Source organism: Planosporangium flavigriseum (assembly GCF_011947225.1).
Lineage (GTDB): Bacteria > Actinomycetota > Actinomycetes > Mycobacteriales > Micromonosporaceae > Planosporangium > Planosporangium flavigriseum.
This window is the reverse complement of sequence record NZ_JAATVW010000015.1, coordinates 55108-146397: the sequence shown is the minus strand read 5'-3', so window position 1 is coordinate 146397 and position 91290 is coordinate 55108. Positions and strand designations below refer to the sequence as shown.

The following is a 91290-nucleotide window of genomic DNA, read 5'->3' as shown; positions in this document are numbered from 1 at the left end:
ACGGACGATCCAGGTAGCAGAACCTGCCGATCAGGTGCACCGGTCGCCTGGTGGCACCAGCGATCAAAACGGCGGTGACGCCAGCCGCTGGCTGGGTACCTGTACACGCCGATGCCCAATGAACCACCCTCCGTGCCCGATTCGGGCGAGGATTGCTGGCGATGAGCTTGCAACAGGTGTATCTCCTGCTCCTCGCCGGAGCCGTCGTCATGCTGGTCAGCGTCGTCGCGGCGCGGTTGGCCCACCGGATCGGCCTGCCGGTGCTGCTCGCGTTCCTGGGTGTCGGCGTGATCCTCGGCGAGGACGTCCTCGGTCTGCGCTTCAACAACGCCGCCCTCGCCCAGGCGCTCGGCACCGCCGCGCTCGCCGTCATCCTGGTGGAAGGCGGGTTGAACACCGAGATGTCGGCCATCCGGCCGGTACTCGTGCCCGCCGCGGTTCTGGCCACCTTCGGCGTCCTGGTCAGCGTCGCCGTCGTCGCCATCATCGCGCACTTCGCGCTCGGCATGTCCTGGCAGTTAGCGCTGCTGCTCGGCGCGATCGTGTCGCCCACCGACGCCGCGGCCGTGTTCTCGGTGCTGCGCACGATACCGCTGCCCCGGCGCCTGACCGGGCTGCTGGAGGCGGAGTCGGGCTTCAACGACGCGCCCGCGGTCATCCTCGTCGTGGCGCTGAGCGCGTCGGCGCTGCGCCCCGAGGGCGTGGCGCGGCTGCTGGGCGACCTCGTCTACGAACTGGCCGCCGGCGCCCTGGTCGGGCTCGCCGTCGGGTACGCCGGGGTGTGGCTGCTGCGCCGGCTGGCGCTGGTGGCCTCGGGCCTGCACTCGATCGCCATGGTGGCGACGGGCATCCTGGGGTTCGCGGCCGCCGGGATGGTCCACGCCAGCGGCTTCCTCGCCGCGTACGTCGCCGCGCTGATCCTCGGCAACGCCGGGCTGCCGCACCGGCGGGCGACCCGGTCGGTGGCCGAGGGGCTGGGCTGGATCGCCCAGATCAGCGTGTTCGTCATGCTCGGCCTGCTCGCCACCCCGCACGAACTGCGGGCGAGCCTGCTGCCCGCGCTCGCCGTCGGGGCCGTTCTGCTGCTGCTGGCGCGGCCGATATCGGTGCTGCTGAGCCTGACGCCGTTCGGGATACCGCTACCCGAACAATTTTTTCTTTCGTGGGCCGGCCTGCGCGGCGCGGTGCCGATCGTGCTCGCGACCATCCCGATCGTCGCCCACGTGCCGGGCAGCCACCAACTGCTCAACCTGGTCTTCGTCCTGGTCGTCATCTACACGCTGCTGCAGGCGCCGACTCTGCCGCCGCTGGCGCGGCGGCTCGGCCTCGTGCCGAAGGTCGCCGGGCGGGAACTGCGAGCCGAGATCGCACCGCTGGACACGATCGACGCCGAGCTGATCGAACTGACCATTGAACCGGGATCACGCCTGCACGGTGTGGAGGTCTTCGAGCTGCGGCTGCCCGACCCGTGCGCGGTCGCCCTCGTGGTACGCGACAAGCGGGCCTTCGTACCGCAGCCGACGACCCGGCTCACCACCGGTGACCAGCTGCTCGTGGTCGCGACGACCGCCCAGCGCGAGGCGGTCGAACGCCGGCTGCGCGCGGTGGCGCGGGCCGGGCGGCTCGCGAGCTGGTTCGGCGAGACCGGCGACCCGGACGGCCCGACGCAGGTCAGTCAGTGACACCTCTCGCTTTACCCACGGGTCACTCGAAGAAGCGCGCCAGATGCACCTCGTCGGGGCGTTCATCGTGCTCCCCCAGCGGCGTCAGGTCGCCGAAGATGCTGGCGCCGTCGCAGCCGGCGTGCAGCGGGTACCACCGCAGCGAACTGCCGGGCCGCTCGGCGATCCCCTTGATCGTCTGCACGTCGAGCAGCCGGACGTGCGTCGGGTCGGCGACCGCGTTCACATACCGCCACCACGGGCTGAGGATGTGCAGCACCCCGTCCGGACGCAGTACCCGGTGGCACTCGTCGACCAGCGGCAGGAAGTCGATCAGGTGCTCCAGGATGTGCACCGCGAAGATCACGTCGACGCAGGCGTCGGCGAAGGGCAGACCGTGCGCGAGGTTCGCCCGTACGTCCACACCGGACGCCGGTCGCAGGTCGACGCCGAGGTTGTCCGGGTACTGCTTGATGTCGCCGCTCCCGATGTCCAGCACGACCGGCGCCCGCCCGCCGACGCGTACCCGAGACCAGACGGCGAGCACGCCGTCCAGCCGGCCGATCAGCCGGCGGACCAGCAGTAGCGCCTTGCCGTCGGGTACGTCCCCGGTCAGGTGGGCGACGGCGCCGTCGAACCGGACGTCGACGGCGAGGCCGCATAACCGGTCGTCGTGGGCGAGCAGATCGCGGGCGGCCTCGGTCAGTTGACGGTCCAGCGCCGCCATCCGGCGCCGCCCGTACGGCGCCGCTCCCCCGTTCCAGGTCATCCGGCCAGCCCTTCCCGCACTCGGCTTACTCGGCTTACTCGGCTTACTCGGCGCTGATGAGATGCTCGGTCCGCGGCTCGCCCCGGACGTAGCGCTCGGCCAGTTCGTCCATCATCCGGTCGGCCTGGGTCATGCGCTCGGTGTGCTGGCGCATGTGCTCCTGCCAGTTGTTCGCCGTGAACGTCTCGACGTACCGGGTCGGGTCGTGCGCGTCGTGGTACAGGTTCCAGCGCTGCGCGCCGAAGCGGCGCCGGCTGCCGCGCACCAGCCTCATCGCGTTCTCGAACTCGTCGGCGTGCTCCGGGTCGACCTTGTACTCCCGGACCACCAGCACCGGGCCGGAGTCGTGGTCCGTACTCGGCCCGACCCGCGGCTCGATCGACAGCGGCTCGATCTCCCGCTCGTAGTGGGCACCCATCCCGACGTGGTAAGCCGCCGCGGCGAATGGCCCGACGACCACGCCGGCGCCGGCGATCGCCAACGTGAGAGGGGTGCCGTAGGCCTGGGCGAACGCTCCCCAGACGGCGGCGCCCACGGCCTGGGTCCCCTGGAAGACCAGCAGGTACACGGCCATCGCCCGGGCCCGGACCCAGCTCGGCAGCGCGGTCTGTGCGGCGGCGCTCAGCGACGAGAGGGCGCCGATGAAGGCGACACCCATGAACACCAGTACGACCAGGTCGACCGGAAGGTTGCGCGGGGTCAGGGAGATCTCCACCATGCCGAGGCCGAAGATGATGGAGCTGGCCATCACCACCCCTTCCAGCCCGAACCGCTCCCGCGCCCAGTGCAGCAGCGCCGCGCCGATCACCGCGCCGATCCCCACCATGCTGAGCAGCAGTCCGTACCCGGCGGAGGACAGGCGCAGGTGCTCGGCCGCGAGGATCGGGAGCAGCGCCCACAGCGCGGCCGAGAAGAACAGGAAGATGGCGGAGTGTACGAGCACCGCTCGCACCGGCGGCGAGTAGCGGACGTAGGCCAGCCCGGTGCGCATCGCCGAGATGATCGGTTCGGCGCCGAGCGGGCGCGGCTCCGGCGGGCGCGGCCAGCGCTTCAGGGCGATGAGTGAGCTCAAGTACGACAGGGCGTTGAACGTGAACGCGGCCGCCGCGCCGAGGACCGCGACGATCACACCGCCGATGGCGGGGCCGACGGCGCGGGAGAGGTTCATGCTCACCGCGTTCAGCGCGGTCGCGTGCGGAATCTCGTCACGCTCGACCAGTTCCGGCTGGACGGCTATCCACGCCGGGGCCATGAGCGCGCCACCGGTTCCGATGAGGAACGTGAACAACAGCAGCAGCCAGGGCGACACCAGCCCGGCAAAGGTGAGCACGGCCAGCCCCGCCGCCGCGACCAGTGTGAAGGCCTGCGAGACGATCAGCAGGCGGCGGCGGTCGACGATGTCGCCCAGCGCACCAGCCGGCAGACCGACGAGGAAGACCGGCAGGCTCAGCGCCGTCTGCACCAACGCCACCGGCAACGGGGCTCTGGTCAGCGTCAGCATCAACCACTGGGCGGCGACGGTCTGCAACCAGCCGCCGACGCTGGAGGCGAACTGCGCTATCCACAGCACCCGGAACCACTTGTGGCGCAGTGGCGCCCAGGCCGCCCCCTTCTCTTCCGGGACCGGCACGGGCGCGGGCGGCATGGGTTCGGCTTGGGGCGTGGTCACGATCTGTTCCTTCAGTCCAGCAGCCGGATCTGGTCGACGTCGACCGTGCTCGTCTTCGACTCCAGCGGGCAGCCGCGGTGGATGCAGATCGCGACGCCGGCCAGCAGTACCCGACGCCTGGTGACCTGCTTCATCGCGCTGCCTTCCGTCCACGTACGGCAGTCCTCGCTACCCGGCTGTGACCTGGATATGCGGGCATTCGCAACGACGATGGTTACCGAAGCGGGGAAGGGGTAGTCGCGCTGGCAAAAGATCCGCGGCCTTAAGGAGAGACCGTGCTACCGCGAACGTTTCGGACGAGGCGGAAGGAGGCCGGTGGGTCCGGCCCGGACCTGTCCTGCCGCGTCGAGCGGCAGTCTCCCGTCGCACTGGTGCGCCTCGCCGGAACGCTGACGGTCGAGACCGCGCCCGCCGTCCGCGCCACGCTCTTGCAGTGTCTAGCCAGCCAGCCCGAGCTGATCGTGCTGGACGTGTCGACGCTGGACACCGATGATGACATCGTACTTTCCGTCCTGCCTTCCATGGCAAGCCACGCCGCGGCGTGGCCCGGCGCGTCGCTCGTACTCGGCGCTCCGGGACCGCAGCTGTCGGCCGCGCTCGAGCGGATGGCGGTCTGCCGGTCGGTTCCGGTCTACCCGACGGTCGAGCAGGCGCTCGCCAGCCGGGTCACCGGGGTGCCGCGCCGGCGCGCCAGCCAGGTTCTCAAGCCGGTGCCGCGCTCGCTGGGCAAGGCGCGCTCGCTGGTGAAGCGGGCCTGCGCCGGCTGGAACGTCGGCACGGTCACCGACCGGGCGCAGATCGTGACCACCGAGCTGGTGGCCAACGCGCTGCGGCACGCCGGCACCCCGATGGAGCTGACCGTGTCGCTGCGCCAGCGCTACCTGCACCTGTCGGTACGCGACGACTGCCGTACCGCCCCGAGGCTGGGCGGGTCCGATGACGAGTTCGGGGTCGACGGCCGCGGACTGAAGATCGTGGAGGCCCTCGCCACCGGCTGGGGCAGCACGCCGACCGAGAACGGGAAGGTGGTCTGGGCCACGCTTCAGTTACCAGGAGGCAACCGACGGTAATGGCCTGCGGCCAGGGAAAATGTTGTCGACCAAGTTAGGTTTCAGCCGCCGTAGAGTTGGAAAGGACGTGGGGTCTCTCCGCGACGATGGGGGCCGCTCATGGCCGAAACCGCACACGTCGAAGTCTGGCGTTTCGACTCCATACATCTAGTCAAGATCACCGGCGTACTGGATTTTGCCGCCTCGGTGCGACTCAGGCTCGTCCTGTTCGAGCAACTCGATGCCGGCGCCGACCAGGTCGTCGTCGACCTTGCTGGAGTTCGGTTGATCGACGCCAGCGCAGTCGGCGTGATGCTGCGTGTACAGGAACAACTCGCCGAACGCGGCGGAACGCTGCGGGTACAGGGCGCACAGGGGCTCGCGCTCGAGGTCCTCGAGATCACGGGCTCCGCCAAGGCTCTAGCCGCGTACGATCCGCCGCTCGAACTGCCGTCGTCGGCGGAGCGCGCCGACAACGTCGAGCACCTCGGCACCGACCGCCACCAGTGGCAGGGCCTGTGGGGCGACGAGATCAACACGCTGCTGTGGACCATCAGCCAGTTGCCGGCCGACGATCCACACCGCCGCCACCTGCGCCAGAAGGTGGTGGAGGCGTGTCTCCCATACGCCGAACGGCTCGCCCGGCGCTTCCACGGCCTCGGCGAGTCGGCCGCCGATCTCAATCAGGTTGCCGCGGTCGGCCTCCTCAAGGCGGTCGACCGGTTCGATCCCAGCCATACGACGGACTTCGCCAGCTACGCCACCCCGACGATCGTGGGCGAGCTCAAGCGGCACTTCCGCGACCGCGGCTGGAGCGTACGGGTACCGCGCCGGCTCCAGGAGCTTCGGCTGGAGATCAACCAGGCGCGGGAGTCACTCACCCAGCGGCTCGGCCGCTCCCCCACGGTCCGGGACGTGGCCGACCACCTCGACATCGACGAGGAGCCGGTGGTCGAGGCCATGGTGGCGGCGAGCGGGTACCGGGCCAGTTCGCTGTACGCGCCTACGCATCCGGGTGAGGACGCCATGACCCCGGCCGACTGGCTCGGCCAGGAGGACGACGGGCTCGACGCGGTCGAGTTCCGCGAAGCGCTGCATCCGCTGCTGGCGAAGCTGCCGCACCGCGAGCAGAAGATCCTGAGCCTGCGCTTCTACGGCAACATGACGCAGGCGGAGATCGCCCGCGATCTCGGCATCTCCCAGATGCACGTGTCCCGGCTGCTCAGTCGCACCCTCGACCGACTGCGGGAGGACCTGCTGCGCCAGGACTGACGTAAGCGGGAGGTGTGGGATATGACCGAACCGGACACCGAACGGCCGAACGGCGAGCCGCCGGATACCGAGCGGCCGGGCCCCGAGCGGCCGGCTCCCGAGCCGCCGGGGCCCGAGCCGCCGAGCGTCACCCGCTGGGACGTCGTGACCGGCGGGCTGGCGAGCGATCCGATCGACGAGTCATAGCCGGTCGAGCGGCTTCAGATCGCCTGGCGACGGCTGCCTCGCCTCGACCGGAGCACCCGACGTGGGCGAGGCGTCCGGCACCGGCGAGCCGACCGGCACGGGCTGTCGCCGTGGGAGGTACTGCCGTGCGCACCAGACCGCCGCTGCGATCACGGCGATGAGGACCGCCAGCGAGCCCGGTACCTGGGTGGGGCGGGAGAGGCTGTAGCCGTCCGGCAGCGCCAGGAACGCCACCGCCGTGGCGACGACGATCGGCCAGCGCTCCTGGACCCCGGCCGCCGCCAGCACGGTCAACGGCAGCAGCAGGTACCAGGGGTGGAAGACGGGCGCAAACGCGGTGGCGGCGACCAGCGCCAGGCCGGCGTACAGGATCGTCTGCCTGGCGTCCCGCCCGCGCGCCCGCCACCACAGCACCACCAGGACCACCGCCATGACGGCCATTCCGACGCTGCGGGCGGCGTTGACCGCGTGGTGCATCAGGTGCGTCGCGCCGAAGGCCCGGCCGATGTACCCGATCGCCATACCGACCGCGGTCGGCAGCGAGGTCCACTGGATCGTCCGCCCGCTGTAGTGCAGGCCCGCGAGCCAGCCGAAGCTCAGGCCGGTGGCGAGCGCGATGGCGCCGTACGTGACCGCGCACCCCAGCGCGACCCAGGCCGCCCCGGCGACCAGCCGCCGCAACGATCGGTCCGGGCGCACCACCGCGAGTACCGCGAACGGCAGCGCGACCCCGGCGGTGGCCTTCACCGCCAGGGCGAGGCCCAGTAACGCCCCGCTGGCGACTGGCCGGCGGCGCACCGCGAGGTACAGGCCGGCCAGGCAGAGGCCGACCATCAGGGCGTCGTTGTGGGAACCGGCGACCAGGTGCACCCCGACGACCGGGCTCGCCAGCCCCAGCCAGGTCGCCCGCGCCTCGTCCACGCCGCAGGCGCGCGCCAGGCGGGGCAGGTAGACCGCGGTGAGGACGACGCCGGCGACGGCGGCGAGCCGCAGCAGCGTGATGACGACCCAGAGGCGACCGTCCGCGACTCCGACGGCGCCACTGGCGATCGCCAGGTATCCCGGGCCGTACGGCGCCGGGGTGTCGCGCCAGACGTACGACATGGTGTCGAGCCACGGGCAGGGCAGCACCTCCGCCCCGTTCTGGTACGGGTTGAGCCCGCCGGCGTACACCGCACCCTGGCACGCGTACGCGTACACGTCGCGGCTGCCCAGCGGGGGCGCCAGCACGAGCGGCAGCGCCCAGATCGCGACGGTCGTGAGCACCCAGCGGGTGGTGAGCGGACCCGCCCGGCGGGCCAGCAGCCAGGCCGCGACCATCACCGCGGTGCCGACCACCCACGCCGCCAGGCACCACGGACCCGCGGGCGCCGCCAGGATCCGGGCGATGTTGGCCCGGAGGTCGCTGCCGGGCAGCGCTCCACCCAGGTACGCGGCGGCCGCCACCACGACTGCGCCCAGCAACCCGAGATAGCGGGAGACCCGCAGTCGATCCAGACCTGACATAGCGCTCATGCTCGCACCTTTGCCCCAGGGCTCCCAGCCGGCCTGCGCCTCACCGCTCCCACCTGGGACTTCAACTCCGCCGACATCGTGAACCTCATCGATCGAACCGTGCGCCGCGTTGCGCCGTACCAGTGAGTGGTCTGTGCACATCGACAGCTTGAGCGGAAGGGACAGCGATGACACCCATCCCATCCCCCCGGGAAGCCGCGAAACGCGGCGGGCGGGCCCGACGAAGAGGCGCCGCGGCCGCGGTCGCCGGCCTGGCGTTGGCCGCGTCGCTGTACGGGCTCGGACCACGCTCGGCCGCGGCGTCAAGCCACCGGGAAGCACCGCTGGTCGCCGCCGATCCCGCGATCGACAATACGGACTTCTACGCGTTCACCAGCCCCGATAAGTCGGACACCGTGACGTTCATCTCGAACTGGATCCCCTTCCAGGAGCCCAACGGCGGCCCGAACTTCTTCCCGTTCGCCACCGACGCGTCGTACATCGTCAACGTGGACAACGACGGCGACGCGGTCCCGGACGTCAGGTTCCGCTGGACGTTCAAGAACATCGACCGGCGCACCAACAACACGTTCCTGTACAACGACGGCGTGGTCACCTCGATCGACGACAAGAACCTGCTGTTCCGGCAGGTGTACACGCTGGAGAAGTGGACCGTCGGCGACCGCTGGAAGACGCTGGTCAAGGACGCGCCGGTCGCCCCGTCCCGGGTCGGTAAGGCCTCGATGCCCGACTACCGGAAGCTGCGCGACCAGGCGGCGCTCTCCCTCAACGCCGGGGTGAAGAGCTTCGCCGGCCAGGCCGACGACCCGTTCTTCGCCGACCTGCGGGTGTTCGACCTGCTCTACGGCGCGAACCTCAGCGAGACCGGCCAGGACACCCTCGCCGGCTACAACGTGAACACGATCGCGCTCCAGGTACGCCGCAGCGACCTCGCCCTGAAGGGTGACGCCGCCCGGAATCCGATCATCGGAGCCTGGGCCACCGCCGAGCGGGCCCGCGTGCAAATCAACGGCTTCGACGGCAACAACAACCGCGCCTCGGACAAGGCCGGCTGGCAGCCGGGCGGTCGGGACAACAACAACCCGAACCGGTACGACGACAGCAGCCGGTACCAGGACAAGAACCACAGCCGCAACTCCGACGTCGACGGCTACCGCGCCAACCGCGACAACGACCAGGTGCAGGTGTCCCGGCTCGGCAACCCGCTGGTCAACGAGGTCGTCCTGCCCGCCGGCCTGAAGGACGCCTTCAACTCGCTGTCGCCGGACAAGGACGCGAAGATCAAAGAGGTCGTCGACCGCGTCCTCTACCCCGAGATTCCCAAACTCGTCCAGGGCATCTACAAGATCCAGGCGCCGCCCGGACCGCGCCAGGACCTGGCCGAGATCTTCCTGACCGGCATCACGACCAAGGCCGGTGGCCCGATCAAGGCCGACCTCAACTCGCAGCTCAACAACGTCGACGTCAACGCCAACCGGTTCGTCGCCTCCGAACAGCTACGGCTCAACATGTCGGTCGGCCCGAACAAGAGCCCCAACCGGCTCGGCGTCCTCGGCGGCGACCTGCAGGGCTTCCCCAACGGGCGGCGCCTGGGCGACGACGTCATCGACATCGCCCTGCAGGCGATGGAGGGCGCGGCGGCCAGCGGCACGCTCGTCGACGCGCTTGCCGCCGGTGACAAGGTCAACACCAACGACCGCGGCTTCGAGCACGCTTTCCCGTACCTCGCCCTGCCGAACGCCGACGGGGTCAACACCCGCGGCTCGGTCGCCGCCCCGGAGAAGAAGGGCTTCTTCGGCTTCGGCAGCGGGTACGCCGGCAGCGCGCCCATGGCAGTAGGCGGCCTGGCCGCCCTCGTGGCGCTCGGGGGCTTCATGGTCAGCCGGTACCGCCTGACCATCCGGCGCCGCCGCGATGAACCCGCCGTGGCCCCGGTCAGCACCACCTCCGCGACCATCCCCCGATGCGACGACCGCTGAGCCGGCTGAAGCTGGCCGCCATGGTCGCAGCCGCGGCCTCGGCCCTGTTCGTGGCGGGCGCCGCGCTCGGCCCGACGGCCGGGCCCGGCCGGGGTGCCACCACCCCGGCCGGGCCCGGCGCCCGGATTTCGCCGGATGACCGCCTCGGCATGACGATCGCCCGGCAGCAGAAGCGGCTGCGGGAGGTGCCGGGCGACTGGCGGGCCTGGGCCGCGCTCAGCTCGGCCTACCTGGAGAAGGCCCGCGTCAGCGCCGACCCCACGTACTACCCGAAGGCCGAAGGCACCGCCCGCGAGTCGCTGACCCGCCGGGCGGAAGGCAACGCCGACGCCCTCGTCGCGCTCGGCGCGCTGGCCAACGCCCGCCATGACTTCGCGGCAGCCCGCGACCAGGCCCGGGCCGCGCTCGCGGTCAACCCGGCCAGCGCCGACGCGTACGGGGTGCTCGCCGACGCGTTCACCCAACTCGGCGACGCGGCCGGAGCCACCGACGCGGTGCAGCACATGCTCGACCTGCGCCCCGGCCTTCCGGCATACGCCCGTGCCTCGTACGACCTCGAACTGCGGGGCCTCGTCGATCAGGCGGCCGACCTGATGCGCCGGGCCCTCGACAATGCGGTCGACCCGTACGACACGGCGTTCTGCCACAACCAACTCGGCGATCTGGCCTGGCAGGTCGGGGACGTGGCCGGCGCCGAGCGCGCGTACGCCGCCGCCCTCGCGGCCGACCCGGAGTCGATCGCCGCGCGGCGGGGCCAGGCCCGGACGGCGGCCGCGACCGGGCGTACCGACGTGGCCCTGTCCGCGTATGCCGAACTGACCCGCCGCACCCCGACCCCGTCCGACCTGCTGGAGTACGCCGACCTGCTGCGCGCCGCAGGGCAGGACGCGCAAGCCGCCGAGCAGCTACGCCTCGCCACGGCCGCGCACACCCTGTTCACCGCGAACGGAGGCGTCGACGGGCTGGCTGCCGCGGCCCTAGCGCTGGCCGACAACCGGCCGGCCGACGCGGTCGAGGCGGCCCGCGCCGAGTGGGCGCGCCGCCAGCACGTGGACGTCGCCGACACCCTCGCCTGGGCGCTGCACCGCGCGGGCCAGGACACCGAGGCGTCGGCGTACGCCAAGCGCGTCGCCGCAACCGGAGCGCGCGCTGCCGGATACGCCTACCATCTGGGGATGATTGAGCTGGCTCTGGGCCAGCGCGACGAGGCCCGGGCTTCACTCACGCGGGCGCTCCAGACAAACCCACACTTCTCCCCGATCGACGCACCGACCGCACGCAAGGCACTGGCCGACCTGGGAGCCACCCCGTGAAGCGTCTCGTGAAGCGTCTCGCACTTGTCCTCCTCGCTGGCGCGCTGGCCGCCGTGGCGCTGATCATCGGCACCACCGAGAGCGCAGCCGCACATCCGCTGGGCAACTTCTCGGTCAACCAGTACGCAGGGCTGACGCTGCACGCCGACCGGGTGGAGGTCGCCGCCGTCGCCGACGTCGCCGAGATCCCCACGATGCAGGAGCGCGCGAGCGCCGACGCCAACTCCGACGGCATGGTCGACGACGCGGAACGGTCCGCGTACGCCGTTCGCACCTGCGCCGAACTGGCCAGGGACTTCGAGGTCAGCGCCGGCGGCAAGCGTCTGCACTGGACGGTGACCGGGCCGGCGTTCACGTACACGCCGGGCGCGGGTGGCCTGCCGACGAGCCGGCTGACCTGCACGCTCACCGCGCCGGCCAGGCTCGGCACGGCGGCAGGCGTCACGGTCACCAACCGGTGGCGCGCCGACCGGGTCGGCTGGCGAGAACTCACCGCCGTCGGCGACGGCGTACGGCTGATCGACTCCCCGCTGCCGAGCAGCAGCGTCAGCGACCGGCTCCGGTCGTACCCCGCCGATCTGCTCTCCTCCGCGCTGGACGTCCGCACCGCGGCGCTGCGGGTTGAGCCCGCTGGTCCCGGCGCGCACGCCGGCGGCGGTAGCGCCGGATCTGCTCGGGCGGCCACCGGCGGCGACCCCCTGACCCGCTGGCTCGGCGCGGCCGACCGGCGCCTTCAGAGCCTGGTCGCCGGACGGCACCTCACGCCGGTGGTCGGCATCCTGGCGATCGGAGTCGCGGTGCTGCTGGGCGCCGGGCACGCCGCGCTTCCCGGGCACGGCAAGACGGTGCTGGCCGCCTACCTGGCCGGCCGGCAGGGGCGGGTACGCGACGCGTTCGTCGTGGGCGCGACCGTGACGCTGACCCACACCGGTGCCGTCCTGGTAATCGGCCTGTTGCTGAGCACGTCGAGCGCGCTGGCCGGCGACCGCCTCCTCGGCTACCTCAGCCTGGCCAGCGGCGTACTCGTCACCGCCGTCGGCGTCGGGATGCTGGTAACCGCGCTCCGCCGCCGTGGCGACTCGCACTCGCACTCGCACTCGCATGATCACCACGACCACTCCCACAACCACTCCCCCGACCACTCGGACCGTGGCCGGAAACTCGGCCTCGCCGGCATCGGGCTGGCCGGCGGTCTCGTTCCGAGCCCCTCCGCGCTGGTCGTACTCCTCGGCGCGGTCGGGCTCGGCCGGGTCGGCTTCGGCGTCTTGATCGTGCTCGGCTACGGGCTGGGCATGGCGGCCGCGCTCACCGGGGCCGGCCTGCTCCTGCTGTTCGTACAGCGCCGGATGACAAGCACTGCCGGATGGCCCCGACTGGTCCGGCGGCTGTCCCCGCTCGCGGCCCGGGTACCCGTGGCGGCGTCCACCCTGACCGCCGTCCTGGTGGTGCTCGTCGGCATGGGACTCGCGGTCCACGCCGCCGCCGGGGTGCTGTGACGCGCCCCTCCTCGCAGATCGGGGGGAAGGTTGCGGTATGGACCTCGTCGACCAGGTCTCGGAGCCCGGCCCGGAGCCCACCGCGCCGCCTCGTAACCGGTTCGACCGATTCTTCGAGATCACCAAACGCGGTTCGACGATCCCCAGGGAGATCCGGGGCGGTCTCGCCACCTTCTTCACGATGGCGTACATCGTGGTGCTCAATCCGCTGATCCTGGGATCGCGCCCGGACGGCGACGGTAGACGGCTGCCGCTGACCGCGCTGGCCGCCGCGACCGCGCTCGTCGCCGGCAGCATGACGATCCTGATGGGCGTGGTGGGCCGGTTCCCATTGGCGCTCGCCGCCGGCCTCGGCGTCAATGCCATCGTCGCGTACGAGGTCGCACCGCAGATGACCTGGGCCGACGCGATGGGCCTGGTGGTGATCGAGGGCGTGGTCATTTCGATCCTCGTCCTCACCGGCCTGCGTACGGCCATCTTCCGCTCCGTGCCCACCCAGCTGAAGACCGCGATCGGCGTCGGCATCGGACTGTTCCTGGCGCTGATCGGATTCGTCGATGCCGGGTTCGTCCGAGGCAACGTCGGAACGCCGCCGATCAGCCTCGGCATCGGTGGCAAGCTCTACAGTTGGCCGGCGCTGGTCTTCGTGCTCGGCCTGCTGCTGACGATGTTTCTGATGGCGCACCGGGTCAGGGGCGCGATCCTGATAGGCATCCTCGGCTCGACGATCCTCGCCATCATCGTGGAGGCGATCGCGCACGTCGGCCCGTCGGTCGCGCACGGCCGGCCCAACCCGAAGGGGTGGAGCCTCAACGTCCCTACGCTGCCCAACAACGTCCTGGACGTGCCGGACCTCTCCCTGCTCGGCAAGTTCGACGTGCTGGGCTCGTGGGCCCGGGCCGGCTGGCTGGTCACGATCATGTTCGTGTTCGCCCTGATCCTGACCGATTTCTTCGACACGATGGGCACGATGGTCGCGGTCGCCCAGGAGGGCGGCATGCTCGACGAGAACGGCGCCCCGCCGCGGGCGCGGGAGATCCTTCTGGTCGACGGGGTCGCGGCGGCGGCCGGCGGCGCGGCGAGCGCGTCCAGCGCCACCTCGTTCATCGAGAGCGCGGCCGGGGTCGCGGAAGGCGCCCGTACGGGGGTCGCCAACCTGGTCACCGGTGGCCTGTTCCTGCTGGCCATGTTCCTCGCGCCGCTGGTCACGATCGTGCCGTTCGAGGCGGCATCGACGGCCCTGATCGTGGTCGGTTTCCTGATGATGACGGCCGTACGCGGCATCAACTGGAGCGACTTCGAGATCGCGATCCCGTCGTTCCTGACGATCGTGCTGATGCCCTTCACGTACTCGATCTCCAACGGCATCGGCGCCGGCGTCATGTCGTACGTGCTCCTCAAGGCGCTCGGCGGCAAGGGCCGCCAGGTGCATCCGCTGCTGTACGTGGTGGCCGCCATGTTCACCCTGTACTTCCTGCGCGGTCCCCTGGAGACGCTGGTCGAGCGCTGAAACGGGTATTTACCCACCCAACCGGGTAATCATCGATGAACGAAGGAGGAATCATGGCCACCGCGACAGCCCCCGGAGCCGTCCGCCGCCGCCGGCCCTGGCTACGGATCTTCATCTCCGGTCTGGGGCTGTGGGTGCTCACCGTGGTGGTCACGTTCGTGACCGGCAACCCCAACCTGGTGCCGACGCTCGTGCTGCTCGGCAGCTTCCTCGTACCGGTGACGTTCGTGGCCTGGGCGTTCGAGCGCCGCGACACCGGCGAGATCACGGCCGAACTGATCCTCAACACGTTCATCACCGGCGGGGTGCTCGGTGTCCTGGCCGCTTCGCTGCTGGAGTCGTACCTGCTGCACCCGTCTCCCGGGCTGTTCCTCGGCGTCGGCCTCATCGAGGAGGGCGTCAAGCTGGTCGCCCTGGCCTGGCTGAGCCGTCGCCTCAGGGTGAAGTCGATCCGGGACGGGATGATCCTCGGCGCGTCGGTGGGGTTCGGGTTCGCCGCGTTCGAGTCCGCCGGGTACGCGTTCACCGCCCTGTTCACCGAGCACGGCCTGTCGCTGATGCAGGTCGTACAGACGGAGATCCTGCGCGGGCTGCTCGCCCCGGTCGGGCACGGCCTGTGGACGGCGATCCTCGGCGGCGTGCTGTTCTCCCCCAGTACCCGCGACGTGTACCTGATCTCGGACCGCCTCGTCGCGGCGTACCTGGGGGTCTCTCTTCTGCACGCCCTCTGGGACTCGATGCACCAGATCGCGCTCGTGCTCACGCTGCTGCTGACCGGGACGCCGTGGCAGTACAACCTCCTGTCCCGCGGTTACCTCCCGCAGCCGACAGAGACCCAGGTCGAGCTGAGCGTGTTCCTGGACTGGGCCGGCTTGATGCTGGTGTCCGGCATCGGCATCATCTGGCTGCTGGTGCTGTGGCACCGGGCGCCGCGGGCGCGCCCGCCGTTCGCCGCCTGGCGGGTACCGACCGGACGGCCCGCGGCCGCCCTATGACGTGAGAACGGGATCGCGCACGACCGCAACCCGGCGCCCCCGGTCCATCCGGTAGCCGACGCCGCGGACGGTGGTGATGATCGGTCCGCGGCCACCGAGCTTGGCGCGCAGGCGGCGGATGTGGACGTCGACCGTACGGCCGCCGCTGGCCACCGTGTACCCCCACACCTGGCGCAGCAACTGCCCGCGGGTGAGCACCCGGCCGATGTTGTCGGTCAGGTAGAGCAGCAGGTCGTACTCCAGCCTCGTCAGGTGCAGCAGTACGCCGTCGAGCAGCGCGACGCGGCGATCGGCGAGCAGCATGAGGTCGGGTACCGGCGACGGTGGCAACTCGGGCCGGCTCCCCGTCTCGTCGGCGAGGACCAGGACGGTCGTCGACACCCGATCGGCGTCGGCGTCGTCCACGGCCAGCGCGTGCAGGCGATCGGCGAGCGCGAACGCCCGCTCGGCGGCCGGAGTGTCGCGAGGCAGCGCGATCTGGACGTTGACGACGAGGGTCGACGCTTCAACGGTCGGCAGCACGGCTGTCATGTCGCCTCCTTTGCTGTCTCGATGGGCAGGCCGGCGGCGCGCCACGCGCTGATGCCTCCGGCGAGATCGGTGGCCCGGAACAGGCCGAGGTCCTGCAGCGCTGCCGCGGCGAGCGAGGAGGTGTAGCCCTCTTCGCAGTACACGATCACGGGCAGGTCGTAGCGGTCGGCGATCGGCAGCCGGGCGTCGCTCGCCGGATCGAAGCGCCATTCGAGGACGTTGCGCTCGACCACGAGCGCGCCCGGGATCTGGCCGCCGGCGATCCGCTGGGCGACCGGTCGGATGTCGACCAGGACACCGCCCTCGCGCTGCGCGTGCTGGACGGCGTACGGTCCGAGCCGGTCCAGCCGGGTGCGGGCCTCCGCGAGCACCTGGTCGATCGTGCGACGGACCGTCACCAGCCGGGCCGTCACCAGTCGACTCCCGCCGTCTCGACGGCTGCGACGCGCAACCCGCCGTCGTCAACGCGGTACCTGGTCATCTCCCGCAGCGCCGGCGCGTAGACGTGCAGGCTGATCGCCGGCGCGGTGCCGGAGTTGACGATGCGGTGCACGTGCCGGCGCCCGAAGCTGCGCACCTGCCCCTCGACGAAGGCGGTGTCGACCAGCGTGGCGCCGCGCCGCACGACCTGCTCGGTGAGCACGCCGCCACCGACCAGGAACGCCCCGGCGGAGCCACCGTGGTCGTGCAGGTCGGTGGCTTGTCCCGGCAGCCAGGTCAGCAGCCAGGCCTCGTGAGTTGAGTCACCGCCGATCCGGGCGTACCACCGGGACTCGGCGTTGAAATGCGGTGCTATCGATAGGTTTTCGGCGTACCGGCGCGCCAAGGCTGCGAGGCCCGTCACTGGGCGAATGCCACGGCGATGGGTAAAAGTGATGGACATGCCTGCGCTTTCGAGAGAGTTCGACCTGAATGGAGACGGGGATCTGGCAGGCTCGTCCCGGGAACGAGGGGACGGCGACCGCTAGCGACAGCGCGCGAGGCCACCGGCAGCGCAGTGCCGGCCGGGCGAGGCTTTCGGGGTAGCTCGCATGACCGCCACCATACCCCACTTTTCCTACTGGCTAGATATGGTTTCTTCACCTGAACGGATGGCTGCATGAGCCTGTTGTTCGAGCCGCTCCCGCTGCGAGCGGTCACGCTGCCCAACCGCATCGGCATGACTCCGATGTGCCAGTACAGCTGCTTCGACCACGACGGACTGCCCACCCAGTGGCACGCCGCCCACCTCGGGTCGCGGGCCGTCGGCGGCGCCGGGCTGATCATCACAGAGGCCACCGCGGTCACCCCCGAGGGCCGCATCACCCCGGAGGACACCGGCATCTGGTCCGGCAAGCATGTGGACGCGTGGCGACCGATCGCCGCGTTCCTCAGCGCGCACGGCGCGGTGCCCGCGATGCAGCTCGCGCACGCCGGCTTCAAGGCGTCGACCTACTCGCCATTCGCGCTCGGCCGTGACGGCGTGGCCGACGAGGACGGCGGCTGGGAGCCGGTCGCGCCCACGACGACGCCGTTCAGCCTCACCTACCGCACGCCCCGCGCGCTGGACACCGCCGGCATCGCTGAGGTGATCGACGCGTTCGCGGCCGGCGCCGTCCGCGCCCTCGACGCCGGCTTCCGCGCCGTCGAGGTGCATGCCGCGCACGGCTACCTGCTGCACGAGTTCCTGTCCCCGCTGGCCAATGACCGGACCGACGAGTACGGGGGAAGCCTCGCCAACCGGATGCGGCTGCCCCTCGAGGTGACCCGCGCGGTCCGCGCCGCCGTCGGCGAGGACGTGCCGGTGCTGGTGCGGATCTCGGCGACCGACTGGGTCGAGGGCGGCTGGACCGGCGAGGACAGCGTGGAGCTGGCCGGCGAGCTGAAGGCGGTCGGGGCGGACCTGATCGACTGCTCGACCGGCGGCGTGGTGCCGAAGGCGACGATCCCGGTCGGCCCGGGATATCAGGTGCCGTTCGCCTCGCAGGTCCGCACGAAGGCCGACATCCCCACCGCCGCCGTCGGGATCATCACCGAGCCGGAGCAGGCCGAGGAGATCCTGGCCGACGGGCACGCCGACGTAGTGCTGCTCGGACGGGAGCTACTGCGCGACCCGTACTGGCCGCGCCGGGCCGCGATCAGGCTGGGCGTCGACCCGGGGGTACCGCCGCAGTACCGCGGGGCGTACTGAACATAGTCTGCCAACCATGGTGCTCAAGGCCCTCTGCATCCTGTCAGTGATCTTCGTGTCCGTCGGGATGGTCGGCATCGCGATCCGTCGTAAGCGCGGCCTGTAGGCCGCGCTTACGACGCCACCGCCACCGCGACCGTCGCCAGCCCCGCGCCGAGCAGGGCGTACGCCCAGATCCGGTCCAGGTTGACCCAGGCGGTACGCAGGATGCTCAAGCCGACGACCTCGTACACGACAAGCGCCACCGCGCCGGCGACCCCGACCATGGCGACGGTGTGGACGGCCGTCGCGGCGGCACCGGCCCACAGCGACGCGCCCGCCGCCGCGGCCACGTGCTGATGGCCGGCCGGCGCCGGACCCGCCACCAGTACCGGCAGCAGCATCAGCCCGGCGCCGTGGATCGACGACATCAGGAACGACCACGATGCGAGCTGCGCCGCGGACAGCCGCATCCCGGCCCACCGGAAGTGGCGCTTCGACAGCGCCCGCCACAGTCCGTACGCAACCAGCACGGCACCCCCGCCGATCGCGACGAGCCGGGTCGCCAGCACCGACCGGAACACGCCGACCAGGCCGGCCACGATCAGCACCGAAGCCGCGTGGCCGGCCGCGATCGGCGCACACGCGCGCAGCAGCGCACTACGGCTGCGCTCCTGCAGGCCGATCGCGACCGCGAACAGCCAGCCCATGCCCGGGTTGAGCCCGTGGAAGGCGCCCAGCCCGGCGAGCGCGAGCCACTGCCAACCGGTCACGGATAGCAGTACGAGTCGGAGGACGCGTCGCCGCCCTGCAGCCGGACCTGGTGCACCCGGCGTCCGCGGAAGTCGTCACCGTGGGGGAAGAACCGCTCGTCGAGGGCGATGCCGCCGCCCGGGTCGGCATCCAGCTTGACCGCCCAGGCACCCACCCCGTCCGGGTAGAACTGGTCGTCCCAGGAGCCGTACAGCGAGTTGGTGACGTAGACCCGGCGACCGTCCCGGCTGATCTCGACCATCTGTGGGCCGCCGCGTAGCGGCTGGTCCGGCGCGGCCGGGTGCGGCACCTGACCGACGATGCCGCCGATGCGTACCGAGCCGGTCTTCACCGGCTTGAACGGGTCGCGCACGTCGTACTGGAGCAGCTCACCGGTCCCCCAGCACGACACGTACAGCGTCTTGTCGTCGACGGACAGGTCGATGTCGGTCACCAGCGGCGGGACCGCGCCGAACGGCTGCAGGATCGGCGGCAGCAGCGCCGGGTCGGCCGGCTCGGCCGGGATGTCGATCACCTTCGTGGCGGCCCATTCCTTGCCCGACCTGTGCCAGAGCCAGACCGACGCGGACAGGTCCTCGACGCTGACCACCACCCCGACGAACCCGTAGTCCTTGGTCGGGTCGTGTGCCGGCCGCAGCTCCAGGGCCATCTGGTACTGGTCGCCGAGGTCGACGGTCTGCTGGTGCCGGCGCTTGCGGAGATCCCAGAAGTGGATGGCGTGCCCGTACTTGCGACCCAGCAGCAGCTCGCCGACGAGCCCGTCCTCGACCATGGACGGGGTCCCCCACTCGCTCGTGACGAGCGTGTCGTGGCCGAGGTGCCACCAGGCGTCGTAGGCCAGGTACTGCGGGCCGCGGTCGATCTCCCACTGGCCGAGCACCTCGAATGAGGTGTGGTCGAGCAGCGCGATCCCGCCCGGCCCGTCGTTGCCGTTCGCGCCGCCGAGCGCCGAGACGTAGATGCCCTCCGGCCCACAGTGGATGGTGTGCGGACGCGAGTAGCCGGCGTGCTTGGCCAGCTCTTCGGGCTCCAGCACCTTGACGATCTCCGGCTGGCGCGGGTCGGCCTTGGTGTCGATGACGTAGATCCGCGAGGAGCGCAGGCCCGGGACGATCAGGTACCGCCGCTCGACGTGCGGGTGCGGCGCGTACGGGCAGAGCGCGCTGCTGCACGCGTTCCAGCCGAAGTGGTGCAGCTCGTCGCCGACGTAGGGCAGGTCCGTCCAGCCGACGACCTGCCCGTACGTGTGCGAGTCGGCGTCGGTGTCGAGCACCGCGATCGCGTCGGGCTTCTGCGCGGAGCGGTCGAAGGCGGCGAGGTAGGCCAGCTTCTCCGGCGGAGCGCTGACGGCCTGTCTCGGGGAGGGGTAGAAACTTGGGTCGGGCTTCCACAGCGTCATGGGGCCTCCTTGGCCAACCAGAGCCGATCGGGGCCTGTACTACGACCACCCTACGGCCGCGCGGGGATCTCGCGACAGTAAAAACCTATCAAATAAGTAGGTTAAGTCGTCAAGATCGGCGCCCGGCCGCTAACCCGCCGACATGACAGTCACCCGGCAGCCGCCGCGGCCACGATGGCGGCGCAGATGCGCTCGAGGTCGGCGTCCTCGGTGACGTACGGCGGCATCGTGTAGATCAGGTCCCGGAACGGGCGCAGCCACACGCCATTCGCCCCGGCCGCCCGGGTCGCGGCGGCGATGTCGACCTCGTGGTCGAGTTGGACGACCCCGATCGCGCCGAGTACGCGTACGTCGGCGACGCCGGGGACGCCCGAAGCCGGCGCCAGGCCCGCCCGCAGGCCGGCCTCGATGCGCTTCACGTTCGTCTTCCAGTCCCCGTGGGCCAGCAGGTCCAGCGAGGCGTTCGCCACGGCGCAGGCGAGCGGGTTGCCCATGAACGTCGGCCCGTGCGCCAGCACCGGTACGCTCCCCCGCGAGATCCCGTCGGCCACTTCGCTCGTACACAGGGTCGCCGCGAACGACAGGTACCCGCCGGAGATCGCCTTGCCGATGCACATGACGTCCGGGCTCACGCCGGCGTGGTCGGCGGCGAAGAGCTCCCCCGTACGCCCGAAGCCGGTGGCGATCTCATCGAAGATCAACAGCACCCCAGCGGCATCGCAAGCCTCCCGCAGCACCCGCAGGTACTCCGGCGAGTGGAACCGCATGCCCCCGGCACCCTGCACCACGGGCTCGACGATGACCGCGGCCAACTCGTCGGCGTGCTGTCCGATGAGGTCAGCGAGGCGCTGCGCGTACCCGGGGTCGAACTCGACCGGCGGGGCGTCGGCGAAGACCTGACGCGGCAGGACGCCCGTCCACAGGTGGTGCATGCCGCCCTCGGGGTCGCACACCGACATGGGGTGGAACGTGTCGCCGTGGTAGCCGCCGCGCCAGGTCAGCAGCCGCTGCTTGCCCGGGCGTCCGACCGAGCGCCAGTACTGCAGGCACATCTTCGCGGCGACCTCGACGGAGACCGAGCCGGAGTCGGCGAAGAAGACGTGCTCCAGGCCAGGTGGCGTCACCTCGACGAGGCGGGCGGCGAGCCGTATCGCCGGCTCGTGGGTGAGGCCGCCGAACATGACGTGGCTCATGCGGCCGAGCTGGTCGCGGACGGCCGCGTCGAGCACCGGGTGGGCGTACCCGTGGATGGCCGCCCACCACGAGGACATCCCGTCGACCAGTTCCCGGTGGCCTTCGAACGGCTCGGCCAGCCGCAGCCGGACCCCGGAAGCCGACTCGACGACCAGCGGGGTGGACGTGCCGGGCACGGGTGAGTACGGGTGCCACACGTGGGCGCGGTCCAAGGCGAGGAGCTCAGTTTGACGCACGCGGGAAGCCTAGACCTCGCCGATCCCACAGGTACGGTGACATCGAAGGCGCGAAGAGGGAGACGACAGTCGATGACCAGTAGCATTCGTCGGTACGCCTGCGCGCTGGCTGCCGCCGCCCTCATCGTGTCCGGGTGCATCGAGCCGGACTCCAGCACGAAAGCGGCGCCCGCCGACTCCGGCACCGCGGCTGCGGCCAAACCGTCGAGCCCGCAGATTCTGAACATCGTGGACGCCACCGGGAATCTGCAGTTGACCCAGGGGATCCTCGACAACTTCCAGAAGGAGCACCCGGAGGTCGTCTCGAAGATAGTCACCAGAACGGCAGCCCCGGCCGAGATAACGTCGGCGATCAAGGCGGAGCAGCACTCGGGACACCTCGGCGCCGATCTGGTGCTCGCCGGCACCGACACCCTCACCGCCGGTCTGGCGCAGGGCATCTGGCAAAAGGTCAGCCCACCCGAGGGCGTGTACACCGAGGACGCGGCGAAGATGCAGGAGTTGGCTCAGGGGCACGGCGTGGTCGTGACCGAGTACCCGGCCGGCCCGCTGTTCATGTACAACCCGAAGACCGTCCCGACCCCGCCGACCACCGCGGCGGAACTTCTCGCGTACGCGAAGGCGCACCCGGGGAAGGTCTCGTACGCCCAGCCGCGCAACTCCGGGCCGGCTCGCACCATGCTCATGGGCCTGCCCTACCTCCTCGGCGACCGTGATCCGAAGAACCCGGAGACCTGGCACCGGACGTGGGAGTTCCTGACCGAGATGACGCCCTACAACCCGCCGCACCCGGGCAGTACCGCGCAGACGATGACGGACCTCGCGAGCGGCACGGTGGACATCATCGCCGCCACGACCGGCTGGGACATCAACTCCCGCGCGCTCGGCACGGTGCCCGCGGAGATGAAGGTGGTTGCGCTCGGCGGCTTCCACTGGGTCATGGACGCGCACTACGCGGCGGTGCCGAATGGCATCGGCACGAACAAGCTGTCGGCGGTGCTCAACCTCATCCGGTACATGCTTCAGCCGAAGCAGCAGGCGATCACCTTCGACAACGGTTACTTCTACCCCGGCCCTGCGGTCAAGGGCGCGACGATCGACCTGGCGCCGACCGACAGCCAGGACGTCATCAGGAAGTTCGGGCGCCCGGAGTACGACAACCTGATCAGGAACTCTCCAAAGGAGACGCCGCTACCCGCCGACGCGCAGGCTCGGGCGTTCGACCTGTGGGACCGGATGGCGGCGTCGCTGGCGAAGAAATGATCAGACGGTACGCGTGACCGAGCGTGGCGGCCGGGCGGCGACAGGGTCTTGTCACTCAAAGTTACGGCTCGTGGCCCCCTCAGAGACCACCTTGTCCCCTGGTTAGACCGATTCCCGTGCCGAGTTACCCAAGACCCTTGTCACAATGCGTAACAGATCATAGGTTTCGATACGCGGTCAGTCGCCAGTCCGACCCTGGCGGCTGACCGCAGCACGAATCAGCCGATTCGGTCCGCGAAGCCTGACGCATAGGCCTCCGTGGCGCCCGACAACTGAATCGGCACGGGGGAAAGGGGGCGCCGGATTCGGCGCCCCCTTTGCGGCGCGAGGCGCCCGTTCAGCCCCCAGGAGGCGCCTGGCCGCAAATTTTCACTGAGTGAACCATTACTAATCGGACAAAACCCCACAGGACGCCGAGGTTCATCGACGAGAGTCCTCAAGTTCGCACCCCCGTCGCCGACCGGACGGGTGTCTCGCGTACGCGAGACGAGGCTACGGCAGAGGGTGCAGGACATGGACCGTGGTGACGATCTGAGCGACGCCCGCGCGGCGACGCTGTCACCAGCGCGCCCAGTCAGCGCACCGCCCGCACCGTGGCGGCGGTCGCCGGGGTCGACCCTGCTCGCCGCCTGCGCGTTCATCGCGCTCACCGCAATCACCTGGTACGTGCTGCGCCGGACGCACCCGTTCGGGCCGCCGATCCTCGGCTGGCTGCTGGTCCCCCTCGGCCCGACCCTTGCTCTTTTCGCCGCCCTGCAGGTCGCGCGTAACGCCGATCTCGCCCTACCGGCCCGCCGATTCTGGCGTCACGGCGCGGTAGCTATCGCTATCGCGCTCGTCGCACTGCCCAGCCTCGTGCACGACGCCCTGGCCGGTCCCGATGCCCCGTCCCACCGGATGGAGCCGATCACGATTGGACTGTTCGCGGCGGCGCTGGCCACGGTCATCTGGGCGCTGCTCCGACTGCCGGTCCACGCCCGGTCCCGCCGCGAATGGCTCACGGTCGGACTGGACCTCGGCATCATGGCCGTGGCAACCGGCCTCCTGCTCTGGTATTTCGGCGCCCACCAGGACGGTCGGCCCGCCGTCATCCACGACACCGTGACGTTGATGGTGATCGTCGTACTCACCCTCGGCGGTGTGCTGGCCAGCTTGAAGATCAACCTGACCGGCCCCGACGGCCTCGACCCGCGCGCCGCCTGGGCGCTGGGCGGCACCGGCCTGGTCACCGCCGTCCTTTTGATCAATTCTCCGGTCCTGCAGAGCCGCCCGGAACTGTCCGCCTTCATGGCGATCTACCCGCTGCTCTTCTGTGGCGTCGTCCTCGCCACGTGGCTCCAGCAGCGGCCTCCCGCCGGCGCCCGCCGTGCCGGCCGGCGCCGGCGCCATCGCTCGTTCAGCCTGCTCCCGTATGCGGCGATCACCGGCACGGACGCGCTGCTACTCATCACGGCGCGGCAGAGCCCCGGCGGCATCCAGCTCATGGTCGCCGGTTCGGTGGCGCTGACCGCCCTCGTGGTGATCCGCCAGATCATCGCGTTCCAGGACAACGCCCGGCTGCTGTCCCAGGTAGACGCCAGCATGCTCGAACTGCGCCGGCACGAGCAGCGCTTCCGGTCGCTGGTGCAGAACTCCGACGACGTCATCAGCATCATCGACGCGAACGGGCGCTTCACGTACATGACCCCTGGCTCGTACCGGGTGCTCGGCCACCAACCCGAGGAACTGGTCGGCGAGCGGGCCGACAGCGTCGTGAACCCCGACGACGTGGCCGCACTCAACGAGCTGCTCCGGCAGCTGCACCACGACCCCCGCCCCAGTCTGCGGGGCCAGGCCCGGATCCGGCACGCCGACGGTACGTGGCGTTGGATGGAGGTCACGTACACCAACCTGCTGCACGACCCGAGCGTGCAGGGGTTCGTCTGCAACGCCCGCGACGTGTCCGACACCCGGCGGTACCAGGACCAGCTCGCCTACCAGGCGTCCCACGACGAGCTGACCGGCCTGGCCAACCGGGCGCTGTTCACCACGCGTACCGAACGGGCCCTCGCCACGGCCGAACCGGGCACCGTCGCCGTGGTCCTGGTGGACCTGGACGACTTCAAGACCATCAACGACCGGCTCGGGCACCCGGTGGGCGATTCGCTACTCGTGGCCGTGGGCGCCCGGCTGCGCGCCTGCATCCGGCCGGACGACACCATCGCCCGCCTCGGCGGTGACGAGTTCGCGATCCTGCTCAACGACCTCCGCTCCGGCGAGAGCGGGCACGTCGCCGAGCGGATCATCGGAGCGCTGGGCGCATCGGTGAACGCGGCAAACCACGACCTGCTGATCCAGGCGAGCATCGGGCTGGCCGACAACGAGGCCGGAACGGACGCCGAGGACCTGCTGCGCCGGGCCGACATCGCCATGTACGCAGCCAAGGAGCTGGGCAAGAACCGGTACGTGCACTACGACGCCGACCTGGACGCCCGCGCGGTCGAGCACGCGCAACTGGCCGCCGACCTCAGCCACGCGCTGGAGCGCGACGAGCTGCACCTGCTCTACCAGCCCGTCGTCGACCTGCCCAGCGGCCAGGTGGTCGGAGTGGAGGCGCTGGTGCGCTGGAACCACCCCCGCGACGGGATGGTCTCGCCGATGCGGTTCATCCCGGTGGCAGAGCGCACCGGCCTGATCGTGCCGTTGGGCGAGTGGATCCTGCGGACCGCCTGCCAGCAGGCCGCCCAGTGGATCCGCGAATACGGCGCCGACGCGCTCAGCCGGATCAGCGTCAACGTCTCGGCCCGGCAACTGCTCGAGCCGACGCTTCCGCAGACGGTGGCGTCGGTCCTGGCCGAGACCGGCCTGGACCCGGCCCAGCTCACGGTCGAGATCACCGAGACGGCCGTGTTCGGCGGCGGTCGCGCCGCGGAGACGGTAGCCGCCATCCACGCGCTCGGTGTCAGCATCGCCCTCGACGACTTCGGCACCGGCCACTCCTCGCTCGGCCTGCTGCGCACCTGCCCGGTGGACGTGCTCAAGGTGGACAAGTCCTTCGTGGACGGCGTCACCGGAACGGTCGAGCAGGAGGCGATCGTCACGTCGATCATCGAGATCGCCCAGGCGCTGGGCCTGCACGCGATCGCCGAGGGTGTGGAGACCGGCGCTCAGGCCGACCGGCTGCACACGCTCGGGTACCGCCTCGCGCAGGGCTTCCACTTCGCCAAGCCGCTGCGCGCGACGGAGATCGAAAGCCTGATCACGTCGAACGGCGACGGGTGCGCCACGGCCGCTTGACCTGGCTCACATGTAGTTGCGCTACATGTAGGCGAGGCACTTAAATCTGAGCCGGGACCTCTCGCGCGCCCGGCCGGACTTTCGGCCCTGATCTTGGGCGCACGCTAGATCCGATGCTGCTTCCAGGCCCGTCTGGAAAGGATCCGCGCGTGGACGCACTGGACCTGGCACGATGGCAATTCGCCGTCACCACGGTGTACCACTTCCTGTTCGTACCGATCACCATCGGACTGTCGGCGCTCGTCGCGGTGCTGCAGACGGCCTGGGTACGCACCGGGAAGGAGCACTACCTCCGGGCCACCAAGTTCTGGGGCAAACTCTTCCTCATCAACTTCGCCATGGGTGTCGTCACCGGGATCGTGCAGGAGTTCCAGTTCGGAATGAACTGGAGCGAGTACTCCCGCTTCGTCGGCGACGTCTTCGGCGCGCCGCTCGCCATCGAGGGGCTGCTCGCGTTCTTCCTCGAGTCCACGTTCCTCGGGCTGTGGATCTTCGGGTGGGACCGGCTTCCCAAGAAGGCGCACCTCGCGAGCATCTGGCTCGCCTCGATCGGCACAATCCTGTCGGCGTACTTCATCCTCGCGGCGAACTCCTGGATGCAGCACCCCGTCGGGTACCGGATCAATCCAGCCACCAACCGGGCCGAACTGACCGACATCGTCGCCGTGCTCACCAACTCCACGACGCTCGTGGCGTTCCCACACACGATCGCCGCCGCGTTCCTGACCGCGGGCGTCCTGATGCTGTGCGTGTGCGGTTGGCACCTCATGCGCGGCAACGAGATCGGGGTGTTCCGCCCCAGCCTGCGCCTGGCGCTGTGGACCATCGTGATCTCCGGCGCGGCGGTGGCGATCAGCGGCGACGTCATGGGCCGGGTCATGACCGAGCAGCAGCCGATGAAGATGGCCGCCGCCGAGGCGCTGTACGAGACCTCCCAGCCCGCGTCGTTCTCGCTGTTCTCGATCGGCCCGCTGGACGGCAGCGCCGAGACGTTCGGGCTGCGCGTACCGCATGCCCTGTCGTTCCTGGCCACCGCCGATCCCAACGGCAAGGTCGAGGGGATCAACGACATCCAGCGCGAGTACGAGCAGCGCTTCGGCCCGGGCGACTACACACCGTACGTACCCGCCACGTACTGGTCGTTCCGCCTGATGATCGGCCTCGGCATGATCTCGGTACTGCTCGGCGTACTCGGGCTGTGGCTGACCCGCCGCGGTCGGATGCCCAGGGGCAAGCTGTTCTGGCGCGCGGCCGTCTGGTCGGTATCACTGCCGCTGCTCGCCAACTCGTTCGGCTGGATCTTCACCGAGATGGGTCGCCAGCCGTGGACGGTGTTCGGGGTGTTGAAGACGTCGAACAGCGTCTCCCCCACCGTCGGCATCGGCAGCGTCGTCACCTCGCTGGCCGTCTTCACGCTGCTCTACGGCGCCTTGGCCGTGGTGGAACTGTTCCTGCTGCTGCGCTACGCCAAGGCCGGACCGCCGGAGTTGCCGGTTCACGACCCGGACGCCGAGTCCGAGACCGAAGACCGCCCGCTCGCGTTCGCGTACTGATTCGGAGTGCGACCATGAACCTCAACGACGTGTGGTTCCTGCTCATCGCGGTGCTGTGGGCCGGCTACTTCCTCCTGGAGGGCTTCGACTTCGGCGTCGGCGTGCTCCTGCCGGTGCTCGGCCGGTCGGAAACCCAGCGGCGGGTCCTGCTCAACACCATCGGCCCGGTCTGGGACGGCAACGAGGTGTGGCTGATCGTCGCCGCTGGCGCCACGTTCGCCGCGTTCCCCGAGTGGTACGCGACCCTCTTCTCCGGCTTCTACCTGCCCCTCCTGCTGATCCTCGTCGCGCTCATCCTGCGCGGGGTGGCGTTCGAGTACCGGGGCAAGGTCGACAGCGACCGCTGGCGGCGCAACTGGGACCGGGCGATCGTGTTCGGCAGCCTCGTCCCGGCGGTGCTGTGGGGCGTCGCGTTCGGCAACATCGTCCGGGGAGTGGCGCTGAACGCCGACCACCACAACGTGGGCGGGTTTGTTGATCTCCTCAACCCGTACGCCCTACTCGGCGGCCTGACCACGCTCCTGCTGTTCGTGACGCACGGGGCGGTGTTCCTGGCGCTGAAGACGACCGGCCCCATTCGGGCGTCCGCGCGGGCGGTCGCGGGCGGGGTCGGCATCGCGGCCGTGGCAGCCGCAGGCGGGTTCCTGGCGTGGACCCAGATCCTGCGTGGGGACGCCATCACCGCCGGCACCGCCGTGGTCGCGGCAGCCACGCTGGTCGCCGCGCTGATCGCCAACCGGGCCGGGCGCGAAGGCTGGGCGTTCCTGGCCACCGCGGTCACGGTCCTCGCGGCCACGGCGACCCTGTTCCTCGCGCTGTACCCGAACGTGCTGCCGTCGACGCTCGACCCGGCGTACAGCCTGACGACCACGAACGCGGCCTCCAGCCCGTACACGTTAAGGATCATGACGTGGGTGGCGGTAGCGTTCACTCCCGTGGTACTGCTCTACCAAGGCTGGACGTACTGGGTGTTCCGCAAGCGCATCGGCGTCCAGCACATCCCGCCCGCGACGTCCGCACCTCCCCCGGCAGGCGCGGCGAGACCGTGAAACCGCTGGATCCGCGGCTGATCCGCTACGCCGGGGCGACCCGTTGGTACCTCACCGTCTGCGTCATCCTCGGCCTGGCCGTCGCCGGACTGATCGTGGCCCAGGCGACGCTGCTCGCCGGTGGCATCACCGCGATCTTCCTGCACGGGGCCGGCGTCAGCGCCCTGCGCGGCGCCCTGATCGCGCTGGGCGGCGTCGTCGTGGCCCGGGCGGTGCTGGCCTGGGCGCAAGAGGTGGCCGCCCACCGCGCGGCCGCGGCGGTCAAGACCCAACTCCGGGAACGGCTGCTGGGCCACCTGGTCCGCCTCGGCCCGGGCTGGCTGACCGGGCAACGACGTGGTGAGCTGACCACGCTCGCCACCCGAGGGGTCGACGCGCTCGACGGGTACTTCGCCCGCTACCTGCCTCAACTCGTCCTCGCCGCGGTCGTACCCGCGATCGTGCTCGCCTGGCTGCTCCCGGTCGACCTGCTGGCCACGGTGACGATCGCAGTCACGCTGCCGCTGATCCCGATCTTCCTGGCGCTCGTCGGGATCACCACCGAGGCCCGCAACCGGCGCAGTTTCCGGATGCTGACCCGGCTGGCCCATCACTTCCTCGACGTCATCGCCGGGCTGCCCACACTCAAGGTGTTCGGCCGGGCGAAGGCGCAGGCCGAGACGATCCGGCGGGTCAGCAACGAGCACCGGCGGGCCACGATGCGCACCCTTCGACTGGCGTTCCTGTCGTCGCTGGTGCTCGAACTGATCGCGACGATCTCCGTGGCCCTGGTCGCCGTGGCGGTCGGGCTGCGCCTGGTGGAAGGGCGGCTGGACCTGCGAACGGCCCTGCTGGTGCTGATCCTCGCGCCAGAGGCGTACCTGCCGCTACGCATGGTCGGCACCCACTTCCACGCCAGCACCGAGGGGCTCGCCGCTGCGGAGCAGGTCTTCTCGGTACTGGAGGAGGAGCCGCCGCCGCGCGGCACGCGTACCGACGTCCCGTCCGGCCCGATCGTGGTCTCCGGAGTTACCGTGCGCTACCCGGACCGGGCGGTTCCGGCTGTCGACGGGGTGGACCTGACCATCGCGCCCGGCGAGGTGGTGGCGTTGACCGGCCCGAGCGGCTGCGGCAAGTCGACGCTGCTGAACGTGCTGCTCGGGTTTGTTTTGCCGGACGCCGGGCGCGTTGCGGTCGGCAGCGTGGATCTTTCCGTGCTCGACCCGGACGCCTGGCGCCGGCACGTGGTGTGGATGTCGCAGCGGCCGTACCTGTTCCCCGGCACCGTCGCCGACAACATCCGGCTCGGCTGTCCCGATGCCCCTTCCGAGGCTGTGCGCTCGGCGGCCGAGGCAGCGCTGGCCTCCGACTTCCTGGACGCAGGAGTCGGTGAGGGCGGCGCGGGGCTGTCGGCCGGCCAGCGACAACGGGTGGCGCTGGCTCGGGCCTTCCTGTCGAATGCGCCCGTCGTCCTGCTCGACGAGCCGACCGCGAACCTGGACGGCGAGAGCGAGGCCGCCGTACTTGAAGGGGTCCGCCGGCTGGCCCGCGGCCGTACGGTCGTGCTGGTGGCGCACCGGCCCGCGCTGCTGACGCTCGCCGACCGGGTCGTACGCATGGAAGCCGGCCGGGTCGTCGAGGAGGTCCCGGCATGAGCGGCAACCGGTCCCTGCTCCTGAGCAGTGACCGGGGCAACCACCATCCAGTACTCCGACTGCTGCGCCTCGCCGCGCCGGAGGCGCCGCGCCTTGCGCTCGCCGTGCTCTTCGGGGTGCTCGCGGCCGGCAGCGCGATCGGCCTCACCGCGACCGCGGCGTGGCTGATCTCGCGCGCCGCCCAGCACCCACCCGTGCTCTACCTGACCGTGGCCATCGTGGCGGTACGCGCGTTCGGCATCGCCCGGGGAGTTTTCCGCTACGTCGAGCGGCTCGCCGGCCACGACGCCGCCTTCCGGGTCCTGACCCGGCTTCGGGTACGCGCCTACCAGCGGCTGGAGCGGCTGGCGCCCGCGTCGTGTGCGCCGCTGCGCGCCGGTGATCTGGTCAGCCGTTTCGTCGCCGACGTGGACACGGCCCTCGACGTACTCGTCCGGGTGGTCCTGCCCTACCTCGTCGCTGCGCTGGTCGGCGCGGCCGCGGCCGGTTTCGTCGGCGCCCTGCTGCCGTCGGCCGGGGTCGTACTCGCGGCCGGGCTGCTACTGGTGGCGGTCGGCGTACCGGTGGTCCAGCACGTCGCCGCTCGCCGGGCCGACCGGCGTACCGCGCCGCTGCGGGGAGAACTGTCCGCGGCCACCGTCGACCTGTTGCACGGCCTGCCCGATCTTGTCGCGTACGGGGCGGCGCGGCGGCGGCTGTCCGCCCTGGCCGAGATCGACGCCCGGCTGCGGAGGGCCACCGCCCGATCAGCTGCCGGGGTGGGGCTCGGCGCCGGCCTGGTGGCCCTGGCCGCCGGCGCCTGCGTCTGGGCCGGCCTCGCGCTGGGCGCGCACGCCGTACCCGCCGGCACGCTGAACGGTGTCCTGCTCGCCGTCGTCGTCCTGACCCCGATCGCGGTCTTCGACACCGTCTCGGGGCTGCCCGCCGCGGCGGCCCAACTGGCCGCCGCCCGCGCCGCGCTGGCCCGCGTCTTCGACCTGCTCGACCAGCCCGACCCGGTCTCCGAGCCGGCGACACCGGCGCCGCTGTCCGCGCCGGTGGATCGGCCCCGGCTGGAGGTGACTGGCCTGAGCGCCCGGTGGCCGGGCGGCCCCGACGTGCTCCACGACGTGGAGCTGACGCTGCCGCCGGGCCGCCGGGTCGCTGTCGTAGGGCGCAGCGGGTCCGGCAAGAGCACCCTCGCAGCGGTCCTCGTACGCTTCCTCGACCCTCACGCCGGCCGAGTGACCCTGGACGGCGTCGACACCCGCGACCTCGCCGGGGACGATGTCCGCGGGATCGTGGGGCTCCTCACCGACGACGCCCACCTGTTCGACACCACGATCGCCGAGAACCTCCGCATCGCCGACCGCGATGCGGACGAAGCCCGGCTCCGCACCGTACTCGCCGAGGCCCGGCTTCTCGGCTGGGTCGACTCGCTGCCGCAGGGGCTTGAGACGATGGTCGGCGAGCAGGGCTCCCGGCTGTCCGGCGGGCAGCGCCGGCGACTCGCGCTGGCCCGCGTCCTGCTGGCGGACTTCCCCATTCTGATCATGGATGAGCCGACCGAACATCTCGACGAGGAAACCGCCACCGCGCTGACCGCCGACCTTCTCGCCGCCACGCGCGGCCGGACGACGGTCCTGATCACGCACCGGCTGACCGGCCTGACCGAGGTCGACGAGATCGCCGTGATCGACGGTGGCCGGATCGTGCAGCGTGGCAGCCACGACGCGCTCGTCGCCGTCGACGGCCCGTACCGCCGGATGTGGCGCTCCCGGCCGTAAGCGCCGCCCCCCGTACGCCAAGATCCCCCGTACGCCAAGATCCCCCGTACGCCAAGATCCTCCGTGCGCCAAGATCCTCCGTACGCCAAGATCCTCCGTACGCCAAGATCCCCCGTACGCCAAGATCCCCCGTACGCCAAGATCCCCGCAGTTTGGGCGAAGTTGCTGCTATCTCGGGGACGGGAGACAGCAGTTTTACCCAAACTGCGGGGATCTCGACGGAGGTCAGCGCCTACTTGGCTCCACCCTGCGGCCGCCGGCGCCGCTGGCTGCTACGCGCGGCCGGCTGGGCCGACTGCTCCTGCTGCTCCTGCTGGGCCGGCTCCGGGACGGCGATGACCTGCGTACGCTCGAGGTCCTCCCCCTCGTCCGCCGCCGGCACCGTGATGCGCTGGGTCTCCTCGGCGTCCTGCGCGGAGCCGGTGGGCGCGCCCCGCAGCTTGGTCACGTCGATGGCCACGGTCGGCTCGTCGGACGGCGGCGCCTGCGGCAACGTACCGGCCTCGGCCGCCGCGCGTTGCGCCGCCGCCTGCTCGGCGCGCTCCCGCGCGGTCCGGGGCGGGCTCGTGCGCTTCTTCTCCGCCTCTGCCTCGGCCTTCTCCCGGGCCGCGCGCTCCTCGGCCTCCCGGCGAGCCGCCGCCTCCCGCTCCTCGGCCTCCGCCTTCTCCCGGGCCGCCCGCTCCTCGGCCTCCCGGCGAGCCGCCGCCTCCCGGCGAGCCGCCGCCTCCCGCTCCTCGGCCTCCGCCTTCTCCCGGGCCGCCCGCTCCTCGGCCTCCCGGCGAGCCGCCGCCTCCCGGCGAGCCGCCGCCTCCCGCTCCTCGGCCTCGGCCTTCTCCCGGGCCGCACGCTCCTCGGCCTCCCGGCGAGCCGCGGCCTCCCGCTCGGCCGCCGCCCGAGCCTCGGCCTCCGCCTTCTCCCGGGCCGCCCGCTCCTCGGCCTCCCGGCGAGCCGCCGCCTCCCGCTCAGCCGCCTCGCGACGCGCGGTTTCCCGCTCCTCGGCGGCGACGCGAAGCTGCTGGCGTACCTGCGGCACTTCCCGCTCGGCCCGGTTCAGCCAGGACTCCCAGCGGCTCTGCATGGGGCGGACCAGGCCGCCTCCGACGCCGACGACAAGGATTCCGCCGATGGTGGCGAGGATGGTGATCAGCACCGGGGTCGTCACCGACGTGGCCACGCCGATCTGGTCGAGCGCGGCGATCATCCCGATCCCGATGATGAACGCGCTGGCGACGCGGGCCAGGAGCCGCCCATACGACAAGCTGCCGAGCGCGCCAGTGATCACGTTGCGCACGCCGGAGGCGATGGCCGCGGCGACCACGATGATGATGATCGCGACGAACGCCCGCGGCAGCCAGGCCACGATGCCGGCGATCAGGGCGGATACCGGGTTGGGTCCCCAGATGCCGAACGCCAGCTGCAGCGTGAAGAGCAGCACCGCGTAGTAGACGATCGTGGTCATGAGCGTGCGGGCGTCGTACCGGGTGTAGCCCAGCACCCGCCCCAACCCGCCGCGCTCCACAGCCTGGTCGAACCCGACGCGCCGCAGCAGGCGACTCGCGCCGGCCCGCAGCAGCCGAGCGGCGAGCCAGCCCAGCACCAGGATTATCACAAACAAGATCAACTTTGGTACGAAAAGAGCGACGTCACCAAGCGCATCCTGGACCGGTCCGGCCGCCAGAGCCCTCACAGCTCCACCTCCCACATCAGTTCGCCTCGACCGTGCCGTACCCAAGCCGTCGATCAATGACACGCCCGGCATGATCGCCCACACGGGAACATTCAACTCGCAGAGGCTGTTATGTAACACGTCGGTGTGATGAGAGTCCCCCGGGCTACAACTACTGCCTTCGCGGAATACCGTTCGGCTGGAGCCGCGATGAGCCACTCGCCGAGAGGCGACCTGCACACCGACCCAAGCTTCGACCACCCAGTCAAGTCGGGAACATTCGGCCGGTACGGGTGGTTATGCAAGACGTCGGTGTGCTGAGTGTCCCCTGGGCTACACCCTTTGCCTTCACGGAATACCGTTCGGCCGGAGCCGTGCTGCGCCACTCGCCGAGAGGCGACCTGCACACCGACCCAAGCTTCGACCACCCAGTCAAGTCGGGAACATTCGACCGGTACGGGTGGTTATGCAAGACGTCGGTGTGATGAGAGTCCCCCGGGCTACAACTACTGCCTTCACGGAATACCGTTCGGCCGGAGCCGTGCTGCGCCACTCGCCGAGAGGCGACCTGCACACCGACCCAAGCTTCGACCACCCAGTCAAGTCGGGAACATTCGGCCGGTACGGGTGGTTATGCAAGACGTCGGTGTGCTGAGTGTCCCCTGGGCTACACCCTTTGCCTTCACGGAATACCGTTCGGCTGGAGCCGTGCTGCGCCACTCGCCGAGAGGCGACCTGCACACCGACCCAAGCTTCGATCACCTCGTCAAGTCGGGAACATTCGACTGGTACGGGTGGTTATGCAAGACGTCGGTGTGCTGAGTGTCCCCCGGGCTACAACTACTGCCTTCGCGGAATACCGTCCGGCTGGAGCCGCGATGAGCCACTCGCCGAGAGGCGACCTGCACACCGACCTTAACGTCACGCCCCCGTGGTCCCACCGACCGCGGGGGCGCTTCGTGCATCTAGATGATCAAGTTTTCCCGCTGGTCACCAACTCAGTGGGAGATTCAGCTAGGTTGGTGATACCGCCCTGACTGGGAGAGGATCCCTGCATGCGTGCTGGAGTCGACCGTACGGACAGGCGGGCTACCGCCGAACGGTGGGGCCTGCCCGCGTGACCATCCGGGACACGACGACGTCGCCCCGCGACGAGCTGTCACACCTCGACCGGCTCAGGCGGCCGTCGCGGACCGGCCCGACGGACCGGCTGCGGGTCCTGCTCGTCGAAGACGATCCCGGTGACGCCTTCCTCGTACAGGAGCTGCTGGTCGAGGCGGGAGCGCCGGTCGACTTGGAGGTCGCCACCAGCGTGGCCCGGGCGCGGCCGCTGCTGCGGTACGTCGACTGTGTGCTGCTCGACCTGGGGCTCCCCGACGCCAGCGGCCTCGACGGCCTGCGCGACCTGCTCGAAGACGCCGGAAGCGCCGCGGTGTGCGTACTCACCGGTCTTGAGGACGAGCACCTCGGCGTCGCAGCGGTCGGTGAGGGCGCCCAGGACTATCTGATCAAGGGCCGGGTCGATGGCGTACTGCTGAGCCGTGCCCTGCGTTACGCGGTGGAGCGGAAACGGGCCGACGAGAACGCCCGACGGCTGCGCGAGGCCGAACTGCGGCAGGCCGAGTCGGCGCGCCTGGAGCGCGGCCTGCTCCCCCAGCCGCTCATTGACCCCACCACGGCCGGGCTCGTCTCCTTCTACCGGCCGGGCCGTCACCGTGCCCTGCTCGGCGGCGACTTCTACGACGTGGTCGAGGTCAGCCCGGGACGGCTACAGCTGCTCGTGGGCGACGTGTGCGGCCACGGCGTGGACGAGGCGGCGCTCGGCGTCACGCTGCGGGTGGCCTGGCGGGCGCTGGTCCTGGCCAGCGTGCCGGACGACGCCGTCCTCCCGGCGCTGGAGCAGGTGCTCGTCAGTGAGCGCCGGTCCGACGAGCTCTTCGCGACGGTGGCGATGGTGACCGTCGACGTGCCGGCCGCCCGTGCGACGGTCCGCCTCGCCGGTCACCCACCACCCGTGCTGCTGACCGGTGGCCGCGCCCTGCCGTGTGAGGTCGACCCGGGCCTGGTGCTCGGGGTGCTGCCCGGCACGCCGTGCCCCGCCGTCGACGTCGACCTACCCGGCTCCGACTGGGGGCTGTTGACCTACACCGACGGGCTCATCGAAGGGCTGGGCGGCAGCGACCGCGACCGGCTCGGCATCGACGGGCTGTGCGCGCTGCTCAAGGATTACCGCGAGAGCGTCGCGGGCCCGTACGAACTGCCGCGCTGGCTGGTGGGCCAGGCCGAGCTGCGAAACGGCGAGCCGCTGGCCGACGACGTGGCGATGCTGCTGCTCAACGCGGCGGGTGAGAAATGGTGAAATGGACCCTGGGCCGGCGGATCACGGCCCTCTGCGCGGTCGTCGGACTCCTGCTCACCCTCATCGCGATGGCCACTGCCAGCACCGCGGTGGCCAGCCGGGAACGCGCCAGAACCCTGATGGAACAGGTCGGTCCGCTCCGGACCGACTCCGGCCATCTGCTCACCGTCCTGGTCGATCAGCAGACCGCGGTACGCGGATACGCACTGATCGGCTCCGACAACGTCCTGACCCCGTATCACGACGGGGTGGCCGAAGAGAAACGCCTGATCACGGAGATGCGCGGTCTGACGCGTGACCCCGCCGTCCTCGCGCGCCTGTCTGAGCTGGAAGCGCGGGCCGCCGCGTGGCGGACCGACATCGCCGAGCGGGCGATCTCGGCCACCCGGGCCGGCCGAGCCGGTGACGCCCAGGCGATCCTCTCCACCGCGGGCGGGTCCCGGTTCGACGAGGTCCGGGCGTCCGCCACCGCGCTGCGGGATCGGACCAGTGTCCTCCGGGACGCGGCGACCGAGCAGACCCGCGGCGCGCTCCGCCTGCTCGTCGCGCTTCTCGTGCTGGCCGTGATCGTGGTGGTCGTCGCCGGTCTGGCCGTCACGCTGCTGCTGCGACGGCTCGTCATCAGCCCGGTCGTCAACCTGGCTGGAGAAGTGCGCCGGGTGGCCCGCGGCGAGTACGAGCGGAAGATCGAGGTCGAGGGGCCACCGGAGGTCGTCCGGCTGGCCGAGGACATCAATGCCATGCGTCAGCAGATCCTGGCCGACCTCGGCACCGTACGCCAGGCGCACCTGCAACTCGAGGAGGCCAACCGGCTGCTCGAGCAGCAGGCCGAGGAGCTGAGCCGCTCCAACCGGGACCTCGAGCAGTTCGCGTACGTGGCCTCGCACGACCTGCAGGAGCCGCTGCGCAAGGTGGCGAGCTTCTGCCAGCTGCTGCAGCGCCGGTACGCCGGCCAGCTCGACGAGCGGGCCGACCAGTACATCGCGTTCGCGGTGGACGGCGCGCAGCGTATGCAGCGGCTCATCAACGACCTCCTCGCGTTCTCCCGGATCGGGCGAATGACGAGCGGGTTCACCGAGGTGGACCTGGACCGGGTCGTAGCGGACGCGGCCGCCCAGCTCAGCTGGCGGGCCGAGCAGGTCGACGGCGCGATCACGTGGTCCGACCTGCCAACGGTGCGCGGTGAGGAGCCGCTGCTGTCCGCGCTGTTCACCAACCTGATCAGCAACTCGTTCAAGTTCCGCCACCCTGATCGGGCGCCGGAGGTCCGGGTCAGCGCCGAGCGCGTGGGCGACGAGTGGCACATCTCGGTCGCCGACAACGGCATCGGCGTCGAGCCGGCGTACGCCGACAAGATCTTCGTCATCTTCCAGCGGCTGCACCCGAAGAACGAGTACCCGGGCACCGGGATCGGGCTCGCGATCGCAAAGAAGATCATCGAGTACCATGGCGGCCGCATCTGGCTGGACACGGAGGCCCGGGAGGGCACTGTGATCCGGATCGTCCTGCCGGCCGTCGTTCCCGCGGACCCGCTCCAGCCGGAACACGCGCCCACTGATTTGCCAGCCGTTTTGCCAGCCGCCCCCGACCAGCCGGCGCTGATCCCGGCCGCCGCCGACGGCGCTCGAACCGAGGAGACCGGGTCATGACCGACGCCCTGTACGCCGCCCCCGCGCCCATGCCGATCGAGGTGCTGCTCGTGGAGGACGACCCGGGCGACGTCCTCATGACGAAGGAGGCGTTCGAGGAGCACAAGGTCCGCAACAACCTCAGCGTCGTCAACGACGGCGCCGAGGCGATCGCGTACCTGCGACGGGAAGGCGCGTACGCCGACGCGGCGCGCCCGGATCTGATCCTGCTCGACCTCAACCTGCCCAAGCGGGACGGCCGGGAGGTGCTGGCCGAGATCAAGAACGATCCGGCCCTGCGCCAGATCCCGGTGGTCGTCCTGACCACGTCGCAGGCCGACGAGGACATCGTCCGCAGCTACCAGTTGCACGCGAACGCGTACGTGACCAAGCCGGTCGACTTCGACCGCTTCATCGAGGTCGTACGCCAGATCGACGACTTCTTCGTCAGCGTCGTGAAGCTACCGCCGCGCGGCTGACCGCCCCAGGTTGGCCAGCAGCAGCGCCTCGGCCAGGCAGACCCGGCGGAACTCGCCCAGGTGCAGGCTCTCGTTGGGCCCGTGCGCCCGCGAGTCGGGATCCTCGACGCCGGTGACCAGGACCTCCGCGTCCGGGAACATCTCCTGGAACGTCGCGATGAACGGGATCGACCCGCCGATTCCCATGTCGATGGGCGCGGTCCCGTCCCACGCGGCCGCGAACGCCGCCCGCGCCACCTCGTAGGCCGGGCCGGACGTGTCGATGACGCACGGCTCGCCGCCCTGCTCCAGCGTCACGGTCACGCGTGCGCCCCACGGCGCGTGCCGCTCCAGGTGCGCGGTGAGCGCCTCGTACGCCGACTTCCAATTGTCGCCGGGCGCGATGCGTACGCTCAGCTTGGCCTTTGCCGCGGGTACCAGCGCGTTGGGCGCCTCCGCCGTCGGCGGCGCGTCGATACCGAGCACCGAGATCGAGGGCTTGACCCACAGTCGCTCGACCAGCCGGCCGGTGCCGATCAGCTCGACCCCGTCGAGGACGCCGGCCTCCTCGCGGAACCGGTCCTCCGGGTAGTCCAGCGGCGCGGCGAACCCGCGGACGAGCCCGTCGACGGCGACGTCACCGTGCTCGTTGTGCAGCGTGGCGAGCAGCCGGGACAGCGTCGTCAGGGCGTCGGGTACGGCGCCGCCGAACATGCCGCTGTGCACGGCGTGGTCAAGCGTGCGCACCTCGACAAACGCGTTGACGATGCCGCGCAGCCCGGTGGTGAACGCGGGCTGGCCGATGTCCCAGTTCGCCGAGTCGGCGATCACGATCACGTCGGAGGCCAGCTCGTCGCGGTACTCGCGCAGCAGCGTGTCGAGGGATTCGGAGCCGTACTCCTCCTCGCCCTCGACGAAGACGACCACACCGACCGGCAGCGCGTCGCCCAACGCCCGCAGCGCGGCGACGTGCGCCATGACGCCGGCCTTGTCGTCGGCGGCACCCCGCGCGTACAGCCGGCCGTTCCGCTCCACCGGCTCGAACGGCTCGCTGCGCCACTGGCCGAGGTCACCGGGCGGCTGGACGTCGTGGTGGGCGTAGAGCAGCACGGTCGGTGCGCCGGGCGGGGCCGGCTTGCGGCCGATCACCGCCGGCTGACCCCCGGCGCGCACGATCTTGACATCGGGTAGCCCGGCGCCGCGCAGCAGCTCAGCGACCGCCTCGGCGGAGCGTTCGACGTGGCTGTGATCGAAGCCGTCGAACGCGATCCCCGGTATCCGGACCAGTCGTTCCAGATCCGCTTGTACCCCAGGCATTTCTCGGTCGATCGCGGCGCGCAGCTCGGTTTCGTTCATGTCCGCGATCGTATGCGCCCCCTGTCGGGCCGGCGCGGCTCAGGTCAGCGCGGCTCAGGTCAGCGCGGGTCACCAGGTTGATCATCTTGCCCCTCGTCCGGGTCGGTCGCCGCCGACCACGGGTCGGCGGTGCGCGACCCCTGGGTGCCGTTGGCCCTGCGCCGGCCCCCGCCGCCCATCCAGTCGCGGACCCGGCCCGCGCCGGTGCCGACCCAGTCGCCGGCGCCGTCGCCGAGGCGGCGCAGCAGCGACACCAGCGGATCCTGGGACCGGGCGAACGTCTCCCGGTACGAGTCCGCGGCCGACTTCACGTCTTCGCGTACCGACGAGGCGCGCGGGTCCTCGCGGCGCAGGTAGTCGCCGCCGAGGATCCGCTGGTACTCCCCCGAGTCGATCCAGTTGCGCAGCTCCGCCGCGCGGGCGACCGGCAGCGGGTGGGTCCGGTCAAGCACCATCCCAATCTTGATCATGCTGTCCCGCAGGTCACCGGCCCGGTCGTACTCGGCGGCCTGCTCCAGGAATGCGGTGACGTCCACTTCGGACAGGTCGCCACCGCCGGCGAGCTTCATGCTCAGGCGCAGGGACGCGTGCGTGTCCTGCCCGGCGAGCAGCCCGGCCCGGTCGGCGGACAGTTCGGCCTTGCGCCACCATTCGCGCAGGCCGGCGGAGATGGCCCGCAGCGCGAGCGAGCCCACCGGCAGCCAGGACAGCCGAGCGGCCCAGTCGTGCAGGATCATCGCCATGGTGCGGTAGACGGCGTGGCCACTGAGCAGGTGGCCGAGCTCATGGCCGAGCAGGCAGCGCAGCTCGGAGTCGTCGAGCAGTTCCAGCGAACCAGAGTTGATCACGATGAACGGCTTCGACATGCCGATGCACATGCCGTTGATCGAACGGTCGTACTGCACGTACAGCTCGGGTAGCTCGGCGATGTCGAGGGTCGCGGCCGCCTCGGCGAATAGCCGGTAGACCCGCGGGTACTGCCGATGGTCGACCCGGATGGCGCTGCCGAGGGCTTCCATCCGCAGGGCCCGCTCGTTCCACAGGCCGGAGAGTGCCTTGAGGACGTCGTCGAAGCCCCGCAGCTCGCGCAGCGCGGCGAGCGCGCCCCGGTCGGCCGGGTGCTCCCACGCCCGGGAGCTGATGCCGGTCAGGATCACACGCCTGCGCACCGGAGCCGTGCCGGTCGCCTCGTCGTCGCCGCTCATGGCCGATTCCTTCCCCGTGGCTATTGTTCCCCGGATCGTCCTCCTGCGGGCACCTGCCGCAAATACTCGTCGATCGGGTCAAGCGGCACGTCCGGTGCGCCATTGACCGGCAGGTCAGCGTGGTCGGCTGTTCGGTCGGCGGCGAAGTGCAGTTCTTCGTCCGCGAACCACCGCAGCAGCTGCGGTTCCAGTTTTTCGCCGTCGCGTTGGAGTGCCCGCGTCAGGCGAACCTCGCGCGGCGCGGTCACGAACACCGAGAGCGTGAGCTCCGGACGGATCACCGCCCGCGCGCAGGTCACTCCCTCGACGACGAGCGCGTCGGGAACGGGTACGGGTACCGGCTCGGCGAACCGGGCCGCGTGCCAGTCGTAGCGGCGGTAGCTCCCGGGCTGCCCGTTACGCAGCTTGTCGAGCACGTCGTGGTCGAAGCGGGGCCAGAACGTCACCATGTCGGCCCAGCCGTCGAGCAGATCGTCGGTGTGGATCTCCACGGTCGTCGCGCCAGCGTCTCGCAGCGCTCGGCCGAGACCGTCGGCGAAGGTCGACTTCCCGGAGCCCGATGGCCCGTCGACGGCGACGAGCCGGACCGGGCCGAGTTTCGCAGGTTTTGCAAGTACCTTGGCCGCCAGTTCGGCGAACTTCTCCGGCGGGTTCATGGCGCACCCGGCGGGATGAACGGGAGGCCGGCCCGCGGGCCGGCTTCGATGAGGTGCAGGAGCGCATCGGTGTCGAGGTGCTCCTCCACCAGGTCACCGAGCAGGTCCAGCCCGCGCTCGCGCAGCGCCGCGAAGTCGGTGTCCGGTGCGGCCACGAAGCCGTGCCGGCCCGCCAGCCGCGCAGCCTCCGACAGGAACGCCCGGCGGAAGTCGTCGGACTCGAAGGCGCCGTGCCAGTGCGTACCGAAGACGTTGCCGACGACTGTGCCCTCGCCTGCGGCGCCGGTGGTGATGAGCGGGGCGGCGCCGCCGCCTCTGGAGACGTACCCGTGGTGGATCTCGTACCCGTGCACCTCGGCCCCGAGCCCCCTGCCCCGCGGGCGGGCGAGGGTCTTCTGGGCGGCGAACGTGACCTCGATCGGCAGCAGCCCGAGCCCGGTGACGGTGCCCTTTCGGCTCTCGATGTCATCGCGGATGCGTTCGGCGAGCATCTGGTACCCGCCGCAGATGCCCAGCAGCGGCTTGCCGGCCTTCGCGTGCGCGGTGACCGCGTCGGCCAGGCCAGTCTCCCGCAGCCAGGCCAGGTCATCCACAGTGGACTTGCTGCCGGGGAGGACGACCAGGTCGGCGTCTGCCAACTCGGCCGGCTCGGTGGTGATGCGGACCCGTACGCCCGGTTCGGCGGCGAGCGCCTCGGCGTCGGTGGCGTTGGAGATGCGGGGCAGCCTCACCACCGCCACTTTGAGCCACTCGGTGCCGAGCGGCTGGGTCGGGCGGCCGAGGGTGCGGCCGTACGCGAGGGAGTCCTCGCCGTCGAGCCACAGATCGCTCTGCCAGGGCAGGACGCCGTAGACCGGGCGCCCGGTGAGCCGGTGCAGGTCGTCGAGGCCGGGCTGGAGCAGCGCCGGGTCGCCGCGGAACTTGTTGACCACGAACCCGGCCAGCAGCGCCTGATCCTCGGCGGAGAGCAGGGCGAGCGTGCCGTACAGCGCCGCGAACACGCCGCCCCGGTCGATGTCGCCGACGACGATCGTGGGCAGGTTGGCCGCTCTCGCCAGGCCCATGTTGACGAAGTCGCCGGCCCGCAGGTTGATCTCCGTCGGGCTGCCGGCGCCTTCGCACACGACCACGTCGTACTCGGCGCGCAGGTCGCTCAGGGTGTCGAGCACGGTCTGCCGCAACTGGTCGCGCATCGTGCGGTAGTTGACCGCGTCGACCTGGCCGACCGGCCGGCCGAGCAGGACGACCTGGCTGCTGCGGTCGGAGCCGGGCTTGAGCAGTACCGGATTGAACCGGACGCTCGGCGCGATCCGGCACGCGGCCGCCTGCATCGCCTGCGCCCGGCCGATCTCACCGCCCCGCCCCGCCTCGTCGATCACGACGGCCGAGTTGTTGGACATGTTCTGCGCCTTGAACGGGGCGACCTTCACCCCGCGCCGGACCAGCCACCGACAGATACCGGCGGTCACCAGGCTCTTGCCGGCGTCCGACGTGGTGCCGGCGACGAGCAGGCCGCCACTCATCGCTTCGTCCTCGCTTTCGTGACGGCAGCGACCACCGCGAGCGCGGTGGCTCCGGCGCTGACGAGGGCGGAGAGCCGAACTGCCCGGTGGATGTCCCCGGCGCTCGGTGCCCGACCGCGCCGGCCGAGTACGGGCCGGTCCTCGACGCGCCCCGCGTACACGTTGCGACCGCCCAGCCGTACCCCCAGCGCGCCGGCCATCGCCGCCTCACACTGGCCGGAGTTGGGGCTCGGATGCCGCCGCCCGTCGCGCGCCCACGTCCACAGCGCCCGCGCCGGGCTGCCGTCAACCAGTGGCGCCGCGGCGACGGTGAGCGCGGCCGTGATGCGTGCGGGCACCACGTTGGCGAGGTCGTCCAGGCGGGCCGCTGCTGTGCCGAACCGGGCGTACCGGGTCGAGCGGTGCCCCACCATCGCGTCGAGGGTGTTGACGACCCGGTACCCGACGAGCCCGGGCAGCCCGGCGACCGCTCCCCAGAAGAGCGCACCGACGGCGGCGTCGGACGTGTTCTCCGCGACCGACTCGACCGTGGCCCGGGCGAGTTCGGGCGCGTCCAGCGCGGACGGGTCGCGCCCGCACAGGTGCGGCAGGCGTTCCCGCGCGGCGGCAAGGTCGCCGCTGGCGAGCGCTTTTGCCATTTCGGTCCCCTCCCGTCGCAGTGACGTCGAGCCGAGCACCGTCCAGGTCGTCGCGGCCACGAGCACCGCCCGGGCCAGGGGGCGCCGCCAGGTCGCGACGCTGGCCGCCAGCGCCACGGCGGTCGGTACCCCGGCCGCTACCGCCACGTACCGCGCCCCCGCGGCCGTGGTCGGCGCGTACATCTGCCGTTCGAGAGCGCCTGCGGCCCGTCCGTATCCGGCGACCGGATGCCATCGCCGCGGGTCGCCCAACGCGGCATCGAGTAGCGCCCCGGCGAGCAGACCCGCTCCGGTGGCGACGGCGATCTTCACAGACACCCGTGCAGCGTAAGCTGCCTCGCTCCGGCCGTCCGACGCCGGCCGGGACCGTCAGGTAGGACGGTCCCGGCCGCCCCCGTCGCGCCGGCGGTCAGGCCGGGACCGGCACCCGGGCCCGCCTGCGCCGGCCAGCCGACCGTCCCCGCTCGGCGCCTTCCGCTTCCGGCTCGCCTTCTTCCGACTCTCCGACCTCCTCCCCGCCGACCTCCTCCCCGCCGGTCTCCTCCCCGCCGGTCTCCGCCCAACCCGCTTCCGGCCCGCCCGCTTCCAGGTCGTCTGCTGCCGGGTCGACCACTGCCGCGTCGTCTGCCGCGGGACCGAGGTCGCCGTACGAGTCGGCCACCGGCACGCTCAGCTCGCCACCGATCCGGGCCTCGGCCTCCGCGTCCTCGACGGCGCTGGTCACGCCGGCCGGACGGTGACGGGTGAACTTCGCGAACCCGCGCGACAGGTCGTGGCCGACCGCGATCGCCTCCAGTTCGTAGGAGACGCGGTGCTGGCCGTCCTCGCCAACCCAGTCGCGGGTGTACATCCGGCCGGTCACCACCAGCGGGTCGCCGGTGAGCACCGACTGCGCCACCCCTTCGGCGAGCCGCCGCCAGCAGGTCACGCGTACCCGCAGGCTCGGGCCGTCGACCCAGCGGCCGCTGTCCTTGTCGTACCGGCGTGACGTGGAGGCCACCCGGAAACTGGCGACGAGCGTGTTGGTCCCGTTGGTACGCCGAAGCTCTGGCGCATTCAAAGCGTTCCCGACAATCGTCACGGTCGTGTCGAACATCGCCTCTCCCCATGCTGTGTCTGCCGTGTGAGTCGACTCGCGACACAGCCTCGGCTCGCACGGGGACGCGCGACAGCCCGTACATCAAAATCTGTGGACAGCAAGGGTGGCTGTGGATGGGGTAGCACACACATTCGCCCTGTGGTACGGGACAACGCTCTTGTTGACTGGGCGGTAACCTCCACGCGTGGAGACAGACCTGCAGCTGGACGTGCTCGGGGCGCCGTACGAACGGCAGACCATCGACCTCGGCACCGATGACGAAGGTCCGGTGACGGCAACTCTGGTGCGTCGCCGTGCCGAGCAGCCCGACGGACGTGCCGTTCTGTACGTACACGGGTTCTCCGACTACTTCTTCCAGACGCACCTGGCCGACTTCTACACCGCGCGCGGCATCGACTTCTACGCGCTCGATCTGCGAAAGTACGGCCGCAGCCTGCTCCCCCACCAGACGCCGAACTTCTGCCGGGATCTGAGCGACTACTACCCGGAGCTCGACGAGGCCGCCCGGATCATCCGTGAGGTCGACGGCCGCAAGCGGCTTCTCGTCAGTGGGCACTCCACCGGTTGCCTCACCACCGCACTGTGGGCGCATGACCGCCGCAACGCCGGCGTGGTCGACGCCATGTTCTTCAACAGCCCGTTCTTCGACATGAACGTGCCCTGGCGGATCAAGGTCGCTATGAGGCCCGTGGCGATGCGCAAGGGCCGGACCCAGCCGTACTACAAGATGCCGACCGGCCTCAACGACGTTTACGGCAGCTCGGTGCACAGCGACCGGTACGGCGAGTGGACCTACGACCTGGCGTGGAAGCCGCTGCCGGGCTTCCCGGTCTACGCCGGCTGGCTACGCGCCATCCTCCTGGGCCAGAAGCGGCTGCACGACGGGCTCGACATCCCGGCTCCGATCTTCGTCGGATCGTCCATGGCGAGCTACAAGCGGGCCCGGTGGAGCGAAGCCGCGCGCGTCGCCGACTCCGTGCTCGACATCGACCACATGGCCAAATGGACGCCGGCGCTCGGCCCACGCACCACGCTGGTACGCATCGAAGGCGGGCTGCACGACCTGACGCTGTCGGCCGAACCGGCCCGCAAACAGCTCTTCGACGAACTGGACCGCTGGATGCGCTCGTACTTCTAGGGCTGGAACGTCTCCCAGCAGTCCTCGCGGCGGATCAGTAGCTGCCGGCTGAGCAGGTACTGGTCCCCCGCGAAGAACACCCGGTCGACCGTACGCTTCGCCTTGGCCAAGCCCTGCTGCGACTTCGAGCCGGTCACCACGACGACGTCGCGGGCCGGCACGCCGACGACGAGGTCGCCCTGGACCCAGGCCGCCAGCTTCAGCCAGAGGGAGCTTGCGAGGAGCAGGCTCGACTCGATGCCGTCGAAGTGCAGGACCAGGGCCGGGGGGTCCCGGTGCACCCGTACGGTCTCCAGCATCGCGTCAAGATTCTCGGTAGCACGTTCCCGCAGCACCCGGCGGGACAGCCCGAGCCTGTCGAGGTCAAGCCAGCTGACCAGGCGCTGGCCATAGGGCGGACCCCACGAGTACGCCACAGCCAGCTCGGCGGTGAACTCATCGAGCACCGGCGCAGCGGGGTCACCGTACGGGTCTTCCTCGGCCGGCGCCAGCAACGGCAGAAAAGTGGTGCTCGTCACGTGCACGGATGCACGTTAGTTGGTTGCGGATCGTCCGTACAGACCTGAGGATTTGGCGATTTGCGCCCAGTACGCCCGAAAGGCGTAATTACTGAGTGTGGTTCCCTGCATCGCCTGAGTAGATGATGGGAAATCAGACCAGCCGTCAGGCCTTTCGACCAGCATGGAGGCGTGGTATGGCGGTAGCCTTTTCCCGCGACGCAGCGTGGCGTCGTACTAGCGCTCGTAGCTCAGTGGATAGAGCAGAGGACTTCTAATCCTAAGGTCGCAGGTTCGAATCCTGCCGGGCGCGCACGCATTCCACCAGGTCAGCCGCCCTACGCTGATGGCCGCTTCCCCCCGTCGCACTGCCCGTACAGCCATTCGTACAGCCATCAGCCGAACAGATGCTCTGTCGCGGCGTCGACGGCGGCCCGCTCGATTTCGGGGAGCACGTGGGCGTATGTGTTCATAGTCAGCCCGATCTGGCTGTGTCCGAGCATCTTCATCACCGTTCGAGGTGAGGCACCCGAAGCCAGTAGGAACGTCGCGCAGGCATGCCTCAGGTCATGGATGCGCAACCAGTCCAGGCCAGCGTTGGCCCGAAGCACGTGCCAACTTCGGTCGAGGTTGTCCGGCTCGATCGGCGTACCGACGCGGGAGGCGAAGACAAGGCCGTGATCCTGCCACCGCTCCCCCGCCGCCAGGCGATCTGCCACCTGCCGTCGTCGGTGCGTCCGGAGAAGCTCGATCGTCGGCGGAGGCACCGGCACCGTACGGCGTGACCGGTCAGTCTTCGGCTCGGCGAACTCCAGGCGCCCATCCACGCGATGCACCGTCTGCCGAACGGTCAACGTGCCAGCATCCAAATCGATGTCGTGCCAGCGAAGCCCAAGCAACTCACCACGACGAAGACCGACCGTCAACGCGGTTACGTACAGCGCCTCCAGGCGGTGGCCCTTAAGTACGCCCAGCAGTCGCCTGGCTTCTTCCACCGTAAGCGCTCGCCGTTCCGGTCGCTTCATAGAGGGCGGCCGAACGGCACGAGCGACATTGCGGTGCACCAGCTCCTCCCGCTCAGCGTCGCCCAAGGCGTTACGAATGAGCCCATGTACATGCCGCACCGTGGTTGCCGAAAGGCCTTGGTCCGTCTTATCCGTCAGGAGCCGCCGGACCATCGTCGGACTCAGCTTGTCGAGCGCCACCTTTCCGAGCGCCGGGCGGATGTGGTTTTCGATCAGGACTCGGTAGCCGCGCAGGGTGAGCGGCCGGGTGCCGTCACGCTCCTTCATCCGCAGCCATTCGTCCAGCCACTCACCCAGAGTGCGCGGGGCGGCCGTGAGGTCTTGGCCTTGCTCCTGCCGGCGACGCAGATCGGCCAGCTTGCCGAGCGTCTCGCGCTCAGTCTTGCCGTACACCCACTTCCGCCGACGTTTTCCCCCGACCCAGCCCAGGTCGATAACTGCGGCGAACCCGTCCCGGTACTTGAATACCGAGCCCTCGCCGTGTGACCGCCGACGATTGCCGCTCATGCCGCATCCTCGGAATCCGCCAGCAGCTCCTCAATGGCGGCTACTGGGATGAGCCGAGCACGGCCGAGCTTGACCGACCGCAGCCGCCCAGAACGCATCAGAACATAAATGGTGTCCCGGCAAACGCCCAGAAGTGCGGCAGCTTCAGCCGGACGAACACTGCGCCTCTCAATATCATGTCGCCTAACCACGCTGATCTACCTCCTCTTTGGTCTGAGCGTCAGTTGCCGAAACATGTCCGGGTGGACCGACGCCGGCGCGGTCGCGGGCGGCGGCGAGCTCGGCGCGCCACTGGATGCGTTGGGAGATGGCGCGCAGCAGCCGGTGTTCCAGCGGCTTGAGGTCGGGGTCGGTGGGCCGGGCGAGTTCCCAGGCGACCGGGGCCGGGGTGCCGGGCTCGCGATCGACGGCGGCCGGGTCGACGTGTTCGTGGTCGGTGGACACACCGAGCAGGGCTTTGACCCAGGCGCGGGCGTCGGCGCGGTGGTCGGCGAGGGTCTTGCCGGACCAGTCGCGGGAGATGAGGATGCGTCGGCCGCCGATGCCGAGGGTGGCTTTCTGGTGGACCTTGCCCTTGCAGTTGCCCGGTCGTAGCCGGCCGTGGGGGCTCTTGGGTTGGATGCCGTAGAGCAGCCAGTTGGCGCACCGGTCCGAGCACGGGGTCACCCGGAGTTCGCGCCAGAGCCGGTCGAGGTGGTCTCGCTGCGGGTCGGTGGTGATGGTGTGGCAGTCGGCGGCGTTCTTGGTGACGTACTTGGTGATGTAGCCGATGGTGCGGTCGACATCCTTGGAGCCGACCTCCACGCCGCGTGCTTTGACCTGCTCACCGAAGCGCACCACGTGCGCGGGTTCGGCGTCTGGGTCGTCGTCGAGGACGGCCAGGGCGTCAGCCCAGGTGGTCAGCGCCTGCCGGGTGTCGGGGTCGACCCAGGTCGTGGCCTGGTCGTCCCACACTGGCGGATGCTCGACGCTGTAGCGGGGCGCTTCGGCACGCGGCCACCAGACCTGGTGGTAGGTCGCCGCGGCGACCCGCACGAGGCTGGTGCGGGCGATGCTGCCCCGAATCGCGAAGTGGGCGTGCGGGGCGAGACGCTTCTGCGGCTCGACGCAGCCGGCGTACTGGACGTTCCAGCCCACGCAGCGGCGCAGGTTCTGCCAGTACCGGTCCAGCAGCCGAGGGAAGTGCACCGCGTCCCAGGCCGCCCTCCTGTAGTCGTACGTGCTCGGGTCGACCGGCACACCGATGAGCGGGTCAACGTCGGAGTGGAACCGTCCACAGCGGCACGGCAGCGGCTTGCCGTTGCTGGCCTTGCGCTGCCCATGGACCGGACCGTACGAGTCGAGGGTCAGGGTCAGCCACATCGACGGCTGATGCACCGACCCGTCCGGGGCGGTGTAGGTCCGGCCGACAGTACGGGCCTCGACCTTCTGCCGGGGCAGGTCGGGCACGTCCTGCCGCCGCCGTGTCGAGCGCTTCTTCTTCGACTTCTTCGGCTCGTCCTTGTCGTCGGCGTCGTCGTGGGGTGGGGCGATCCGGCCGCGCAGCCCCCCGGCGGCGATCGCCTGCTCCACCTCGTCAATCGCGGCGTCGAGATCGGCGACCTGATCCCAGCGGGCGGTGCGTTCGGCGTCGGCGCGTTCAAACTCCAGATGCGCCCGCAGCGCGATGAGGGCCTTCTGCTCCGGGGTGGCGGGATCGGGGCCTGGGTTCGGCTCGTCGGTACGGTGCCAGCCCTCGCGGATCTGGCGCTGCCGCAGCCGCTTGGCCCGCTTGGCGCATGACGGGCACTTGTCCTCGCGGGTCGCCCCGCAGGGCAGGTCGATCAGCTCGGTGACCCCGGTGACTAGGTCGGTCTGACGCAGGGTCACCGGGCGGACGCACACGCCATAGTCGTCGGCGAGGTTCTTGAGCGCGTCGACCGCGCGGGGCAGCTTGAGACGGGCAGCCCGGGAACCCGGCCGAGGCATGGCGTCCTCGGCCAGGGTCGGGGTGATGGTGGGGGTGGTCATCGGGCCGCTCCAGTACGGACGGTGGTGCCGTTGACGCGGGTGAAGGCGTCGGCCGGGATCGGCACCACGGAGGCGGGTCGGGTTGGCGTGTCGACAGCAGCCGGCACGTCGACCAGCTCGACCGAGTCAGCGACCGGGGCCGGGTCGGCCAGCTTTGATGCGGCCGGGGCCGGAGTGCCCGTGGTCGGCCCGGACAGCACCAGCTTGGACAAGGCCAGGAAGCCCAGCGCGGGCACGGAGGCCAGCAGCGCGCCAGAGAAGCCAGGCTTGGCTTCGGCGATCTGCCCGGCCAGCGACAGCGCCGCAGCCGCGCCGATCAGCGCGAGCGGGTACCAGCCGACCGGCACGCCCCGGCGGCGACGGCGACGCACCTCCAGCCCGGCCCCAAGCGGAATCAGGTCGGAGATGACGGCGTTGGCCCAGCCGAACCAGTCCCCGGTGCCGGCCGGGCTGTTGTGCATGGTCCAGTCGTGCACGTGGGTGAAGCTCGCCGCGCCGGACATACCGGCCACGGCCAGGAGGATGACGACCTGGACGACGCCCTCGACCTTTTCGGTGGCGTCATAACGGGCGGTCATACGACACCGCCGTTCTGCCGGCGAGCGTGAGACACACCGGTGCCGAGCATCGGAGCCATCCCGGCCGGGGCGACCGTGGCATTCTTGCCGACGTGCTGTCCCTGACCATGAACGACGCGGCTGTCCAGGCCCTCGGTCTGTTGACCGTCCCCCAGGCTGCTCATCCGCCGGGAGGGTTGGCGCCGGACCTGGAGGCCGTCGCGGCGCGCGGCATCACGCGTCGCGGTGACGTGCTGGTGTGGGCCGACTCGGTGGGGAACGCAGAGGGCGCGCCGTCGATCTTCCGTGACCTGACCGGCTGGGAGTGCAGCGACAGCTCCTTCCATCTGGAGGACTGCGTGCCGGTCCCGGTCGCCGTCGTCGACGACGCCCCAGTCATCGCGGAGGAGGACCAGCGGACGCTGTTGCGCCACGGACTGGCGTTCGCCCTCATGTTCAGCCGGCTGGTCTACGACCTGGAGCAGCCGAGTGCTGTGCGGTGCATCATCGGCGTCAACGACACCAACGGCACCTTCCGGTTCCACCAGATCCGCAACGGCGAGAGCTGGCATTATCCCGACCTGGAGCGGTACCGCGACAAGATGATCGTGGTGGACATCAAGCCCTCCAGCCCCGGCCCGCTGCCCGAATAACGCACGGCATGGATGGCGACTCATGCCGCACCTCCTTCGGTCCAGTCGCCGTCGACCACGCGGAGCCAGCCGTACTCGCGGGCTAGATCGGCGATGTGGGCGTCGGTCCAGTACGAGGCGCGGGCGCGGGTCGGGGTGGGCTCGCCGTCGAGTACGACGTAGGCGGTGCCGGGCATGGACATCGGGATCCGGTCGCACAGCGCGCCCCGGTCGCGCATGCCGTCGCCGAGGACCATGTCGACCTGGGCGGCCTCGGTCAGCCGCAGGCCGATGCGGGTCGGGAACAGGTCGCGGAACGGCAGCACGTCCTTGCGGGGGTCCTGGAGCGCGGCGACGACGTAGACGCCGACGGCGCGGCCCTGGGTGAGCAGGATCCCGAGCGCGGCCTTGATGCGGTCCTTGAGCTGCCGGTCGGTCAGGTACGACGTCAGCGCGGCCAGCTCGTCGATGACGAACACGTACGCCGGCTCGTCGGTGCTAGGTGTGTGCTGGCGGGTCCGGCCGCGTAGCCGGGCGGTGCGCCGTTGCAGTTCCCCGACGCCTTCTTCCAGCTCGTCGGCCATCTGCCTGAACGACTCGCACACGAACCGTTCGAACAGCGGGATGCCGGCGGCCATCTCCATGCCGCCCTTGGGATCGAGCACCCGCAGCCGCACCAGGCCAGCGCGGACCCCGCCGGCAAGCGCCGCGATGAGCGACCACTGCCAGGAGCCCTTGCCGGCCCCGGTCGCGCCGACGATGAGCACGTGCGAGCCGGCCAGCCGCAGCCGGAAGGTCGAGCCGTCTTCCAGCCGGGCCACCGGCAGCGCCGCCAGGTCCGGCACGCTCGGTACCGGGTACGGGGCGACCACAGCGGCGAGCGGGTCGCCGCGCAGCAGGGTCAACGTCACCAGGTCGGGCCGGTCGGCCGGGATGACCCGGCAGGTCCGCGCGCCGAACGTGTGAGTCAACCGCTCGGACACCCTGGCGAAGTCGTCGGGGATCTGCCCGGTCACCATCCGCACGGTCAGCACGTCGGCCGCCCCGGTGGAGCGCACCCGCTTGAGGATCGGCACCACCGCGTGACCGTCGAAAGCCACGGTCAGCTTGGCGGTGGTCATGGCCGACAGCCACCGCCGCCGGTACCACCAGCGCCGCCAGCGCGACAACGCCGGCCACCAGCCGAACCGCTCGAACGAGGCGCGGTGTCCGAACCGCCAGCCGGCCCCGAGCGCGGCCAGCCCTACGAGCAGGCCGACCGGGCCGAGCCAGCCGAAGTCGACGTACAGGCAGGCCAGTAGCACGGTCGGGCCGGTGGCGTACCAGTACCGGCAGGCCAGCACCACCGCCAGGGCCAGCCCTTTGAGTAGCCACCAGGTCAGCACCAGCCACAGCGGCAGCTTCACCACCGGGGTACGCACGTTGAGCATCGAGTCGGGGACCTGGTCCCCACGCACGTGGTTGATGACCGGCATGTCAGCTCACCTCCCTGCCGGCGAGCGGAAACAGCGAGCCCTGTCCGGAGGCCGGGCGACGGCGGGTGACCCGGCGGCGGGTCGGCAGCACGGGCGGCACCAGTGACGCGAGGTCGACCGGGCCGGTCGGCGGGACCGGCACGTGCCGGGTCATCGTCGGCAGCCACCGGCCCCGGCCGAGCACCGCGCGCAGGTCGACCGGGTCGGCCACGTGCGGGGCGATCAGGTCCGGGTCGAGGTGGCGCAGCTTGACCACCGTCCGGGCCAGCGATGCGGCGGCGGCCGCGATCTCGACCAGCGCGGCGACCTTGACCGCGTCCGATGGGACGGTGGTGTAGATCTGGCGGGCGGCGTCGATGCCCGGCGCCGCGAGTACGTGGGCGGTGCGGCGGCGGGTCCTCATCGCGACCACGTCCCCGGGCCGGTCGGCCGGGCCGGGGCGGCGCAGTCGTCGCAGAACAAGGCATCCGGCGGCAGCGGCCGCAACTGACCGCAGCAGGCGCACTCGCGCCACACCGCGTCGTCCTTCGAAGTGACGCGGGTGGCGTCAACTATCTTGGGCATTACAACCTCTTTCCGTTCGCAACCCGGGATGAAGGTTGGGCGCGGGGGCGGGAAGACTCTTGGCGGAGGAAGCCCGCCCCCGACGCGCTAGATCAGGCAGCCTTGCTCTTGCCGGCCGCCTGGGGTTCGGTCATCGCCTCGGCGCGGATTGACCACGCCAGCCGGGCCTTGCACTTCGGCCCGGCGCCCTTGCACCGCTGCGAGTCCACGTAGGGCGTGAGCGTGATCCCGGTGAACTCGACCGCCGGCGGGTAGCCGGGGATCGCCGAGGTCGGCGGGATCGGCTGCACCGGGGCCACGACCTTGACCTTGACCTCCTTCGACCCGCCGAACTTGCCCGCCTCCGGGTCCAGGTCGAGCACCTTGACCAGCCACACCCGCTCGCCGGTCTCCTTGTCCCGCGCCTGGTCATCGGCCTGGCCACGCTTGTCGAAGTCCGTCGCCGGCTCCACACCCAGGCAGAGCGCGCCGTGCGGAAACACGAAGTCGAACGGCACTGGCACCTTCATTGCGTTGGGGATCGACATCGCTCCGTCCTCCCTGTCTGCCACCGGCCCTCTGCCGGTTCCTGGCCCGTAGGACGTAGTACGTCCTACGTCGAAGGTAGGGCCCGGGACTAGTGGACACAAGACGTCTTACGTCCTTCTTCTGATCGACGGCCACTTATGTTTGCGCGATCCGCCTACCTGCGCATATCAACCTTCACGGGCACCGTGTTTTGCCCGAGGGTGCATGCAATACACGGGTGCCCTACGCTGGGGTAATACGTCCTACAAGTAGGGAACTCGCCGTGTCAGTGATCGAGACACCGAAGTCGCAGTACGTACAGATCGCCGAGCTTCTACGCAGCCGGATCGAAGACGGCACCTACCCGGCCGGCGGTCCGCTGCCCAGCGAACTACGACTCGCCGACGAACTCGGCGTCTCGCGGGTGACCATCAACCGGGCGATCACGCTGCTCCGGTCCTCGGGAGACGTAAAGGTACGACGCGGTTCGGGTACCTACGTCCGCTCGCTGCCCCGCATCCTGCGCGACACCAAGAAGCGCTACGCCGCGCGCGCCCAGGGCACCGGAGCGGGTGAGGTCGAAGTCCGCAGCCTGAACCTGCAATCGCGCACCGAGTACCGCGAGATCGGCCGCACAGTCCCGACCGACCGGATCGCGTCCGTCCTGGCGCTGTCCAAGAACGAACAGACGCTGGTCCGCCGCCGCGTGCTGTACGCCAACGACGAGCCGACCCAGGTCGCGGACTCCTACTATCCGTGGTCGGTCGTCAAGGGCAGCAAGGAACTGCTGCAGGAGGACGCCGGCCAGGGTGGCTCGTACTCCCGCCTCGCCGAGCTGGGACACGCGCCGGTCCGGTTCACGGAGGACGTGAACGTTCGGATGCCCACCGACGCCGAAAAGAGCACTCTCGATCTGGAAGGCACGCAGCCGGTGTTCGAGATCTGGCACGTCGCCTACACCGCCGAGGACCGCCCGGTCGAAGTCTGCATCCACGTCATGCCCGGCCACCTGTGGACGCTGCGCTACGGCTGGGACGACGAGACGCCGACCACCACAGCGGAATCGTCATGATGCGCGTTCGCCTCGCGTCCGAGCCCGCCCCCGGCCGAGCGGTCAACGAGGACCAGGGCTTCGCCGTCGGCGGACTGGTTGGCGTGCTCGACGGCGTGTCCGTCCCCGATGGCGTGGACACCGGCTGCCATCACGGTGCGGCCTGGTACGTCCAGCGACTGTCCCACCATCTCGTCACTGGATACCGCTGTGAACCGGACGCCCCGCTCGGTCACCTCCTGGCCAAGGCGATCAGCGCAGTCCGTGAGGATCACGGCGGCCGATGCGACCTCGACAACCCCGGCACAGTCGCAAGCACCGTCTGCCTGCTCAAGAACGCCGGCAGCTACGTCGACTACCTTGTGCTCGCCGATAGCTCACTCGTCCTCGATCGCGGCGACGAGATCCAGGTCGTCACCGACGACCGATTCCAGAACGCCGTCGCGCAACTGGACCGTCTCCCTCTGATCAACCAGACGACCTCTGGCAGCGTCGAGGAGGTCGCACGCGTTCGCGCCAGAATGGCCGAGAAACACAAGCTCACCAACCAGCCGGACGGGTACTGGATCGCCGCAGCCAACCCCGCCGCAGCCTACGAAGCGGTCACCGGCGCCGCGCCCCTGCACGGCCCGGACCGGGTATGGCGAGCCGCCCTACTCACCGACGGAGCGTCCGCCGCGGTCGAGCAGTTCAAGCTGTTCGACTGGCGCGGCCTACTCGATCTCCTCACCGACCATGGACCACACGAGCTGATCCGCCAAGTACGCGTCGCCGAGAACGCCGACTACGACGGACACGCCCGCCCCCGCTACAAGCGCCACGACGACGCCACCGCCGCCCTGTGCCTATTCGAGGAGGACCAGCCGTGACCGCCCCCAACCGCCACTCCGTCAGCGTCGCCGCCGTCATCACCGATGAGCACGACCGGGTCCTGGTCGTGCAGCGCCGCGACAACGGCAAGTGGGAAATCCCCGGCGGCATCCTCGAACTGCACGAATCGATCCACGACGGCGTCCGCCGCGAGGTCGAAGAGGAAACCGGCGTCCTCATCGAGCCCGAACGACTCACCGGCGTGTACAAGAACCTCAAGCTCGGCGTCGTCGCCCTGGTCTTCCGCGCCCGCATCATCGGCGGCCACCCCGGACCGACCGAGGAATCCCAGCGCGTCGACTGGTGGACCCGCGACGCCGTCACCGCCCAGATGGCCGAGACCTTTGCTGTCCGTGTCACTGACGCACTCGACTCTCTCGAACCGGCCGTCCGGGTTCACGACGGCACCCATGTGTTGATGTAGGGGCGTCATAACGAGGCATCCGCCGCACCAGCGAGGCACACTCCCAACTTGAGGTCAGCCGCCGGGAGCCCAGCCCTTACCACCAGTGGGATCAGGTTCGAGCCAGGTCCTCAGCTTGTCTGCTACCGGAGTAGAACAACCCACGTCGCCGAGCACCCAACTCGCCAGAAATGCGGTGGAGTAAAGCGCAGTTACCCGCGTATGCATGATAATCGACGGTGTTCCCGGCTCTCGTGTAGTACGAATGAATCCCGGGCTGTACTGGAAGTACGAGTCGAGCACGTTCAAGGTCGGGTGAGTGGCACCGCCTGACAGCATCCGGTAGATCAAGTAGATCGGCCTGAAGCTTTCCCTTCCAAAGCCTCGCACCGGCGCAAGCTTCGTCAAGGCGTCGATGACCTCGGCTGTCGCAAGGCTTTGAGGTTGAAGTGTCCCAAAGTCGGCGATTCGGTCGCTCAGGTCAATGGAATGCGACACGAGCCGAGGAACGTAAGGCTCGTCGTGAAGCGGCTTCGGGCGCTGGTCAGGGTGCTCCTCGTTCCACTTCTTGAGGCTGGCGTTCAAACGGCGAACCTTCGTGAGGCGCCTGCGAGCCTTGCGCTTCTCCTGGGCTAGCCACTGGTCAAACTCCGCGATCTGCTGATTCATCACGTTGACCTGGTGAAGCGTATCTTGGGCAATTCTTTCGAGGGCCTCGTATCCGCCGAAATGAAGATAGAGGGCAAAGGCCCACGCCTCGATATGGGATCTCCCGAGGATCCGTACGGTCAATTCATGGCCAGCACATGCCCCGTCTTCGATCTCCTTGAGAAGCAGGCAGCAGTGGCGAAGTGCAGCAGCGTCATACAGCTTTTGCTTGACCGAATCAGAGCCGGTATCGAGGATCACCCACCGGTTACTTGCGAGCGCAGCGTCGACCTCAGACAGGAGATCGGCAACGCCTGACCGGAGTTCCTCGGGGGTCGGTTCGCGCCCCCGCTGGTAGCCGCCTTCCGCCCCGACACCCACACTCACTCGATCACCGTTCCATCTCAGCCGATCAATGAGCACCCCGCTGCGCGAACCGCAGCGACCCCTTTTCCAGTCACGGTGATCAGCATAGGCGGGAAGCTAGGCGTATCGGCCAACGTCTCAAGCGTCAGCCCGGCTGTGGCTCCGTCGACATCGCATGTACTGCCGAATCTGCCTCTGATGTATCAAGAGCGCCGCGCAAGCGCGGCGCGACCGTGCCGGCGCGGCGCGTCGCGCTCTGGACCTCCGGCCCGCCGCGCACGCGCCGGCCGGCCGCACCAGCTCCGTGACGGCTGATGCCCAGATGCCTCCGGCGGGGGCACTCCGGCTCCGGGAGAGGAGGAACCCTCCCGCCCGTCATCGACCCAGGCGAAGCCGAGCAGACCAGGTCCAGGGCGCCAAGGTCGTACATCCGGTAGGGCGCTCCACCTTGGCGCCCTGGACCTGGCCCGCTCCCCGATGGGTGGGTCGATGGCAGACGGGAGGGCAGAAGGCGGAGGCACCCGGGAACGGGTCCACGAGCGGGCAGCCAGGCGAGATAGTCTTCATACCTTTCCTCACAACGGTCCGCGCAATCAGCAGGTCAAGCGCAGAAAACGCTCCAACCCCCCGCGAATCGCGATGTGGCGCTACGTTTGCCCTAACGATTCCTCAAGGTCTTCGCCCCAGGTCGATTTGATAATCAGTGGACACGACGCAACTCGAAGAATCGCCGCTAGATGTTCCGTTTCCGTCGCAGCTTTGGCGCAAGAACCGATCTGCCTGCGCAACGCTACGCCCAATGCCGCCAATAGATCGCGACCGCGATAGTACGGAGAAGCTCCCCGAGGGCAGACAGGTAACCTGACTGATTTATCGGGCCCCTCGGCCACAGATACAAGGGCCGATTGGCCAGGATTGTTGCCCACCGTTGCACTTAATGCCGCACAGTAGCTTCGCACCCTGAGCTCAAGGGTTTTTGCATCAATCTTTTCAGCAAGGTCGACCTTGTCGAACGCGAGCCCCCACTGCTTCTGCTGGTTCGCGGCCCGCAGCCTAGCTACCGGCACCACTATTTTGTAGAGTGACTGCAACACTGCCCGCATGCCACCGAAGGATGCAATCTTCTCTTGGCTACCGAATTCGGCAATGATTCGGCGCAGGGCATCCGTCGCGCACAACATCGCTTCGAGGTCCGCATTTTCGTAGGCATGAATGGGGATACCTTCTGCCTCAGCACGCGCCACTTCATCGTCGAAATCGCGATCGACAACGCACATGAACTGCTTCGTTCGCCATGCATGGAGCTGTCGAGCGGTCTCCAGGGCAATACCCCTGTTTCCCACAGGGAAGGGAACATACTTTCCCTCAAACGCGGCGACCATGAGCCTGGCGTCGCTTGGCCCTTCGACGACTAGGAGGGGGCGGAAATCGGCCTGCCGGTGCTGCCTAATGCGATCCGCAGGGCGATCGTATTCTCGAATCGATTTCATCTCGGGAGCGCTCAACGCTGTAATCCAAGCTCCTGAACCAGATCCCACTGCCCGTTGATAATTCCGCTGGAGTGGGTTGCCATTATGACCTGAAGATCCGCGATGCGCGCTACATCGGTGATATCGTTCAGGAAGGCGTGCTTCCATGCCGCGTGCAATGAGATCTCTGGTTCGTCTATCAGAACCACTGAATCACGGCTCGCTGAGAATAACAGCATCGTAAAGAGAGCCAATATGTGCTGCTCGCCCGACGAAAGGAAGCGAACCGGTATATCTTCCCCGTCATCGGTCTTGAAGGACAATCCGCCCGACTTATCCAACTCAAGCGTCTTGCCTATAAATTTCTCATTGATGATTCGCCGCAGCGTTTTCAACTTTTCATTGACCGGCAAGAGCGGTGCTATCTTTTTTTCCCAGTCCTCAAGGAAGACCGCCAAAACGCGACGCTCGGTAGGATTCACGCCACTAGCTGGGAATTGAACCGCAACGCTATTACTCGAAAGGCCGTTGCGGTAAAGCTCCGCGTTGCGTTCTGCGATTTCGTCGTACCGACGCTTCAGCTCATCCTTCCTGACTGTCGTCCTCGCACCTTGGAGCACCCGTGACGCAAAGCTCTGATCTGCCGACTGCGATTCCAACAACGAGGCGCGACGCGCTTCGTTGACCTGGATTCTCACCTGCTCAATGTACTCATCTATTCTCGATGCCGGCACATTTGCGTTTGCTGATTCTGATGCCCCGGCTTGGGGTGGGGTATCAAGCCTCTTGGTGTCAATAAAAATGGTCTGTCGGCCTTCAAGGAGTCGCGCTAGCCAAGGCACGGCCTCCATGACGAAAGGCGGTACGTAGCGGCTTGGTACGCCGTAGCGTCGGCGCATATAGTCAGCATTATGAATGCGTCCAGTGCGCACATCGAGGAACCTTCCATCGGGCAGCCGACGGAAAGGAAGTGGGAGGTCATCCATTGATGATGGATCGGGAAGCTCGGCCTGGCCGATTTGACCACCCTTCGGTCCCTTGGCCTCAACCCTCAACATAAGGCCGTTGTCACCCTGAATGACACGTTCCACAATGAGATGTGTACCGTCGCCGAACTCAACTTCAGTTGAGTCGAAGTTAATTTCGGAAATCGTCGCCAGATCGCCGGCCAACATGGCCTTTATCAGTCGCAGAATATGGGTCTTCCCGACGCCGTTTGGGCCTGCAATCAACGTAACTGGACTTTCCGTAGAAAATTCAATCTTGTGGTATGCAGTGTGAAAGAGCCCGTCAACTCTGAACCGGCGCAACTGCGGCACTTCGAGATCACCTCTATGCTCATTCATTGACGTTAAGAGACGGTACCTTATGCAAGGCGTAACAGAACTCGGCCGTCTGTCAGGTTTGCGACAGTCCTAACTGTCCCATACCGGACGTTTGTATAGCGAATAGTGTGACTGTTGCCAGCGCTCCGGGCCAGTTGGCGCGCCGTCATCCGTAACAGTTGGCTGTACAGCCATCCGTACAGCCAAGTACGCCAGCCAGAGCAGACGCCGGCCGACAGCTACGGACTCTCTGAACAGCGACGGCGCTCCCCCACCAGCCCGACATGATCTTCTTCTAATCCTAAGGTCGCAGGTTCGAATCCTGCCGGGCGCACATACATCTATCTGCTCAAACGTAGGTTAATACCGGCCTTTGATTTAGCCGGAACCCACCAGGGACCCACCGCGTCAGGCATGTTCAACCGCAGCGAACGGCCCCACGCCCGGCAGGGTGCCGCTAGGCGTGGGGCCGCAGGTGGGGCAGATCTTGGCTCTACATCGGGATGGGCACCGATGGCGGGGCCGCATGGCGTGGGTTCGGCGCGCACTGCGGCAGCCATCCCACGAACTGGTCGTGCAGGCTGCCAGCCGGCAGGGTGCGCAGGTCGGCGGCCGCCTCAACCATGGCGGCGCTCAGCACCAGTGCCAGGCTCACCGCCGCGCCTTCGTACTGCGCCAGGAACTGCCGCTGCCGACTCGGGCACGGCCAGGCGTACCCGCAGCCGACGCACGACCAGTTCGGCCGCAGCGGCTGATGCGCGGTCACCGCGCAAACCGCCCTCGGTTGGCCTGCCGCGCCTGGTCGGCTTCCAGTGCCGCGACCACCCCGGCCTTTCGCGTGCGCTCCAGCCAGCTCACCAGCACGCGCAGGGCCGAGTTGTCGAACCGCTTGACCGTCCAGTCGATCATTCGCTGGTCGTAGGTACCCAACTCCACACCGCGCAGCGCGTCGCGCAGAGCCTCTTCACGCTGCTCAGGCTCGGTGTATGAGCCGAACGGTTCAGTCTCCAGCGGAGCGATGGGCGCATAATGGCGGGCCTTCATACTGGACATGGGTCGGGGCTCCTTCCCGATCAAGAGCCCCGGTTGGCGGTGCCATCGCCGATCGGGGCTCGCCTATTTGGTGACCTCTCTAGGTTAGTTATAGAGCCTAGAGAGCACAACGACCCCATAGCAGTTACAGTGTGTAGCCTGCATGATCGAGTTGTGCCAGTCCCCATGACCTCGTACCAGATAGCCGCTGACCTGACCGAACGCATTAAGACGGGCGAGTACCCGGCCGGGTCGCAGTTGCCGACGTACGCCACGCTGGCGAACCTCTACAGCGTCAGCCCGGCGACCATCGCTGGGGTCATGCGGATCTTGCGGGAACGCGGTGTAGTCATCGGAGTTCCGGGACGGGGCACATTCGTGCCGGAGTGACGGCTGCCCAAGGCACACCGCCCGAGCCCCATACCGGTGCTTCGCATGATGGGCGGGAACCGTCACACCGATGATCACGGTGGGGCATGGTGCACTCGACGTGGGAGAACCGTGACCTCCCAGTGCTACGCACTGTCGTGGAGATGGCGCGGATGAAGGGGCTTGGAGATTGAGCCCGAAGAGATCGCTGAGCGCATCAGCTTTGACGCACGGATAAGTGCCGGCCGCACAGATGCCTGGGGCTGAGCGCGTCGACCGTGCGGCAAATCCATTGGATTCTCAGCGGGGCGTTTGAGCGGGCGGTGCGGTGGCGCTGACTCGGGGTCAATCCGGCGTCACAGGCCTCGCCGCCTTCGTTACCCCATCCGGATCCACATCCGCCGTCGTTGGACGAGGCGGCCCGGATCGTTGTCGCGGCCTGGGCCGATCCGGTTGTCTGGACGGTCACCGATCACCCCTGCGAGTTGCAGGAGCACCTAATCCGCCGCCTGGCTCTGCCCCTCAACCTCGACCAGAACCGCCATAGCGCGTTTCACCAGACGCTGTCCACGATTCGAGCCGAGCAGAAGGCGAAAGCGCGGGCTCTCCCAATCGATGCCTGACAACGCGCCGCTGCCTCGGAAGGAAACCATCGTCCGCCGGACAACTCAGGTGAGACGTGGCAGGGGTCTGCTGCACCGCGTCACGGTCGTGCCCGTTGCGTGCCCGATCCTGCAGTCACCGGCGGGCAGCCATAGCCAACGATGACAACGACTAGGTCGTGACCAGTTAGGGGAACAGGTATACGGATCGCCGTCGGCTGCTGATCGACAATTCCTGAACCGCGTTACGGGTGTAGGCGCTGCTCATCGCGCAACGCGAACGAGAGCCCTGCCAAGGATCCCGTCGTCTCGCTCATCGTTCCAGCTAATCACCTCCACCGGACGCCTGGCATGGCGAGGTTCGGCGTTGAACTCTTGCACCTCGCCCGACAGCGGGGCGCTAGTGACGATTAGAAGTCCTGCGTCTCCGATGCCGCCCGTAACCGCATCCACCTGACCCATTGCGTCTCGGACATCCTTCATGCTCAGCGTTCCATAGCGGCGCGCGATTGCTTCGACCAACGCCTTTCGCCCGCTAGCGGTTTCAGCAACGAAGTCCAAGGGGCGACGGGTTGGGTCCCAGACCACCTCACGCTTAACGATCGCTCCAGTTCGCTCCAGCGCAATTTGGAGCTCGTCCTCATACCTTCGAGCTTCTTGGCGGGGAGACCGCGCGATAGCAGGACTAATCATGGCAGCGGCCTCCACCATGCCCTCCGCAACCTCAGGATCCTTTTCATGCTTTGCACGCTCGACGACCCTCACGGCGGCCTCAGCCTGAGCCAATTCGATGCTGTTGCCGCCTCCGCCCAGCTTGAGGAGGCGAGTGCCTTGAACCCCTATCAGGAGGAACGCCGCTCCAGCGAGCACAAGAGCAGCCGCGCCCGCCTGATTGGATGTGGCGAAGACGGCGTAGCAACCGGCTCCTCCAGACCCAAGACCGATAGCGACGGCACCTAGGCGCTCCCACCACTGCATTGGAGGTGATGGGCGCGATGGATCGACCTGCACCGACACTCCGTCGCGTCCTTCCGGTTCATTCATGCCAGGTCTCCCCGATCATCGCGTCCCCTCCGCGCATCCAGCAGCAAGCGAGCCGCTCGTGTCCTAGTAGGCGGAGCCCACGTTAGGCGGCGGTCAGCAATAAGTCAGCAAACCCGATGGCCGACGCCGTGATCGAACGACGCTGATCCGCTAGTGCGCTGGAACGAGAACTACCGTATGAGAGCGGCTAGCAATGGCCGAGAGGCCGAACCAACGTTCACACCGAAACGCTCGTCGCTTCGACCTTGCTGCCCACATCCTGACTGAGGCGAAGCCCGGCAGACTGTGCGAGCAGTAGTACTGACACTGGTTAAACCTGACCATGCGGCCACATACCGGACACGCCTGACGAGTCACGTCCGGGATGTACCGCTCGTCAATGGCTGCCATCTGGCTGAGGTGCCCGTGCAGCGCGTGGACCGCCTCGTGCAGCACGTGTCGGGCACTCGCAAGAGCCGGCTCTCGTCGCCGCTTCACAAAAACGGAAGCAGTCCGTAAAGGCCGCCGTACTCGCATAGCGGCCCAACTCCAATTGGTCATTCGGCGGTCCCCCGCGACGGATCGAGCCGATAAGGTCATGGGTGTTCCGCTCAGCGTTAAGACCAAGACGAGGCACCTTGATGACGAAGAGGTTCAATCCCCCGCCTGGATGGCCGCCGGCCCCCGAAGGCTGGCTTCCGCCAGCGGGCTGGCAGCCGGATCCTTCGTGGCCATCGCCGCCGGATGGCTGGGAGTTGTTCGTCGAACACAGCGACAAGAATGTCAGCAACTTGCCCGCCCCATGGATTCCAGGGGAGGTCGTGGCGCGTGAGGCTCATCGAGAGCCTGACGAACGGCAGACGCTGGTTCCGACATCGCCCCATGTTCCCGCCCAGGCCCCAGGACCAGTGCCATCTCCGGCATCAGCACCGCCGCCGGTGGAGCCGGAAGTGATCTGGGCGGCTAAGGGGCAACCAATTACCGGCATCGGCGCGGGCACATACAAGCTGACCGCTACCATGCTGTTCTTCGAGAAGGGGATGCTCTCAACTCGAGCCCAGCAGGTGCCGATCGCCCACGTGGTTGATGTGGATATACGGCAGTCCATGACCCAGAAGGCTCGCGGCGTCGGGAACGTCCTCGTGCACGTCCAGCGGTCCAACGGCGTCGAACTGGTAGTCCTTGAAGATATTCCGGATCCACGCGGTGCCGTCTCGATCATCAATAGAACGGCGCATGCCGCGAGGCTTGTAGAGCAGCAGAGGGCGAACACGCACCACTACTCAGGGGTAGCCCCGACTGTGGCTCCACCACCTGCACCAGCCCCCGTCGCGGCGCCAGCGACCGACCCGATCGAACAACTTCGGCGGCTCGGCGAGCTGCGTGACGCCGGCATTCTTACGGAAGAAGAGTTCGCCACGAAGAAGGCTGAGATCCTCTCACGGCTCTAGTTGGACTGTCAGGCGATAACCTTCCACAGCTTCTGTGGGGTCGCACCGGCGGCTCGACCGCACGATAGACACATCGGGGCTCCGCCCCGTGCCCCTACCTCGTCGGCGAGGCAGGCTCCGGGCGCAGCAAGATCCACACGACGCTCACGATCGTAGGTGGAATCGCGGGTCGCACCGCCCCATCCCCTGCCCCATGGGGATGCCCGGCAACCTGCCGGACCGCAAGGGACGAGCCGCTCCGCGGTCGGGCTTCGCCCGATCCCTTGCGGCCCGGCGAAGGCTCGAGAAGCTCTGGCCGAGAAGCGTTCGGAACTGGCCGAAGCCATCGCGCAGGCGTACCAGGATGGCATGCGCCAAGTTGACATCATCAAGATGACCGGACTTTCCCGCGAGCGCGTACGACTCATCCTCCGCGCTGCCGGCATCGAGGCGGACCAAGACCAAGGCTCCAGCAGCGAAGGCCACGACCAGTTTGGTCCCGGCCTTCTTCTGTCGTTACGGGATAAGGCGCCTGCTCACCGGCCGGTCACCCAATGCCCCCTCAGCGCTCGCCCAGCGTGCGGACCGCTTGACGTCAGCGAGGTTATGACGCTGGGAGAGATCCAGTCGCGCTTAGTTGGCGCTCACCGCCGACGCGGAGTCGGTTGCCGCCTTCTCGCTTTTCCGCTGTCCCGGCACGGACGTACTCGGCGCCTCAGCGTGAGACTGCTCGGTCGGCACGGAGTCGTCCGCCATCTCAAGGTCGTCGAACTCCCCCGCTACCTGCGGCTGGTCGGCCCAGAGCGCACGCAACTGTGCCTGCATGAACGCCGTCAGCCGCCCTCGGTACTCGCGGTCGAACCGCTCCAGGGCCTCGATCTGCTCCTGCAGTGCCGCACGCTTGGTGGCCAGGCTACCCACAACGTCGTCGTAACGCCGCTGGGCCTGCTGCTTCAACTCTTCAGTGTTGTGCTCCGCGTTGGCCACTATCGCCTCCGCCTGCCTCCGAGCCTCCGCCACGATCCTGTCGGCGTTCTGCTGCGCCTCCTCGACCCGCGCCTGGGCCTCGCGGGCCGCGCCCTCAGCCGCCGTACGCGCCGAGGCGAGTACCTTCTCCGCCTCGCGTCGCAAGTTCTGAGCGTGCGCGTCGGCGTCGTGGGCTATCTGCTCTGCGGCCGCCAGCGCGTCTGCGCGAATCTTGTCCGCATGCCGCTGCGCGGTGTGGACATGCTCATTGGCCGTGCGCTGAGCCAGAGTCAGTACGTGCAGGGCCTGGTTCGCCATGTTGGGGTGCGACTCGGCCAGTGGTGGCTCCGTGGCGGTGATGTCCGGAGTCGTCATTCCGTTAAGCGTCACTTTGACACGATCCTTCATCCGGTTGTCAGTCACGGAAGGCCTCCGTAAGTTCGGGCTCACGCGCGCGGCTTTCGTGTCGACGAGACGTCGGTCCCTGGTGAGCGGACGCTCGGGGTTTCCGTAATCAGGCTCTGCCTATATCGAGGACGTGGGTCCACGACTGGCGGCATGCTACCAATCTGAGCAGGAGAAAGACGAGAGCGAATTTCGTCGACCAGACGGTCACACCGTGCCCTGGGGCCAAATTCCCAGGTATCTCCCTGTCCCAGGGGTGCGCAACCCGGCAAGCTCTGCGGTCGCCTCCATGACCGGCAGGCATCCGACCAGGTCGTCGTCCTCCATCCAGGTCAAGCCACAGAAGCCACAGCGGGTCCGCCAGAGCGATCGCCAGGACCGCCGAATCGAAGCCGACCTGCGCCGCCGCATCCAGGAGGGTGAGTGGCCACCGGGTGGGCGGCTACCCACGTACCAGGAGCTAGCCGACGAATACGGCGTGTCACTGCAGCCGGTACGACAAGCATTGACCAGGCTGGAGAGCGCTGGCGTCGTCGTCCTCCGCATGGGAGGCCGGCCGCTCGTCGCGGACCGCGGCCAGGAGCCAGGCGCGTCCAGCTAGAGGGAGGCCAACCCCGTACGCGCCCCCCGCCGCTGCGCCTTCTCCGCGTACAGCCGCGCATCCGCGCTCGCGTACAGGCTGTCGAAGTCGTTGCCGTCCCGCCCCAGCACGGCCGCCCCGATGCTGACCGGGGTACGCACGGCCAGCGTCTCGCGCAGCCGACCGACGACATCGGTAGCGTCGGCAACACCGACGAGGACCACGAACTCGTCCCCACCGAGCCGGCCGACGATGTCGTCACCGCCGACGGAGTCGCGTAGCGTCTGCCCGACCCAGGCCAGCAGCTCATCGCCGGCCGCATGCCCCCGGGAGTCGTTGAGCTGCTTGAAGCCGTCGAGGTCGAGGATCAGCATCGTGGCGCCACGGCCCGAGGCGACGAATGCGGTGAAGCTGTCCTCGAAGCCGCGGCGGTTGAGGCAGCCGGTGAGGACGTCGACGCGGGAGAGCCGGCTCATCAACGCGCGCCGGCGGGCGGCTTCCGCCCCTTGCCGCGCGCAGACCAGCGAGGCGGCAACGGCGCCGAGCAGGTGGGCCACGATGTACCAGTCGCTGGAGGCTCCCCCGAAGTAGGCGACGGCAAGGTAGAGCAGCGACGCGGCACCCAGGGCTGGCAGCACGGCCTTGGCTCGGGTACCGAGCGCGAGAAGCGGCATCGCGGCCAGCAGCCCGACTCCGGTCGGGGCACTGACGCCGCCGTCGAGGTAGGCGGTACCGCCCGAGATGACGAACAGGACCGCTGCCATCGCGCTCATGATGGTGCGGGCCGACGCGGAGCGGCTCAGCCAGTCCGCTGCCGCCAGCAGGATCAGCCCCAGCGTGCCGCCGAGGACGCTGAGAGCGGCGATGCCGAGCCAGTTGGGCTGACCGCAGGCGAACAACGCGGCGTAGAGCAGGCCCACGATGCAATTCAGAACCGACAACCGGCCGGCGTCGCCGATGGAGTTCCGGCGCCGTTCCAGGCGGGAGACGGCTACCGGGGCCTGCCGCTCGACCTGTCCGCGGAACGCCGTCACCGCGGCCTCCACCGCAGCCGCCGAGGGGACGGGCCGGTCGCGGGTCGCCTTGTCGGCGTACACCCGCTCGTCAGCGATGTGTTTGAGCTCCGCGATCGTGGAGGCGTCGGCGGGGAAGCTGGCGTGGCCGAAGCTGGCCGGCGTGGTGTCCTGAATGGCACCCCGAAGCCGGCCGACGACGGCCGAAGGGCCGGGATCCGAGCCGCCGAGGATGACCGCGAACTCGTCGCCGCCGATCCGGCCGACCGCATCATGGGGGCCCAGCTCAGCGCTGAGCGTACGGGCGGTCCAGGTCAGCAGCTCATCCCCGACGTGGTGGCCGTAGCTGTCGTTGATCTCCTTGAACCTGTCCAGGTCGATGAGGATCAGGGTCACCGAGTCACCGGTGAGTGTCGCCTTGGCGAGTTCCTCTTCCAGCCGCTCGTCGAATCCGCGCCGATTCAGGCAACCGGTCAGCGGGTCGATCCGGGAGATCTCGGCGAGGCGGCGCCGCAGCGACGCGAGCACGCGCGAGTGCCGGAGACACAGGTACGCGATGCCGCCGAAGGCCAGCGTATGCGCGAAGGGGTACCCGGGCGGGGCCGGGTCGCCGAGGATCACGACGGTCCAGTACGCCACCAGCCCCAGGGCCGCGACGGCAACGAACGGTCGCGGCGGCACCAGGATCGCAAGGAAGATCAGCGAGAACGGGATCAGCGCGCCGATCGGGCTCGCTACACCGCCGTCGAGCAGACCGAGCACGGCCGAGCCGGTGAGGCTGGCGACGACGCCGCAGAACTGGAGGGGCACCCGCGCCCGGGTACGGGCGATCCGCTCGGCCTGCCACGAGCCGAAAACCGCCACGCTCAGCATGGCACCGATCACCGCGAGCATCAGCAGCCGACGCGGCGCGCCCCAGGTGCCGACGACGTAGCTGATGGCCAGGACCGGACCGACCGCACTGTACGCGTTGCTGCGACGGATCACCCGTACCCGGCGGTTCGGGGCCGTCGAGGCGGCGTATGGCGGTGCAGCGGTCATGGCGTTGGCTCGTAGTCCTATCGCGGCGACGCAGCGGTTAGTAGTCAGCCACCTATCGACCGCGACTAGCTAATCCTGAGAGATGTGATCCTCTCACCGGCCCGCCACGAGCAGCTACCACCAACTGCCCGGCTCCCCCTTGTTGCCCTGCCGCACCGCTCCGACCCAGTACGCCCCGACCCCGTCGAGCTCGAGCATCAGGTCGACCACCTCAACGCCTGGCTCGGCTCCGTAGTGCTTGGTCACCAGGGCGGGCAGTTCATCCCCGGCCACCGGCGGAGACTGCACAGGCGTCGCCGGTCCGAACGAGGCCCGGCGGCGAATCGCCTCCTCATCAGTGGCACTGATGATGTACCTGACGACGCTTCCCAGCACTGCCATCGCTGCTCCCCCGCTTACCGACGATCCCTGGGTGGACGGAGATAACGGAGCGTACCCCAACCACCTACTCCACATAGGACATGACACGGCCGGCGAGCAGCTTAGGTTCAGTGATCTCTTGACTACGCTCAGTATAGGGCTCTATATTTTGCGTAATCCCGCTTCGTATCTCGACAGCGAGCGGCGTGGGCGAAAGGCCCCGACAGCCCCGGCGAGAGCACGGCCGGACAATCCATGAAACCGAATTTATTCGGACAGCGCCTATCCGGCTGCCTTCAAGTGCGTGGGCTCATTCGGCGACGACACCGAAAAAGACGGCACCGAAAAAGACGGCACCGAGAATCAACGACGAACCGACCTGCAGGGGGGGGGGCGGTGATGCAGCCATGCCGATTTTCGGCTGGGATTGACGCGTCCGACTACGACTGGGACCGGGGCCCCATGGACGTCGCGGCGGCAGTTCGCGACGGCATCACGTTCTTCACCCACAAAGCGACGGAGGGTACCCGAACCCAACACATCCATTACGGGGAAGCGCTCAACCGGGCACGCGCGGCGGGGGTGCCCTGCATGGGGGCGTACCTGGTCCCACGCACCCCGGGAAACAACGGCCACGGAGCGATCGCAGAACAGGTCAGCTACTTTCTGAACTACCTCGATGCGCAGACCCCGTGGTGGCGGTCCACGCCTCAGTTCTTCATCCAGGTCGACACCGAGCACTGGGGCTACGACGACGTGGCGCCACAGTACGGGGCTCAGGCCTGCGACCTGCTCCGCAGCCAGACCGGTAAATGGGTCATCCACTACGCCCCGCGATGGGCGTACGGCGACACGATCCCCGGCGACGATCCGCTGTGGGCATCGTCGTACGGCACCAATCCCGCGGCACCATATCGACAGGCCTACCCGGGCGACGACTCATCGGGCTGGACGCCCTACTCCCGCCGCACGCCGACCATCCTGCAATTCGGCAGCAGGCTCACGATCGGCTCCCAGCCCAGCTGCGACGGCGATGCGTTCCGGGGCACCCTCGCGCAATTCCAAGCAATGGTCATCGGAGGAGACGACCTGATGGGCGTACTCATCGGCAACGAGCCGATCCAGGAGTATCTACCGCGAATCGAGCGGGCCCTGTGGTGGCCGATCCCCGGCATCGCCACGGACGTGAAGACCTCTCTTACCAAGCTTGACGGCCTCGCGACCGCCGTTGGCAATATTCCGACCGGCAATGCTCAGGCACCGACTCAGGACCAGCTCAACACCGCCATCCTGAACGCGATGCTCGATCCCCGGGTCCAGAAGGGGATCGGCGATGCCATCGCGTCGCACATTCACGTGACCTGAGCGTACGGGCTCGTCGGGGCAGCGGGCCGCCACCCGCGCCCCGGCCGAACTGCAGCCACGAAAAAGAATCAGCTTCCCGGCGCCCGGACCGATGTGATCGCAGATTCCGCACGATCGACGGTTTGGGCGCTGGTGCTCGGTGAGGTGTTCGCTTCTGTGCTCGCGGCAGCGCGGGCAGGTTCACCATGGGCATTCGAGCGCCTGTACGCCGACCTGGCGGGCCAGGTGACCGGCTACCTGCGGATGCAGGGCGCGGTCGAGCCGGATGACCTGGCCAGCGAAGTGTTCATCGGAGTCTTCTCTGGGCTGCCCCGTTTCGAGGGCGACGAGGCGGGGTTCCGCTCGTGGGTCTTCACCATCGCCCACCGGCGGCTACTGGACGAACGTCGCCGCCTGGCCAAAACCCCGCACCTGACCTCCGACGACGTGTTGGAGTCGATGCCCGGCGACGATGTCGAATCCGACGTCCTGGCCGGACTCGAAGAGGGCTGGGTCCGGCAGGTCTGCGCGGAACTGCCCTCCGACCAGCGGGCCGTCGTACTGCTCCGCGTGCTCGGCGACCTCAGCACCGAGCAGGTCGCGGAGATCATGGGCAAGAGCACGGGCGCGGTGAAACAGCTGCAACGCCGCGCCATCACTTCACTTCGAGTGAGACTCACGTCACAGTCCGTACCTCCAGCGAGCGGTTCCGAGATTACGGGGGCGAGATGACCGGAGACCGCATCGACGATGCCACTGTCGAAGCTCTGCTGACCGGGCGTCGGGCCTTCGCCACCGAGCCGGAGTTGACCGCGTTCACCGCGGCGCTGCGCTCGGCCGGCACCCGACCCGGACAGCCGAGTCCCCGTCTGGCGGCGATGTTGGCCACCGGCGTCTTCACCGAAAAGGGCGACCTGCCGGCGACGGCAGCAAGCAACGTTCACGGGCCTGCCGCACGGCGGCAGGTGGCCGGACTACCGAAGTGGAGACAGAAGAAGATGGCTATCGAGACCGCATTCGCCACCATGGTCGGCAAGTTTGTGGCGCTGGGCTGGGCGGCCAAGGCCGCCGCCGTGAGCACCGTCGCCGTGGCGAGCATCGGTGGCGCCGGCGCCGCCGGCGCCCTACCCGAGCCGCTGCAGCAGCCGTTCGACCGCACCGTGCACAGCGTGATCCCGGACTACCCGGCCGGTAACCAGAAGCCCACGACGCCCGCCCCCGCGCCGAGCGTCAGCGCGACCTTCGACAAGGACGGCGAGCACCCCGGCACGGACGGCCGGAGCTACAGCCCGGAGGACGCCGGACGGCCCAGCGGCTCGCCGAGCTGGCCGGGCTGGTCGGGTGCCGACCGTCCCAGCACGGCACCCAGCGACCGCCCGTACACCCAGCCGAGCCGGCCCGCCGCCGGCAACGGCCAGCGCTCGACCCAGCCGAGCCGGCCGGGCACCGCCCCCCAGCAGCCGGCGCAGCAGAACCCGCGCACGCAGGCCCCGACCCAGCAGTACCCGACCCAGCAGGCCCCGGCCCAGCAGTACCCGACCCAGCAGTACCCGACCCAGCAGGCCCCGGCCGGCCAGCGGTAGTACGCACGCATCAGGCGCCGCCGTCCGTGACCCGTCACGGACGGCGGCGCCTCGCGCTATCTGCGATGTTCTACCTATCGAGCGGACCTTCCACCCGCACCACATAGGCGTCAGTCTATGACTATGACATCGCCGACGATCGACCTCACCATGCTTGCCGACCCGGCTCTCCGCGCCGACCCGTACCCCCTCCTACGCCAGATGCGAGAGGCCTCGCCGCTCCCGCTGATCGATGGCCTGCTGGTGGTGACGGGCCGGCACCGCGACTGCTCCGCCGTACTGCGCCACCCGCACGCCAGCAGCGAGCGGTACCGTTCGGCGCTCACCGCGCCCAACCTGGAAATCTCGACCCTGTCGTTCCTGTCGCTGGACCCGCCCGACCACACGCGCCTGCGGCGCCTGGTCTCCTCGGCGTTCACCCCACGGGTCGTGACGGCGCTGCGCCCCCGGATCACCGAAATCGTCGACTCACTGTTTCGGCGGGTGGCGGAACAGGGGCGCATGGACGTGATCGACGACCTGGCGTACCCGCTCCCCGTACAGATCATCAGCGAACTGCTGGGCGTACCGGCCGAGGACCATGAGCGGCTCCGGGCCTGGTCGGCGCAGCTCGCCCGCGGGCTCGACCCGCAGTTCACCGACCCGGACCCGGAGCGGGTGGCGGTGGCCGAGGGCGCGCGGACGGAGTTCAACCGGTACTTCTCCACACTGATCGCACAGCGGCGCACCCACCCGCGCGAGGACCTGCTGTCGCTGCTGGTCCACGCCGAGTCCGAGGGCGACAAGCTCAACGAGGAGGAGTTGCTCGCGACGTGCGTACTGCTGCTGGTCGCGGGGCACGAGACGACGACCAACCTGATAGCCAACGCCGTCCTGGCGCTGCTGCGCCACCCCGACCAGCTCGATGCCCTGCGGGCCCGCCCCGATCTCGTCGACGGGTGCACCGAGGAGACGTTGCGCTACGACCCGCCGGTACAGATGACGACCCGGGCCGCCCGCGGCACGCTGCCCGTCGGTGAGGTGGAGGTACCCGACGGCGGCATCGCCGTACTGCTGATCGCGGCGGCGAACCGTGATCCGGACGTATTCGACGAGCCGGACCGCTTCGACATCACCCGCAAGCCGGGCGGGCACCTCGCCTTCGCCGCCGGGATCCATTTCTGCCTGGGCGCCGGGCTCGCCCGACTGGAGTCGGCCGTCGCCCTGGACGCGTTCGCGCAGCGAATTGTCGCGCCACGCCTGCTGGAGCCAGTGGAGTACAAGGCGAACATCAATCTCCGCGGTCCGGCACGGCTCGACGTCACCTTCGACGCGATTCGATCTCTCTGACGTTTGCGGCGACCGAGGGGGCGGGCACATAGAAACCGCCCCCTCGACCACGTGGAGAGACGGACGCCGATGAGCGAGTACTGGTACAAAGAGGCGGTTATCTACTGCCTCGACGTGGAGACGTTCGCCGACTCCGACGGCGATGGCATCGGTGACCTGCGCGGCCTGATCGGGCGCCTGGACTATCTGGCCCGCCTCGGCGTCACCTGCCTGTGGCTGAACCCGATCCACCCCTCACCCGGCCGCGACGACGGCTACGACATCACCGACTTCTACACCGTCGACCCTCGCATCGGCAGCCTCGGCGACTTCGCCGAACTGCTGCACCAGGCGTCCAACCGCGGTATCCGCGTGATGATCGACCTGGTCGTCAACCACACCTCCGACGAGCACCCGTGGTTCCGGTCGGCCCGCTCGTCACCCGACTCCCCGTACCGCGACTGGTACATCTGGACCGACAGCGAGCCGCCCGATCGGCACCAGGGCATGGTCTTCCCCGGTGAACAGCGCGAGACCTGGTCCTACGACCGCACCGCGAAGGCCTGGTTCTACCACCGCTTCTACGACTTCCAGCCCGACCTCAACTACCACAACCCACGGGTACGCGAAGAGGTCAAAAAGATCATGGCGTTCTGGCTGCAACTCGGGGTCGCCGGGTTCCGCATGGACGCCGTGCCGTTCATCATCGAGCTGACCGAGCCGGGCAAGAACCCGTGCCCGATGGATTTCGACTTCCTCACCGAGCTACGCCAGCACGTCCAGTGGCGCCGCGGCGACGCGGTGCTGCTCGCCGAGGCGAACGTGGAGCCGGACAGGCTCCCCGGATACTTCGCCGACGCCGGTGGCTCCAACAGCCGACTGCACATGCTGTTCGACTTCATGCTGAACGGCCGCCTGATGCTGGCCCTGGCCCGCCAGGACCCGGAGCCGATCATCGAGGCGCTGCGCGACACCCCGCAGCTGCCGCGAGGTGGCCAGTGGGCGACGTTCCTGCGCAACCATGACGAGATCGACCTGTCCCGGCTGACCGCGGAGCAGCGCGCGGACGTCTTCGCCGCATTCGGTCCGGACGAGAACATGCGACTGTACGACCGGGGAATCCGCCGCCGGCTTGCCCCGATGCTCGGTGGCGACCGGCGGCGGATCGAACTCGCGTACTCGCTGCAGTTCACGCTGCGCGGTACGCCGGTGCTGCGGTACGGCGAGGAGATCGGCATGGGCGACGACCTCGCGCTGCCGGGGCGCAATTCGATCCGTACGCCGATGCAGTGGTCGCGTGCGCCCAACGGCGGCTTCACCAGCGCGGACGAGCCGATCCGGCCGGTCGTCGACAGCCGCGATTATGGATACCAGAAGGTCAACGTGACCGCCCAGCGCCACGACCAGGACTCGCTGTTCGGCTGGTTCGAGCGGATGATCCGCACCCTGCGGGAGAGTCCCGAGGTCAGCGCCGGAACCTGCGCCCACATTGATCAGAAGCTGCCGCCGGGCATCCTCGCGCACCGCGCCGACGGGAGCACCGGCACGATGGTCTTCCTGCACAACCTCGGTACCGACGACGTCCGGGTCGACCTGAGCGAGCTGTACGGGGAGGCGGACGATCCCAACCAGGTCTTCGGCGACCGTGATTATGGCCCGGTGGGGCGGCTGGACGCGCTCGACCTGGCCGGCTACGGGTACCGCTGGATCCGGCTGTGCCGCAATCCTGGTACGTAAAGTGCTCCTGTTCCTCAGAACACGGCGACCAGCGCGCACAGGTCGTCGGCCGGATTCGCCGGCGGGAGCCTGCGCAGCAGATCGGGCAGGGAGCAGTCGTCGCCGATGCTCGCCAGCAGCGAGTCGGCGACGTCGTCGAGCCGGTCGTCTGGCCCACCTCCCGGCGGCTCGATCAGCCCGTCGGTGAAGAGCAGCAGCGTGTCGCGGCAGGCCATGGTCAGGGACGCCGTCTTGTACTCGGTCGCGACGCTGGCGCCGAGCAGCGCGCCGGTCGGCCGGTTCAATTCGCTGACCGCGCCACCGCGCACCAGCAGCGGCGCGGGATGCCCGGCCTGCGCCCAGGTCAGCACCCGCGTGGTCCGCTCGAACCGGGCGATGACCGCGGTCGCGGTGCGCGGCTGCTCACCGCGCCGGCCGTACAGCACCCGGTTGAGGTACCCGAGCAGCTCCGCCGGGTCGGTGGTGATGGTGACGGTCAGCGCGGCGAGCGCGTGTCGCAGTTCGACCATGGTCGCCGCCGCGGTGAGTCCGTGTCCCGCGACGTCGCCGACGGTGAGGATGACGCTGCCGTTGGGCAACGCAGTGGCGTCGTACCAGTCTCCGCCTACCGGTGCGCCGCGAGAGGCGGGTACGTACCGGACCGCGACCTGCAGGCCCGGCAGCATGAACGGCATCGCCGGCCCGGGCAGGATGATGTGCCGTAGCTGCTCGGTGAGTCGCCGCTCGGCCGCCAGCAGGCGCTGGTGCTCGGCGGCCACGCGCTGGTGCTCGGCGGCCGCCAGGCGCAGCGCCGCGTTCTCGGCCCGCAGGCGCGCCACGGTGGCCGCGAACACGCGCCTCTTCCCCGAAAGCCTCGGCAGGCCGGGCACCATGACTTGACGATGTCACACCCGGCGAGGGAGGAGAACCCCTTGCGACTACGGGACATCCGGACGGTGCACCACCCGGAAACCGTTGAGCGGCAAAGGTTGGCGCCCTTCCGGCGGAAGGGCGCCAACCTTTCGTACGCGCCTAGTAGACGCTCACGCCGTAGACGCTGAGCGGCTCGGTGACGGGCTGGAAGAACGTAGTGCCGCCGGTCCTGCAGTTGCCGCTGCCACCGGAGGTGAGCCCGAGCGCGGTACTGCCGGCGTAGAGCGAACCACCACTGTCGCCGCCCTCGGCGCAGACGGTCGTCCGGATCAGGCCGGTGACGGTGCCTTCGGCGTAGTTGACGGTCGCGTTCAGGGCGGTGACCTGGCCACTGTGGATGCCGGTCGTGCTGCCCCGCCGGGTCACCGTCTGCCCGACGTACGCGTTGCCGGCGGCGGTGATGTCCTGCGAGCCGACGGCGCCGGGCTTTGCGACCGAGGTGTCGGTGTACCGGACGATCCCGTAGTCGTTGCCGGGGAAGCTGGTTCCGGCGCGGGTACCGAGGACGGCACCGGAGCCGGTGGACCAGGTCGAGCCGATGTTGGTGCAGTGGCCGGCGGTCAGGAAGTAGTACGTGCTGCCGCTACGGACGTTGAACCCCAGCGAGCAGCGGGCGCTGCCGGTGTAGATGGCGTCACCGCCGGAGATGCGCGTACTGAACGTGCCGGGCGTGCTCTCCACCCGGACCGCGTCGCCGAGGCGGGCCACCGCGGCGTTGAGCTGGTCGAGCTTAGCTCCGGTGACGGTGCTGTCGGCGGTGACCACGACCTGGTTGGTGACCGGATCGGTGGCCCAGGCGGTTCCGGGGATCTTCGCCGTACGGTCCAGTTGTGTCATGGCGTCCGCCAGTTGGGCGGCGCTGTGGCTGACCCGCTTCGGGACGGCGCCGGCGGCGTGGACGGTCTGCGCGGCTGCGGGGTCGCTGACGGTCACGACCATCTTTCCGGTGACGGAGTCGAGGTAGGTGCCGGCTGACCGCTCCCCCAGCCCCGCCGCGAGGGCCTGGGCCTCGTCGGCGTTGGCTGCGGTCATGGCGGGGTCCGTTGCGGCCTGGGCGATGGATGGGACGAGCAGTGTTGCTGCCACGAGCCCGGCCGCTGCGATGGTGCGTACGGCGCGACGGGAGGACGACCTTGTGAGTCTCACGCGAACCTCCGGTGGTGAGGAGCTCCAGCTCACGCGGGCGTTCGGGGTTGAACGGTTACCGCGTACGGCGATGCTGCCATCCCATCGATCAATTTAGAATTGTCAATTTATGATGCGGGGGTTCGAGAAAGGGAAAACATTCTTCCCCCTTAAACGTTGCCGGCGTAACGACCCCCGGGAGACTTCGGGGGGCCGGTACCACCGACCCCCCGAAGCGTTACGCCCGCCGCGCGCCCACCGCTCAGCGGCGCTCGTCAAGCTGCTTACACGTCACGCACTGCGTGGCGGACGGGTACACGGCCAGCCGCGCCGGCGGGATCGGCTCGCCGCACCCTTCACACCAGCCGTAGCCACCCCGCTCCAGCCGCTCCAACGCCCGCTCGGCCTGCTCGATCCGCTCCTGGACCGCGTTGGCCAACGAGATCTCCTGCTCGCGATTGAACGCCTTGGTGCCGATGTCCACCACGTCGTCACCGGCGTCAGGCACCAGGAGTCCCCGCTCCTCGGTGGTGATGTCGGCGATCAGCTCGCGGTGCTCGAGACGCAACTCCGCCAGGCGCGCCTCGAGCGCGGCACGGATGTTCGCCGTCTGAACCTCGGCGCCCGTCGGCGCACCCACCCTCGCGCTGTCCACCTTCGCGCTGTCCACCTTCGCGCTATCCACCTTCGCCGGCCCGGCGTTGTCCGGCTCCGCCACCGCAAGGCCATTGGGCGCGTCCGGCAAAACCGTCGGTCCGGCAAGAGCGGTGGTGTCGGCTTCCATCAACATCGGCGCTCCCCATCAACGGCCCGCCGGTCCGCCGGTCGGGCGTGCTCGTCCCTGCCTTACTTCGGTGCTCGTCACCGCCTTGCGTCAACGCCGGCTCGGTGATCGCGCGTCGATGCCGGGGGCGGTACCCAAAGCAGGCCCAACCGAAACCAGTGTCGGAACTCTCCCATTCGGAGCAAACCTGCCGATGGGCACCGCGTGACCTCGTTAGCCCGCCCGCCCATCGACCCGCGCGCCCGTACGCGCGCCTTCGTCGAGGTGGCCGCGGCGACCCTGGACGCCGTCGCCGACCCGCAGCGGCTGACGGCCCTGGTCGTTGACCTGATCGGACAGATCGTCAACGCGCACGCCACGGTGTGGACCATCGCCGGCAACGGCGCACAGATGACCAGGCTGGCAAGCAGCCACTCCGAGGCGCAGCAAGCACGCCTGGAGTCCACGCTTCAGGAATGGCTCACCCACGCGGCCGACGGGACCGGTGCCGACTGGCTCGACGGCGCCACGCTACTGCCGCTCCGGCTGGGTGACCGGCTGGCCGGCGCGGTAGCGGTGTCCCGCCCGCACGGGGAGCCGCTCATCGACGACGACGTCGACTTCATCCACGACCTCGCCGACGTGGCCGGCGCGACGATGCGGAACGCGCGCGCACTGGCGGCCTCGACCGAGGCGGTCGAGGAGCTACGCCGGCAGGGCGAGCTGATGGAGCACATCTCCGACGCGCTGATCGCCTGCGACTCCGAGCGACGGATCGTGAACTGGAACGCCGGAGCGGAACGCGTCTACGGGTACCCGCGCGGCGAGGCACTGGGCTGCGACGTCTTCGCCCTCCTCGCGACGCGCTTCTGCACCGAGACCGGCGTGTCCGTGTCTGCCGACGAGGTGTTCGAGGAGCTTGCCGCCGCCGGTGAGTGGCGCGGCGAACTGCACGAGCGACGCGCCGACGGCGCACCGCTGACGATCATGTCTTCCCTGACCACCATGGCCGGGCCGATCAACGGGGACACTGGCATCGTCCTTGTGAACCGGGATGTCACCGAACAGCGGCGGGATCCGCGCGGCCCCCTGCACGACCCCCTGACCGGACTGCCCAACCGGCGGCTGCTGACCCACCTGCTCTACGAGGCACTGGCCCGGCGTCACCGCACCGGTTCGACGCTCGCCGCGCTCTTCGTCGGCCTCGACGCGTTCAAATCCATCAACGACATGTACGGCCACGCGGCCGGCGACGAAGTCCTCATCGAGACCGGACGACGCCTGGGCGAGGTGGTGCGCCACAGCGACTCGGTGTCCCGGCCGGGCGACGACGAGTTCGTCGTGATCCTGGAGGAGGCCGGGCGGCCGGAGAACATCCAGCGGGTGGCGCAACGGGTGACGGAGTCCCTGGCCCGACCGATCGATGTCGGCGGCCAGAAGGTCGAGGTGCGGGCGAGCATCGGGGTGGCCGTGGTGACCGCCCCGCAGGCCGACGGCGAGATAGCTCCGGAGACGCTCATCGACATCGCCGACGAGGCCATGTACGCGGCCAGGCACAGCCAGTCCGGCGTACGCTTCACCACCCTTCCGGACACCCAGGAGTACCACCAAGATGCCTAAATACGGCGCGTACCGGCGAGCCGCACAAAATAGGGGCAAATAACTGTTCTACTGTGCGGAACCGCTCGCATTCGCGATTGACCCGTGCCTCCGGCGGTTTTCCCAGGTCAAAGCGCGGCTCACGACAGGGAAATGACCTGATAGACGACATCAGTAGTCGGGACTATACGTAAAGTGACTGACATGGCGAACGTAGGGAGCACCCGGACCTGGGGGCGGACGATCCTCGCCGTCGACGACGAGGCCGACCTGCTCGAAGCGGTCCGGCGGGTACTCAGCCGGCAGGGGCACAACGTGCTCACCGCCGAGAGTCCGGCGGAGGCACTCGACGTGTGCCGCTACTACCCGGGCCGCATCGACCTGCTACTCACCGACATGCGGATGCCCGGCGGAAGCGGTACCGAACTGGCCGACCAGGCCCTCCGGCTGCGACCGGACCTCCCGGTTCTGTACATGTCGGGCCTCTACGACGCGTCGGACGACGCGCAGGGGGCATCGCGGTGGGTCGTGGCCAAGCCATTCACCCCCACGAGCCTCACCGAGGCGGTCGACAGCGCGATGGCCGCGCACGCCGGCTACTGACGCCGATCGACCACCAGCGTCAGCCGGTGTCGAGCGCCTGACGTACCGCTTCCAGCAGCACCGACTCGGAGAACGGCTTCTCCAGCAACGTCACGCCGGGCACGAGGGTGCCGCTGTTCGCGAGCACCTGCCGGGCATACCCGGATATGAACAGCACCTTGACCTCCGGCCGCTGCGCCCGGATCCGCTCGGCGACATCCTTGCCGAGCATCTTGGGCATCACCACATCGGTGATCAGCAGGTGGATCTCGCCGTCGTGATTTCCGACCAGTTCCAGGGCTTCCAGCGGCGAGCCGGTCATCAGTACCTCGTACCCGCCGCGCCGCAGGATGCGCTCGGCCACCGCACGGATCGCGGGCTCGTCCTCGACGACGAGGACCGTCTCGCCACGACCAACCGGCGCCCCCTCGACCACCGATGTCTCCACCTCGAGGCCACCCTCGTCGGTCACCGGCAGCAGCATCGTGAACGTGGTTCCGACACCCGGCTCGGACGTGATCTGCACGTCGCCGCCGGACTGCTTGACGATGCCGTACACCGTCGCGAGCCCGAGCCCGGTCCCCTCGCCCTTCGGTTTGGTGGTGAAGAACGGCTCGAAGGCGCGCGCGATGACGTCGCGCGGCATGCCGGTCCCCGTGTCCTCCACCTGGATGCGCACGTAACGGCCGGCGGGCACCCCGTACTCGTTGCCGACCACCATGTTGTCGGTACCGATCGTGAGCGTGCCGCCACCGGGCATCGCGTCGCGGGCGTTCACCGCGAGATTGACCAGAATCTGTTCGAGCTGGCCCGGGTCGGCCTTGACCGGCCACAGTCCGGGCAGCAGCCGCGTGACGAGCTGGACATGCTCGCTGATCGAGCGGACCAGCAACTCCTTGACGTCGGTGACGACCGCGTTGATGGACAGTACGCGGGGACGCACCACCTCTCGCCGCGCGAACGCGAGCAGCTGGCGGGTCAGCGCGATTCCCCGCTCGGTGGCGCGCTGGATCTGCTGCATGTCGCGGGCCACCGAGTGCCAGCGGTCCGGATCGGCGGTGGCCGCCGTCTCGAGCTCCTCGGATACGAATGCGGCGTAGTTGACGATCACCGCGAGCAGGTTGTTGAAGTCGTGCGCGACGCCGCCCGCAAGCTGTCCCAGACTCTCCATCCGCTGCGCCTGCTGCAGACGGTTCTCCAGCTGTTCCAACTGGGCCATCTCGTACAGCCGCTCCTGCTCACCGATGGCTCGACAGATCGTGGAGACACCGATGACGGCACCGCCCGCGTCGACGATCGGCGATACCGTCGCCGACACCTCCACGCGGTTGCCGTCGCTGCGCAACCGCCAGGCGCGGTAGCGCTCGACCCGCTCCCCCCGGCCGAGACAGGTGATGACCTTCTCCTCCTCGGCGCGCCGCTCGGGCGGCCAGAGCAGGCTCACGTGCTGGCCGATCATCGCGTCGGAGGCGTAGCCGAACAGCGCTTGTGCGGCCGGGTTCCAGGTCGTGACGACCCCGTCGAGGGTCATGCCGACGATCGCGTCGTGCGACGACTGCACGATCGCCGCTAGCAGCGTCTCGGTCTCCGCGGCGCAGCCGCGAACCGAATCCGCGACCCCCGTGGCGCAGCCGCGATCCTCACCAGGAAATTGGCGCGGCTGTCCCTCAGAGCGTTCACCCATTATCAATCACCAAACGTATTATCCAGACACTACCTTCATTTTGGTACAAGAGGGGTGAACTGGCCAGACCGGCGGGCCCGCCGGCTCTCGATGCCCGGGTCAGGTTCCGCGACATCGACCGGGTCCGCGACGAGCGTGCCGTCGCCGCCGATCCGTCGGCGCTGCCCAACGCGGCTGCCAGCCGGTCGGACAAGCGGATGCTGGTGTCGATTAGCCAGTACCTGGAGTCCAAGGCCACCGACCGGACCGAACCGGCGGTGTTGTTGAGCCGTTTTCAACAGGCGCGCCACCTCATGCCGGACACGCTACGCCGCTATGCCGATATGGCCGACACGGCCGCGCTCGTCGCGGTGCTCGCCGCCGGCGCTTGTGGCCCGCGACCTCGGCGACCGGGGACCGGTACTGGCGGCAGCGCGCTCGCTGCTGCACCGCGCGATCCATCCCAACTGACAGTTGCCGACAAGCTACTTTGTGTATCGCGCACCCCGGCCCGGCCGAGCTGCAATCGTATTCGCGTTCATAACTGTGTTGATTGTCTCGGTCCCCCCACGGTCCCGACATTGGGCCCGCGCGACAGTTAAGCGGCCCACATCCACAGGACACGCCCTCACCAGGCAGAACCGGCGGCCTACCAGCTCAAGTAGACGGTCACAAGGGTGCCCTGAAATGACGTTCTGCTATGCCACAAGAACGATGAGTAATCGCGACTTTCGCCGAAGTGAGGGAGCTAGCACCCGTATCGGACCCGGAGCACTTCCGATACCGCCAAGATCACGTTAGGTTGGTCTAGCCTGCTCGATAGTCGGCCACCCAACCGGGGTGGCAACGAGCCAGCACCGCCGAATCGCAACAGCCCGTCGCCGGACCATCGGCGCGGGTGTGAACCGGGGACCCAATCGACGGTCGAAGAACCGACCGTCACGGGGTGAATCCGCAGCTCGCTGCGGTAGGGCCACCTTCTTCCGGCCCGAACCCGTCAGCTAACTCGGTAGGCGGTAGGGAAGAAGGGTGTTTTGTGCCTGTAGTGCCACGACTGCTGCGCGCCGTGCTCCTGGGCGCGACGACGGCGGCCGTCCTCGCCCCTGCGGCGGCGGCCAACGCGGAGCCTTCCCCAGCCGAGTTGCAGCAGCAGATCAACCAGTCCTCCAGTGCGCTCGAAAAGGTCGTCGAGCAGTACAACGGGGTCGGTGAACAGCTGAAGACGACCCAGACCGCTGCCGACGCCCTCAATGCACAGTTGGCGCCGCTGCAGTCCAAGGTCGACTCGGCGTACGCCAACGTGGGAAAAATTGCCGTACAGGCGTACAAGGGCGGTGGCCCGTCGTCGATGGCGCTGCTGCTGTCAGACACGTCTCCCGGCACGCTCCTCGGCGACCTCACCTCGCTCAACCGCATCGCGAGCACCCAGCAGCGTGAGATCCAGGGCTACGCCCAGGCCAAGGAGCAGTACGACGCCGAGAAGAAGAAGCTCGACGATCTGCTCAACCAGCAGCGGGCGGCCCAGCAGAGCCTGGCCGACCAGAAGGCAAAGATCGAGGGCGATCTCGCCAAGCTGATGGAGCTGCGCCAGAAGGCCTTCGGGTCCGCGACCGCACCGAAGCCGGCCGCCGTCGCGGCCCCGAACATCGCCGGCAGCGCCGGCGCCGCGGTCCGCTTCGCGTACGGCGCCATCGGCAAGCCGTACGTCTACGCCGCGTCCGGACCCAACGGGTACGACTGCTCCGGACTCACCGCAGCGGCGTGGGAGTCGGCCGGCAAGTCCCTGCCGCACAACGCCGCGATGCAGTACAACCAGACCGCCCGCATCTCCCGTAGTCAGCTGCAACCCGGTGACCTGGTGTTCTACTCCGGGTTGGGGCACGTGGCGATCTACGTCGGCAACAACCAGGTGATCCACGCGCCGCAGCCCGGCGAGCACGTGAAGCTCGCCAGCGTCGACATGATGTCGCCGTACGGGTACGGCCGGGTTCGCTAAAGAGCACGTCACGATCGCGGGGGACTGGACACTCCGGTCCCCCGCGATCATGCTTTTCCGGTGAGTTGGGACCCCGCACAGTACGAGTTGTTCGGCGCGGAGCGGTCCCGCCCGTTCCACGACCTGGTCGCCCAGATCCCCACGTCCGCGCCGGCGCGCGTCGTCGACCTCGGCTGCGGCCCCGGTACCGTCACCGCCACGCTGGCCGACCGCTGGCCGGGCGCCCACGTGTACGGTCTCGACTCCTCATCGGAGATGATCTCGGCGGCGACCCGGCTCACCCGGCCCGGCCGGCTCGAGTTCGGCCTCGGCGACATCGCACAGTGGCGGCCCGCGCCGGAGTCCGTCGACGTGATCGTCTCCAACGCCGCCCTGCAGTGGGTACCCGATCACCTCGCCGCCCTGCCCGCCTGGGCGGCAGCGCTGCGCCCGGGCGGCGCGCTGGCGATCCAGGTGCCGACGATCGACGACACGCCAGCGGCGGAGGTCTTCCGCGCGGTCACCCGCGCACCGGAGTGGGCCGACCGGCTGCGCGCGGCGGCGTCCGCCACCGGCCCACGCAGCGTCAATCCGGTGCGCCCGGTCGACGAGTACCTCGACGTACTGTTCGGCAGCGGACTGGCCGTCAACGCCTGGCAGACGACGTACCTGCACATCCTGCCCGGCACCGACCCGGTGCTCAAATGGTTCTCCGGCACCGGCCTGCGGCCCTACCTGGACGCGCTGGCCGGCGATCCGGCAGCAGCCGCCCGCTTCCGCGCCGACGTGGCGCAGCGGCTGCGCCAGGAGTACCCGCGCCGCGACTACGGCACGGTGCTGCCCTTCCCACGCCTGTTCCTCGTCGCCAGCCGGCCCGCATAGACCAGCCCGCCCGCATAGACCCGCCCGCCCGTATAGACGCGAAAGAGCCGGCCCCGGTAAACCGGGGCCGGCTCTTGTCGGCTAAGCGAAGTTGGCTCAGGCGGCCTGCATGCCCTCTGCGCGAGCGAGCTCACGCAGCCGGCCGAGGGCCTGAATCTCCAGTTGGCGGATCCGCTCCCGCGACAGCGAGAACCGGGATGCCACCTCGGTCAGGGAGTGCTCCCGACCGTCCTCGAGCCCGTACCGCGCCCGCATGATGCCGGCGGACCGGTCATCCAGGTGGTTCAGCAGGCTCTCGATTCGCTGGCGCTCGAGAGCCGCCAGGACCAGGTCTTCCGGCGAGGGCGCGTCCGAGTCGGCAACCAGGTCGCCGAGGTTCGTGTCGCCGTCGTCGCCGACCGGGGTGTCAAGCGAGACCGTGTCCTGCGACCAGCGCTTAAGCTCGTTGACTCGCTCCACGGGTACGCCCAGAGCTGCTGCCAGCTGCTCCGGCTCCGGCTCGTTGCCGTGCTCACGGGTGAGCTGGCGCGCCACGCTGCGCATCCGGTTGACGTCCTCCACCAGGTGCACCGGCAGCCGTACCGTGCGCTCCTGCTGAGCGATCGCCCGGCTGATCGCCTGACGGATCCACCACGTGGCGTACGTCGAAAACTTGTACCCGCGTACGTAGTCGAATTTCTCCACTGCCCGGACCAGGCCGGTGTTGCCCTCCTGGATCAGGTCGAGCATCGGCATGCCGGACCGGACGTACCGGCGGGCAATCGACACGACCAACCGCAGGTTGGCTCGGATGAACTGGTCCTTCGCACGCTCACCGTCCGTGACCAGGCGCTCGAGCTCGCTGCGGGTGGCCTCCTTGAACGACTCCCCGTTCCCCAGCAGCTGCTCCGCGTAAAGCCCGGCTTCAACAGCCTTGGCGAGTACGACCTCCTGCGCGGCGTCGAGAAGCGGCGTCTTGGAGATCTCGTGCAGGTATACGCCGACCAGGTCGCGCTCCTCAGCGACCTCGCCCGTCCGCATCGCCGTCATGTTCTCCACTTCGGGCCCTCCCCCGTCGTCTTATCGCGTGCCCGCGCTGTCCGCTCTCAAACCGGACACCCCCCGGGTGCTGCCCCCTTCACAACAGGAAAGGTCTCCGTTTGATTCCAGTTCACCCATCAATCCACGTACCGACCGATGAGATGTACACCACTTACCCAAACGCGCGGGGAGCTGCACAGGTTCAGTTGAGTTCAAAAGAGTTCGTCACGGCCGTCCGGACGGATGCCCTGGTACAGGTATCACTTCGTCCAGATCCCCGGCACTCTGAGAACAACGCTCAAGACGCTAGGAGAATTCCCCCGAGACGGCATCAAAACCGACAGCTAAAGATCAAGACGTACGGTCGTGCCACTTTTCCAGCAGGCTGACCTCGTCCTCCGGGGAGAGTCCGGCGTCGGTGCCGGCCGCCGCGGGCAAGGTGCGCAGCGAGGCGATGGTGTCCCGGGCGGTCTCGGCGACGTCACGGGTCCGCAGGCCGGCGTCGAGGGACGCGGAGACGTCGCGGCTGAGGAATCCGGCGTACTCGGGCAGCGGCAGCCACAGCGGAAGCGACCGCTCCCCCATCCAGGGCCGTACGCCTTCCGACAGCAAGAACTCCTGGTCAACCCAGGTCAGCTGGACTCTGCTCGCCACGCCCACCGCAACGTGGGTCAGGAAATGCTCGCGGCCGACCGGCCTGCCGATCCCGTCGTAGACCCCGGCGAGGCGGTCCCGTCCCGCCCGCACCAGCCAGTCGGCCAGGTCCCGCACGTCGATGTACTGCACCAGATCGTCGGGCGAGCCCGGCGCGAGCACCTCGCCGCCGCGCGCCAACCGGGTGACCCAGTAATCGAAGCGGTTGGTGTCGTCCCCGGGCCCGATGATCAGTCCGGCCCGACAGATGAAAGTCCGGTCGGCGCCGAAGCCGTCCACGAAGGTGCGCTCACCGGCGACCTTGCGGGCGCCGTAGGACTCCGCTTCCGCGGGATCGTCGACCTCCGGCGGTGCCGGGTCGAGTGCCGGCGCGTCCGCGGCCCGCTGGCCCGGTGTGCGCTGGTCGGCGTACGCCGAGCAACTCGACACGTAGACGGCGTGGCCGACGCGCGGCGCCAACTCGGCCACCGCCCGGCGAACGTGGCTGGGCTGCCGTGCCACGTCGATGAGCGCGTCGAACTCCAGCCCGCGCAGCGGGGCCAGGCCATCGGCCGCGTCGCGGTCGACCCGCACGAACCTCGCATCGCTCTCCGGCTCACCGGAGACACCGCGCGCGGCGCACGTCACATCGTGACCGGCCGCGAGCGCCGCGCGGACAACGGCCCGGCCGAGAAAGGCGGTCCCGCCCAGTACGAGTAGTCGCATACCCCTGGAGCCTGCCCGACTTCCGCCAGTACCGACAGGACCGTTCGCCACAGGCGGACGCTCACTGATGCCACACGTACATCAGGACCCGGTTGACCGCGTACAGCGCGACGAGCGCCGCCGCGAGCCAGAGACGGCCGGCGAAGGCCAGCGCGGCAGCGGCGGCGCCGAACCACAGAAGCTCGAAGACGAGCTTCGCCGCGCCCGGCATCGGCACAGCGGCCTTCGGTGCGGCGAACAGTCCCCACAGCACCGCGGCGACGACGGGTGTGCCGAGGCCGAGCAGCACTTTCAGCTGCAGACCGGATCCGGCAACAAACCCCCAGTACCCGAACGCGGCGAGGCCGGCCAGCTCAAGCGCGAACCGCAGGGCCAGGTTGGCGTACCGCATCAGGCGCGCACCCGCGTCATAGCCAGCAAATTTAGATGAGCGATTTTCGTGGTCAAGCCACCACCCCGGCGAGCTCAAGCGGATGCAGCAAGCTCGGCTGGCAGTGCCTCCACAGTAGAAGCCGGGTCGGCCGCCGGAGAGCGGCCGACCCGGCTTTTTTGGCAGGCGACTCCAGCGGCCCTGGCCGCTATGCTCGGCGACAACGCGTCGAGGCGAGGGTGCGCTGGGTGACGGAGGGAGATCCGCGTGGAGCGGCCGACCTGGGCTCCGGAGGACGTCAACGTCGAGCGACCGAGCGTGGCCCGCGTCTACGACTACTACCTCGGTGGATCGCACAACTTCGCGGTGGACCGGGAGTTCGCCGAACAGGTGATGCAGGCGATGCCCGACGCCCCGGCGGCCGCGCAGGAGAACCGGGCGTTCCTGCGGCGGGCGGTGCGCTATCTGTGCGGTCTCGGCATCCGTCAATTCATCGATCTCGGCTCGGGGATCCCGACGGTCGGCAACGTGCACGAGGTGGCGCAGAGCACTGACCCGACCGCCGAGGTGGTCTACGTCGACATCGACCCGGTCGCGTACGCGCACAGTCGCGCGATCCTCGCCAACAATCCACATGCGACGGTGATTCGGGCCGACCTGCGCCAGCCGGCGGGAGTGCTCGCCGACCCGAAGCTTCGCGAGCACATCGATTTCGATCAACCGGTTGGTCTCCTGCTGGTCGCCGTGCTGCACTTCGTACCCGACTCCGACCGCCCGGCCGACATCGTGGCCGGGTACTCCGGCGCGATCGCACCGGGCAGTCACCTCGTGGTGTCCCACATGGGCGCCGAAGGGTTGGACAGTTCCCAGGACCAGGCGCTGGGCCTGTACAAACGCTCCTCGACGCCGATCGTCCCCCGGACCGCGGACGAACTGTCCAGCCTGTTCGGCGACCTCACCCTGGTCGAACCGGGGGTGGTTCGACTGTCCGAATGGCGACCGGAGTCGCCCGATGAGCCCGCCGCCCGCGAGAACCCGGCACTGGCGGCGGTGGCCCGGAGGGATTGATCCAACACCCTCCGTTGCATTTCATTAACGTAAGGAAACCCTTCAATCAACGCTGCGCCGTACCCGTTCCCTCCCGCTTGACCAACCCGTATGCTCGCAACGCTTGCTTGTACGGAAACCGGGGAGGGAGTTTTCGTGAGGCGGCCGAACCGGGTTCCGAGCCACGTCGAAGTGGACCGGCTACAGTCACTCACGTTTATGCATCCTCGTGCGGCGGCTGACGCCCCGTCATCGCCGACCACCGATTCGCCCCACCGGAACTCGATGCCATGCCCGACGTGACCAGTCAAGTGCGAGCGCGGCAGGAATCCGGCAGCGCGGGGCCGGACGGCGAGGTGGCAACCGTGCCGGCCGCCCAGCCGGAGCCGGCCGTCCGCGCCGCCCCCGGACCGACACCGGAGCGGCTCGCGCGAGCCTGGGCGCGCGCCATAGCCGGGACGAGCTTCGTCTCCATGACCCCGGCGGAGTTGCGCTCGTACCTGACCGGCCTGGCCGCCCGGCTGCTGTCGGCCGCGACCGCGGACACCTTCGAGGCGTCGGTCGGGTTCGAGGTGGGGGTGGCACTCGTCAAGGCGCACTTCACGCAGCCGGCATCGCTCGATCACACACTGCGCGTACTCACCGAGCAACTGAGCGACGTCGGCGAATGCACCCGCGCGCCGGCGCTGCAGAGCGCTCTGGCAGCGGGGTACGCGCATGCGCTGCGTGAGCGGACCCTCGCCGAGCAGGAGGAGATCCGCGCCGCCGCGATGCTGGCCCGCTCCGAGGCGGAGGCGGCGCGCTGGGCGAGCGAGGCCCGCTTCCAGGCGGTCTTCGCCGGCGCGGTGATCGGGATCGCGATCGCCGACATCGAGGGCAAGATCGTCGACGTCAACCAGACCACCTGCGACATGCTCGGGTACACCGTCGACGAGTTCCGCCAACTCACGGTGGACGAGTTCATCCACCCCGAGGACGCCCCCGGCATCTGGGACGCCTACCGGGCACTCACGCGCGGCGAGCGGGAGCACTTCCGGCTGGAGAAGCCGTACTACCGCAAGGACGGCCAGATCGTGTGGACCGATCTCGCCGTCTCCCTCATCCGCGACCAGGACGGACAGCCTCGGTACGTCGTCACCATGGTCGAGGACATCACCGAGCGGCACCACCTCCAGACCCGGCTGCGCCATCAGGCCCTGCACGACCCGCTGACCCAACTGCCCAACCGGACGCTCTTCTTCGAACGCCTCGGCCAGATCCTCGACGACGCCGACGACGACGCCCGAGTCGGCGTCTGCTACCTCGATGTCGACGGTTTCAAGATGATCAATGACACCCTCGGCCACGACATGGGCGACTACCTGTTGCTGGCGGTCGCGCGCCAGCTGCACTCCTCGATCTCGGGTCCGGGACAGCTCGTCGCGCGTACCGGCGGTGACGAGTTCGTCGTCCTCGTCGAGCGCTCCGCCGGGCCGGACCAGCTCGTCGAGATCGCCGAGGCCGCGCTCGCCGCCGTTCGCGCGCCGGTCCAGCTCGGTGGGCACGAGATCACCGTCTCCGCCAGCGTCGGGGTGGTCGAGCGCGCCGCCCACACCACCAGCGCAACCGAGCTGATGAAGGCGGCCGACACGACGCTGCACTGGGCGAAGCGGGACGGCAAGAACCGCTGGGCGCTCTTCGATGCCGACCGCCACGCCCGCGAGGTGACCAAGTTCGAACTGTCCGCCGGCCTGCCCGCCGCGCTCGAACGCGGCGAGTTCCTCGTCGAGTACCAGCCGCTGGTCCGGCTGGAGGACGAGACGGTGATGGGCGTCGAGGCACTCGTGCGGTGGCGACACCCGAAGCTCGGGCTGCTGGGGCCGGACCGGTTCATCGAGCTGAGTGAGGAGACCGGCCTGATCGTCCCGCTCGGACAGTGGGTGCTGGGCGAGGCCTGCCGCCAGGCCGCCGCCTGGCGGCAGCAGTACCCGGACATCGACCTGGTTACCAGCGTCAACCTGGCCGTCCGGCAGGTTCAGGACCCGAGCATCGTCGCGGAGGTCAGCGCCATCCTGGAGCAGACCGGGCTCGACCCGGGCAGCCTGCAGCTGGAGCTGACCGAGAGCGCTGTCATGGGTACCTCCGGGCGGCCGCTGGAGACCCTGCACGCGCTGGCCCGCCTCGGGGTCAAGATCGCGATCGACGACTTCGGCACCGGGTACTCCAACCTGGCGTACCTGCGCAGCCTGCCGGTACACAGCCTCAAGCTGGCCGGCTCCTTCGTCGCCGGGCTACGGCCGCCGGACTGCCCCGACCCGGTCGACAAGGAGATCGTGGCGACCCTCATCAAACTGGCGCACACGCTGCACCTGACGGTCACGGCGGAGGGCGTGGAGACGCGGGAGCAGGCCGCCCGGCTACGCACGCTGGGCTGCGACACCGCACAGGGCTGGCACTACGCGATGCCCGGGCCGCCCGAGCATGTCCTCGCGCTGCTGGAGTCGTCGGTGTGCCAGCCCTCCCCCGCTATCTAGGGCTCAGACCTCGTCCCAGCGGAACAGCCTCGCCGCCACCAGCGAGACCACGATCGCGAAGCCGGCGAGGATCCCCAGCTCGGGAAGTACCGACTCAGGCCCCTTGCCGCGAACCATGACGTCGAGCAACGCCTGGTTCAGGTGCCGCAGCGGGAAGATCTCCGCCAGGGTCTGGACCCACTTCGGCGTGATGTCCAGCGGGAAGAACGAGCCGGACAGGAACGCCATCGGAAGGACGACCAACTGGGCGATCATGTTGGCCGTCTCCTGGGTCTTCGCCCACGCGCCGGCGAGCAGGCCGATCGACAGGAACGCCAACGTGCCGACCAGGATCACCGGAATCGACATCCACCAGTAGCTCGACAACTGCAGTCCGAAGTACGGCAGCGTCGCCACCGCCAGGAAGATGGCCGTCTGCGCCAGCGCGATACCGACGCTGACGCCGACCCGGGCGCCGATCACCGAGACGGTGCTGACCGGGGACAGGCGCAGCCGGCGCAGGATCCGCTTCTCCCGCCACGTCACCAGCGTCATGGCCGCCCCGAAGGTGGCACCGGTGGCGAGCGCCCAGCCGAGCAGGCCGGGGGTGACGAACTGGATGGTCTTCAGCGACTTGTCCTCGACCTGCTGCGCCTGGAACTCGAACCGGGCCGGAATCGGGGAGACGGCTATGTTGGCCTGCTGGACCAGCGAGGCCAGCACCCCGCGCACGGTGCCGGAGCGCACCTGGTCAGCCGCAGAGTAGTGCACAACCACGGTGTCGCCCTGCTGCTCGACCGCGGCGGCGTAGTCGCCCTTGCGCACCGCGTCGACGGCC

81 protein-coding genes, 1 tRNA gene, 1 pseudogene and 1 riboswitch (1 of these 84 only partly in view) are annotated in these 91290 nt (G+C 69.2%); of the genes and pseudogenes, 41 read left to right on the top strand and 42 right to left on the bottom strand.

What is annotated here, in order from left to right:
* Nucleotides 1–161: 161 nt before the first annotated feature.
* A complete protein-coding gene (locus HC028_RS20085) occupies nucleotides 162–1682 on the top strand; it encodes a potassium/proton antiporter (RefSeq protein ID WP_168078909.1) in 1521 nt (506 codons plus the stop codon).
* A 22-nt stretch (nucleotides 1683–1704) separates the two neighbouring features.
* On the opposite strand, the gene HC028_RS20080 is transcribed toward HC028_RS20085, so the two are convergent.
* Genes HC028_RS20080 through HC028_RS28220 form a run of 3 tightly spaced genes read right to left on the bottom strand, consistent with a single transcriptional unit; the run spans nucleotide 1705 to nucleotide 4233 of the window.
* Nucleotides 1705–2430 carry a methyltransferase domain-containing protein gene (locus HC028_RS20080; RefSeq protein WP_168078908.1) on the bottom strand — a complete coding sequence of 242 codons (726 nt, stop codon included), beginning with the start codon at nucleotides 2428–2430 and terminating at the stop codon, nucleotides 1705–1707.
* A gap of 43 nt (nucleotides 2431–2473) precedes the next feature.
* A complete protein-coding gene (locus tag HC028_RS20075) occupies nucleotides 2474–4099 on the bottom strand; it encodes an MFS transporter (RefSeq protein ID WP_168078907.1) in 1626 nt (541 codons plus the stop codon).
* A gap of 11 nt (nucleotides 4100–4110) precedes the next feature.
* A complete protein-coding gene (locus HC028_RS28220; RefSeq protein WP_275408282.1) occupies nucleotides 4111–4233 on the bottom strand; it encodes a hypothetical protein in 123 nt (40 codons plus the stop codon).
* Nucleotides 4234–4374: 141 nt separating this feature from the next.
* Between HC028_RS28220 and HC028_RS20070 the strand changes: the two genes are divergently transcribed.
* The 3 genes from HC028_RS20070 (at nucleotide 4375) to HC028_RS20060 (ending at nucleotide 6606) form a co-directional block, all read left to right on the top strand.
* Complete coding sequence (locus HC028_RS20070; RefSeq protein ID WP_168078906.1) at nucleotides 4375–5169, top strand: STAS domain-containing protein; 795 nt, start codon at nucleotides 4375–4377, stop codon at nucleotides 5167–5169.
* Between the two features lie 99 nt (nucleotides 5170–5268).
* Nucleotides 5269–6420 carry a SigB/SigF/SigG family RNA polymerase sigma factor gene (locus tag HC028_RS20065; RefSeq protein ID WP_168078905.1) on the top strand — a complete coding sequence of 384 codons (1152 nt, stop codon included), beginning with the start codon at nucleotides 5269–5271 and terminating at the stop codon, nucleotides 6418–6420.
* A gap of 21 nt (nucleotides 6421–6441) precedes the next feature.
* Nucleotides 6442–6606, top strand: a complete 165-nt coding sequence (locus tag HC028_RS20060; protein ID WP_168078904.1) for a hypothetical protein — start codon at nucleotides 6442–6444, stop codon at nucleotides 6604–6606.
* Here HC028_RS20060 and mptB read toward each other — a convergent pair.
* Nucleotides 6601–8121, bottom strand: coding sequence for a polyprenol phosphomannose-dependent alpha 1,6 mannosyltransferase MptB (gene mptB, locus HC028_RS20055; protein WP_239075707.1), 1521 nt, complete (start codon nucleotides 8119–8121; stop codon nucleotides 6601–6603). The two genes, HC028_RS20060 and mptB, sit on opposite strands and share 6 nt — an antisense overlap.
* 167 nt (nucleotides 8122–8288) lie before the next feature.
* Between mptB and HC028_RS27810 the strand changes: the two genes are divergently transcribed.
* From HC028_RS27810 to HC028_RS20030, 5 genes are read left to right on the top strand one after another with little or no spacing between them, the layout of a single operon-like run.
* Nucleotides 8289–10100 (top strand): DUF4331 domain-containing protein, encoded by a 1812-nt coding sequence (locus tag HC028_RS27810; RefSeq protein WP_168078903.1) that lies wholly within the window; start codon nucleotides 8289–8291, stop codon nucleotides 10098–10100.
* A complete protein-coding gene (locus tag HC028_RS20045) occupies nucleotides 10085–11413 on the top strand; it encodes a tetratricopeptide repeat protein (protein WP_168078902.1) in 1329 nt (442 codons plus the stop codon). The genes HC028_RS27810 and HC028_RS20045 overlap by 16 nt, the downstream gene beginning before the upstream one ends.
* Nucleotides 11410–12909 carry a hypothetical protein gene (locus HC028_RS20040; protein ID WP_203981567.1) on the top strand — a complete coding sequence of 500 codons (1500 nt, stop codon included), beginning with the start codon at nucleotides 11410–11412 and terminating at the stop codon, nucleotides 12907–12909. The genes HC028_RS20045 and HC028_RS20040 overlap by 4 nt, the downstream gene beginning before the upstream one ends.
* 37 nt (nucleotides 12910–12946) lie before the next feature.
* Nucleotides 12947–14419, top strand: a complete 1473-nt coding sequence (locus tag HC028_RS20035; RefSeq protein WP_168078901.1) for an NCS2 family permease — start codon at nucleotides 12947–12949, stop codon at nucleotides 14417–14419.
* Nucleotides 14420–14472: 53 nt separating this feature from the next.
* Nucleotides 14473–15414, top strand: coding sequence for a PrsW family intramembrane metalloprotease (locus HC028_RS20030; RefSeq protein WP_168078900.1), 942 nt, complete (start codon nucleotides 14473–14475; stop codon nucleotides 15412–15414).
* On the opposite strand, the gene HC028_RS20025 is transcribed toward HC028_RS20030, so the two are convergent.
* Genes HC028_RS20025 through HC028_RS20015 form a run of 3 tightly spaced genes read right to left on the bottom strand, consistent with a single transcriptional unit; the run spans nucleotide 15409 to nucleotide 16789 of the window.
* On the bottom strand, nucleotides 15409–15945 hold the full coding sequence (locus HC028_RS20025) for a winged helix-turn-helix domain-containing protein (protein ID WP_168078899.1): 537 nt from the start codon (nucleotides 15943–15945) through the stop codon (nucleotides 15409–15411). The two genes, HC028_RS20030 and HC028_RS20025, sit on opposite strands and share 6 nt — an antisense overlap.
* The gene (locus HC028_RS20020; RefSeq protein ID WP_239075706.1) at nucleotides 15942–16358 is read right to left on the bottom strand and encodes a rhodanese-like domain-containing protein; all 417 of its coding nucleotides are present in this window, start codon (nucleotides 16356–16358) and stop codon (nucleotides 15942–15944) included. The genes HC028_RS20025 and HC028_RS20020 overlap by 4 nt, the downstream gene beginning before the upstream one ends.
* Complete coding sequence (locus HC028_RS20015) at nucleotides 16355–16789, bottom strand: cysteine dioxygenase (protein ID WP_239075705.1); 435 nt, start codon at nucleotides 16787–16789, stop codon at nucleotides 16355–16357. The genes HC028_RS20020 and HC028_RS20015 overlap by 4 nt, the downstream gene beginning before the upstream one ends.
* A gap of 255 nt (nucleotides 16790–17044) precedes the next feature.
* On the opposite strand from HC028_RS20015, the gene HC028_RS20010 reads away from it, so the two are divergent.
* Nucleotides 17045–18115 (top strand): NADH:flavin oxidoreductase/NADH oxidase, encoded by a 1071-nt coding sequence (locus tag HC028_RS20010; protein WP_168078897.1) that lies wholly within the window; start codon nucleotides 17045–17047, stop codon nucleotides 18113–18115.
* Between the two features lie 113 nt (nucleotides 18116–18228).
* Here the strand turns inward: HC028_RS20010 and HC028_RS20005 are convergent, their stop codons facing one another.
* From HC028_RS20005 to HC028_RS19995, 3 genes are all read right to left on the bottom strand, one after another.
* Complete coding sequence (locus tag HC028_RS20005; RefSeq protein WP_168078896.1) at nucleotides 18229–18867, bottom strand: hypothetical protein; 639 nt, start codon at nucleotides 18865–18867, stop codon at nucleotides 18229–18231.
* Nucleotides 18864–20267, bottom strand: a complete 1404-nt coding sequence (locus HC028_RS20000; protein WP_168078895.1) for a selenium-binding family protein — start codon at nucleotides 20265–20267, stop codon at nucleotides 18864–18866. The genes HC028_RS20005 and HC028_RS20000 overlap by 4 nt, the downstream gene beginning before the upstream one ends.
* A 149-nt stretch (nucleotides 20268–20416) precedes the next feature.
* A complete protein-coding gene (locus tag HC028_RS19995; RefSeq protein ID WP_168078894.1) occupies nucleotides 20417–21697 on the bottom strand; it encodes an adenosylmethionine--8-amino-7-oxononanoate transaminase in 1281 nt (426 codons plus the stop codon).
* Between the two features lie 72 nt (nucleotides 21698–21769).
* On the opposite strand from HC028_RS19995, the gene HC028_RS19990 reads away from it, so the two are divergent.
* The 6 genes from HC028_RS19990 (at nucleotide 21770) to cydC (ending at nucleotide 32238) form a co-directional block, all read left to right on the top strand.
* Entirely contained in the window at nucleotides 21770–22960 is a 1191-nt protein-coding gene (locus HC028_RS19990) for an extracellular solute-binding protein (RefSeq protein WP_203981566.1), read from the top strand.
* 513 nt (nucleotides 22961–23473) lie between these two features.
* Nucleotides 23474–26236: a putative bifunctional diguanylate cyclase/phosphodiesterase gene (locus HC028_RS19985; protein ID WP_168078893.1), complete on the top strand. Its 2763-nt coding sequence runs from the start codon at nucleotides 23474–23476 to the stop codon at nucleotides 26234–26236.
* A gap of 149 nt (nucleotides 26237–26385) precedes the next feature.
* Nucleotides 26386–27789: a cytochrome ubiquinol oxidase subunit I gene (locus tag HC028_RS19980; protein ID WP_168078892.1), complete on the top strand. Its 1404-nt coding sequence runs from the start codon at nucleotides 26386–26388 to the stop codon at nucleotides 27787–27789.
* 14 nt (nucleotides 27790–27803) lie between these two features.
* Nucleotides 27804–28838, top strand: coding sequence for a cytochrome d ubiquinol oxidase subunit II (gene cydB / locus HC028_RS19975; protein WP_168078891.1), 1035 nt, complete (start codon nucleotides 27804–27806; stop codon nucleotides 28836–28838).
* Entirely contained in the window at nucleotides 28835–30472 is a 1638-nt protein-coding gene (cydD, locus tag HC028_RS27135) for a thiol reductant ABC exporter subunit CydD (RefSeq protein WP_203981565.1), read from the top strand. The genes cydB and cydD overlap by 4 nt, the downstream gene beginning before the upstream one ends.
* Nucleotides 30469–32238 (top strand): thiol reductant ABC exporter subunit CydC, encoded by a 1770-nt coding sequence (cydC, locus tag HC028_RS27130; protein ID WP_203981564.1) that lies wholly within the window; start codon nucleotides 30469–30471, stop codon nucleotides 32236–32238. Before cydD ends, cydC begins: the two co-directional genes overlap by 4 nt.
* Nucleotides 32239–32470: 232 nt before the next feature.
* Here the strand turns inward: cydC and HC028_RS28775 are convergent, their stop codons facing one another.
* A complete protein-coding gene (locus HC028_RS28775; RefSeq protein ID WP_420850189.1) occupies nucleotides 32471–33859 on the bottom strand; it encodes a mechanosensitive ion channel family protein in 1389 nt (462 codons plus the stop codon).
* Between the two features lie 1201 nt (nucleotides 33860–35060).
* Here HC028_RS28775 and HC028_RS19960 point away from each other — a divergent pair.
* From HC028_RS19960 to HC028_RS19950, 3 genes are read left to right on the top strand one after another with little or no spacing between them, the layout of a single operon-like run.
* Nucleotides 35061–36263 carry a PP2C family protein-serine/threonine phosphatase gene (locus HC028_RS19960; protein ID WP_168078926.1) on the top strand — a complete coding sequence of 401 codons (1203 nt, stop codon included), beginning with the start codon at nucleotides 35061–35063 and terminating at the stop codon, nucleotides 36261–36263.
* Nucleotides 36257–37912, top strand: coding sequence for a sensor histidine kinase (locus HC028_RS19955; protein ID WP_168078890.1), 1656 nt, complete (start codon nucleotides 36257–36259; stop codon nucleotides 37910–37912). The genes HC028_RS19960 and HC028_RS19955 overlap by 7 nt, the downstream gene beginning before the upstream one ends.
* A complete protein-coding gene (locus tag HC028_RS19950; RefSeq protein ID WP_239075734.1) occupies nucleotides 37909–38370 on the top strand; it encodes a response regulator in 462 nt (153 codons plus the stop codon). Before HC028_RS19955 ends, HC028_RS19950 begins: the two co-directional genes overlap by 4 nt.
* Here the strand turns inward: HC028_RS19950 and HC028_RS19945 are convergent.
* From HC028_RS19945 to HC028_RS19920, 6 genes are all read right to left on the bottom strand, one after another.
* Nucleotides 38353–39705, bottom strand: coding sequence for a dipeptidase (locus HC028_RS19945; RefSeq protein WP_168078889.1), 1353 nt, complete (start codon nucleotides 39703–39705; stop codon nucleotides 38353–38355). The genes HC028_RS19950 and HC028_RS19945 overlap by 18 nt on opposite strands.
* A 59-nt stretch (nucleotides 39706–39764) precedes the next feature.
* Nucleotides 39765–40910, bottom strand: a complete 1146-nt coding sequence (locus HC028_RS19940) for a M48 family metallopeptidase (RefSeq protein WP_168078888.1) — start codon at nucleotides 40908–40910, stop codon at nucleotides 39765–39767.
* A gap of 20 nt (nucleotides 40911–40930) precedes the next feature.
* The gene (locus tag HC028_RS19935; protein WP_168078887.1) at nucleotides 40931–41566 is read right to left on the bottom strand and encodes a uridine kinase family protein; all 636 of its coding nucleotides are present in this window, start codon (nucleotides 41564–41566) and stop codon (nucleotides 40931–40933) included.
* Nucleotides 41563–43089, bottom strand: coding sequence for a cobyric acid synthase (locus tag HC028_RS19930; RefSeq protein WP_168078886.1), 1527 nt, complete (start codon nucleotides 43087–43089; stop codon nucleotides 41563–41565). Before HC028_RS19930 ends, HC028_RS19935 begins: the two co-directional genes overlap by 4 nt.
* Nucleotides 43086–44033 (bottom strand): cobalamin biosynthesis protein, encoded by a 948-nt coding sequence (locus HC028_RS19925; RefSeq protein ID WP_168078924.1) that lies wholly within the window; start codon nucleotides 44031–44033, stop codon nucleotides 43086–43088. Before HC028_RS19925 ends, HC028_RS19930 begins: the two co-directional genes overlap by 4 nt.
* Nucleotides 44034–44136: 103 nt before the next feature.
* Nucleotides 44137–44823, bottom strand: coding sequence for a single-stranded DNA-binding protein (locus HC028_RS19920; RefSeq protein WP_168078885.1), 687 nt, complete (start codon nucleotides 44821–44823; stop codon nucleotides 44137–44139).
* 199 nt (nucleotides 44824–45022) lie between these two features.
* Between HC028_RS19920 and HC028_RS19915 the strand changes: the two genes are divergently transcribed.
* The gene (locus HC028_RS19915) at nucleotides 45023–45964 is read left to right on the top strand and encodes an alpha/beta hydrolase (protein ID WP_203981617.1); all 942 of its coding nucleotides are present in this window, start codon (nucleotides 45023–45025) and stop codon (nucleotides 45962–45964) included.
* Here HC028_RS19915 and HC028_RS19910 read toward each other — a convergent pair.
* Complete coding sequence (locus HC028_RS19910) at nucleotides 45961–46482, bottom strand: DUF1444 family protein (protein WP_168078884.1); 522 nt, start codon at nucleotides 46480–46482, stop codon at nucleotides 45961–45963. The two genes, HC028_RS19915 and HC028_RS19910, sit on opposite strands and share 4 nt — an antisense overlap.
* A 219-nt stretch (nucleotides 46483–46701) precedes the next feature.
* On the opposite strand from HC028_RS19910, the gene HC028_RS19905 reads away from it, so the two are divergent.
* Nucleotides 46702–46774: transfer RNA gene (locus tag HC028_RS19905), tRNA-Arg, on the top strand.
* Nucleotides 46775–46856: 82 nt separating this feature from the next.
* Here HC028_RS19905 and HC028_RS19900 read toward each other — a convergent pair.
* From HC028_RS19900 to HC028_RS19885, 4 genes are read right to left on the bottom strand one after another with little or no spacing between them, the layout of a single operon-like run.
* Complete coding sequence (locus HC028_RS19900) at nucleotides 46857–47993, bottom strand: tyrosine-type recombinase/integrase (protein ID WP_168078883.1); 1137 nt, start codon at nucleotides 47991–47993, stop codon at nucleotides 46857–46859.
* On the bottom strand, nucleotides 47990–48184 hold the full coding sequence (locus HC028_RS19895; RefSeq protein WP_308442102.1) for a helix-turn-helix domain-containing protein: 195 nt from the start codon (nucleotides 48182–48184) through the stop codon (nucleotides 47990–47992). The genes HC028_RS19900 and HC028_RS19895 overlap by 4 nt, the downstream gene beginning before the upstream one ends.
* On the bottom strand, nucleotides 48177–50003 hold the full coding sequence (locus tag HC028_RS19890) for a replication initiator (protein ID WP_239075733.1): 1827 nt from the start codon (nucleotides 50001–50003) through the stop codon (nucleotides 48177–48179). The genes HC028_RS19895 and HC028_RS19890 overlap by 8 nt, the downstream gene beginning before the upstream one ends.
* Nucleotides 50000–50581 (bottom strand): DUF2637 domain-containing protein, encoded by a 582-nt coding sequence (locus HC028_RS19885; protein WP_168078882.1) that lies wholly within the window; start codon nucleotides 50579–50581, stop codon nucleotides 50000–50002. Before HC028_RS19885 ends, HC028_RS19890 begins: the two co-directional genes overlap by 4 nt.
* Nucleotides 50582–50607: 26 nt before the next feature.
* On the opposite strand from HC028_RS19885, the gene HC028_RS19880 reads away from it, so the two are divergent.
* Nucleotides 50608–51213 carry a hypothetical protein gene (locus HC028_RS19880; RefSeq protein ID WP_203981616.1) on the top strand — a complete coding sequence of 202 codons (606 nt, stop codon included), beginning with the start codon at nucleotides 50608–50610 and terminating at the stop codon, nucleotides 51211–51213.
* 20 nt (nucleotides 51214–51233) lie between these two features.
* Here the strand turns inward: HC028_RS19880 and HC028_RS19875 are convergent, their stop codons facing one another.
* The 3 genes from HC028_RS19875 to HC028_RS19865 form a co-directional block, all read right to left on the bottom strand.
* A complete protein-coding gene (locus HC028_RS19875) occupies nucleotides 51234–52667 on the bottom strand; it encodes an FtsK/SpoIIIE domain-containing protein (RefSeq protein ID WP_168078881.1) in 1434 nt (477 codons plus the stop codon).
* Nucleotide 52668: 1 nt separating this feature from the next.
* The gene (locus HC028_RS19870) at nucleotides 52669–53181 is read right to left on the bottom strand and encodes a hypothetical protein (protein WP_168078880.1); all 513 of its coding nucleotides are present in this window, start codon (nucleotides 53179–53181) and stop codon (nucleotides 52669–52671) included.
* A 142-nt stretch (nucleotides 53182–53323) separates the two neighbouring features.
* Nucleotides 53324–53758 (bottom strand): hypothetical protein, encoded by a 435-nt coding sequence (locus tag HC028_RS19865; RefSeq protein ID WP_168078879.1) that lies wholly within the window; start codon nucleotides 53756–53758, stop codon nucleotides 53324–53326.
* A gap of 263 nt (nucleotides 53759–54021) precedes the next feature.
* On the opposite strand from HC028_RS19865, the gene HC028_RS19860 reads away from it, so the two are divergent.
* The 3 genes from HC028_RS19860 to HC028_RS27795 are packed head-to-tail and all read left to right on the top strand — an operon-like array spanning nucleotide 54022 to nucleotide 56083.
* Nucleotides 54022–54810 (top strand): UTRA domain-containing protein, encoded by a 789-nt coding sequence (locus HC028_RS19860; protein ID WP_168078878.1) that lies wholly within the window; start codon nucleotides 54022–54024, stop codon nucleotides 54808–54810.
* Nucleotides 54807–55658 (top strand): hypothetical protein, encoded by an 852-nt coding sequence (locus HC028_RS27800; protein ID WP_239075565.1) that lies wholly within the window; start codon nucleotides 54807–54809, stop codon nucleotides 55656–55658. Before HC028_RS19860 ends, HC028_RS27800 begins: the two co-directional genes overlap by 4 nt.
* A complete protein-coding gene (locus HC028_RS27795) occupies nucleotides 55655–56083 on the top strand; it encodes an NUDIX hydrolase (RefSeq protein WP_168078877.1) in 429 nt (142 codons plus the stop codon). Before HC028_RS27800 ends, HC028_RS27795 begins: the two co-directional genes overlap by 4 nt.
* Nucleotides 56084–56137: 54 nt before the next feature.
* Here HC028_RS27795 and HC028_RS19845 read toward each other — a convergent pair whose 3' ends face one another.
* The 5 genes from HC028_RS19845 to HC028_RS19825 all read right to left on the bottom strand — a co-directional run bounded on the left by HC028_RS19845 (nucleotide 56138) and on the right by HC028_RS19825 (nucleotide 60923).
* The gene (locus tag HC028_RS19845; protein ID WP_168078876.1) at nucleotides 56138–57097 is read right to left on the bottom strand and encodes a DUF5677 domain-containing protein; all 960 of its coding nucleotides are present in this window, start codon (nucleotides 57095–57097) and stop codon (nucleotides 56138–56140) included.
* Nucleotides 57098–57723: 626 nt separating this feature from the next.
* Entirely contained in the window at nucleotides 57724–58581 is an 858-nt protein-coding gene (locus HC028_RS19840) for a DUF4435 domain-containing protein (RefSeq protein ID WP_168078875.1), read from the bottom strand.
* Nucleotides 58578–59891, bottom strand: a complete 1314-nt coding sequence (locus tag HC028_RS19835) for an AAA family ATPase (protein WP_168078874.1) — start codon at nucleotides 59889–59891, stop codon at nucleotides 58578–58580. The genes HC028_RS19840 and HC028_RS19835 overlap by 4 nt, the downstream gene beginning before the upstream one ends.
* A 472-nt stretch (nucleotides 59892–60363) precedes the next feature.
* A complete protein-coding gene (locus tag HC028_RS19830; RefSeq protein WP_168078873.1) occupies nucleotides 60364–60636 on the bottom strand; it encodes a hypothetical protein in 273 nt (90 codons plus the stop codon).
* The gene (locus HC028_RS19825; protein WP_168078872.1) at nucleotides 60633–60923 is read right to left on the bottom strand and encodes a hypothetical protein; all 291 of its coding nucleotides are present in this window, start codon (nucleotides 60921–60923) and stop codon (nucleotides 60633–60635) included. The genes HC028_RS19830 and HC028_RS19825 overlap by 4 nt, the downstream gene beginning before the upstream one ends.
* A gap of 153 nt (nucleotides 60924–61076) precedes the next feature.
* Between HC028_RS19825 and HC028_RS19820 the strand changes: the two genes are divergently transcribed.
* Together HC028_RS19820 and HC028_RS27790 are read left to right on the top strand one after the other, a co-directional pair.
* Entirely contained in the window at nucleotides 61077–61292 is a 216-nt protein-coding gene (locus tag HC028_RS19820; RefSeq protein ID WP_239075564.1) for a winged helix-turn-helix domain-containing protein, read from the top strand.
* 209 nt (nucleotides 61293–61501) lie between these two features.
* A pseudogene (locus HC028_RS27790) lies at nucleotides 61502–61732 on the top strand (site-specific integrase); the annotation flags it as partial.
* A gap of 405 nt (nucleotides 61733–62137) precedes the next feature.
* Here HC028_RS27790 and HC028_RS19810 read toward each other — a convergent pair.
* The gene (locus HC028_RS19810) at nucleotides 62138–62917 is read right to left on the bottom strand and encodes a hypothetical protein (RefSeq protein WP_168078870.1); all 780 of its coding nucleotides are present in this window, start codon (nucleotides 62915–62917) and stop codon (nucleotides 62138–62140) included.
* A 917-nt stretch (nucleotides 62918–63834) separates the two neighbouring features.
* Between HC028_RS19810 and HC028_RS28545 the strand changes: the two genes are divergently transcribed.
* Nucleotides 63835–64347 carry an SHOCT domain-containing protein gene (locus tag HC028_RS28545; RefSeq protein ID WP_239075563.1) on the top strand — a complete coding sequence of 171 codons (513 nt, stop codon included), beginning with the start codon at nucleotides 63835–63837 and terminating at the stop codon, nucleotides 64345–64347.
* Between the two features lie 612 nt (nucleotides 64348–64959).
* On the opposite strand, the gene HC028_RS19800 is transcribed toward HC028_RS28545, so the two are convergent.
* On the bottom strand, nucleotides 64960–65667 hold the full coding sequence (locus HC028_RS19800) for an ATP synthase F0 subunit B (RefSeq protein WP_168078869.1): 708 nt from the start codon (nucleotides 65665–65667) through the stop codon (nucleotides 64960–64962).
* Between the two features lie 319 nt (nucleotides 65668–65986).
* On the opposite strand from HC028_RS19800, the gene HC028_RS19795 reads away from it, so the two are divergent.
* Nucleotides 65987–66298 carry a winged helix-turn-helix domain-containing protein gene (locus HC028_RS19795; RefSeq protein ID WP_168078868.1) on the top strand — a complete coding sequence of 104 codons (312 nt, stop codon included), beginning with the start codon at nucleotides 65987–65989 and terminating at the stop codon, nucleotides 66296–66298.
* Here the strand turns inward: HC028_RS19795 and HC028_RS19790 are convergent.
* Both HC028_RS19790 and HC028_RS19785 read right to left on the bottom strand, forming a co-directional pair.
* Complete coding sequence (locus tag HC028_RS19790) at nucleotides 66295–68331, bottom strand: GGDEF domain-containing protein (RefSeq protein WP_168078867.1); 2037 nt, start codon at nucleotides 68329–68331, stop codon at nucleotides 66295–66297. The genes HC028_RS19795 and HC028_RS19790 overlap by 4 nt on opposite strands.
* A 114-nt stretch (nucleotides 68332–68445) precedes the next feature.
* Nucleotides 68446–68712: a hypothetical protein gene (locus HC028_RS19785; protein ID WP_168078866.1), complete on the bottom strand. Its 267-nt coding sequence runs from the start codon at nucleotides 68710–68712 to the stop codon at nucleotides 68446–68448.
* Between the two features lie 234 nt (nucleotides 68713–68946).
* On the opposite strand from HC028_RS19785, the gene HC028_RS19780 reads away from it, so the two are divergent.
* The 5 genes from HC028_RS19780 (at nucleotide 68947) to HC028_RS19760 (ending at nucleotide 74663) form a co-directional block, all read left to right on the top strand.
* On the top strand, nucleotides 68947–70056 hold the full coding sequence (locus HC028_RS19780) for a GH25 family lysozyme (protein ID WP_308442065.1): 1110 nt from the start codon (nucleotides 68947–68949) through the stop codon (nucleotides 70054–70056).
* Between the two features lie 144 nt (nucleotides 70057–70200).
* Complete coding sequence (locus tag HC028_RS19775) at nucleotides 70201–70767, top strand: RNA polymerase sigma factor (RefSeq protein ID WP_168078864.1); 567 nt, start codon at nucleotides 70201–70203, stop codon at nucleotides 70765–70767.
* Nucleotides 70764–71618 carry a hypothetical protein gene (locus HC028_RS19770; RefSeq protein WP_168078863.1) on the top strand — a complete coding sequence of 285 codons (855 nt, stop codon included), beginning with the start codon at nucleotides 70764–70766 and terminating at the stop codon, nucleotides 71616–71618. Before HC028_RS19775 ends, HC028_RS19770 begins: the two co-directional genes overlap by 4 nt.
* Nucleotides 71619–71741: 123 nt before the next feature.
* Complete coding sequence (locus tag HC028_RS19765; protein ID WP_239075562.1) at nucleotides 71742–72947, top strand: cytochrome P450; 1206 nt, start codon at nucleotides 71742–71744, stop codon at nucleotides 72945–72947.
* A gap of 69 nt (nucleotides 72948–73016) precedes the next feature.
* Nucleotides 73017–74663 (top strand): alpha-amylase family protein, encoded by a 1647-nt coding sequence (locus HC028_RS19760; protein ID WP_168078861.1) that lies wholly within the window; start codon nucleotides 73017–73019, stop codon nucleotides 74661–74663.
* 14 nt (nucleotides 74664–74677) lie between these two features.
* On the opposite strand, the gene HC028_RS19755 is transcribed toward HC028_RS19760, so the two are convergent.
* From HC028_RS19755 to HC028_RS19745, 3 genes are all read right to left on the bottom strand, one after another.
* Nucleotides 74678–75496 carry a PP2C family protein-serine/threonine phosphatase gene (locus HC028_RS19755; RefSeq protein WP_168078860.1) on the bottom strand — a complete coding sequence of 273 codons (819 nt, stop codon included), beginning with the start codon at nucleotides 75494–75496 and terminating at the stop codon, nucleotides 74678–74680.
* Between the two features lie 178 nt (nucleotides 75497–75674).
* Nucleotides 75675–76721, bottom strand: coding sequence for a S1 family peptidase (locus HC028_RS19750; RefSeq protein WP_168078859.1), 1047 nt, complete (start codon nucleotides 76719–76721; stop codon nucleotides 75675–75677).
* A gap of 241 nt (nucleotides 76722–76962) precedes the next feature.
* Nucleotides 76963–77370: a TraR/DksA family transcriptional regulator gene (locus HC028_RS19745; protein WP_373313961.1), complete on the bottom strand. Its 408-nt coding sequence runs from the start codon at nucleotides 77368–77370 to the stop codon at nucleotides 76963–76965.
* 318 nt (nucleotides 77371–77688) lie between these two features.
* Between HC028_RS19745 and HC028_RS28540 the strand changes: the two genes are divergently transcribed.
* On the top strand, nucleotides 77689–79083 hold the full coding sequence (locus tag HC028_RS28540) for a sensor domain-containing diguanylate cyclase (RefSeq protein WP_168078858.1): 1395 nt from the start codon (nucleotides 77689–77691) through the stop codon (nucleotides 79081–79083).
* A gap of 183 nt (nucleotides 79084–79266) precedes the next feature.
* The gene (locus HC028_RS19735; protein WP_168078857.1) at nucleotides 79267–79665 is read left to right on the top strand and encodes a response regulator; all 399 of its coding nucleotides are present in this window, start codon (nucleotides 79267–79269) and stop codon (nucleotides 79663–79665) included.
* Nucleotides 79666–79684: 19 nt separating this feature from the next.
* Here the strand turns inward: HC028_RS19735 and HC028_RS19730 are convergent, their stop codons facing one another.
* Nucleotides 79685–81328, bottom strand: a complete 1644-nt coding sequence (locus tag HC028_RS19730; protein WP_168078856.1) for a hybrid sensor histidine kinase/response regulator — start codon at nucleotides 81326–81328, stop codon at nucleotides 79685–79687.
* On the opposite strand from HC028_RS19730, the gene HC028_RS28770 reads away from it, so the two are divergent.
* From HC028_RS28770 to HC028_RS19720, 3 genes are all read left to right on the top strand, one after another.
* Nucleotides 81295–81909 (top strand): DICT sensory domain-containing protein, encoded by a 615-nt coding sequence (locus tag HC028_RS28770; protein ID WP_373313960.1) that lies wholly within the window; start codon nucleotides 81295–81297, stop codon nucleotides 81907–81909. The two genes, HC028_RS19730 and HC028_RS28770, sit on opposite strands and share 34 nt — an antisense overlap.
* Before the next feature lie 267 nt (nucleotides 81910–82176).
* Nucleotides 82177–82338: riboswitch (cyclic di-AMP (ydaO/yuaA leader) on the top strand.
* A 5-nt stretch (nucleotides 82339–82343) separates the two neighbouring features.
* Nucleotides 82344–83303: a C40 family peptidase gene (locus HC028_RS19725; RefSeq protein ID WP_239075560.1), complete on the top strand. Its 960-nt coding sequence runs from the start codon at nucleotides 82344–82346 to the stop codon at nucleotides 83301–83303.
* Nucleotides 83304–83363: 60 nt separating this feature from the next.
* Nucleotides 83364–84164, top strand: coding sequence for a methyltransferase domain-containing protein (locus HC028_RS19720; protein ID WP_168078855.1), 801 nt, complete (start codon nucleotides 83364–83366; stop codon nucleotides 84162–84164).
* A 96-nt stretch (nucleotides 84165–84260) separates the two neighbouring features.
* Here HC028_RS19720 and HC028_RS19715 read toward each other — a convergent pair whose 3' ends face one another.
* The 3 genes from HC028_RS19715 to HC028_RS19705 form a co-directional block, all read right to left on the bottom strand.
* A complete protein-coding gene (locus HC028_RS19715; RefSeq protein ID WP_168078915.1) occupies nucleotides 84261–85193 on the bottom strand; it encodes a sigma-70 family RNA polymerase sigma factor in 933 nt (310 codons plus the stop codon).
* Between the two features lie 342 nt (nucleotides 85194–85535).
* Nucleotides 85536–86543: an NAD-dependent epimerase/dehydratase family protein gene (locus HC028_RS19710; RefSeq protein WP_168078854.1), complete on the bottom strand. Its 1008-nt coding sequence runs from the start codon at nucleotides 86541–86543 to the stop codon at nucleotides 85536–85538.
* A gap of 61 nt (nucleotides 86544–86604) precedes the next feature.
* Nucleotides 86605–86934, bottom strand: coding sequence for a YrdB family protein (locus tag HC028_RS19705; RefSeq protein ID WP_168078853.1), 330 nt, complete (start codon nucleotides 86932–86934; stop codon nucleotides 86605–86607).
* Nucleotides 86935–87180: 246 nt separating this feature from the next.
* On the opposite strand from HC028_RS19705, the gene HC028_RS19700 reads away from it, so the two are divergent.
* Both HC028_RS19700 and HC028_RS19695 read left to right on the top strand, forming a co-directional pair.
* Nucleotides 87181–87981 carry an SAM-dependent methyltransferase gene (locus HC028_RS19700; RefSeq protein WP_168078852.1) on the top strand — a complete coding sequence of 267 codons (801 nt, stop codon included), beginning with the start codon at nucleotides 87181–87183 and terminating at the stop codon, nucleotides 87979–87981.
* A gap of 428 nt (nucleotides 87982–88409) precedes the next feature.
* Entirely contained in the window at nucleotides 88410–90473 is a 2064-nt protein-coding gene (locus HC028_RS19695; protein ID WP_420850190.1) for a putative bifunctional diguanylate cyclase/phosphodiesterase, read from the top strand.
* Nucleotides 90474–90476: 3 nt separating this feature from the next.
* Here HC028_RS19695 and HC028_RS19690 read toward each other — a convergent pair whose 3' ends face one another.
* Nucleotides 90477–91290 carry the 3' portion of an ABC transporter permease gene (locus HC028_RS19690; protein WP_168078851.1) on the bottom strand. It continues 254 nt past the right edge of the window, so 814 of the gene's 1068 nt are visible here — the last part of the coding sequence; its start codon lies beyond the right edge, outside the window; its stop codon occupies nucleotides 90477–90479.

Excerpts from the sequence above, each read along its gene's own strand:
- HC028_RS20000 (WP_168078895.1), bottom strand. The coding sequence starts at position 20,267 with ATGACGCTGTGGAAGCCCGACCCAAGTTTCTACCCCTCCCCGAGACAG.
- HC028_RS19730 (WP_168078856.1), bottom strand. The coding sequence starts at position 81,328 with ATGGGTGAACGCTCTGAGGGACAGCCGCGCCAATTTCCTGGTGAGGAT.
- mptB (WP_239075707.1), bottom strand. The coding sequence starts at position 8,121 with ATGAGCGCTATGTCAGGTCTGGATCGACTGCGGGTCTCCCGCTATCTC.
- HC028_RS27810 (WP_168078903.1), top strand. The coding sequence starts at position 8,289 with ATGACACCCATCCCATCCCCCCGGGAAGCCGCGAAACGCGGCGGGCGG.
- HC028_RS19935 (WP_168078887.1), bottom strand. The coding sequence starts at position 41,566 with ATGAACCCGCCGGAGAAGTTCGCCGAACTGGCGGCCAAGGTACTTGCA.
- HC028_RS19875 (WP_168078881.1), bottom strand. The coding sequence starts at position 52,667 with ATGCCGGTCATCAACCACGTGCGTGGGGACCAGGTCCCCGACTCGATG.
- HC028_RS19945 (WP_168078889.1), bottom strand. The coding sequence starts at position 39,705 with ATGAACGAAACCGAGCTGCGCGCCGCGATCGACCGAGAAATGCCTGGG.
- HC028_RS20035 (WP_168078901.1), top strand. The coding sequence starts at position 12,947 with ATGGACCTCGTCGACCAGGTCTCGGAGCCCGGCCCGGAGCCCACCGCG.
- HC028_RS20085 (WP_168078909.1), top strand. The coding sequence starts at position 162 with ATGAGCTTGCAACAGGTGTATCTCCTGCTCCTCGCCGGAGCCGTCGTC.
- HC028_RS19790 (WP_168078867.1), bottom strand. The coding sequence starts at position 68,331 with ATGACCGCTGCACCGCCATACGCCGCCTCGACGGCCCCGAACCGCCGG.
- HC028_RS19705 (WP_168078853.1), bottom strand. The coding sequence starts at position 86,934 with ATGCGGTACGCCAACCTGGCCCTGCGGTTCGCGCTTGAGCTGGCCGGC.
- HC028_RS19900 (WP_168078883.1), bottom strand. The coding sequence starts at position 47,993 with ATGAGCGGCAATCGTCGGCGGTCACACGGCGAGGGCTCGGTATTCAAG.
- HC028_RS19990 (WP_203981566.1), top strand. The coding sequence starts at position 21,770 with ATGACCAGTAGCATTCGTCGGTACGCCTGCGCGCTGGCTGCCGCCGCC.
- HC028_RS19765 (WP_239075562.1), top strand. The coding sequence starts at position 71,742 with ATGACATCGCCGACGATCGACCTCACCATGCTTGCCGACCCGGCTCTC.
- HC028_RS19885 (WP_168078882.1), bottom strand. The coding sequence starts at position 50,581 with ATGACCGCCCGTTATGACGCCACCGAAAAGGTCGAGGGCGTCGTCCAG.
- HC028_RS20080 (WP_168078908.1), bottom strand. The coding sequence starts at position 2,430 with ATGACCTGGAACGGGGGAGCGGCGCCGTACGGGCGGCGCCGGATGGCG.
- HC028_RS19735 (WP_168078857.1), top strand. The coding sequence starts at position 79,267 with ATGGCGAACGTAGGGAGCACCCGGACCTGGGGGCGGACGATCCTCGCC.
- HC028_RS20060 (WP_168078904.1), top strand. The coding sequence starts at position 6,442 with ATGACCGAACCGGACACCGAACGGCCGAACGGCGAGCCGCCGGATACC.
- cydB (WP_168078891.1), top strand. The coding sequence starts at position 27,804 with ATGAACCTCAACGACGTGTGGTTCCTGCTCATCGCGGTGCTGTGGGCC.
- HC028_RS20045 (WP_168078902.1), top strand. The coding sequence starts at position 10,085 with ATGCGACGACCGCTGAGCCGGCTGAAGCTGGCCGCCATGGTCGCAGCC.
- HC028_RS19780 (WP_308442065.1), top strand. The coding sequence starts at position 68,947 with ATGAAACCGAATTTATTCGGACAGCGCCTATCCGGCTGCCTTCAAGTG.
- HC028_RS20010 (WP_168078897.1), top strand. The coding sequence starts at position 17,045 with ATGAGCCTGTTGTTCGAGCCGCTCCCGCTGCGAGCGGTCACGCTGCCC.
- HC028_RS28220 (WP_275408282.1), bottom strand. The coding sequence starts at position 4,233 with ATGAAGCAGGTCACCAGGCGTCGGGTACTGCTGGCCGGCGTCGCGATC.
- HC028_RS19770 (WP_168078863.1), top strand. The coding sequence starts at position 70,764 with ATGACCGGAGACCGCATCGACGATGCCACTGTCGAAGCTCTGCTGACC.
- HC028_RS19955 (WP_168078890.1), top strand. The coding sequence starts at position 36,257 with ATGGTGAAATGGACCCTGGGCCGGCGGATCACGGCCCTCTGCGCGGTC.
- HC028_RS19930 (WP_168078886.1), bottom strand. The coding sequence starts at position 43,089 with ATGAGTGGCGGCCTGCTCGTCGCCGGCACCACGTCGGACGCCGGCAAG.
- HC028_RS19715 (WP_168078915.1), bottom strand. The coding sequence starts at position 85,193 with ATGACGGCGATGCGGACGGGCGAGGTCGCTGAGGAGCGCGACCTGGTC.
- HC028_RS19865 (WP_168078879.1), bottom strand. The coding sequence starts at position 53,758 with ATGTCGATCCCCAACGCAATGAAGGTGCCAGTGCCGTTCGACTTCGTG.
- HC028_RS27800 (WP_239075565.1), top strand. The coding sequence starts at position 54,807 with ATGATGCGCGTTCGCCTCGCGTCCGAGCCCGCCCCCGGCCGAGCGGTC.
- HC028_RS19890 (WP_239075733.1), bottom strand. The coding sequence starts at position 50,003 with ATGACCACCCCCACCATCACCCCGACCCTGGCCGAGGACGCCATGCCT.
- HC028_RS19785 (WP_168078866.1), bottom strand. The coding sequence starts at position 68,712 with ATGGCAGTGCTGGGAAGCGTCGTCAGGTACATCATCAGTGCCACTGAT.
- HC028_RS20030 (WP_168078900.1), top strand. The coding sequence starts at position 14,473 with ATGGCCACCGCGACAGCCCCCGGAGCCGTCCGCCGCCGCCGGCCCTGG.
- HC028_RS19985 (WP_168078893.1), top strand. The coding sequence starts at position 23,474 with ATGGACCGTGGTGACGATCTGAGCGACGCCCGCGCGGCGACGCTGTCA.
- HC028_RS19760 (WP_168078861.1), top strand. The coding sequence starts at position 73,017 with ATGAGCGAGTACTGGTACAAAGAGGCGGTTATCTACTGCCTCGACGTG.
- HC028_RS20025 (WP_168078899.1), bottom strand. The coding sequence starts at position 15,945 with ATGACAGCCGTGCTGCCGACCGTTGAAGCGTCGACCCTCGTCGTCAAC.
- HC028_RS19795 (WP_168078868.1), top strand. The coding sequence starts at position 65,987 with ATGACCGGCAGGCATCCGACCAGGTCGTCGTCCTCCATCCAGGTCAAG.
- cydC (WP_203981564.1), top strand. The coding sequence starts at position 30,469 with ATGAGCGGCAACCGGTCCCTGCTCCTGAGCAGTGACCGGGGCAACCAC.
- HC028_RS19950 (WP_239075734.1), top strand. The coding sequence starts at position 37,909 with ATGACCGACGCCCTGTACGCCGCCCCCGCGCCCATGCCGATCGAGGTG.
- HC028_RS19920 (WP_168078885.1), bottom strand. The coding sequence starts at position 44,823 with ATGTTCGACACGACCGTGACGATTGTCGGGAACGCTTTGAATGCGCCA.
- HC028_RS19940 (WP_168078888.1), bottom strand. The coding sequence starts at position 40,910 with ATGAGCGGCGACGACGAGGCGACCGGCACGGCTCCGGTGCGCAGGCGT.
- HC028_RS19835 (WP_168078874.1), bottom strand. The coding sequence starts at position 59,891 with ATGAATGAGCATAGAGGTGATCTCGAAGTGCCGCAGTTGCGCCGGTTC.
- HC028_RS19810 (WP_168078870.1), bottom strand. The coding sequence starts at position 62,917 with ATGAATGAACCGGAAGGACGCGACGGAGTGTCGGTGCAGGTCGATCCA.
- HC028_RS19710 (WP_168078854.1), bottom strand. The coding sequence starts at position 86,543 with ATGCGACTACTCGTACTGGGCGGGACCGCCTTTCTCGGCCGGGCCGTT.
- HC028_RS19825 (WP_168078872.1), bottom strand. The coding sequence starts at position 60,923 with ATGTCCAGTATGAAGGCCCGCCATTATGCGCCCATCGCTCCGCTGGAG.
- HC028_RS20065 (WP_168078905.1), top strand. The coding sequence starts at position 5,269 with ATGGCCGAAACCGCACACGTCGAAGTCTGGCGTTTCGACTCCATACAT.
- HC028_RS19800 (WP_168078869.1), bottom strand. The coding sequence starts at position 65,667 with ATGACGACTCCGGACATCACCGCCACGGAGCCACCACTGGCCGAGTCG.